This window comes from Pseudarthrobacter sp. 05T312 (assembly GCF_056396685.1).
Genome location: NZ_JBFTLY010000001.1, coordinates 730,261 through 837,030, shown reverse-complemented (window position 1 = coordinate 837,030; position 106,770 = coordinate 730,261). Strand labels below are relative to the sequence as shown.

Below are 106,770 nucleotides of genomic sequence, written 5' to 3'. Positions count from 1 at the left end.
TACGCCCGTCCTTACAGATCAGAGGCCGAGCGTGTTGCCGCTTTCGCTGGCTGGCTCCATCACTACAATCATCATCGAGGTCACACCTCACTCAAAGGTCAGCCACCGGCCAGCCGCGTCACCAACCTCTCAGGTCAATACACCTAGGCGGTGCCCGCGACAGACCGGGAAGACTTTTCGTTCCAGGGGATCGGTACTGACTGGCACATCACCACTCCCCTCCCCTTGCCCGCAGCCGTGCGGACACGGGTCCTGGGCAGGGTGGAAAGGTTCGACGGCGAGTGGTCCCGTTTCCGCGCCGACTCCCGCGTTGCAGCCATGGCCCGGCGGCCCGGACGCTACTCCTTCCCGGCGGAGGCCGCGCCACTGGGTGGGCTGTACCGGCAGCTTTACGACCTGACGAACGGCGCCATGACACCCCTCATAGGCGGGAGCCTGGAGCGACTGGGGTATGACGCGGCGTACTCCCTCCGGGCAGCAGGGCCGCCGCTCCCGGCTCCGCCCTGGGAATCGGTGCTCAGCTGGGCCGGAACGGTGCTGGACGCCAGCGCCCCCGTGGTGCTCGACATCGGTGCGGCCGGCAAGGGCCTGCTGGTGGACCTGCTGGCCCGGGAACTGGAGGCTGCAGGGATTGGCGCGTTCGTAGTCGATGCCGGCGGCGACCTGCTGGCAAGGGGCGTCGGACCCGTCAGTGTAGGGCTTGAACACCCCTACAACCCGGCACAGGCCATCGGCGTGGTGGACCTGCAGGACCGGGCGCTGTGCGCGTCGGCCGCCAACCGGCGTGCCTGGGGCGACGGACTGCACCACGTGCTGGACGGAACCACCGGGCAGCCGGTGCGGACCGCCGTCGCCACCTGGGCGCTGGCGGAGACAGCCATGGTTGCCGATGCCCTCGCCACTGCCCTCTTCTTCGTTCCGGGCGCCGTGCTCGGAGAGGCGTTCGATTTTTCCTGGCTGACAGTCTTTTCCGACGGCAGCGCAACCTACTCGGCCGAATTTGAAGGGAAGCTGTTCTCATGAGCCCCGTGGACACACCCCAAACCGGCCCGGCTCCCTCCCTGACGGGACGGATAGGCACCGCCGTGGGCAGGTTCACCATGTACCGGCTGATCCTCCTGGTCCTGGCAGCGCTTGCCACGTACAGCCTGCTGCTCAACATGCTGGGCTGGCTGACGTTCGGCGTCCCGGAGATGCTGGCACACCTGGCACTGTGCCTGGGGTTGACCTGGGCCACCAACCGGGCGCTGGCGGCGCTCTTCAGCGTGAATCCCCACACGGAGTCCTCCCTGATCACCGGACTGCTGCTGTATTTCCTGTTCTGGCCCTCCCTGCAGCCGATGGACCTGGCGGGGGTGGCGCTGGCGTGCGTCCTGGCCTCGGCGTCGAAGTACGCATTGGCGTGGCGCGGACGGCACATCTTCAATCCCGCCGCGGCCGGCGCCTTCGCCACCGGCTTGACCGGGCTGAACATTGCGACGTGGTGGGCAGCGACACCGGCCATGCTCTGGCTGCTGGTGCCGGGCGTGCTGCTGGTCCTGCACCGGACCCGCAAGCTGTTGATGGCAGCCGTATTCACTGTCGTTGCGACCGCGATCATCAACGTTGAGCTGCTTCGCTCCGGCATGACGGCCGGGATGGGCCTCTGGCAGGCCCTCGCGCAGCGCCCAGTGCTCTTCTTCGTGGGCTTCATGCTGACCGAACCCCTCACATTGCCGCCGCGGCGGCGCCAACAGCTGGTCCTTGCCGTTGTGGTGGGAGTGCTCTTCGCGGTCCCGTGGAACCTGGGTACAGTGGCGAACTCCCCCGAGGCGGCGCTGCTGGCGGGCAACCTGCTGGCCTTCCTGGCCGGCCAGCGCGGGGCCGTGAAGCTCCGGTTCGCCGGAAGCCGCCCGCTGACGCCCACCACGGCCGAGTTCTCGTTCGAGCCCGCCAGGCCGGTGCATTTCCTCCCCGGACAGTACATGGAGCTGGACCTCCCGCACGCCAGGCCGGATGGGAAAGGCCGGCGCCGCGTGTTCAGCCTGACCGGTTCCCCTGGCGCGCGCCTGGTGTCTTTTGGCGTCCGCACAGCCGGTCCGGTGTCTGCGGCCAAGGAGGCGCTCCTGGGGCTGCGGCCTGGTGACCAGGTGACGGCCACGGCGGTGGGCGGCGACTTCGTCCTGCCGCGGGATCCCCGCCGGCCGGTGCTGCTCATCGCCGCAGGCATCGGCATCACGCCATTCGTGTCCCACCTGTCCTCCGGCGCCTTGCGGGAGCGGGATGCCGTCCTGCTGCTCCTGGCCAGGAGTGCGGACGAAGTGCCGTATGCGGACGAACTCCGGTCCTCCGGCCTTCGGGTAATGGTGTTACTTGCGGACGGCTCCCAACCGCCGTCGGGCCTGGCCTCCGCTTCAACGGGGGTGCACGGCGCGCCCGGCCGGGTGGATGGAAAGGCGCTTGCGGCACTGGTCCCGGACATTGGCCGCCGGGAGGTTTACGTCTCGGGCTCCCCCGCAAGCGTCGCATCCCTCCGCCGGGCGGCCCGGCGCGCCGGCGCGCGCAGGGTAAGAAGCGACTCCTTCGCCGGCTACTGAGGCCATTCCAGCAGCCTTCGCGGACATGCCCCTGCGCCTGTTTTCCCTTGCGGGCCACCTTCCTGCTAAGCTCTAGGACGTCCCGCCGGGAACGGCAGGATATCCCGAAAATTGCCCTCGTAGCTCAGGGGATAGAGCGTCTGCCTCCGGAGCAGAAGGTCGTAGGTTCGAATCCTATCGAGGGCACAAGGAAACCCCCGCCGCTTCTTGAAGCGGCGGGGGTTTTTCGTTTCCCGGGGCCCCCGCCCTGCGCCGGTTCTCCCCGGGAAACCGGGTCAGAATTTCAGTGCCGGCTCATCAAGGGTCGCCAGGGTCAGCACGGCTTCTTCAACCGTTGCGTGGTCCTCCAGCTCCCTCTCGATCCTGCGCAGGGCCACCGCCACCTCATGCTCCGGATGGTCCCCCTCCAGGTCCACTGCCGCCACGAGGTACAACTTGCGCGGGCCAACGAACTCCAGGTGCAGGTACGTCAGCCGTGCGATGTCCCGGTGCTCCAGCACCCGCCGCGCCATGGAACGCTCAATATCGGGGGTGACGCCCTGGCCCACCAGGAAGCGCCGGTTCCGGTCAATCAGGACCACGGCGACGACGGCGAGCAACACGCCGACGACGATCGAACCTATCGCGTCGGGCAGCGGCGAGCCGGTGACCTGGTGCAGGAACACGCCAACGAACGCCACCACGAGGCCGATCAGTGCGGCGGCATCCTCGGCGAAGACGGCGCGCAGGGTGGGATCGGAGCTGATGAGGACTTGTTCGAGGGTGTGCCGTTCCAGTTCGTGGGCCGCTTTCCGGGTTTGGCGAAACGCCTGGATGAAGGACACTCCCTCGAAGACGAAGGCCACCGCCAGGACGATGTAGGCCACCATGAAATCGGCTGCCGGCTCCGGGGCAATGATTTCCTGGATGCCGTGCATGATGGACACCACCGCCCCTGCGGTAAAGAGACCGAACGCGGCGAACATGGACCAGACGTAGGCTTCGCGGCCGTATCCCATGGGGTGGCTCTTGTCCCGGGGCCGGGCGGACCTCCGTTCCGCAAAAAACAGGAACACCTGGTTGCCCGTGTCCGCCCAGGAGTGGGCCGCCTCCGCCGCCATCGAAGCCGAGCCGGAGAGGACGGCTGCCACCGACTTTGCCGCGGCCACCAGCACATTTGCCACGAAGGCGATGATGACCGTCAGCAGGGTGGAACTGGACTTGGTTCGCTTTTCGGTTTCAGCCATGCGCCTACCGTACCCAGCGCAGCCCGCTGCAGCCCGTTGCAGGCTGCTGAATTCCAGGCGGTGGCGTCACTAAGAATGTCGGTGCCCGCTCTTAGGCTGGTTTCACCTAGATGAGGGGGGTACGCCATGCACGTTCCGTTCTGTTCAATCGTTCCGCCGTACATGTTGCGCCGGCTGGCGCGGCAGGATGCGCCGGAGTTCACTTCAGCGGCCAGCGCCGCCAGGAAAGCACTGATCCAGGTCGAATCGTTCCAGGCGGCCCGTTCACACGCTGTTCCGGCCCTTCCGCCCGGGCTGCTCCAGGAGAAGCCGGGGCCGGTCAAGCGGGCCATCTACGATGCCGGCGGCGGGGAAACCCTCCCGGGCAACCTTGTCCGCAAGGAAGGCGGACCCGCCACGGGGGATGCCGCAACCGACGAAGCCTATGACGGGCTCGGATCCACGCACCGGCTCTATGCCGACGCCTTCGGCCGTGATTCAGTGGACGGCCGCGGACTGAAGCTCGACGCGACGGTCCACTTCGGCAGGCTGTACGACAATGCCTTCTGGAATGGCAGCCAGATGGTCTTTGGTGACGGCGACGGAGATGTCTTCGAACGGTTCACCAAGTCCCTGAGCGTCATAGGGCACGAACTGGCCCACGGCGTCACCCAGTACTCAGCCGGGCTTGCCTACCGGAACCAGGCCGGCGCGCTCAACGAATCCATGTCCGACGTCTTTGGCGCGCTCGTTGAGCAGTACGTGAAGAACCAGCCGGCAGCGCAGGCCAGCTGGCTGATCGGGGAAGGCCTCTTCACGCCGAAGGTCCAGGGACAGGCGCTGCGGTCCATGAAAGCGCCGGGTACCGCATACGACGACGACGTTCTGGGCAAAGACCCGCAGCCTGACTCCATGGACTCCTACGTTCGGACCAGCGCAGACAACGGCGGGGTCCACATTAACTCGGGCATCCCCAACCGCGCCTTCTACCTGGTGGCGGACGCGCTGGGGGGTTACGCGTGGGAGGCACCGGGCCGCATCTGGTACGAGACCCTGACCAGCGGTTCCCTGCCACAGGGGGCGACCTTCGGCGTTTTCGCCCGTGCCACGGTGCGCGCCGCCACGGACCTCTTCGGTTCCGGGTCCCCGGAGCATGACGCCGTCGGCGCAGCGTGGGAAACTGTAAAGGTCAAGGTTTAAACCGTTGCCCCGGCGCCCCTTCCATTGGCTCCGGGCCCGGAAGGAAGCCCAGGGGCCAGGCCATGAAGATCAAGGTGGAGCGCACGGGCGGGATCGCGGCGATCACGCGCGTATGGACAGTGGACGCCCGGACGGACAATGACCTCAGCCAGTGGCAGCCCATCGTCGAGGCTTGCCCGTGGGACGCGGTTCCCAGCACCCCACGGGCAGCCGCGGCGGCCTTCGAGGCACCCCAGCCGGACCGCTTCATCTACTCCATCACTGCGGGGCAGCGCAGGGCTGCCCTGCCCGAACAAGCCCTCACCGGCCCCTGGCGCATCCTGGTTGACACCGCGCGGGCCGCCGCGGAGGAAGCCGGCGGACCGCTTCCCGGCGCGGACCCTGGTGGCGCTGCCTAAGGGCGGCCGGCGTCCCGGAACCGAATGGGGCGGTTCCTCACGGCAGTAGACTGTCTGCAGCCATGACTTTTCATATCTCCTATCCCGCCGAGCTGCCGGTTTCCGAGCGCCGCGAGGACCTGATGGCCGCCATTGCCGCCAACCAGGTGACCATAATCGCCGGCGAGACCGGCTCCGGAAAGACCACCCAGATCCCCAAGATGTGCCTGGAACTGGGGCTGGGCGAGAAGGGCCTCATCGGGCACACCCAGCCGCGCCGGCTCGCAGCGCGGACGGTAGCCGAGCGCATCGCGGAGGAGCTCGGCGTCGAGATCGGCCAGGAAGTAGGCTTCCAGGTCCGTTTCACGGGCGAGGTCAGCAAGGCGACCAAGGTCAAACTGATGACCGACGGCATCCTGCTCGCCGAGATCCAGCGGGACAAGCTGCTGCGGAAATACAGCACCATCATCATCGACGAGGCCCATGAACGCAGCCTCAACATCGACTTCATCCTCGGCTACCTCAAGCGGATCCTCCCCCAGCGGCCCGACCTGAAGGTCATCATCACCTCGGCCACCATTGATCCCGAACGGTTCGCCAAGCACTTCGGCACCCCGGAGGACCCGGCCCCCATTGTTGAGGTGTCCGGCCGGACCTACCCGGTGGAAATCCGCTACCGCCCCCTCTCGCAGCCGAGAGAGGACGAAGAAGACGCCTCGGACGATGAACTTGAGGAAGACCGGGATCCGCTGGACGCCGTCTGCGATGCCGTTGACGAGCTTGCCGCCGAAGCGCCGGGCGACATTCTGGTGTTCTTCTCCGGCGAGCGCGAAATCCGGGACGCCGCGGAAGCATTGCAGGCCCGCATCCAGTCCAACCGCAGGCTGGCAAACACCGAGATCCTTCCCCTCTTTGCGCGCCTGAGCCTGCAGGAGCAGCACAAGGTGTTCCATCCCGGCAGCAAGCGCCGGATCGTGCTGGCCACCAACGTGGCGGAAACGTCGCTGACGGTTCCGGGCATCAAGTACGTCATCGATACCGGAACCGCCCGCATTTCCCGGTACTCACACCGCACCAAGGTCCAGCGCCTGCCCATCGAGCGGGTCTCGCAGGCATCGGCCAACCAGCGTTCGGGCCGCTGCGGCCGTGTTTCCGACGGCATCGCCATCCGCCTCTACTCCGAGGAAGACTTCGAGTCCCGGCCCCGGTTCACCGACCCGGAGATCCTGCGGACCAACCTCGCCGCCGTCATCCTCCAGATGACCGCCATGGGCGTGGCCAGGGGGCCCAAGGACGTTGAGGACTTCCCCTTCGTCGAGCCGCCGGAAACCCGCGCCATCAACGACGGCGTCACCCTCCTCCGCGAGCTTGGCGCCCTGGCTCCCCCACGCGCCCACGGCACCGGCGCCAAGGCTGATGCAGCCGGCGGCCGGGGCGCGCCGACGGGCGGCGGACTGACCGCCGTCGGACAGAAACTTGCCCAGCTCCCCGTGGATCCCCGCCTGGGCCGCATGATCGTGGAAGCGGGAAAACGCGGCTGCGTCCGCGAAGTCATGGTGCTGGCCGCCGCGCTCACCATCCAGGACCCGCGGGAACGGCCCACCGACAAGCAGCAACTGGCTGCGGAAAAGCACAACCGCTTCCGGGACGAAAACTCGGACTTCACGGGTTACCTCAATCTCTGGAACTACCTGCAGGAGAAACAGCAGGAGCTGTCGTCCTCGGCTTTCCGCCGGCTGTGCCGCGCCGAGTTCATCAACTACCTGCGGGTGCGGGAATGGCAGGACCTGTTCACGCAGCTCCGCCAGCTCGCACGCCCGCTGGGGATCACGCTGGACAACAAGCGCCTGGCGGATCCCGTGGGCAACAACGACGGCATCCACATCAGCCTGCTCTCCGGGCTCCTGAGCCACATCGGCATCCTGGACGAGCGCAAGCGCGAATACGCCGGCGCCCGCGGCAGCCGGTTCGCGATCTTCCCCGGATCGGCGCTGTTCAAGAAGTCCCCCACGTTTGTCATGGCAGCCGAGCTGGTGGAGACCAGCCGGCTGTGGGCCAGGGTGGCGGCCAAATTCGATCCGGTCTGGGCTGAACAGGTGGCCCCGGACCTGGTCAAGCGCACTTACAGCGAACCGCACTGGTCCACCAAGCAGGGTGCAGTCATGGCCTACGAAAAGGTCACCCTCTACGGCGTTCCGATCATCGCCCAGCGGCGGATCAATTACGGCCGGGTGGATCCGGTGGTTGCCCGTGAGCTGTTCATCAGGCATGCCCTGGTGGAAGGCGACTGGCGCACCCACCACAAGTTCTTCCACCGCAACCGGGCGCTCCTGCACGAGGTGGAGGAACTCGAGGCCCGCATGCGCCGGCGGGACCTGCTGGTGGATGACGAAACCCTGTTCGAGTTCTACGACGCCAGGATCGGCCCCGATGTTGTCTCCGAACGGCACTTCGACAAGTGGTGGAAGGACGCCCGCCGGGAGAACCCGGACCTCCTGGATTACGACAAGTCGCTGCTCCTGAGCGACGACGCGGACGACCTCGATGATTCGGCCTATCCGAAGACCTGGCTGCACAAAGGCTTCGAGCTTCCGCTGACCTATGAGTTCCATCCCGTGGCGCCGGGGTCCGCACCGGATCCGTCCGACGGCGTCACTGCCGAAGTGCCGGTCCTGTTCCTCAACCAGCTCGATGACGCCCCGTTCCGGTGGCTGATCCCCGGCCAGCGGGTGGAGCTGGTCACCGCCCTGATCAAGTCGCTGCCCAAGCAGGTCCGGAAGAACTTCGTTCCGGCGCCCGATGTTGCCCGGCAGGCCGTTGCCGTGCTCGAGTCCGATTTCGATCCCGCCACGGACGAACTCGAACCTTCGCTGGAACTGGCGTTGCGGCGGATCCGCGGGGCGGTCATTCCACCCGGCTCCTGGAACTGGGAGGCCGTTCCCCCGCACCTGCGTGTCAGTTTCAAGGTGGTGGACAGCACGGGCAAGGTCCTGGGCGAAGGCAAGGACCTCGTCGGCCTCCAGGAGCAGCTCGCCCCCGCCACCCGGCGTGCCATCGCCGAATCGCTTGGCGCCACCCCGGCCTCCGCTGCGCCCGGCGCCGCCCCTAACGGGCAGCGCCGCAACAGCAAGGCGTCCGACGCCGGATCACCGGCCGGCCAGCGGGGCAGCGAAGTGCCGGGCAGCGCAGGATTCGTGGAGCGTGACGGCTTGACCGAATGGACCGTGGGTACTGTTGAGCGCCAAGTGAGCAGCATGGTCAAGGGCCATACCGTCACCGGATATCCGGCGCTGGTGGACCAGGGCACGTCGGTGTCCCTGCGCGTATTCCAGACAGCAGGGGAACAGCTCGACGCCATGCGCGGCGGTGTAATCAGGCTGTTGGCACTGCGTGTTCCGGCGCCGGACCGTTACGTCCTGGAGCACCTGAGCAATACCGAGAAGCTCACGTTCAGCCAGAACCCGCATGGCTCGGTGACAGCCCTGATCGCCGACTGTGCCCTGGCGGCCATCGACAAGCTCACGCCCGCGGAACTCCCCTGGGACCGCAAGTCCTTCGATGCGCTGTATGAGGTGGTGCGCGCGGAACTGATCGATACGGTCTTCTCTGTCACCGCCGTCGTCGAGCGCATCCTGGCCAGTACCCGGCGGATCGAAAAGCAGCTCAAGGGCAGCACAAGCCTCGCCCTGATAAGTGCGCTCAACGACGTCAAGAGCCAGTTGGAGCAGCTCGTCTATCCAGGTTTTGTGGCACGCACGGGCTACGCCCAGCTCAGCCAGCTGCCGCGGTATCTTGCAGCCATTGAGAAGCGGCTGGAGCGCCTGCCCGGAAACGTCCAGCGCGATGCCCTGAATATGGCGGTGGTGCAGCGGCTCGAGGACGATTACGACGATGCGGTGTCCGCCCTGCTGCCCGGCCGGCGTGCCGGACGGGAGTTAACCCAGGTGCGCTGGATGCTCGAGGAGCTCCGTGTCAGCCTCTTCGCCGTCGAGCTCGGAACGGCCTACTCCGTATCCGAGAAGCGCATCCGGACCGTGCTCAACAAGGCATTGGCCCCGGCCTGAGCGGCGCCCTCGCGTGCGCCGCCCTGCGTGCCCGGCCGGCTGGAGCCGGGCACGCCGCAGCAACCCGCCGTCAGGCTGCCGGAACGGATTCGCCGTAGCCGGCGGCACGGAGCCCTTCGCGCAGCTTTTCGGCGTTGGCGTCCAGCACGGCGGGGTCCGGGTTCTGGTCCGCCGAGCCGAAGTCGAAATCGGCCATGCTTTGCGATGGCCACACGTGTACATGCAGGTGGTTGACTTCGTAGCCCGCTACGATCAGGCCGGCACGCCTGGCGCCGAACGTCTCCACTTGGACCGCGCCGATCCGCCGCGCCACTTCCATGACCCTGGCAAGGGTTTCCGGCGACGCGTCGGTCCAGCGGTCCACTTCTTCGGTGGGGACCACCAGGGTGTGGCCGTCGGCGAGCGGGCCGGTGGTCAGGAAGGCCGCGACGTCGTCCTCGCGCCAGACGAACCGGCCGGGGATTTCGCCCTTAAGGATTTTGGTGAACAGCGTGCTCATGCGTCTGCCTCCCCGGCTGCTGCCTGCAGCGTGCTGGTGTCCAGCACGAAACGGTACTTGACGTCCCCGGCGACCATCCGGTCGTAGGCCGCATTCAGCTGGCCGGCGGCCACCATCTCGATGTCGGCAACCACGCCGTGCTCAGCGCAGAAGTCGAGCATTTCCTGGGTTTCGGCTATGCCGCCAATCAGTGATCCCGCGTAGGCGATGCGGCGCCGGATCAATGCACCCGGGTTGACCGGCGGCATGGCGTCGGAGGGCAGCCCCAGCTGGAAGAGGGCTCCGTCCACGCGGAGGGTGCGGAAGAAGGGGTTCAGGTCGTGGGGGGCCGCCACGGTGTCGATAATGAGGTCGATGGTGCGGTTCGCGGCGGCCATGGCTGCCTCGTCCCGGGACAGGACAACATCGTCGGCCCCAAGTTCCAGGGCGGCCGCAACCTTCGAATCGGAGGTGGTGAACACCACCACCTTGGCACCCATGGCCTTGGCCAGCTTGACGGCCATGTGGCCCAGCCCGCCCAGCCCCACGACGCCGACCACGTCGCCTTCTTCGACGTCGAAATGCCGCAGCGGCGAGAAGGTGGTGACGCCGGCGCACAGCAGGGGCGCGACGGCGGCAGGGTCCAGCGAGTCCGGGACACGGAGGACGTAGCGGCGGTCCACGACGATGGACGACGAATAGCCGCCCTGGGTGGTGGCGTCGCCGTTCCGCCGGTCCTTTGCACCGTAAGTGCCCGTCATGCCGTTTTCGCAGTACTGCTCAAGGCCGTCCAGGCAACTCTCACATTCCCGGCAGGAGTCCACCATGCAGCCAACGCCGACGCGGTCGCCCACGGCGAAGTCGGTGACGTTCGAACCGGTCCTGCTGACCGTTCCCACGATTTCGTGGCCGGGGACCAACGGGTAAGCCTGGCCGCCCCACTCTCCACGGGTGGCGTGCACGTCCGAGTGGCAAAGCCCGCAGAACTCGATGGCGATCTCCACGTCGTCCGGCTTGGGGGCACGCCGTGCGACTGTCAGCGGCACCAGCCCGCTGTCGCCGGACACCGCGCCGTAGGCGGCAGCGCGCGTTCCGGCTTCGCCTTCTGCGGGCGCGGGTGGGATGGGATTGGCAAGGGGCGGTGGTACGGGACGTCCTGGTGTCATAGTGCGACGCTACCCCCGGCGCCACCGGAGTTTCCACCCGGGTCCGGGCCGTCCCCCGGTTCCGGACCCGTGGCTACCGGAAGTTCCGGGCGGTTGGACCACTCCGAGAAGGAGCCCGGGTAGAGGGCAGCGGAGAACCCGGCCAGTTCCAGCGCGGCCACCTCGTGCGCGGCCGTGACGCCGGAGCCGCAGTAGACAGCTGCCGGCCGGCTGTCCTGGACCCCCAGGGATTCGAATCTCTTCCGCAGCTCCGCCGGCGGAAGGAACCGCCCGGAAGCATCAACGTTCGCGGCGGTCGGAGCGCTGAGGGCCCCGGGGATGTGGCCGGCACGGGGGTCGACGGGTTCTACCTCGCCCCGGTACCGCTCCCCCGCCCTCGCGTCGAGCAACAGGCCGCCCTGCGGCCAGGTGGCGGCAGCACCGCCGTCGATTATGGGCATCTGCCCGCTGCCCAATTCCACGTCGCCGGGAACAGGATGGACCGGTCCCTCCTCGAACGGCAAGCCTGCGGCACGCCACGCGCCCAGGCCGCCGTCGAGCAGGTAGACCTCCGCCAGTCCGGCGTCGCGCAGCATCCACCAGGCCCTGGCCGCCGCCATGTTGCCGCTGTCATCGTAGGCGACCACGACGTCACCATTCCGCAGGCCCCACCGGCGGGCCGACTCCTGGAAACGGTCGCGGGACGGAAGCGGGTGCCGCCCCCGGTCCGGCACGGCCGGATCCGAAAGCTCTGTGGCCAGGTCAACGAACACGGCGCCCGGCAGGTGCTCCGCGAGATAGTGGTCGTGCCCATGCGGGTCGCCCAGCGCCCAGCGCACATCCAGCAGCACCGTCCGGTGCCCGGCGGCGAGCCTGGCTTCGAGGCCGGGGACGTCAATCAGCGGATTCATGGAGCTCCTTCTGCGGGATCCGGGGCCACCTGCCGGCGCAGGCACCGGTCCAACTCTAGACGGGCAGTCCGGCTGCGCGGGTAGGCTGGTGCGGTGAAGATCGAGGGCAGCACCGGCACGGGCAGCGGCGGAACGGACCGGGACTGGGCGGACCGGGCCATCCGCACCATCACGGCGGAGAACAACCGTTCCGCGGACACCCATCTCTACTCGGTGGCGCTGCCGGAGCATTGGGGCATCCAGCTGTACCTCAAGGACGAGTCCACGCACCGGTCCGGCAGCCTCAAGCACCGGCTGGCCAGGTCGCTGTTCCTGTTCGGCCTGGTCAACGGCTGGATCAGGGCGGACACCACCATCGTGGAAGCCTCCAGCGGAAGTACCGCCGTTTCGGAGGCGTACTTCGCCCAGCTGCTGGGGCTCCCGTTCATCGCCGTCATGGCGCGCACCACCAGCCCGGAGAAGATCGCACTGATCGAACAGTTCGGCGGCTCGTGTTTGCTCGTGGAAAACGCCTCCGACGTATACGCGGCGGCCGAAGACGTGGCAGCCACCTGCAACGGGCATTACATGGATCAGTTCACCTACGCCGAACGGGCGACGGACTGGCGCGGCAACAACAACATCGCTGAATCGATCTTCGGCCAGCTGGGCCTGGAGCCGCACCCGGTGCCCGAGTGGATCGTGGTGGGGGCCGGCACAGGCGGAACGAGCGCCACGATCGGCAGGTACCTGCGCTACCACAGCCATCCCACCAGGCTGCTGGTGGTGGACCCGGAAAACTCCGCGTTCTACCCCGGTTGGCTGGGGGAATCAGCCGGAAAGCCCACCGGCCTGCCGTCCCGGATCGAAGGCATCGGCCGGGCACGGATGGAGCCCAGTTTCATTCCCACCGTCATCGACAGGATGGTCCAGGTACCGGATGCGGCGTCGGTAGCCGCGATGCGGCACCTGCGTTCCTATGCCGGACTGCACGCCGGGCCGTCCACCGGCACCAACCTGTGGGGTGTGTGGCAGACAATATCCGGCATGCTGTCGGAAGGCCGGCGGGGAAGCATCGTGTCGTTGATGTGCGACGGCGGCGAACGCTATGCGGGCAACTACTGGAACCAGGACTGGCTGGCTTCCCAGGGGCTGGATCCGGCGCCACATGAAGCAGTAATCGACCGCTTCCTGGAGACCGGGGAGTGGACCGGCTAGACCTCCACGGACTCGCGTGGTGCCAGGTGCCGGTACTCTGTGCCGTACTTGGCCCCGATCCGCTTGACGTGTCCTTCAACGATTCCCAGGCCGTTGTCGTTGAGCAGCCCGTCGTGGATCTGGAAAGCCCGGGGCGCCCGTACCCCGATCACGAAGTCCACGACTTCGGCGGACTTGCTCCACGGCGCATGCAGCGGCACCAGGAGTGTCTGGACCGTGATGCCGTCCGGGATGACGAAGGAATCACCCGGGTGGTAGACATTCTGGTCCACCAGGAAACCGATGTTGGCCACCATGGGAATTTGCGGGTGGATCAGGGCATGCTGGCCGCCAAAGCTGCGGATGTCGAAGCCGGCCGCTTGGAACGAGGATCCCGGATCAACCGCGTGGATGCGGTCCGCGGCGCCGGGAGCATCCTGGCGCAATTGCTGTGCCACGCCCGCGGGAGCGTGGAGCTCAAGGTCCGGGTTGCCGTGAAGGGCTTCCACCACGGCTTTGGTGTCCAGATGGTCGGCGTGTTCGTGGGTTACCAGGACAGCCTGCGCTCCGGACAGCGCCTCTGCGGTCTCGGAAAAGGTGCCTGGATCGAGGACCAGGACCCCGCCCTCCTTCTCGAGCCGGACACAGGCGTGGGTGTATTTGGTCAGCTTCATAGACGCCAGCCTAGGGTCCGTCCCGGAACGCTGTCCACGAAGTCCAGGCTGGTAATCTTGATGTTTGCCCCCAAGGAAGCGAGTTCGTCCATGCCGAACGGCGTCAAGGCTGATTCCGCCGCCCCGTCCCCGGCGGGAGGCGGCAAGGAACAGCGAGTCACCAAGCAGCGCAAAGCCGTCAGTGCTGCCCTGGACCGCCTGGATGACTTTGTCAGCACGCAGGAGCTCTACCGGATCCTGCAGAACCAGGGCGTGTCCGTTTCACTCGCCACTGCGTACCGGATCCTGCAGTCCCTCGCGGATGAGGGCCTTGTCGACGTGCTGCGCAACGGAGACGGCGAGGCTGTCTACCGTCGCTGTGCGGTGACCGCACACCACCACCACCTGCTGTGCAGGAACTGCGGAAAAGCGGTTGAAGTCGAAGCCCCTGCCGTAGAGACGTGGGCTGTGCGCACCGCTGCCGAGCACGGATTTACTGAAGTGGACCACACCGTGGAAATTTTTGGGCTGTGCCCGGACTGCACCGTCCTTAAGGCTGCCGGGAAGCTGTAAGCACACGCCCGTTGAGGCCGCGGGCCTCGCGCAGGGATCCGATGGTGCGGCACACCACATAGATCAGGAACGACAACGTGGTGACATAGGGGCTGATGGGAATCCGGCCGCCAAGGGCCAGCAGGATTCCACCCACCGTCGCGGACACGGCGAAGACCACGCTGAGGACCACCGCCACCGCCGGGGAGGAAGTGACCCGGAGCGCAGCGGCCGCAGGAGTGATGAGCAGGGCGAGCACCAGCAGGGCGCCCACCACCTGGATGGACAGGGCCACGCTGACGCCCAGGATGATCATGAACACGATCGCCAGGCTGCGGACGGGTACTCCCCGGGCCTCGGCGAGTTCGGGATCCACGCTGGCGAAGTTCAGCGGACGCCAGATGGCCACCAGCACAAGCATGACGACGACGGCCGTCCCGGCGAGTGCCTGCAGCTGGACTGTGTCCACGGAGACGATTTGCCCGGTCAGCAGGCCGAACTTGTTCGCGGCGCGGCCCTGGTACAGGGACAGGAACAGGATTCCCAGGCCCAGCCCGAACGGCATGATGACCCCGATGATTGAGTTCTTGTCCCGTGCCCGGACCCCCATCAGCCCCAGCAGCAGCGCGGCCGCCACGGACCCCACCAGCGAGCCGAAGACCACGTCCGCCCCGACCAGCAGGGCGAACGCAGCTCCCGCGAAGGAGAGCTCGGAGATGCCGTGGACGGCGAAGGCAAGGTCACGCTTCATCACGAAAGTGCCCACCAGCCCGCCAAGGAGCCCCAGGATGGCCCCCGCCCAGATGGAGTTCTGGACCAGGACCAGCAGTTCGCCGTAGTTGTCGAAGTTGAAGATGGCCCCCAGGATGCTGTCGGCGTCCATTACGCCACCTCCCCTGCCATCGTGTCCGCCTCCGCGTGGTGGTGGTGGGTGGTGGCATCGGGCAGGCCGACCACGACGAGCCGGCCGTTGGCGCGGATCACCTCCACGTGGCTGCCATAGAGGTCGGAGAGGACTTCGGTGGTCATGACCTCGTCGGGCGCCCCGACGCGGAACCGTCCCCCCGCCAGGTAGAGGACCCGGTCCACGTATTCGATGATCGGATTGATTTCGTGGGTAACGAAAACGACGGCGCTGTTGTGTTCCCGGCTTTGCTTGCTGATCAGGGCGCTCACTGCCTGCTGGTGGTGCAGGTCCAGGGACAGCAGCGGCTCGTCGCAGAGCAAAACCTGGGGATCGGTGGCCAGGGCCTGCGCCACGCGAAGCCGCTGCTGCTCGCCGCCGGAAAGCTGTCCTACCGGGACGTTGGCGTAGTCGGAGGCTCCCACAAGCTCAAGGAGCTGGTCCACCTGCCGGTTGGTCTTGGCCGACGAGAGCCGGATACCCCAGCGGTGGCCGTCCACTCCGAGTGCCACCAGGTCCCGGGCCCGCATGGGCGTGTCGGGGGCAAAGGCTTTCTGCTGGGGTATGTAGCCGATCAGGCTGCTGCCGCGCTCCACGGGGCGTCCGCCCAGTGCCGCTTCGCCCGCGTGCAGCTTCTGCAGGCCCAGCAGGACCTTCAGGAAGCTGGTCTTGCCACTGCCGTTGGGGCCCAGCACGGCGAAGAACTCGCCGGGCCTGATGTCGAGGTCGAGGTCCTCCCAGAGCGTGCGCTGGCCGAACTTGAGGCACGCCCCTTTGAGGCTGACGACGGATTTCACCTGTTTGTCTCCAGAACCTTGCCGATGTTGTTCACATTGTCCGTCATCCACTGCAGGTAGGTCTTGCCTTCGGGCAGCGTCTCGGTGAAGTCCACGACGGGGACTCCGGCGTTCTCTGCTGCTTTCTTCAGCGCTTCGGTCTGGGGACCCTCCGTCTGGGCGTTGTAGGCCAGCAGGCGGACTGCTTTGGATCCCACCAGGTCCGTGGCTTCCTTCAGGATGGCGGGAGGAACGTCGGCGCCCTCCTCAATGGCCGCCGTGTACTGCGCAGGCGTCGCGTTGTCCAGCCCGGCGTCCGCCAGCAGGTACAGCGGTACCGGCTCGGTGACTGCCACCTTGCCCCCGCCGCGGGAGGCCTTCATGGCATCGAGCTGGCCGTGCAGGGCAGACAGGGAAGACTTGAAGGCGTCCGCGTTGGCGGTGAAGGTTGCGGCAGAGCCGGGGTCCAGGGCGGCAAGCTTGCCGGCGATGCCGTCTGCCAGCCGCTCCATCGCAGGAAGGCTGTACCAGACGTGCTCGTTGAGGTCACCGTGGTCGTGGCCATCGTGCGCGCCGGTGGCGGCCGTAGCGGCCGGCTGCGCTGACGTGGCGGTGTCGTCGGGATGGGCAAGGCCGGAAACGTCGACGGCGGTCAGCACCGAGGCGGTGTCGAGCTTGCTGGCCTCCACCAGGGTGTGGATGAAGTCGTCGTATCCCCCGCCGTTTTCAATGACAAGCCTGGCTTTGGACACCGCCAGCCGGTCCTGGGCGGTTGCCTCGTAGGAGTGCGGATCCTGGCCTGCATTGTTGATGATGGCGGTCACCTTGACCTTGTCCCCGCCGATGGTCCGGGCGATGTCACCGTAGACGTTGGTCGACGCCACCACAGCGATCCCCTGTGCCGGGTCAGCGGTTTGCGGGGGCTGGGGGCTGCAGGCACTGAGCAGGAGGCCTAAACCCGCGAGGGCGGCAACGAAAGAGCTGGCAGCGGCTGGACGGCGCACGGAAAACCTCAGTTCACGCAGGATGGGGAGGACAACACTGCCAGCCTATACCTAAATGCGAATGATTCCTATTTAGGTTCAATGACCGCTTCTGCCCGGCCCGAGTCGGGGCACCCCTTGCCTGACGGCAGGGATGCCCCGAACCTCAGTTGCCGTTCGGCTGTCCCAGCCGGCGGATGCCGGTGGCCTGCGTTGCATCCCGGATTTCGCCGACCAGTTGCTCGATCACGTCCTCGAGGAACAGGACCCCGCGGGTCGTGCCGTCCGGCCCAATCACGCGCGCCAGGTGGGAACCCGTTCGCTGCATGACGGACATGGCGTTTTCGATCTCGTCGCCCAGCGCGAGGTTTGCCAGCGACCGGACGCGGCTCTCCGCGATGGGCAGCTCGTAGGCGGACTCCGGGATGGACAGCACGTCCTTGACATGGAGGTAGCCGTACAGCATGTCCTCATCATCCAGCATGGGGAACCGGGAGAAACCCGTACGGCTCACGGCCTTCTCGAACTCCACGGGCGTGGTGGAGGCGCCCAGCATGACCAGGTTTCCGATCGGGACCATGATGTCCTCCGCGGTGTGCTCCGAGAACTCGAGCGCTCCGGTAATGAGGCCCGCGTCGTCGTCCACCAGCCCGTGGCGGGTGGATTCCTGGACGATCGACTGGACCTCCTCGAGGGTGAAGGAGGAGGTGACTTCGTCCTTGGGTTCGATCCGCATCAGTTTGAGGATGTGGTTGGCTGACCAGTTCAGGACCGAGATCACGGGATGCACCAGCCGTGAGATGAACAGCAGCGGTGGCGCGAGGAAGAGTGCTGCCTTGTCCGCCACGGACACCGAGATGTTCTTGGGGACCATTTCGCCGAAGGTGACGTGCAGGAAGGTCACCAGCATCAGGGCCACGGCGAAGGCTGCAACATCAGCCGCTTCCGCGGGCAGGCCCACCGTTTCGATGGGGACGGCCAGCAGGTGGTGGATGGCAGGCTCGGCCACCAGCAGGATCAGCAGCGAACAGACCGTGATGCCCAGCTGTGCACAGGCCAGCATCAGGGACACGTTTTCCATGGCGCGCAGGGTGGTCTGGGCGCGCTTCGAGCCGGTATCGGCCAGGGGTTCGATCTGGCTGCGCCGCGCGGACATGATGGCGAACTCGGCCGCCACGAAGAAGGCGTTGCCCAGCAGAAGGACGCCCAGCCACAGTATTCCCGCCCAGTCGCTCATGGCTTGCTCCCGGCGTCGGTGTCCTGCGCAGCGGGTTCGCCGGCGGGATGGAAACAGATGCGGTCGATCCTGCGGCCGTCCATCCTGGTAACGCTGAGCGTGCCGCCGTTCACCGGGACAGTGTCGCCCACGGCCCCGATCCTGCCGAGCTTGCTCATGACGTAGCCGCCCACGGTTTCATAGGCGGCTTCGTCGGGAACGCTGAGGCCGGGAATCTGTTCGGACAATTCATCGGGACGCAGGAGCCCCGGGAAGTACCAGTCTCCGGAGGCGCTTTGCAGGAGCCCCGGGCGGACTTTGTCGTGTTCGTCCGCCACTTCGCCGACAATTTCCTCCACCAGGTCCTCCAGGGTGGCGATGCCGGCGGTTCCCCCGTATTCGTCCAGCACGACGGCAAGCTGCAGGTTTCCCTCCCGCAGCTCAGCCAGCAGTGCGTCCAGATGGATGGTTTCGGGCACGCGGAGCACCTCTGTCATGATGGCGCCCGCTTCAAGGTTCTGCCGGCGGTCCCAGGGAACGGCCACCGCCTTCTTGACGTGGACCAGGCCGCGGATGTCATCAGCCGACTCGCCGATGACGGGGAAGCGCGAGTAGCCGGTCCTGCGGGCAGCATCCACGATGTCGGAGACGGGCTGGTCGGCGTCGATCGTCTCCAGCCTGATCCGGGGCGTCATGACGTCCGCAGCCGTCCGGGTGGAGAAATTCAGGGTGCGGGCAATGAAGTTCGCCGTCCCCGCGTCGAGCGTTCCCATGGCGGCGGACCTGCGGACCAGCGAGGCCAGCTCCGCCGGCGTCCGTGCCCCGGAAATCTCCTCTTTGGCTTCCAGCCCGAAGACGTGCAGCACCTTGTTGGAGAATCCGTTGAGCACCAGGATGGCCGGCTTGAAGATGGTGGTGAAAACAAGCTGGGGGCCGGCCAGCGCCCGGCCTACGGGAAACGCGAGGGCGATGGCCATGTTTTTCGGCACCAGCTCGCCCAGGAGCATGGACAGCAGCGTTGCCACCACCATGGCCAGGATCAGGGACACGGATTCCACGGCGACGTCGGGAAGCCCGACGGCGCCCAGCGGCGCCCGAAGGAGCCGGCCCACCGAGGGTTCCATGACATAGCCGGTGAGCAGAGTGGTCAGCGTGATGCCAAGCTGGCAGCTGGACAGCTGGGTTGACAGGGACTTGAGGCAGGTGAGCAAAGGCACCGCGCCCGTGTCGCCGTCGTCAATGGCGCGCTGGACAGTGGCCTGGTCCAGGGCGATGAGGGAGAACTCGACGGCCACGAAGAATCCGGTGCCGGCGATCAGCAGCAGGCCTGCTGCAAGAAGGAGCCACTCCATTCAGCATCCCGCCTGGGGCGGGGAGGTCGCCGGAAACGTGGCCGGCCTTGGGGTGGAAAGACTGTTTCGTCCCGGCGGAGGATGATCGGCGGATACCGACGCCTGGTCCGTGCGGGTTGCGGCAAGCTGGGCCGTGGGCTGGTGATGGGCGCGTTGTCGGGGTTTGCCGGCTCTGGGGGCGGACTGCGCGGCGCTGCTCTTCGAGCTCCGCTGACAGCGCCCAGGCCGGCACCTAGATTTACTGTCCATAAGAGTTTCAGTCTACAGGAGCGACCCCCGGCCGGGCGCCGCGAAAAGGGCCGGAAGCGCCCATTCCGCCTGCCCCGAAGACCCCTCCGACGCCTGTCCTGCACGCCCCGCCGGCCGCCACATTTGGGCCTTGGTTCGTCACTTCATGATTTGAGTCACCCTTATTGGCAGTTAACACGGAATGCTCACTAGACTTGCAGAGGTCCGGGTTCAGCGGACAGAGACTGGTTCGAACGTAGTGCTGAAGCACCGGGGGGCCAAAGAGAAATCAAACTCATGGAAGAGGCGTATTTCAAGTGCCAGAGCAGCCAAGCCACCGTCTACCAGAGGAATTTGGCGGAAACGAGTGGCTCGTGGACGAACTGTACGAGCAGTACCAGCAGGACAAGAACGCCGTGGATGCCAAGTGGTGGCCGCTGTTTGAATCCTTCGACTCGGGCAACGGTTCTTCTTCCAATGGAAATTCCGCGCATGTCGCCAACCCTCCCACCCGGGAACTCCCCGTCGTAAAGCAGGCTCCCGCCGCGCCGGCATCGTCGCCGGCCCCGGCCCCCGCTGCGCCGGCCGCCGCCGCTGCCCCGGCGCCTGCCGCACCGGCAGCAGCCCCCGCCCCTGTCAAGAAGGCCCCCGCCACGGAAGCGCGCGACGGCGGCAAGAAGACTGAGGCCGGCACCGGTTCGCAGCCCATTCCGGCCCAGCTGCCCAAGAACGTCAAGGCGCCCACCGCGCCCGAGGAAGACGTCGTCTCCGTCCTTCGTGGACCGGCAAAGGCCATCGCCACCAACATGGTCACCAGCCTGCAGGTGCCCACCGCCACCAGCGTCCGGGCTATCCCCGCCAAGCTCCTCATCGACAACCGGGTGGTCATCAACTCCAACCTCGCCCGTGCCCGCGGCGGCAAGGTTTCCTTCACGCACCTCATCGGCTACGCCGTGATCCGGGCCCTGTCCCAGTTCCCGTCCATGAACGTGTACTACGACGAGGTGGACGGCAAGCCCGTCGCGGTCCAGCCCGCCCACGTCAACTTCGGCATCGCCATCGACATGCCCAAGCCCGACGGCACCCGGCTGCTCATGGTCCCGAACATCAAGAAGGCCGAGACCCTCAACTTCGCCGAGTTCTGGCACACCTACGAGGACCTGATCAAGCGGGCGCGCAACGGCAAGCTCACCGCCGAGGACCACCAGGGCACCACAGTGTCCCTGACCAACCCGGGCGGCATCGGCACCGTGCACTCGGTACCGCGCCTTTCCAAGGGCCAGGCTGCGATCATCGGCGTCGGCGCCCTTGACTACCCCGCAGAATTCCAGGGCGCCAGCGAAAAGATCATCGCCCAGAACGCCATCAGCAAGGTCCTGACCCTCACCTCGACCTACGACCACCGCGTCATCCAGGGTGCGGGCAGCGGCGAGTTCCTCAAGCTGGTCCACCAGCTGCTGCTGGGCGCGCAGAACTTCTACGACGAGATCTTCGAAGCTCTCCGGATCCCCTACGAGCCTGTCCGCTGGAGCCCCGACCTGCAGGTGGATCCGGCCGACGAGATCAACAAGGTGGCCCGGATCCAGCAGCTGATCCACTCGTTCCGCGTGCGCGGCCACCTCATGGCGGACACCGACCCGCTGGAGTACGTCCAGCGCAAGCACCCCGACCTCGACGTCCTCACCTACGGCCTGACCCTCTGGGACCTGGACCGTGAATGGCCCACCGGCGGGTTCGGCGGCAAGCCGATGCTGAAGTTCCGCGACATCCTTGGCGTCCTGCGTGATGCCTACTGCCGCACCACGGGCATCGAGTACATGCACATCCAGGAGCCTGCCGAGCGCAAGTGGTTCCAGGACCAGCTGGAGCACGCCTACTCCAAGCCCAGCCGCGAGGAACAGCTACGGATCGTCTCCAAGCTGAACGCGGCGGAGGCCTTCGAGACCTTCCTGCAGACCAAGTTCGTGGGCCAGAAGCGCTTCTCCCTCGAGGGCGGGGAATCGCTGATCCCGCTGCTGGACGCCATCATGTCCGACGCCGCCGACGACGGCCTGGACGAGGTCGCAATCGGCATGGCCCACCGCGGCCGCCTCAACGTCCTGACGAACATCGCCGGCAAGACCTACGCCCAGGTGTTCCGCGAATTCGAGGGCACCCAGGATCCGCGCTCCGTCCAGGGCTCGGGCGACGTCAAGTACCACCTGGGCACCGAAGGCACCTTCACGTCGGACAACGGCAAGGAGACCAAGGTCTACCTCGCCGCCAACCCGTCGCACCTTGAAGCAGTGGACTCCGTCCTCGAAGGCATCGTCCGCGCCAAGCAGGACCGGCTGGACCAGGGCGAATCGTTCCCCGTCCTGCCCATCATGGTCCACGGCGACGCCGCCTTCGCCGGCCAGGGCGTTGTGGCTGAAACCCTCAACCTGTCCCAGCTACGCGGCTACCGCACGGGTGGAACCATCCACATCGTGGTCAACAACCAGGTGGGCTTCACCACCGCCCCGTCATCGTCGCGGTCCTCCACGTACTCCACGGACGTGGCCAAGATGATCCAGGCGCCGGTGTTCCATGTGAACGGCGACGACCCCGAGGCTGTTGTCCGCATCGGGCAGCTGGCCTACGAGTTCCGGCAGCGCTTCCACAAGGACGTTGTCATCGACATGGTGTGCTACCGCCGCCGCGGCCACAACGAGGGCGACGACCCCTCGATGACCCAGCCGCTGATGTACAACCTGATCGAAGCCAAGCGCTCCGTCCGCAAGCTGTACACCGAGTCCCTCATTGGCCGTGGCGACATCACCGAGGAAGAAGCCGAGCAGCTGCTCCGCGACTACCAGGAACGGCTGGAGCGGGTCTTTGCCGAGACGCACGCTGCGCAGACGTCACCCATCCCGATCGTCACCGCGGACTCCGCCGCCGTGTCCGATATCGAACGGCCCAAGGCCCAGCAGTCCGATTCCAGCGTCAGCGCTCCGGCCTCAACGGCCATCAGCGCCGAGACCCTGGCCCGCATCGGCAAGGCGCACGTCGAGATCCCCGAGGGCTTCACGGTCCACCCCAAGCTCAAGCAGCTGCTGGACAAGCGCGAACAGATGTCCCGCGAAGGCGGCATCGACTGGGGCTTCGGCGAGATCGCGGCCTTTGGTTCGCTGATCATGGAAGGCGTCCCCGTGCGCATCGCCGGCCAGGACTCGCGGCGCGGCACCTTCGTGCAGCGCCACGCCGTCTTCCACGACCGCGCCAACGGCAAGGAATGGCTGCCCCTGGGCAACCTTTCGGACGACCAGGCCAAGCTGTGGATCTACGACTCGCTGCTGTCCGAATACGCCGCCATGGGCTTCGAATACGGCTACTCCGTGGAACGCCCGGACGCCCTGGTCCTCTGGGAAGCCCAGTTCGGTGACTTCGTCAACGGTGCGCAGACCATCATCGACGAATTCATCTCCTCGGCCGAGCAGAAGTGGGGACAGCGCTCCTCGCTGGTCCTGATGCTCCCCCACGGCTACGAAGGGCAGGGCCCGGACCACTCCTCTGCGAGGATCGAGCGGTTCCTGCAGCTGTGTGCAGAGGACAACATGATCGTGGCCAACCCGACCACGGCGGCCTCGCACTTCCACCTGCTGCGCCGCCAGGCGTACAGCCGTCCGCGCAAGCCGCTGATCATCTTCACGCCCAAGCAGCTCCTGCGCCTGAAGGCGGCCGCTTCCTCCGTCGAGGACTTCACCAACGGCACGTTCCGCCCTGTCATCGGTGACCACGAGCAGTTGCCGGCCACCGCCGTCGAACGCGTACTTCTGGTCTCCGGCCGCCTGTACTACGATCTCCTGTCCACGCGGCAGAAGACCGGCGACAAGACCACTGCGATCGTCCGCGTGGAGCAGCTTTACCCGCTGCCGCACGCCGAGATCGAAGCGGAGCTTGCCAAGTACCCCAACGCCGAAGTGGTCTGGGCCCAGGATGAGCCCGCCAACCAGGGACCCTGGCCGTTCATGGGCCTGCACCTGCCCGAAGCGCTCGACCGCCGCGTTCGCCTGGTATCGCGGCCGGCCTCGGCCTCCACGGCAGCCGGTTCCATGAAGCGCCACGCCGCCGAGCAGGATGTCCTCCTGAAGCAGGCATTTGCCCGGAAGTAAGCAGTAAGGCTGCCCGGCCGGAGTCGAAATACCAGACTCCGGCCGGGCAGTTCTGTTTAATGGACTGACAGCGCCTCCCCGAGCCACCGCACAGCGGCGGCGACGATGGCCGCGGCCACATCGAAGTAACCCGTACCGAAGTAAAGAGGAACGCGTGGAAGACAGGAAGCTGCGGATCGCAGCTGTAGGAGACGAACTGCTGGCCGGACTGGGCGATCCCCGGGCCCTTGGCTGGCTGGGCCGCGTCCTGGCCCGCACTCCCCAGGACGGCATGCTGCTGGAAAGCTACGCCCTCCCCTGCCCGCAGGAAGGTACTGAAGGTTTGGCTGCACGGTGGCTGGACGAGGCCGGGAGGCGCTTCAGCCCGCAGGCGGAGAACCGGCTGGTGATCGGCCTATCGGGGCGTGACATCGAGTTCGGCCTGTCCACTGCGAGGAGCCGCCTGAACCTGGCCAACATCCTGGACTCGGCTTCCCAGAACCGTATCGAGGTGTTCGTTGTGGGTCCTCCCCCAACGCTCGACCCCGCGCAGAACCGCCGGCTGGACGAACTGAACACGGCCTTCGCGGATGTGACCACGCGCCGCAAGCACCTCTACGTCGACACCTTCTCCCCCCTGCTCAACCACGAGCAGTGGCGCCAGGACCTGGCGGCAAACGGAGGCACGCCCGGGCAGGCAGGGTACGGCCTCATGGCCTGGCTGGTACTGCACCGCGGCTGGTTCCAGTGGCTGGGCATGGACGCCCCCCAGTAGCCCTTTCTGGACCTGTTTTTGACCCTTCCGCCCGGCGGCGCTACGTTGGAGGATCAACGCGATATGTCGCTTTTTGGAGGGGACCATGCCCGGAGGCAACTGGACCGTCACAGGCCCGCAGAGCATTGACGTCGACGCCGTGACATCGCTGAAGCTGGGCCTGGTCAGGGGCAGCTTCACCATCACCGAACACGACGACCCCTCGGTCCGGCTCCAGTTCTCCGAGGTCCATGGTGACCCCGTGGCGGTGTCCCTGAACGGTGGCCGGCTGGAAGTGCGGCACCAACTTCACGGCGCCCAGGGCTGGTTCAAGAACCTCATGGAGACGGTCAACCACAACAGCGACAATTCCGTGGCGGTCACGGTGGCAATTCCCCGTGGAGTGGAAGTGGAAGCCGGGACGGTGAGCGGCGGGGGCCTGGCGTCCGGCATTTCTGCCCTCGTCCGGCTCAACACCGTCTCCGGTGCGGTCACGGCGGAGAACACCTCGGGAGAGCTGCAGGTCAATACCGTCAGTGGCCAGGTGTCAGTCAGGAACCACCAGGGCGTCCTGACTGCCAAAAGCATCTCCGGCGAGGTCACCGCCTCCGGCCATTTCACGCACGTGCGCACCAATACCGTCAGCGGGCACCTGGAATTCAACCTGCTCGGTTACACCCAGGATTTCGGCTCCAATTCCGTGTCCGGAGACCTGGCCATAACCCTGCCTGCGGACGTTGGCGTTGACATCGTGGCGAAGTCCGCGGGCGGTGCGGTCATCCTGGACGGCAGCCAGTGCCTCCCCACCAACGGCAAGGTGGAAACCATTGCAGGCCCTGACATGCAGTTGATGCTCGTCCGGACCAATTCGCTGTCCGGCAAGACCACCATCATGCACGCTCCGGGCCCCGTTGGCACCGAGGGGGACGCGGAACGCTGAGGCCCCGCGGGCCGCACATCCTACCCGTGCCCCGGCAGGGTCGATGAAAGCGCTCGGGCGGCCCTGCCGCAGGTCATCCGATGTTTCCCGGTTCGCGGGGCGCCGGATCATGTGGGAGACTTGAGGGCAGCTCTTTTGAGTACAACATTAAGGAGGCCAGCTATGAGCAAGCGTGCACGCAAGCGTCGTGACCGTAAGCGTGGCGGCGCGAACCACGGGAAGCGCCCCAACACCTAGGCACATGCCAGGAACTACGGTTCAAGCGAAGGACCCCGCAAGCCAATCGGCTTCCGGGGTCCTTTGCTGTTTGCGGCCCTGGCGGGCAGGGGCGTCGGTACTACGCCTCGACGGGACGGATGGCGTGGATCCGGTCCAGGATTGCGTTCTTCAGGTTGTCCGGGGCGGACTCCTTGCAGGAACGCTTGACCATGTTGCGGATGACGCATTCGAGGTCGTACTGCTCCGTGCATTCAGGGCAGTCATCGAGATGGTTCTTGATTTCGGTAATATCCTCGCGGGTCAGTGCCCCGTCGAGGTACTCATAGATGCGTTGCATCCGGGTATCGTCGCAGTCGCCCAATCCCTGGCAGTCGCTCATTTCCTGTTCTCCTGTGTTTTGCTTCCTGCCGCATCCGACGCATCAGCGGCCGTTTTGAATCCTCGCTCGGCGGCGTACTCCGCGAGCATGTCCCGCAACATTCGCCGGCCGCGGTGGAGCCGGGACATCACAGTGCCGATGGGCGTATTCATGATGTCTGAGATTTCCTTGTAGGCGAAGCCCTCCACATCAGCGAAGTAGACCGCCAGCCGGAACTCTTCCGGGATGTCCTGGAGCGCCCGCTTGACGTCCGAATCCGGAAGGTGGTCCAGTGCTTCTGCCTCGGCCGAACGCAGTCCGCTCGACGTGTGCGACTCGGCCCGGGCCAATTGCCAGTCCTCGATGGTGTCCGAATTCGACTGCAGCGGCTCGCGCTGCCGCTTGCGGTACAGGTTGATGTACGTATTCGTCAGGATCCGGTAGAGCCACGCTTTGAGGTTCGTGCCCGGCTTGTATTGGTGGAAGGCCGAAAAAGCCTTGGTGTAGGCCTCCTGGACGAGGTCCTCCGCGTCGGACGGGTTACGCGCCATCCGCATCGCAGCGGAGTAGAGCTGGTCTACGTACTGCATGGCGTCACGCTCAAAGCGCAGGCGACGCTGTTCCACCGTCTCTGCGGAAACGTCCAGGGTGCTGTCCTCAGCATCCCCCGCCGGGGCCGGTGATTCGGCCGCTGCCTGGCCGGCGGGAAGCGGCGCTGCGCCTGCCCTGCCGTTCACTTCGCCGGGGGACGCCTCATACATGGCCGCGACGGCCGGATCCAGGGTACTCATTGCCTTCAAGTCTACTGTCAGGCGGGCCGCCGGGGGCATGCCGTACTCCGGCGGCTCGGCGGCAAGCTTGTCCACTTCCACCGGTCCCGCCTGCCTGGTTCCGTCCAACACCTTCCGCAAGGCCCAACTCCGCTCTGTATCGGGTGAATGATCGCCAGGGCCCGCCTCGCGGACCCAGTCGACATAACCGCCTCCCGCGGGCAAATATTCCCCAAAAGTGCAAGACTAGGACCGACTCCGCCGCTCGCCGCGGCTCGTCCATCCAGGAGGAAATCCATGTCCTTTGTCCGCACGCTCGCCAGGCCTATGCTCGCCTCCAGTTTTGTTCTTGCCGGACTGGACAAGCTCAAGAACTCCGATGACACCGCCCAGCAGCTCTCGCCGCTTCTGCGCAAGGCTGCAGCCTCGCTTCCCTTCCAGACGAGCGAGAAGACCCTGGCCCGCGTCATCGGCGGTACCCAGGTGGGCGCCGGTGTCCTGTTCGGCCTTGGCAAGTTTTCCCGGCTCTCCGCCGGCCTGCTCACCGTCGTCTCCCTCCTGAACACCTTTGTGGAATGGCGCAGCGCGGACATCAGCAGCAAGGAGGGGCGCGAAAACCGCAGGAACCAGCTGCTCAAGAACCTTTCCCTGAGCGGGGGTGCCCTGCTCGCCTCCGTGGATACGGCCGGCAAGCCCGGGCTGGCCTGGCGCGCCGAGCACCTTGCCGCCGACGCGCGACGGAACGCCTCGCACCTGGCCGCCGACGCCCGCAGGACCACCACCAAGAAGCTGAACAAGGCGGACAAGGCTGTACGCCGCGCCGTCGAAAACGCCGCGGGAGCCTAGGCACGAATGACCGCAGCAGCTGCCACCCGGGAATCCGGAACACCTGTCCAGTACTGGGCCGCGCCTTTTGCGTCCCGGCCCGTCAATGCAACCGTGACGGTCCCCGGATCGAAGTCCCTGACCAACAGGTACCTGGTCCTGGCCGCCCTCGCGGACGGACCATCGCGTCTTCGGGCGCCCCTGCACTCCAGGGACTCCGCGCTGATGATCGATGCGCTGAGGCAGCTCGGCGCCACCATCACCGAAGTGCCCGGCGACGGCGACTTTGGGCCTGACCTGGAGGTTGTTCCGATCCCGGCGTCAGCGGTTCCATCCACCCCCAGGATCGACTGCGGGCTGGCCGGCACCGTCATGCGGTTCGTCCCACCGCTTGCGGCGCTCCGCAGCGGCGCCAGCGTCTTCGACGGCGACCCGCACGCCCGGAAGCGTCCGATGGGGACCATCATCGAGGCCCTCAAAGCCTTGGGCGTCGCGGTTTCCGCCGAGGACGGGGCCACGCCGTCGTCCCTTCCATTCGTGGTGGAAGGGACCGGCGCAGTCCGGGGCGGTCACCTGGTGATTGATGCCAGCGCCTCCTCGCAGTTTGTCTCCGCCCTCCTGCTGGTGGGAGCAAGGTTCGACGACGGCCTGCACCTTGAGCACGTCGGGAAGCCGGTGCCAAGCCTGGACCACATCAACATGACGGTGGCCGTCCTCCGCGGCGCCGGCGTGTCCGTGGACGATTCGGTCCCCAACCACTGGGTGGTGGCGCCCGGACCCATCCGGGCCTTCGACCAAAGAATCGAACAGGACCTCTCCAACGCCGGGCCCTTCCTGGCAGCGGCCCTGGCCTCGCAGGGCACGGTCCGCATCCCCAACTGGCCCACGGAAACGCAGCAGGTGGGCGACCTCTGGCGCGGGATCCTCGCCCGGATGGGAGCCACGGTCACCCTTGAGGACGGAATCCTGACCGTCACCGGCGGCCCCGAAATCAAGGGCGGCGACTTTGCCGACACCAGCGAGTTGGCTCCTACGGTCGCGGCACTCTGCGCCCTTGCCACGGGGCCTTCCCGGCTCAGCGGGATCGCCCACCTTCGCGGGCATGAGACTGACCGGCTCGCGGCCCTGGTCGCGGAAATCAACCGGCTCGGCGGCGACGCCGAGGAAACCAGCGACGGCCTGGTCATCCGGCCCGCGCCGCTGCACGCCGGCGTCGTCCACAGCTACGCCGACCACCGCATGGCCACCGCCGGGGCAATCCTGGGTCTCTCGGTAAGCGGCGTCCAGGTGGAGGACATCGCCACTACCGCCAAGACCATGCCCGACTTCCCGCAGCTGTGGGCCGGCATGCTGGCCCAGTCCGCTCCCGGGGCACCGCGGCCGGAAGGGCGTGGCAGTGGCGCGGAGCACTGACTCCTGGGACGAATCCGACGTCCGGATCCGCCCCAGCAAGAAAGGTTCCCGCCCGCGCACCAAGGACCGGCCCAGCCACGACGACGCCGAGACCGGGCGGATCATTACGGTTGACCGTGGCCGGTACACGGCAGTGGTGGGCGAGGACTCGGACAACGAGCGCATCGTCATCGCAGCGCGTGCCCGCGAACTCCGCCGGTCACCGGTTGTCGCCGGTGACTTCGTCTCGCTTGTGGGCGACGTGTCCGGCGCGCCGGACACGCTTGCCCGCCTGGTGAAAATCCAGGACCGCCACACCCTCCTGCGCCGTAGCGCCGACGACACCGACCCCATCGAGCGGGCCGTGGTGGCCAACGCAGACCAGCTGGTAATCGTGGTGGCGGCCGCCAACCCGGAGCCCCGCACCGGGTTCATCGACCGCGCCCTCGTGGCAGCCTACGACGCCGGGATCGAACCGATCCTGCTGGTCACCAAGGCCGACGTCAAGGACCCGGCCGGGTTGCTGTCCAATTACACGCACTTGGAATTTCCGGTAATCATCAGCCGGACAGCGGACGCGCAGGCGTCCGGAATCGATGCACGGTCCGACGACGGCCTCTCCGCCCGGCTGGACAGCGCCGCGGTGGCAGCCCTTCGCGCCCACCTCGACGGCAAGGTCACCGTGATGCTCGGGCACTCCGGTGTGGGAAAGTCCACCATGGTGAACGCCCTGACCGGCGCCGAGCGGGCGACGGGCGGAGTGAATGCGGTCACGGGGCGTGGCCGCCACACGTCGTCGTCAGCCCTGGCCCTGCGCCTGGCTGACGCGCCGGCCGGCAGCTGGATCATCGACACCCCCGGTATCCGATCCTTCGGACTGGCGCACGTGGACCCGGACCGGATCCTGCGCTCATTCCCGGACCTCTCCCCCGGGATCGAAAACTGTGAACGCGGCTGCAAGCACACTGCAACGGCGGTGGACTGCGGGCTCGATGACTGGGTGGCGGGCGGCCACGCAGGTCCCACGGGCCCGGCACGCCTCGCATCGCTCCGGCGCCTGCTTGGGGCTGATCCGCGCATGGAAGCGCAGGAAACCAAGGAGCTTGGCAGCGTCAACTGACGCGTTCTCCCGGCAGATGCGTCCGCAGACGGTAGTTTGTAACCATGATCCAACCCGCTTCGAGCTACAACGATGACCTGCGCCTGGCCCATGTCCTGGCCGACTCCGTGGATGACCAGACCATGAGCCGCTTCAAGGCCCTTGACCTCCACGTTGAGACCAAGCCGGACCTGACGCCCGTCACCGACGCCGACAAGGCAGCCGAGGAAGCCATCCGGGGCCAGCTCTCCCGTTCCCGGCCCCGCGATGCCGTCCTCGGCGAGGAATTCGGCAGCACCGGGCACGGTTCGCGGCGCTGGATCATCGATCCCATCGACGGGACCAAGAATTTTGTCCGCGGGGTGCCGGTCTGGGCCACGCTGATCGCCCTGGTGGACGAAGGCGAACCCGTGGTGGGCGTGGTCAGCGCACCGGCCCTCGGCAAGCGCTGGTGGGCGGCAAAGGGCATGGGCGCGTACATGGGCAGGTCCCTGGCCGCTGCCACCCGCCTCCGCGTGTCCAACGTCTCGACCCTCTCCGACGCTTCCCTCTCCTACTCAAGCCTCAGCGGCTGGAAGGAACGCGGAAACCTCAACGAGTTCCTCGGGCTGACCGAGGACGTCTGGCGTACCCGGGCCTATGGCGACTTCTGGTCCTACTGCATGGTGGCAGAGGGCTCCGTGGACATCGCCTGCGAACCGGAGCTCAACCTCTACGACATGGCTGCGCTGGTGCCGATCGTGGTTGAGGCGGGCGGCCGGTTCACCTCCCTGGAAGGCGAAGACGGACCGTTCGGAGGGAACGCACTGGCCACCAACTCGATCCTGCACTCCGAGGTGCTGCACCGCCTCAACCCGTATCTGGACGATCTGCTGTAACTGCCACGGTTCTGCCCCTTAGGCGAATATTGCGACGCCGGACACCTCCAGACGGGGGTGTCCGGCGTCGTTTATTCGATATTGCGTAACAAAGCCCTTAACAATTGCCGCGGCTTCAATCCTGGCCGCCCCATGTCCTACGCTTTTATGCAGGTCACGAGTGCCAGCGCAAAACCCCGGTTTGCTGGCCGGCAACCCTCCATTCGCGGCGGGGTGCCCCGGGTGACGACCAGGCCGGTCCGGAGTGGATGCGGCAAGCGCGGATTCCCTATGCCGGAGTCCTGTATCCAAGTGAGGTCTCTGTGACAACTGCCACCGTCTCCCCCCAGCCCGCCATTGCCGGATCCGGCACTCCCGGCGATCGCCACGCCGCTGCCCGCCGTCCCCTCGCTGCCGTCACAGGCGCCGAAATCCAGGCACCGCTGATTTCCGGGGGCCACATCCGGTACGCGAACCTTGACTACGGCGCATCGGCTCCGGCGCTCTCCGTGGTCTCCGCCTACCTGAACGAGATCCTGCCCTACTACGCCAGTGTCCACCGCGGTGCCGGCTACGCGTCCCAAATCAGCACGTCCGTTTACGAGAACGCCCGCAGCATTGTCCGGGACTTCGTGGGCGGCCGGCAGGATGATTCGGTCATTTTCACCCGCAACACCACCGACTCACTGAACCTCCTGGCCGGCTGCCTGCCTGCCACCGGCGGCCGGCATGACGGCGAAGTCCTCTACCTGGACATCGAACACCATGCCAACCTCCTGCCATGGCAGGGCGTTCCGCACCGCAGCATCGTTGCCGCCGACACCATCACCGGCACCCTTGACGCCGTCCGGACCGAACTGGAGCAGGGCGGCGTCAGCCTGCTGGCCGTTACCGGCGCCTCCAACGTCACCGGCGAGATTCTTCCCATCCGCGCCCTGGCCGCGCTGGCCCACCAGCACGGCGCGCGGATCGTGGTGGACGCGGCCCAGCTCGCGCCGCACCGCCGGGTGGACATCAGCGCGGACGACGTCGACTACCTCGCCTTTTCCGGCCACAAGCTGTACGCGCCGTTCGGCGCGGGTGTCCTGGTGGGCCGTCCCGACTGGCTGGACAGCGGCGTCCCCCACCTCGCCGGCGGCGGCGCCGTCAAGGAAGCACGGCTCGACGGCGTCAGCTGGGCCACTGGCCCGGCCCGCCACGAGGGGGGCTCGCCGAACGTCCTCGGCGCCGCCACCCTGGCCCGCGCCACCCAGGTCATCGCCGAACTCGACCAGGACCGGTGGCACGCCCACGAATCCGCCATCCGTTCCTTCCTGGTGGAGGGCCTGCAGGACATCGACGGCGTCACCGTCCACCAGATCTTCAAGGACACCAACCCGGAAACGGACACCATCGGCGTGGTCAACTTCTCGGTGGAGGGCTACGACGCAGGACTGGTGGCCGCTTACCTTTCCGCAGAGCACGGGGTGGGCCTGCGCGACGGACGCTTCTGCGCCCATCCCCTGCTGAAGCGCCTGGGCCTGCCTTCCGGCTCCCTCCGGGCGAGTTTCGGCGTGGGCTCGCGGCTGGAGGATGCCGAACGCCTCCTTGCCGGTATCCGGGCTTTGCGCAGCAAGGGACTGGGATGGGACTACGTGGTGGATGCTGGCCGCTGGGTGCCCGCCAACGACTTCCGCACCTACCCGCACTGGGCACCCAATACCCCCGGGACGGCCGGCGCAGCCCCCTGCCTCGACGACTAGGCCGCGGGGCAGCGACTGCCTGCTGATGCCGGTCATGCGGTAAATTCGAAGGACATCCGCAGGCAGCACCAGAAGGAGGCCACGCGTGGTTCGGGGTGGCCCCAGGCTTGATCACGGCCGGCGCACGGAGCTCGGGCAGAGCTTCCAGGACGGCGGCCGCCACTACCAGCGCGTCCGGCCCGGCTATCCGGCCGAATCCGCGCGGTGGCTGGTACCGGCCGGAGCCCATGACGCCCTGGACGTCGGCGCAGGTACCGGAAAGTTCACCGCGCTGCTGCTGGCCATGGGACTGGACGTCACCGCCGTCGACCCTTCCGCGGACATGCTCGCCCAGCTGACGGCCCACTGCCCCGCCGCCACGGCTGCACCGGGGACGGCCGAGGCGACAGGCCTTCCCGACGCTGCCTTCGACGTCGTCACCGTTGCCCAGGCGTGGCACTGGTGCGATCCCCTAGCAGCGAGCACCGAGCTGGCGCGCGTCCTGCGCCCGCACGGAAGCCTGGGCCTGGTCTGGAACCAGCTGGACACCTCCGTCCCCTGGGTGCACCGGCTCTCCCGGATCATGCACGCCGGCGATGTCTACCGGCCCGGCCACAAGCCCGTCGTCGGGCCCGAATTCCACGGGCTCGAAGGTCACGTCACCCACTGGCAGGACAGGGTGACCACCGGTGACTTGATGGAGCTCACCAAATCGCGCAGCTACTACCTGCGGGCCGGTGAAGCGACGCGGGTGAAGGTTCTTGCCAACCTGGACTGGTACCTGCACGAACACCTGGCCCACGCTCCGGGGCAGGAACTCGACCTCCCCTACCTGACACTGGCCTGGCGCGCCACCAAGGCCTGACCCGGTCAACGCACCCTGCCCGACCAGCCAAACCGGTAGGCTTGGACCTGTGAAGACCAGCGCACCCTCCTCCTCGATCGAGGACTACGTCAAGGTCATCTATTCATTCACCGAATGGCAGGACAAGCCCATCACTTCCTCCCAGCTCGCACAGCGGCTGGGCGTGGCGAACTCCTCCGTGTCGGAGATGGTCCGCAAACTGAAGGACCAGGGGCTGGTGGACCACAAGCCCTACAGTGCCGTCACCCTGACCGAGTCCGGCCTGCGCCTGGCCCTGTCCATGGTCCGGCGCCACCGGCTCATCGAGACCTACCTCGTCCAGCGTCTTGGCTACAGCTGGGACGAGGTCCACGATGAAGCCGAACAGCTGGAGCACGCGGTCTCGGACACGTTCATCGAACGCGTCGCCGCCAAGCTCGGAAACCCGGAACGGGACCCGCACGGCGATCCCATTCCCACCGCGGACGGCCAGGTGCTGATGCCCAGCGCCCACCTGCTTGCCGGGCTGGATCAGGGGCACAGCGGCAAAATCACCCGCATCAGCGATGACAATCCGGAGCTCCTGCGGTATCTCGCTGCGCAGGACATCGATCTCGACGCCGAGGTCGAGGTTTTGGGACGGCGCCCGTTCGGTGGTGCATTGATGGTGCGCATCGCCGGTCCCGGCGGCACCCGCGACTTCGACCTTGCAGATGAGATCGCCTCCGCGTTGTGGCTCTCCACCGAAACACCGCACCCGGGCTGCATCCTGGGAAGCTAGGCCACCCCTCACCGTCGATTTGGCCGCCTCCCGTATCGTGGAAGGTGATGATCAGCAGACGCGACGCAGCAATAACCCTGGATGTTCCCCTTGAGATGGCGCAGCGCCATGGCCTGCCGAAGTGGATGTCCGAGGCCGAGCTCCGTAACCTCCTGGACAATCCCCCGCCCTGGCTGGTGCAGTCACGGGCCAACCGCACCGGCAAACGGCCTGTTTGGGTGCACCTGGAGTGCGCCGTGTGCGGGTACGAGGAGGCGGCCCGGCCCAAGAAGTGGTGGCCGGACTTCACCTACGTGGTGTGCGGGCACCACGCGCCGTCCGAGGTTCCCGCCGTGCGTCCGGGCTGCGTTCGCAGCGAGTACGACGGCGTGGGAACGCGTTTCGTAGGCATCGCTGACGTAAAAGCACCTCAGGTCAGCCCCTAGCCATCCGGACGTGCCCGCCCCTGGTGCCGGGGCCGGCGTCGAGCCTTAGCCAGCGCCGTTGGCCGTCATTTCCTCCGGGACAGCCGTCAGGTGGCGTTCCGTGCCATCACGCAGCACGGCCAGGTCGAGCGGCTGTCCGATGGCATCGGCGAACAGCAGGCGCTGCAGGCTTTCGGCGTTGCTGACCGGGCGGCCGCCGGCTGTGACGATGACGTCCCCTGCCGACAGGCCTGCCTTGTCTGCCGGCGAACCGGGCAGAACCTCAACGACGCGGAGACCTTCGCGCAGTCCGGTGCGGATCACGGCGCTGGATCCGAGCTGCATCGGGGTGCTCACCAGGCCCAGGTACGCGCGGCGCACCCTTCCGTCTGACAAAAGCGCCGAGATGATCCTGCGCGTGGTCGCGTTGATCGGTATTGCCAATCCCAGGCCGGCTCCGGCCACGGCCGTGTTGATGCCTACGATCCTGGCGTGGGTGTCCGCCAGGGCACCGCCGGAGTTTCCGGGGTTTAGTGCCGCGTCGGTCTGGATGACATCCTCGATGACCCGCCGGTTACCGCCCGACCAGACCGGAATGGCCCTGCCCAGCCCGCTGACCACGCCCGCGGTCACCGAGCCGGCCAGGCCCAGCGGGTTGCCCACGGCCACCACCAGCTGCCCGACGCGGAGGGACTCCGCCGCGCCGAACTCCGCGGGCCGGATCCGCGGCCGCGAACCGTGCACCACCGCAAGGTCGGACAAGGGGTCCGCGCCAACGAGTTCCAGCTCCATCCTGCTGCCGTCACCGAAGACCGCAAAGCCGTGCCGAGTGCCCGCCACCACGTGTGAATTGGTGAGCAGGTAACCGTCCTCCGTAAAGAGGACGGCGGAACCCGCGCCCACCCGGGCCCGGCCATTGCGGCGCTGCGCCGTCATCTCGATTGCTGCCACGTGGGGCGTCACGGCGGCTGCCACCCGCATCACTGTCTGTGAGTACGAGTCCAGCACATCGTCGTTGTCCGCTGGCATTGGTACCTGCGCCTGGTCCATGGCGCACCTCCGGCTTTGAGTGCCGCTTCCGGCTGTTCCGTGCCCTCTGGGGCCCTTACGGGAATCAACGGTGGGCGGCCTGTTTCCAGTCCCGTCCCGGCTACGCCTTGGGTGAACGCCCCATCCGTGCACACCCGCACTCCAGGCCCTAGGATCGGTAGCATGACTGATTCCGCTGGTGGGTCTCGAACAGAACTGCTGAATCCCGATGAATGCTGGCGGTACCTTCGGTCCTCATACATCGGCCGGCTGGCAGTCATCAATGGCGACGTTCCCGAGATCTTTCCGGTCAACTTTTCCGTTGCCGGAGAGTCGCTGGTGTTCCGTACCGCGCCCGGCACCAAGCTGCGGGCACTGCTCAGCGGAGCAGTCGCGGCACTCGAGGTGGACGGACTGAACCCTTACGCCACGGAAGTCTGGAGCGTGGTGGCCAAGGGCAGGCCGGAAGCATTCGATGAGACCCGGATGACGCTCCCGGACGCCGATGCCGACCGCGAGCCGTGGGAGCCCGGGATCAAGGACCACCTGGTGGCACTGACCCCCACGGACCTCACCGGACGCCGTTTCGCTGTCAGGTCCCGGACACGGTGGTGGCCGCCGGTGGACTTCTCCGCGGACTGGCTCTAGGCCAGGCGGAGTCCCCTCCCGTTTCCTGCCGGGCCTTTGTGCCCTTTTCCGATGCCGAAGAGTTGCCTACGCTGTGCCCTATGACTGACAAATCTAACGTACCCGTGCCGGAAATCCTCGATCCTGAAGAGTGCTGGGACCTCTTGGGCCAAACCGGGGTGGGACGGCTCGCCGTCATCGCCGACGGCCATCCCGATGTGTTTCCCGTCAACTTCAAGGTTGATGGTGACACGCTGGTTTTCCGCACCGGGGCCGGTACCAAGCAGCAGGCCATCCAGTCGGATGCCACGGTGGCCCTGGAAGCAGACGCCGTCAGCTCCCAGTTCGGGCTTGCCTGGAGCGTCGTCGTTAAGGGCAAGGCTGCCGAGACAACGCCCACCGGACCCGACCTGGATGACATCCGGCGCGCCTTGTTTCCCTGGCAGGGCGTGGGCCAGGAGCACTTCATCCGCATCACACCGGAGTCGGTGTCCGGCAGGCGCTTCACGATGAACGCCCCGCTGCTGTGGCAGGCACCGCTGGACGAGGCAACCCGGGCGGGGCTCGAGTAGGCCCTGAGCGGCCGGTGCAGGAGCCCAGGTTCCAGGCGGAGGATTCAGTGCGGTCATGGTGGGTAGGCGAGCCGGGCCCCATGTCCAGCCGCCCCTTGGTCCAGGGGATCCGTGCAGCTCCCAGGCCGGCGGCCCACGAGATACTGGTGGACGTGACCGTCTGCGGTGTGTGCCGCACCGACCTCCATCTCGCCGAAGGTGACCTCTCCCCGCGGCGCCCCCACGTGGTCCCGGGGCACGAAGCTGTCGGAACCGTCGTCGAAACCGGACCGGACTGTTCCCGTTTCACGGCAGGCGACAGGGTTGGCGTTGCCTGGCTGGGCGGAGTTTGTGGCAGCTGTGGCTACTGCCGCCGCGGCGACGAGAATCTGTGCACGTCACCGGTGTTCACGGGCTGGGACAGGGATGGAGGCTATGCCGAACAACTGGTTGTCGCGGAGGATTTCGCCTACCCGGTGCCGGCTGTCTTCACCGACGAACAGGCCGCGCCGCTGCTGTGCTCGGGAATCATCGGATACCGGGCCCTGAAGCGCGCGGCCCTGCCCGTTGGCGGCCGCCTGGGCATCTATGGTTTTGGCAGCTCCGCGCACATCACCGCCCAGCTTGCCGTCAAACAGGGTGCCTCCGTGTTCGTGATGACGCGGTCCGATGGCGCACGGGCGCTCGCACTGGAGCTGGGAGCTGTGTACGCAGGGGACGCCGACGATACGCCGCCGGTACCACTCGACTCCGCCATCCTCTTTGCCCCGGTGGGCAGCCTGGTCCCGGTCGCGCTGCGTGCGCTGGACCGTGGCGGGACTTTGGCCATTGCGGGGATCCACCTGAGCGAAATCCCGGCCCTGGATTACGGCAGGGAACTCTTCTACGAACGCCAGGTGCGCAGCGTGACCGCCAACACCAGGGCCGACGGGCGTGAATTCCTCAAGCTGGCAGCAAGGCTTTCCCTGGCCCTCACCACCACCGCCTACCCGTTCGAGGCCGCGGACAAGGCACTGGAAGACCTGGCCGCCGACCGGATCACTGGTTCGGCCGTCCTGCGGATCCGGCCGGAGGACGACAGTTAACCGAACAAGACCGCGGCCTCCTGGTACCGTGACTCCGGCACTACTTTCAGCGTCCCCAGCGCTTCATCCAGGCCAACGTTGACAATCTCGGTGCCGCGGAGCGACACCATGGTGCCCCACCTTCCTGCCGCTGCGGACTCGACGGCGGCAAGGCCCAGCCTGGTGGCGAGGACCCGGTCGAAGGCTGTGGGTTCACCACCGCGCTGGATGTGGCCCAGGACCGTGGCCCGGGTTTCGATGCCGGTCCTCAGCTGCAGTTCCCCCTCGAGCAGCAGACCGATGCCGCCCAGGCGTGGCCGCCCGAAGGTGTCGAGGCCGCGGGGAGCGTAGGGGGCAGGATGTCCCTCGGGCGCGAAGGCCTCCGCCACCACCACAAGGGGGGCCCTCCCACGGTCGCGGGCGGAGACTACCCACGAACAGACCTGGTCCAGTGAAACAGGATGCTCGGGGACCAGGATGGCGTGCGCGCCGGAGGCCATCCCCGCATGGAGCGCAATCCAGCCGGCATTGCGGCCCATGACTTCGGCGACCATGCACCGGTGGTGCGACTCCCCGGTGGTCCGCAGGCGGTCTATGGCCTCGGTGGCGGTCTGGACCGCCGAATCAAAACCGAATGTGTAATCCGTGGCGCCGAGATCGTTGTCGATGGTCTTTGGCACACCCACCACGTTGATGCCCTGCCCGCACAATTCCCGGGCTGCCGCGAGGGTCCCCTCTCCCCCGATGGCGATCAGGCCGTCAAGGCCGTTCCGGCGGAAGGAGGCACGGACGCCGTCGATCCCCTTCCCGACCAACGGGTTGGTCCTGGAGGTGCCCAGGATGGTGCCGCCGAGGCGGGAGATACCGCGGACGCTGGTTCGGGGCAAAGGTACGGCGTCCTGCTCCAGGACACCACGCCACCCGTCGCGGAACCCCAGGAATTCGTACCCGTGCGCCACGTCTCCGCCTAGCACGGCTCCCCGGATGACCGCATTGACGCCGGGGCAGTCTCCTCCGCTGGTGAGGATTCCCAGCCGCTTCATGATGCCGCCACCCCCGGACTCCGTTGGGGCAGGGGAAAGTACCGGGTCTGGCCGGGCGGAAGGACCACGTCCGTGCCGGAAACGCGCACCGTGATGGGACCGGCGTCACCGGACGCGGAGGCGATGCTCATGTGCCCGTCCTTGAGGTTGACCCGAAGACGGTGCCCACGGTACAGGACCTCGAAGGCAACGGCGCGAAGTCCCGTCGGCAGGTTGGGAGCGAACAGGATAGTGTCCCCGCTGAACCGCAACCCGGCGAAGCTGCGCTGCACCACGTCGATCGTGCCGCCCATGGCGCCCAAATGGATACCCGTGCGCGTGGTGCCGTGCTGCGTATCGTCGAGGTCGGCGTCGAGCGCTTCCCGGAAGCTGTCCCATGCCCGGTCCGCGTCCAGGCCCGCCAGGACAGATGCGTGCGCGACCCGGCTCAACGTGGAGCCGTGGGCCGTCCGGGCCAGGTAATACTCGATGGTCTGGTTGAGCTGCTCCTGGGAGAAGCCGTACTTCAGCCGCCGGAGTGCGGCGATCAGCCCCTCGTGTCCCAGGAGGTACGGGAGCATCAGGACATCCGCCTGCTTCGCCAGCTTATAGCGGTTGGTGGCGTCATCTTCGGCCTCAAGGATCAGGTCCAACCGTTCAATGTCGCCGTAGGTGTCCCGGTAATGTTCCCAGTCGAGTTCCTGCAACTCCCCGTAGCCGGCAAACTGGCTGATGACGCCGTCGCTGTGGAAAGGGACGTACATCGCGGTCCCCATGTGCGCCCACCCGGCTGCTTCGTCGTCGGAGACACCAAGGCGTTCCATCATTCCTGCACGCCCGCTGCCGTGCAGGAATGAGAGGATGCCTGCTGCCTGCGAGCAAACCCAGGCGGCCATGACGTTCGTGTAGGCGTTGTCGTCCAGGCCCGGTTTGTCGCGGTCCGGGTAGCCCGTGTGGTATTCATCCGGTCCCACCACGCCCCGCACGTGGTACCTGCCGCCCTTCTCGTCGTACTCAGCCAGGGAGCGGAAGAACCGCGCCACTTCGATCACCAGCTCAGCACCCTTCTGCAGGAGCCAGATCTTATCCCCGGTGGCCTGGAAGTACTGCCATGCGTTGAAGGCGACGGCCAGGCCGGAGTGGACCTGGAGGTGCGAATGGTCCTTCACCCACCTGCCGGACCGGTCGTTGAACAGCCATTTGGGGGTTTCCTCGGTCCCGTCGCTGCCGCTTTGCCAAGGGAACTCTGCCCCTGCCAGCCCCTTAGCTGATGCGGCCTGCCGGGCCGCGGGCAGCCTGCGCCACCGGTAGTCGAGTGCCGAGCGGGCAACATCCGGAGTCCGTGAGGTGAGCACCGGGAGGACAAACAGCTCATCCCAAAAGACGTGGCCGCGGTAGCCCTCGCCATGGAGTCCGCGTGCAGTCACGCCGGCATCCAATTCGGCCGTGTGGTGGGTCAACGTCTGCAGCAGATGGAAGATATGCAGGTTGAGGACCATGCGCACAGGCACCGGGGCGTCAATTTCCACCAGGAACGGACGGAGCTCGCGCCGCCAGGCTTCCTCGTGGGCGGCGAGCAGCGCATCGAAATCCCCGGCCGCGCGCTCGAGCACCGCACGGGCCCCAGTCTCGGGCGAGGAGATGGCGCGGTCGCGGGACGTCACCACCGCCACTGATTTAGTGATCCGCGCCGTTGTGCCGGCTTCGAGGGGGACCGCCAGCTTTTGGAAATGGAAGGCGCCGCTCACGCCTTCGGTAATTCCGTGGGCTGCCGGGGACACCTGCGTCCGGTAGGCCGCCGCGATGCGGATGAGGCTTTGGGTGGTTTCAACCTCGACGACGGAGGTTCCGTCAGGGGGCACGGCACGGTCCCGATCCTGCGGGGCCGTCTTGTCGGCCAAGTGGACGTCGGAGCCTTGGGCACGTTCAGGGAGGTTCGCGTTGCGGACTCCGGCGTCGATTCCGCTGCGGACCTCCACCAGGCCGCTCCAGCCCAATGCGGTGATCGCCGTCTGCAGGACCAGCAGGTGGGGCTCCGCCATGGATGCGAACCGGATCTGCACCACCTCCAGGCGCCGCCCGTCAGCGCCCTCCAGCAACAGCCTTCGCTCCAGCACCGCCCTTTTGAGGTCAAGGACCCTGCGCTCGCGCACGACGGACAGCCCGCCCGCAGACCACCATTCCTGCCCGGCCAGGCGCAGGTCGAGCGGAAGGCAGTTGGGCGCGTTGACCATATGTTCTTCCAACAGCATCTCGTCGGCGGACTTCGCCCTGACCCGGTTGTAGATACCGGCAAGGTACATGCCTGCGTAGCTGTACGGGCCGCCCTCGGGGGCCGCTCCACGGACGCCCAGGTACCCGTTGCCAAGCGTGGTCAAGGCTTCCCGGTGTCCCTCGTGCCAGGCGTCAAAACCCTCGAACACCAGGTGCCACGCATTGCCGATCACCTGGCCCAGGTCAAGCTCCCCCACGTCGTTGAGGACAGTGTCCGCACCCGCGGCCTCAAGCTGCCTGCGGTTCCCGGCCCGGTCTATTCCCACCACCAGCCCAAAACCGCCACGCCGGCCGGCCTCGACACCGGCGGCGGAATCCTCAATCACCACCGCGTGTGGCGGAGTGACGCCAAGCCTGGCTGCGGCAGCCAGGAAGACATCCGGGGCCGGCTTCCCCTGCAACCCCAGCCCGGCCGCCGTCGTCCCGTCCATGACGACGGTGAAGAGATCCTGGATGCCCGCTGTTTCCAGGACCAATGCCGCGTTCCGGCTTGAGGTAACCACGGCCATGGGCACCGCAGCCTCGGTGAGCCGGTGCAGCAGTTGCAGGGTTCCGGGGTAGCTTTGGACGCCGTCACGCCGGAGGTGTTCCAGGAACAGCTCATTTTTCCACCGGTCCAGGCCGAATCCGGTCCAGGCTCCAGCGTCATCTGTTTCCTCCCCCTTCTCCAGGGGCACTCCCCTGGCAGCCAGGAACCGCACCACTCCTTCCTCACGCGGCATGCCGTCGATATAGGTGAGGTAGTCGGCCCTGCTGAGCGGCGCTCGGTCCCCGCCCGGCGGAATCCTCGGGTCCTTCAGGATCCGGGCGAACGCGTCCTTCCACGCCGCCTGGTGGACCAGCGCCGTGTTGGTGACCACCCCGTCCAGATCGAAAATGACGGCGTCAAAGGGTGGCTTGGCAGCAGCAGCGGCGGTGGGCGACGCAATCATAGGTCAAGTGCTACCAGCAACCAGGCGTTCAGCAAAGGGCCGATGGGCCCCGGTGCTTACGCTGTGTCCTTGGCTGCAGTGTCTCCGACATGGTTCCACCATGTCAGCGGCGGCGTGATGGCGAAGCGCCGGCCGCTGACGGACGTGGGGACAATGCGGACGAAATGGTCCTTTTCGCCGGCCTGCCAGGGAAACAGCGTCAGGGCGGCTCCCCTTAGGAGCTCCTGGGTGGGCTCCAGGATGACTGCCTTGCCTTTGACCAGCACGCTCCAGGCTTTGGAGTCGTCGTGGCCGTCTGCTTCGAGCGCGACGGCGAGTGGTCCCCCGGCGGCCCGAAGCTTGGTTCCTTCCCCGGTGCGGAAGACAACTGACTCCTGGTCCACTTTGTAGTTGATGGGGAAAACTTCCGGGTATCCGTCCACCAGCACCGCCAGGTGGCCGACGGACACACCGTGGAGGAGGTCCCAGCACGTTGCGGCGTCCAGGACTTCAGTGGGCAATTGCGCCGGGTCGTTGTGCATGCCATGACGATAAAGCCGGAACCGCCCGCCCCGCTAGAGTACTTAGGCCCGGCCGGCATTCGCGACGGAGCCTCGGTTCAGGGCAGGATGTGGCACCCCGCCCGCAGATCAACCGCGGTCGTAGACGGTGATAAAGTACAGTCGTGTAATTTTCGGGTAATGTCAGCGGTTTTCCCGCGCGGCGCCTCATTCCGAATGAGAAAAGCACACCCCCAGGAAGCTGGGCATGCCATCACGTCGGCGGCGTTCGTTAATTGAAGATTCCTGAGGAGTACGAGTGGCTGGACAGGTCTTGCTATCCCGGGCGGACCTGCGGCGGACAGCTGCGGTCAACGCCACCCGTAAGGACATTCAGGCGCTGCGTGCGCTGGCCGTAGGACTCGTCGTCCTCAATCACCTATGGCCACTAAGACTTCCCGGCGGTTACATCGGCGTAGATGTTTTCTTCGTGATCTCGGGGTACCTCATCACCAAGCATCTGCTCGGGGAACTTGAGCGCTCGAACCGGATCCATCTCGGAAAGTTTTACGCCCGGCGGATCAAGAGGTTGCTGCCGGCCGCAACCCTAGTGGCCGTCGCATCGCTGTTGGCTGCATGGGCCCTGCTGCCTTTCTCGCGCTGGGTCTCCATAGCCCAGGAAACCGCCGCATCTGTTTCCTATTTTGAAAACTGGGTTCTGGCCGCGAAGTCTGTGGACTATTCCGCACATAACGAGCTCGCTTCAACAGTGCAGCACTACTGGTCCCTGTCCGTGGAAGAGCAGTTCTACCTGCTCTGGCCGCTGCTGTTGGTCGGGCTGTTCCTGGCCGCAGCACGCTTACGGCTTCGTCGCCAGGCATTCCTTGCACTCGGTGTCGCCGTCATCAGCGCCCTGGCTTTGTCTTTCTGTGTCTGGTTTACCTATACCAACAAGAGCCCGGCATATTTCGTAACGCCTGCACGAGTATGGGAATTCGGGGCAGGGGCTTTGGTGGCAATCGGTGGTGCCCACGCGTTGGGCATTCTGCGTCTTAAGCTGCCGAGCCTGCACTTGGCTTTGTCAGGGGGCGCACAGTGGCTCGGTTACGGCTTGATAGCCTTCGCCGCCCTCTCCTTCAGCGAGCAGACTCTCTTTCCGGGCTTTGCGGCGATCGTTCCAGTCACCGGGACTCTGCTCGTGATCGCGGCGGGACCCAACGGTCCGGTCTGGTCCCCAAACCAGATACTTTCGGTCAAGCCCGTGCAGTTGCTGGGCGACGTTTCTTATTCTCTTTATCTGTGGCACTGGCCTTTGATCGTGTTGGCTCCGGCGGTCCTGGGGCACTCGCTGTGGACGGGCAACAAGATCGTCGTCCTGGTACTGGCAGTTGGGCTGGCCTACGCATCAAAGAAGTTGGTTGAGGACCCGGGCCGCACCAAGCTCCTCCCCTCGGCCAAACCGCTCCGCGTGATTGGCTCCACGGCTGTGGCGATGGCAGTCGTCTGGGCATTGTGCGGTGGTCTCTTGCTGGGCTTCGGCAAGGCACAAGAAGCCGAAGCAGCGAAGCTCCAGGAACTTTCCGGCGGCCCTTGCTACGGGGCAAGGAGCCTTGACGCACGCAATAATTGCCCAGACCCCTTCGGTGCTGCCAAAGTCGCGAATGTGGGACCAAACGAAGCACCGCGGTTTGACGCCCCAGAATGTCACCCCGCGGCTGACCCCATAACCTTCGAAGACCAAAAGATCCTGACGGAATGCGACTTCACCGGCGGAGCACAGCCTGAAGCTATTGTCTGGCTTATCGGCGACTCCCATGCAGAACAATGGAAAGGCGCCATATACGAACTCGCGCGGCTCCATAAGTGGAAGCTAAAGGAATCCCTCGTCGGAGGTTGTCCGTACGTAGACGTGAAGCGCGTTGCCTTCATGGGGACCCCTGCAAACGACCCCCACTCGCAACAGCGATGCCTGTCCTGGAGCAAACAGGTCACAGAACGGATTGTCAGCGAGAAACCCGATATGGTCTTTGCCTCATCGTTTGGTGCGGGTGAAACAATTGATGACGGAACGGGCCGTCCTCAATTGGACCAGTACAACGACGCGGTAGTCCAGCGGTTCCGGGCATGGACAGCGTCCGGGACGCGGGTCCTCGTCTTTCGGGACCCCCCTTTGACGCTGCACCACAGCAGCCCCGACTGCGTCGCACTCAACCAGCTAAGCCCGACCAACTGTGCTAATTCGCGAACTGACGCTCTGCAGCCCGACCCGATCGCCGACGCCGCCCGCGGCATGGGTAAACCCAATGTGAAGGTCCTCGACATGTCGGACCAATTCTGCGACAACCAGTCCTGCTACGCAGTAATCGGCGGTCTGCAGGTTTACGCCGACTACGACCATGCCGCACGAAGCTACATCCGCTCACTCATTCCCGTGGTCGCGCAAAGATTCAACGAGGCCATACAGTAGTCCTCCTCCTCGTCCCGGCCGCACGACAGGAAATAAAAAACACCCCGGTCCGAGGACCGGGGTGTTTTTCGATGACTCGACCCATCCGTGAAGGATGTCTCGAGCCACCACAGGGGTGGAGATGGGGGGAATTGAACCCCCGTCCGATGTCGTGTTGTCAGGGCTTCTCCGGGCGCAGTTTGCGTCGGAATTTCTCGGCCCCAGCCATGCTGCAAACAGCTGGCTGATCCGGGCCCAGTCACCTAAAAGTCCCGTTTGCTCCGATGACGGGAGCAAACAGCAGTGGCTATCTAAATGACGCCAGGATCCGGGGCGATAGCAACCTCGGGCTGACGGACTGTCTTACTGCTTAGGCAGCAAGAGCGAAGTCAGTGCGCTTAGAATTGGCACTTATTGGTTTGCAGACAGCGTTTACGAGATAAATCTGCATCCTCGGCCCGCTTCACCTGTCGCGACTAACATCGTCGAAACCGATCATCCCCGTATTTTGTTACCAAACCGGCTGGCAAGCCTGCCGGACTACCCATACTAACGCATACCCGCCCGGAATAATTCCTACCGGCGCCGGTTGCGCTCCCGCATCTCGCGCTGCGCCTCACGGTTGTCCTGCTGCTCGCGCAGGGTCTGCCGCTTGTCGTACTCCCGCTTGCCCCGGGCGACGGCGATTTCCACCTTGGCCCGGCCGTCGACGAAGTAGAGCTGCAGCGGAACCACCGTGTACCCGGCCTCCTGGACTTTGCGCGAGATCTTGATGAGTTCCTCGCGGTGCAGCAGCAGCTTGCGACGCCGCCTGGCGGCATGGTTGGTCCAGCTCCCCTGGTTGTATTCGGGGATGTGGATCGCTTCCATCCACAGTTCGTCGTTATAAAAAGTGCAGAATCCGTCCACCATGGAGGCGTGCCCCTCGCGCAGGGACTTCACTTCGGTGCCCATCAGCGCGATGCCGGCCTCGTAGGTGTCCAGCACGTGATAGTCATGCCGGGCCTTGCGGTTGGTGGCCACCACCTTACGGCCACTTTCTTTCGGCACGGGAAAACTCCTCAGGTTCAGGTTGGACGGTCCGGCCAGTGGCGCCGGAGCTATACCAGTCTACGGCAGGCGGTTGCTGCCTACAGCAGCCCCATGGGGTCGACGGCCTGGCCGTTGAGCCAGGTCTCGAAGTGGGCGTGGCAGCCCGTGGAGTTACCGGTACTGCCCGAGTAGGCGATGAGCTGCCCCTGCGAGACCCTTTGGCCGTTCGAGACCACGATGCTGGAGTTGTGGTAGTAGATGGTGGTGAGGGTGTTGCCCTGCACCATGCCGTGGTCGATCTTGACACGCCACCCACCGCCGTCGGCGGAGTTCCACCCTGAGCTGAAGACTTCCCCGGCGGCCGCCGCGTACACGGGAGTGCCGCAGGCCGCGCCGAAGTCGATGCCGGTGTGCATGTACCCGCCCGTGCCGTAGAAGTCGATTGTTCCCGGCGGAGTGGTCCGGTATCCAAAGCCGGAGGTGATGGGGATGCTGCCGTCGAAGGGATGGCGAAGTCCAAAGGCCGACGGCGAACCGGCTGCCGGCGGGACGTAAGGCTGGACGGGCGGGGCCGGGCGGTTCGCTGCCGCGGCTGCGGCGGCAGCGGCGGCGGCAGCAGCGGCAGCCTGCCGGCGCTGTTCCGCTTCCCATGCCTCGCGGGCCTTGCGGTCGCGTTCGGCAATTTCATTGGCCACTTGGTTCTGGTTGGCCTGGACGCCCGCCAGTTGCGCCTGGATTCCGGGTTTGGCGGCCTGGAGTTCAGCGTCGAGACGGGTGGTGTCGGCAATCAGCTGGTCCACCTGGGCCTTTTTGGCCGCTGCCTCGTCGCGTGCAGCCTTCTCCCGTTCAAGCGCGGCGTCAGCTTTGGCCTTGAGGTCCTTGATTTCCGCTTCCACAGCCTGAAGCCGGGCTTCCGAGTTCACGTTGGTCGCGTTCTGCTGGCTCAGCTTGTCCATGGCGGCGTTCTGGCTGCGCATGGCCTGGTCCGCCAAGTCCATGGTGTCGGTGAGGCTGCCCCCGCCGTTGGACCCGAAAAAGAGCGACAGGTTGGAGGGGACGCCGCCGGATTTGTAGGCCTGGGTCGCGATCTGGCCGATCAGCTTCTTGGTATCCGCAATCTTCTGCTTGTCGGTTTCCAGCTGCTGGGTGATCTTGGCTTTGTTTTGCTGCGCCATGTCGACGCGTGCAGCGAGTGCTTCCGATTCTTTGACTGCGCTGGCCACGCGGCCCTGCGCGTCAAGCAGCGCTTGCTGTGCCCCCGGGAGCTGGCCCTGGTAGATCACCAGGTCGCCGGCGGCCTTTGCGATTCGGGAATCGACAAACTCAAGGGACGCCTGGACGCGGGCTGCTTCGGCCTCGAGCGCGGCTTTCCGGTCTTCGAGGTCGTCTGCGAACGCCACGGGGGTGGCCACGGCCATGCCTGCGGAAAGGATGACGGTGAGCACGCCGCTGACGAGCCCCAAACGGCGGGCAGCTGACCGTCCCCGGCTTCGCCGGGCCCGGGTCGCGGTTTGATCAGTATCGTTCATGGGCATTCCTTGGTCGGTGTGCACAGCCTAAACGCGCAAATATCTACGAAGGGTCAAGAGGGACGAAATTCCTGCCAAGGATGCGCCAAGGACCAGCAGCGCCGGTGCGAGGATGAGGGTCTGGCCGGACGAAATGAAGGCCGTATCCGGGTATTGGCGGGACATGTAGTCGCCCAGGAAGAACTGCGCTACGGCCCACAGGGTGCCCGACGCCAAGGCCGCGCCGATTACTGCAGCAATGACGCCTTCGAGGATGAACGGCAGCTGGATGACAGTTTTGGATGCACCCACGAGCCGCATGATGCCGGTCTCCCGGCGCCTGCTGAAGGCGGAGAGCCTGATCGTGGTGGCAATAAGCAGGATCGCGCAGACGATCATGACTCCCGCGATGCCCACTGCCACCAGGGATGCCCCGTTCATCACCGAGAAGAGGCGTTCCAGCAGCTGTCGCTGGTCGATGACCGTCTCCACGCCGGGCTGTGAGGAGAACGTCTCGCTGATGATTTGGTACTTCTCCGGGTCCTTCATGTTGATCCGGAACGAAGCCGGCAGCTGGTCCGGGGTCACGGAATCCACGATGGGCGAATTGGAGAACTGGTCCTTGAAGTGCTTGTAGGCCTCATCCTTGGACTCGAACTGGAAGTCGTTGATGTACTGCGCCACAGCCGGGGATTCCAGGAGTGCGTTCAGGCCCTGCTGCTGTTCGGGGGTCACAGGCCCGGAAGCGCAGCCGGGCGCAGTGGACCCGTCGCTGCAGAGGAAGATGGCCACCTGGACCTTGTCGTACCAGTAGCCCTTCATCTGGTTGATCTGCATTTGCAGCATGCCCGCCGCACCTACGAACGTGAGGGACACGAAGGTCACCAGGATGACCGATACCACCATGGAAAGGTTCCGGCGCAGGCCGCTGCCAATCTCGGAAAGAATGAATGCGAGCCTCACCGCTGGGCCTCGCCTTCAGCGCCGTTGCCCGGCAGGCCGCCGTCGGGAGCTTCCCTGCCGCTGGCGTCCTTCAGGCGCCGGGACTGGCCGACGACGGGAATCATCGAGGTGTAAAGGGCCTTGGCTTCGTCGCGGATCACCACGCCGTTCTTGAGTTCCACCACGCGCTTGCGCATTTCGTTGACGATGTCGTCGTCGTGGGTGGCCATCACCACGGTGGTTCCATTCTGGTTGATCTTGTCCAGAACGCCCATGATTCCCATGGAGGTGGTGGGATCGAGGTTTCCCGTCGGCTCGTCTGCGAGGAGGATCCCGGGCCGGTTGACTACGGCGCGCGCAATGGCAACGCGCTGCTGCTCGCCGCCGGACAGCTCGTGCGGCATGCGGTGTTCCTTGCCTTCGAGCCCGACTGTCTTAAGGACCTCGGGGACTGTATCGCGGATCACGCTGCGGCTCTTGCCGATGACCTGCATGGCGAACGCGACGTTGGCGAACACGTTCTTCTGCGGCAGGAGGCGGAAGTCCTGGAAGACGACGCCGATGCCGCGGCGGAGGCGCGGAACCCGCCAGCTGGAAATTTTGGCGACGTTTTGGCCAGCGACGTACACCGCACCGGAGGTGGCGCGGTCTTCCTTCAACACCAGCCGGAGGAAAGTGGATTTGCCGGACCCTGAGGCGCCAACGAGGAAGGCGAATTCGCCGCGGTCGATCTCAAGGTCAATGGAATCCAGTGCCGGTCGGGCTTTCTGGTCGTAAACCTTGGTGACATTTTCGAATCGGATCATGGCCCTAAGTACCCTGCAGGGCATGGCTCATCCGTCTGATGCAGCCCAGTTCTGCAGCCGGTGCACGGGTTTTTCGTTTGGGGGAAAGTAGGGCCCCGGCCCCTTGACTATACGCAGAATCGGCGGCGGTTGGGCGGGCTTTCGGGGGCGTGTCGCCGCATCACCCGACGGCCCTCCAGGAAGGCATCCTACTTTTCGGCGTTACGGTTATCCGTGCGCCAGCGGATGCCCGCGTCAATGAAATCGTCAATCTCGCCGTCGAACACCGCCGACGTGTTGCCCACCTCGTGTTCGGTGCGCAGGTCCTTCACCATTTGGTACGGGTTCAGGACATAAGAGCGCATCTGGTCGCCCCAGGAGGCCTTGACGTCGCCGGCCAGCGCCTTCTTTTCCGCGTCCTCCTGTTCCTTCTTCAGCAGCAGGAGGCGGGACTGCAGCACGCGCATGGCAGCTGCGCGGTTCTGCAGCTGCGATTTCTCATTCTGCATGGAGACCACGGTGCCGGTGGGGATGTGGGTGAGGCGGACCGCCGAGTCAGTGGTGTTGACCGACTGGCCGCCAGGACCGGATGAACGGAAGACATCCACGCGGATTTCGTTGTCCGGGATCTCGATGGAATCCGTCTGCTCAATCAGCGGGATGACTTCAACGGCCGCGAATGACGTCTGCCGGCGACCCTGGTTGTCGAACGGGCTGATCCTGACAAGGCGGTGGGTGCCGGCTTCCACGCTGAGCGTGCCGTAGGCAAACGGAGCCTTAACCTCGAAAGTGGCCGACTTCAGTCCGGCTTCCTCGGCGTAGGAGGTGTCCATGACAGTGGTGGGGTACCCGTGCCGCTCAGCCCAACGCAGGTACATCCGCATGAGCATTTCGGCAAAGTCTGCGGCATCCACACCGCCCGCGCCGGCCCGAATGGAAACTACGGCTTCGCGTTCGTCGTACTCGCCGGACAGCAGGGTGACTACTTCCAGGTCCTTGAGTGCCTTTTTGATGGACTCAAGTTCGGCGGCGGCCTCCCCCATCGAGTCGGCGTCGTCTTCGTCCTGGCCAAGCTCCACCAGAACCTCAAGGTCGTCGATCCGGGACTCGAGGTTGGTGAGGCGTTCCAGTTCGGACTGCCGGTGCGAGAGCCTGGAGGTGACTTTTTGCGCGGCCGCGGGATCGTCCCAGAGGTTCGGTTCCCCCGCCCGCTCGCTGAGTTCGGCGATGTCTTCCTTGAGCGCCTCCACGTCGGTGACGCGTTCGATGGACTCGTAGGTGGCGCGCAGCGCACGGATTTCAGCGGAAAAGTCAATATTGGCCATGGTGGTTTAAGCCTACGCTATTGCCGAATCCTGCCTTTCCCGGCGTCCTACCGGGTCAACCTCGAGCGCGCCGTTGACGTTGCCTCAATGGGAATCCCGTCAGGAATGAGGAAGTTCACCACTGGCGGGTGGACGGCGGCCGTGAGGACAACGACGGCGGTGGACCCGTCCGGCGTTCCCGTCGCCCCGGTGACCGCAAGGCTGGAGAAACGCTGCGAAGCGGGGCTCCTTGCAACAAAGTCTGCTGCCACGTTCCGGACGCGTGCCGGGTTGAGGACAGCAGAGGGGCTGCCGCCCTGCGTTGAGACTTCGCCGAGGGTGTAGCTGTCGGCAGCGGCAAGCGAGGCCCCGTCCGCCAGGGACAGCAGGCGTTTGTGCTCCAGATAAACGGAGGAAATGCCGATGACCACCGTCGCCACCAGAAGCGCGAGGAGCACGTAGCCGAGGATCATGACCATCAACTGGCCATCCTGGTCTGGCTCCGGGCGGTTCATCGGTAACGCCCCACGAGCTGGGAAGAAGAAGCCTGCACCTCGGTGGCGGACAACCTGTCGGCAAAAGGCATGAAAGGCAGGGGCACGCTGAGGTTGACGGTCACCGTTACAGTGCTGCCCGCGGCCTGGCAGTCGGCCGGGCTGCAGAGGGTGCTCATAGTTGCCCGGCCCGCCTGGTGGCCGAAATCGGAGAGTGCCAGTGCCACCGCCTGCTCCGCAGCAGCCTGGGCACTGCCGGCATCGGGTTGGGCTACGTAGACCTTGGCTGCCTGGTCCGCGGCGCCCACGACGGCGAAGGATCCTCCCTGGATCTGCCCGACGGTTATGACGAAATACACCAGCGGGACCATCAGCAGGAGTGCAAGGAACGTAAACTCGACCACCGCGCTTCCCTGCTCACGGTCCGGGCCATGCTGAGGTCGTTCCGCACTGCGCGCAGGATACGGGCACTGGATGATGTCCTCCGGCTTTTCCCGGCAAAGTACTTCAGCAAGGCGGCTCCGTAAGCGGGGCCGCGGCGCGGAGTGCGGTACCGGGTTTGAACGGGGCGTTCTGTTGAAACCGGGTGGTTCAGGGCTGGACAGCAGCATGCCCCTTCACCTCCAGCACGTCCCTGGGTCCGATAAGACCAATGACAGGCATTGGGGCCCGGACCGTGACCTCCAGGGTGCGCATCCCTTGGAAATTCACTTCCTTGGCACTGACCTGCTCCGCGAAGCCCTGGTTGAGGGCCGTGCTGATGAGCCCGCGTGTCCGTTCTTCAGCATCCTTGCCGTTGCGGTCCGCGAGGGTCCCGTATCTCGCCCCGGATGCGGCGGCGTCGATGAGTGTATTTCTGACGTGCAGGACCAGGGTCAGTTGGAGTATCGCCAGGAAGAACATCGTCAGCAGCCCACCCACCAGGACAAAGTCCACAACGGCTGAACCCTGCTCGGCTGCCCGGGCAAGACCGTGCTGCTCCTGCGGCCGGGGAGCGGACCTCCCCATGGTTCAGTTTCCTACCTTGTCCATCGCCTGGTTGAACATGGCTTCCAGGGCGGGACCCGCGAGCGCCAAAAGGGCTGCCACCAACACCGCGGACATAAGGGTGATCATTACCCAGCCTGGTACGTCCCCGCGTTCAGTGCTGTCGCCAAGGCTTGCCGGGGGTTCCTGGCGGCCAAGCCGTCCGCCGTCGAACTTTCCGGCCTGTAGCCGATACGGACTAACCGTCCGGATCATCTGAAGTTGCAACATAGCCGCGAGGCCAAGAAGCAGCATCCCGAAGCGGATTCCCATGGTTTTCATCGTTGCGTCCTATTCCTGTTTCGTTGAGGGCGTGTGCAGCTGTTGCTGGGTGCGGTCGAGGGGCTTTTCCGCTTCATCAGAATCCGAGGTTGATCGCTGCGAGACCGGGGAAAACGGCAAATACCACGGTCAAGGGAAGTACTCCGAATACAAGCGGGACCATCATGGCAATCTCCTTCTTACCTGCAGCTTCCATGAGGTCGCGCTTCGCTGAATCTCGTACGTCCTGCGCTTGGGCGCGGAGCACGTCCGCGAGGGGTGTCCCTCGTTCCACCGCCACGACGATTCCGTCGACGAACCTGACCAGCGGCGCCAAGTCGGTTCGCGCTGAGAACTCCTGCAACGCCAGGACGAGGGGTTTGCCGGCCCTTGTCTCAGCAAGGATTTTCGAGAATTCCCTGGACAGTTCACCCTTGGCGCTCCTGCAGACCCTGTCCAAAGCGCCGGTCGCGCTCTCCCCTGCTCCCACCGCGAGGGCCATCAGTTCCGCCAAGCTGGGAAATTCTGCCATCATTCGTGTTTCCCGCCTGCGGACCTGGACGCCGAGCCAGTAGTCCCGCAGCACAAACCCCGCTCCGGCGCTGCCGATGATCACGACAGCCGCGAGGAGGGGGCTGAACCTGCCCGCTGCGGCACCAACGATGATGATGGTCAGGGACAAAACGAAGCCGGCGGCCGCCCATAGCAACTGCTCCGCGCGGAAGTCGATGGGTGCTTTATTGATTCCCGCCTGCGCCAGGCGCCGGGCTGTGGCGCCTGGCGAAGGGTTGAGCTTTCCGAGCGCGGATAACCAATCCCGGAATACGGGACGGAGGATGCGTTCAAGCGGTCCAAACGGTGTCAGGTTCTGCTCGCCGGCGCGGAGAAGTCGCGACTCCAGGTTCTGTGACTTCAGCTGGGGTTCAATCCGGTCAGACAGCGTCATGGGGCGCATCGGAGGTGACCGAAAGATCACCAGCCATAATCCGAGGCCGAGCCCCATTCCGCACATCACAGCCGCGGGGGAAAGGAAGATCACCGGAGCACTCTTTCATCCTGCGGCAAGGCACCGATCCTCAGCATGGCCGTGTAGCAAACCAGCGAGACCACAAGGCCCCCGACCAGCACTGCTGCCCCTGTCGGCGTGTTGTAGGCCTGGATGGCTTCCGGTCTGGTGGCGAGCAGGATCATCACGATCCACGGTGCGGCGACCGCGAGCCGGGCAGCGTTAATCGTCCAGGATTGCCGCGCCTCGAGCTCACTGCGGGTCCGGGCGCTTTCCCGCAGGAACTCGGCCAGTGTTCCCAAGAGCTTTCCCAGGTCGGAGCCGCCCACTTCCCGTGTGAGCCGCAGCGCTTCGATAATACGGTCAGCCACGGGGTCGGCCAGCCGCTTTTTCAGCTTGCTCAGGGACCCATCAAACTGGCCGCCGGCGCGGTAGTCGGCACCAAATTCGCGGAAAATGGGCCGCAACTCCTCTGGCCCCTTCTCTCCCAGCTGGATCAGGGCCTCGGGCAAGGGCAGCCCTGCGCGGATCGCGGAACGGAGGTGATCGACGACGTCGGGCCACAGTTGACGGAGCATCGCTGTCCTCTTCCTTGCGCGCCATCGCAGGATGGTGATGGGCAGCCACATGCCGAAGAGTCCAAAGCATCCCGCGATCGGCCAGGAACGGCTGACCGCGTAAAAGACAAGGGCGACGAAAATTCCAAGCCCAAGACAAGTCCCGGCCAGACTGCGCACGGACACTTTATCTACCCCAGCGGCAGCCAGGAGGTCAGCCAGGCGTCCCGGGTTCCGCTGCCTGTTTCCGCGGTCCGGCATTTCCCAGCAGGACCACCAGATCAGGAAGAGCCCAACCCCGGCCACGGTTCCCACCAACGCCGAGATCATCGCGGGTCCAGCAGTGCGGCGACGTCGAAGCCCGCCCTTGAGAATTTCTCCGCCGAAGGCATGGCGTTGGCTCGTGGCTGCAGAACGCCATTTTCCAAACAAAACACCAAGGACGACTCGATGATGCCGTTCTCCACCCGGCGGCCCAACGACAGGATCTGGGTGACTTGCCGGCGTCCGTCAGCGCTCCTGCTGCAGTGAACTACCAGATCGATGCACGAAGCGACTGTTGGCACAACGAACGCACTTGAGATGTTCTCTCCCGCCAGCAGCGGTAGCGTGCAGATCTTGGTAACTGCGTCATGAGCCGAATTCGCGTGCACCGTACACATTCCCGGAAGCCCGGAGTTCAGGGCGATAAGCATGTCCAGGCTCTCCGCTTCGCGCACCTCCCCCACAACCAGCCGGTCCGGACGCATCCGAAGTGCTTCCTTTACCAGGCGGCGGAGCGGAATTTCTCCCTCACCCTCGAGGTTCGGTTGACGGCACTGGAGCCCCACCACGTCCCGGAGGGGAAACTGCAGTTCGAAGATTTCCTCGACGGTGATGACACGTTCGCGGCTTCCGATGCTGGCGGCCAAACAATTCAGCATGGTGGTTTTGCCGGCCTGGGTTGCTCCCGATACCAGGATGTTGAGGCCGCTGGACACCGCCGCGCCGAGAAAGCGTGCTGCCTGCGGCGTCAGCGTCCCCAACTCCACGAGATGTTCCAGGCGGCTGGCTTTCACCACGAACTTGCGGATGTTCACTGCCCAGTGACGGCGGGTGACGTCGGGGATAACCACGTGCAGCCTCGAACCGTCCGGCAGCGCGGCATCGACGAACGGAGAGGACATGTCGAGCCTCCTGCCGGAGCTCTTGAGCATACGTTCCACGAGGCCGCGCACCTGCTGCTCCGTGAGGCTCAGCGATGTCAGCTCAGACTCGCCATTGCGCGCAACATAAATTTCGTTGGGCGCGTTGAGCCAGATTTCCTCGATCGAAATGTCATCCAGCAGTGGTTGAAGCACACCGAAACCTGCAACAGCATCGAAGAGAAACCGGCGGGCTGCATCGAGAGGGCCAATGGGCGGCAAAGGTCCCATCAGGGCCCGTTCGTCATAGTCCGTTACTGCTGCTTCAACCAACCGCCGGACCTCGTTGGCCTGCCTTAGCGGGTCCAGCCCGCGGCGGCGGATAAGTTCGCGGACTTCGTCCTCGACAATTCCCAGCGCGTCCATATGTTCCCCCATACAACTGCCGCCCCCAGCGGAGGCAGTGCGACTGGGTTACAGCCTAAGGAGACGGTGCCGCCGCAACAAGTCTTGGAGCCCACTTGTGGACAACATAATGGTGCTTCTTAAGGGGCAGTGTATTGGTCTTTATCCCAACGAGCTGTTCGCGGTCCTTTGGCCGCTACTCAGGCCCGTTGCCTTTCCTCGCGGATACTCTGGCTCAAACCACGCTCTGGCGGCTCCTTGGACCAGTCCCGCCCGGCGACGATGTCAGCAAGCGGTAGAGTGAGTATCCGGCCGCAGCCAGAACGGCGACGTAAGCGACCGCCAGTGCTTGCCAGGAAAACGGCGGCTGCCAGTGGGGCGCGAACATTTCTGTCCAGTTCACATGACCTTCCATATTCCCAACGGTGTATCGCCTCAAGCCTTCAAGCAGAAGATATGTGTGGGCAAGCGCCCCCACCACGAGACTCCACCTGACTATGGACAAAGTACGCGAGGACCTTCGGAATGGAGCGAAACGTCCCGCGACTCCACACGCCAGGAGCAGGGCCACCAGCACCGCCAGGATGTAGCGCCCCTGCCAGATCCATCCCACTTTCTCGCTTGACGACGCTTGCAACGCCACCGGCGCCACCAGTACAACCACAGTCAGCAAAGCTACAGACCATCTTGCCCGCAGGGGTCTGGCGGTCATGCCGACTATCAGAACAACGCCCATGGCCAGAACCCACGCATACACCACGGCAGGTGGCGGAGGTGTATCCAACCAGCCAAGGACCCCCACGTATTCGGGAACGTAGATAAAGGTGCGGTCTGCCATTGTGACTGCCGCCACGTCGCTGGGGACGGGAGTGCCGGCCAAAAGGCTGTCAAAGCTGTTGGAGCTGACAACCCAGCCAAGCGCAAACACGCAAGCCAGCCCCAAGACGGCCACGGGAACCCAGCCTGGACGATATCGGAAGACCCGCCCGAACGCTTGCAGGTCGTAGGCGAGGACGGCGGCAGCTACCACAACAGCCAGCCACAGCAATGAGACCGGGCGTGTGTTGGCAAGAAGTGCCCCCGCAGCAGCCACGCACCAGATCTTCGCATGCGAGTCTTGCAGCGCGCGGCTGCGCTCCAGCAAAGAGCAAAGGCACATAAAGACGCTGGCAGCCGTGCTGATTTCCAAGGCAGTGGGATTGATGCTCGCCGACAGGAAGAGGACCGCGGGCGTTATGGCGACGGCTGCCGCGAGCGAAGGCCAGACGAAGCGCCGAAGACTGGAGGCTGCCCAAAATATTGTGGCAAGGAAGAAGGCGCACACCCAAGTGCTTACCAGCCGCATGGCATAGAGAGCCGTTGCGCCGCTCAATCCACGGCTTGCCAACCCTACAATCCCGTAGTACACGGGATTGTAGTTACCTGCTGAGGTAAACGCGGTTGTTGTCCCCCTGTCGGCGGCATTAATGGGCAAGGCACAGTTTGCCGTCACTTCCGGATGGTGCGCGAAGCAGAGATTGCTTTCCAATTTTGCGATGTAGCCCGGGACTTGAACCGCCAGACGCTCACCTTGAACACCGGTGGAGCTGCCAGTGAACTGCCCCCGTGCCACTGCCGCAGCCTTCACCGTGTGGGCCGGCTCGTCAGGGGCCGACATCAGGGGGGAAGCGAAGCACCATACAGTGCCCAGCAGTCCGATCAATAGCCAGGCGACAATCAGCACTTTGGCGGAAGAAGGGCGTTCCGGGCGACCGGCAGGGGCTGGCCCCGGGAGGGCGAGTCGTTTTGATTGAGTTCTCGGCATGATAATTTGATGTTACTAGGAGGTCAGCTCAGAACGTCTGGAGTCTCCGTTATGCCGGGGAGGGCACCAGGGCGCGTGCGATTTTCAAGAACCACAACACCAACCAGCAGAACACGCGGAAAAAGTAGTGTCCTGCGCACTCGGGCCCAAAAGTTGTACCAGAACTCCGTGCTCAGATTCCTCTTCGTGGGCGGGCTCTCGTTTGCTTTAGATTTGGGGCTTCTTGTACTCCTTCACGAGGTAGTGGGCGTAGATCTCGTCATAGCGACTCCAATCGCTTTCCTAGTAAGTCTGGTCTTCAACTACTTTCTGCAGCGCATCTTCACCTTCCAGGCCACCAATCATCACGGTATTAGTGCCGCAAAGTACATCTCCCTAGTGGTTTTCAATGTCGTTGTCAGCGACTTCATCGTCACCGGATTTGACGCCCTGGGGTGGTATTACATAATCGGCAAGGGAACCTCTACCGTGCTCACCACAGTTTGGAACTATTTCCTTTACAGGGAATGGATTTTCAAGAACAAGGTAGCGCCACTGGAGAAATCCCGCGCCTGAACTGCAGCTGGGCAGGTATGGACCACCATTTCTGCGCTTTCTTTTTGGAACGCATTTCCCGGTATGGCATGTTCCGAGCCCAGTTTTCCTGCCGTGAGCGCAGCTCTTGGGCTACATGAGTCACATGGGCAACATCAGAACCACTGGTTACATGGCACTCCGCGATGCTATGGTGAGCGCGTTAATTGTCGCCACCACCTGTCCCACGTGCCTTCCCTGGGGGGAAGCACCTGAGCAGCAATCAAGAATGAGCGCTCAGTGGAGCGCTTGTTTGTCTCCGGAGCACATATGAAGCGGAACCTGTCTCAGTCCCGTCACCAAGCCCTGAAATTTATCGCGACCGTCGTACTCGCCACCTCCCTGCTGACGGGTCCAGGTCTTACGGGGTTTGCCGCCGCAGTAGAGTCCACGCCCTCTCCCTCGCCGTCATCAAATCAAAGTGCCGTGCCGGGTAATGCGGCCGCCGCGACCCCCAGCCCCAGTCCTTCCGTTACCGCTGGCACGTCCACGCCGGTGCCCGCGCCCACCCCGTCAGCTCCGTCCGCCCGGACTCCGTCCGCGTCGGCATCGCAAACGATGGCAGAAGCAGTCGGCCGCGGCGCTGAAATGGGCCAACGCTCCGCCAGGGTGACAGCCTCCTCAAATACTCCCGCCACAAAAAGCCCGAGCATGGAGTCGCTCTCTACCGAAGGAACCTGGATGCCGACATTCGGGGTCCAAGGACTCGATGTCAGTGGCTACCAGCCTAACGTCGACTGGCAGCAGCAGTGGAACATGGGTGCGAGATTTGCATATGTAAAGGCCAGCGAGGGCAATTACATGACAAACGACCAATTCAGCGCGCAGTACCAAGGCTCGCGGGATGTCGGAATGATTCGCGGCGCGTACCACTTCGCGATCCCGAACTGGTCGTCGGGAGCCGACCAGGCACGGTACTTCGTAGCGAACGGAGGTGGCTGGTCAGCCGACGGTTACACCATGCCTCCCGTCCTAGACTTCGAGTTCAATCCGTACGCGGGCCGCACCATCAACGGTTTCTACTTCGGAAATACTTGCTACAACATGACGCCCGAGCAGCTGACCTCCTGGGTCCAGGACTTTGGTAACACCATGAAGTCGTTGACCGGCCGGCTTCCGGCAATCTACACAAACACAAACTGGTGGAACCAGTGCCTGGGCAGCCCGTCAGGCTTCGGTGACTATCCGCTGTGGGTGGCCGCTTACCCGGGTGCGCCTACCAACGATGCCGGGCCGATTCCGACAGGCAGTTGGAGCACCTACAGCATTTGGCAGTACAGCAGCACTGGACCGTTCGCGGGCGACTCGAACGTCTGGAACGGTGACTACCCGTCACTGCAGCGGCTGGCAGGGTCCGCGCTTCCCACGGGAAGCTTTGATTCCCTGTCGATAACAGGCAGCGGAACCCAGTTTTCGCTACGTGCGCGTGGCTGGTCGGTTGATCTTGCAAACACCGCCGCCGCGAACCAGACACACGTGTACGTCACGTCGCCGGGTGGCACCACCACCGGGTATGCATGGACGGCCAATGCCTACAGACCCGATGTCGACCAAGCCCTGGGCTACGGACCCAACCACGGTTTCGACGGATCTGTCCCTATTACCCAATCAGGCACATACACCGCATGCGCCTATTCGATTGGCACTTTCGGCAATACGCCCCTTGGCTGCAAGAGCGTCACCGCTACAGGGATCGGGGTGCCTGTAGGCAGCTTTGACAGCCTCACAAAGGTCGTTGCGGCTGACAAAGTCACATTGCAACTCAAAGGGTGGGCAGTCGACCAGGCCAATCCATCCGCATCGTCGTACGCAGACGCCTACGTAACGGCACCGAATGGGACAACTACCGGTTACCGCATGACGGCCAACACCTCCCGGCCAGACGTGCAATCAGCGACGGGCCTGGGTTCGAACCACGGTTTCGACTATCAGGTACCCGTAACAGCTCCAGGGTCTTACAAGGTCTGCGCATATGCGATAGGCCAGAATGCAAACACTCCTTTGGAGTGCAGGACTGTAAGTATCGACGCGAATCCATCGCCCATCGGAAGTTACGACACCCTATCCATAATCCAGACGGCCAACTCTGCGGCCCTTCAGGTCACCGGTTGGGCTTTGGATCCCACCCAGCCCGCCACGAGCATTCCTGTCAACGTGTACGTTTCCGCCAAAGATGGAACAACCCTGACGACTCCTGCGCCTGTAAACGTCACGGCAAACCTGAAAAGGCCGGACGTGAACTCCGCGCTGGGGACAGTGGGTGATCATGGTTTCCAAGCCGGGCTTCCCATCACCGCAACCGGCACCTACTCGGTCTGTGTCCAGGCCGCGGGCGTGGCGCCCGTCTCCAACGGGCCCACCTTGCTTGGTTGCAGGAACTTGACCGTCAGTTCTACGCCGCCCACCATGGGGTTCCTCGACAGCGCCGGCATTCAGGTGTCCAACGGACAGGCTGCCGTTGTAGCGCAAGGCTGGACCCTCGATCCTGCGTTGCCCGGCATATCCAATCCTGTGCATGCCTACGTCACCTATCCGGACGGCAGCACAAAAGGCTACGCGTTCACCGCGAATTTGAAGCGGCCGGATGTCAACAGCGCCCTGCAGACAGTGGGTGACCACGGCTATTCGACATTGGTCCCCATCACCGCCCGGGGCCAATACCGCGTCTGCACTTACGGCATTGCGGTCTCAATATTTGCTGCGTACAACTCGCAGTTGGGATGCCGTACCTTGTCTTACTAGGAAACGAATAGGGGGTGAAGCAGCAGCGGCTGCACGCCCCTTATTCGTGTCCAAGCCCCAGGACTACTTCTCAGCGAGGAGCTCCAGAAGGTACGCCCCATAGCCGCTCTTGACCAAGGGCTCGGCGCGTTCCCGGAGCTCGTCGTCGGTCAGGAAACCGAGGCGCCAGGAGATCTCTTCCGGGGCACCGATCTTCAGGCCCTGCCGGTTCTCGACGGTCCGAATGAAATTTGATGCGTCGTTCAGGTCATTGAAAGTGCCGGTATCAAGCCATGCGGTTCCGCGCGGCAGTATCTCCACCTGGAGCTTTTCGGCCTCAAGGTAAACCCGGTTGACGTCGGTGATTTCCAGCTCCCCGCGGGCAGAAGGCTTCAGATTCTTGGCAATATCAACTACATCATTGTCATAGAAATAGAGTCCGGGAACGGCGTAATGACTCTTAGGAGCCGCCGGCTTCTCCTCCAGTGAGAGCGCTTTGCCGTTGTCGTCGAACTCAACCACACCGTAGGCGGAAGGATCCTTGACCCAGTACCCAAAGACAGCGCCGCCGTCGATGGTCTTGAACCGGCGCAACTGGGTTCCCATGCCCTGCCCGTAGAAGATATTGTCGCCCAGCACCAATGCAACGCTGTCGTCGCCAATGTGGTCGGCACCGAGTACGAACGCCTGGGCCAACCCATCCGGCGAAGGCTGCTGCTTATAGGTGATGGAGACGCCAAAGCGGGAACCGTCTCCCAGCAGGCGTTCAAACTGCTCCGCGTCGTGAGGCGTGGTGATGATGAGGATGTCCCGGATACCCGCAAGGATCAACGTCGAAAGCGGGTAGTAGATCATTGGCTTGTCGTAAACCGGTACCAACTGCTTGCTGACACCCAGTGTGATGGGATGAAGCCTGGAGCCGGTTCCGCCGGCAAGTATTATTCCGCGCATGCCCCCATCTTTCCCTTCGCTAAGGGCAGCAGCAAATCCGGTAGTCTAGGGAATTATGCAGCGACTTCTCGTGACCGGCGGAGCCGGCTTTATCGGCTCAAACTTTGTCCACTACGTTATCGAAAACACTGAAGATCATGTCACTGTTCTGGACAAGCTGACCTACGCGGGGAACCTCGAGTCGCTGCGCGGCCTTCCGGAGGACCGCTTCAGCTTCGTTAAGGGCGACATTGCCGATGCCGGCATCGTGGACGGGCTGGTCGCCGACGCCGACGTCGTTGTCCACTACGCTGCCGAGTCGCACAACGACAACTCGCTGCATGACCCCCGCCCCTTCCTGGACACCAACATCATCGGCACTTACACGCTGATCGAGGCTGCACGCAAGCACAACAAGCGCTTCCACCACATCTCCACCGACGAGGTTTACGGCGACCTGGAACTGGACGATCCCGAGCGGTTCACCGAGCAGACCCCCTACAACCCCTCCAGCCCGTACTCCTCCACGAAAGCCGGCTCCGACCTGCTGGTCCGTGCCTGGGTGCGCTCATTCGGGCTGCAGGCCACCATCAGCAACTGCTCGAACAACTACGGGCCGTACCAGCACGTGGAAAAGTTCATTCCCCGGCAGATCACCAACGTGATCGACGGAATCCGACCCAAGCTGTACGGCAAGGGCGAGAACGTCCGCGACTGGATCCACGCCAACGACCACTCCTCCGCAGTCCTGGCCATCATCGCCAAGGGAACCATCGGTGAGACCTACCTGATCGGTGCCGACGGCGAGAAGAACAACAAAGACGTCGTCGAATTGATCCTCAAGCATATGGGCCAGTCCCCCGACGCGTACGACCATGTGGTGGACCGTCCAGGCCACGACCTCCGGTACGCCATCGACTCCACCAAGCTCCGCAACGAACTCGGCTGGGAGCCACAGTTCTCCAACTTCGACGCCGGCATCGAAGACACCATCGCCTGGTACCGAAACAACGAACAATGGTGGCGCCCACAAAAAGCTGCCACTGAAGCCAAGTACAAGGAACAGGGCCAGTAGTCCATGTCTCTGGAGTTCTCAAAAAAGCTTGCCGGCCACGAAACTCCCATTCCCGGCGTCGTCCTCTATGACCTTCCGGTCCACGGCGACAACCGGGGCTGGTTCAAGGAGAACTGGCAGCGGGAAAAAATGGTGGCCCTCGGGCTGCCGGATTTCCGGCCCGTCCAGAACAACATTTCCTACAACGAGAAGGCGGGAACCACCCGCGGTATCCACGCCGAGCCGTGGGACAAATTCATCTCGGTGGCCACGGGCCGCATCTTTGGAGCCTGGGTCGATCTTCGTGAAGGGCCCTCGTTTGGCGCCGTGTTCACGGCTGAACTCGACGCCAGCCAGGCCATTTTCATCCCGCGCGGCGTCGGCAACGCCTTCCAAACCCTGGAAGACAACACGGCGTACACCTACCTCGTGAACGACCACTGGTCCGCCGACGCCCAGGGACAATACACCTTCCTGAACCTTGCCGACGAGACAGCTGCCATCAAGTGGCCGATCCCGCTCGACCGGGCCGAACTTTCCGACAAGGACAGGGCCCACCCCCGGCTGGCCGACGTCGCGCCGATGCCGTCGAAGAAGATTCTGGTGGTCGGCGCGGATGGGCAGTTGGGCAAGGCACTGCGCACACAGTACGACGGCGACACTACTGTTGAGTTCGCCGGGCGCGGTGAGTTTGACCTCACCAACGCGGACACCTTCGCGAACCGGAACTGGAAGAACTACTCCACCATCGTCAACGCCGCTGCATACACCGCCGTGGACGCTGCCGAATCCGAGGAAGGCCGGGCTGCGGCGTGGGCCATCAACGTCACCGCGGTAGCCAACCTGGCCCGCACCGCCGTCGAGCATGACCTCACCTTGGTGCACGTCTCCTCGGACTATGTCTTCGACGGAAGCCGCGAAGACCACGACGAGGACGAACCACTCACTCCCCTGGGCGTCTATGGTCAAACCAAGGCAGCCGGGGACGCGGTGGTCAGTGTTGTTCCGCGCCATTACATCGTCCGGACCAGCTGGGTTATCGGTGAAGGCAACAACTTTGTCCGCACCATGGCCAAACTGGCCCGCAACGGCGTCAAGCCCTCGGTCGTCAACGACCAAATGGGCAGACTGAGTTTCACCGAAGACATTGCAGCCTTCATCAGGCACCTGCTTGAGGGGCGCGCCGACTACGGAACGTACAACTTCAGCAATGACGGGCCCGCGAAGAGTTGGGCGGATATTGCCGCAGACGTCTACGAGCATTCGGGAGCAGCCCGCGGTGATGTCACAGGCATCACGACCGCCGAGTACTTCAAGGGCAAAGCAGCCGCTCCCCGGCCACTTCTGAGCACCCTTAATCTGGCTAAGGCACGCTCAACGGGCTTCGACGTAGCGGACGCCGGCGAGCGGCTGGCAACATACCTCAAGTTGGAAAACGATAAGGCATGACACCGGCAGAGCAGGCGCAGCGCACGCTGGTCATCATGCCGGCGTGGAACGAGTCCGAGGCCATCGGCAATACCATCAGGGAGGTCTTTGAGTTCGGTCCCGCCTGTGATGTCCTGGTTGTGGACGATGGTTCCCGCGACAACACGGCACAGGTGGCCCGCGACGCAGGCGCGCTGGTTGTACAGCTCCCTTTTAATATGGGAGTTGGTGGTGCCATGCGGACCGGGTTCAAGTACGCGAAGATGCACGGGTATGACCAAGTCATCCAGGTCGACTCGGATGGACAACACGATCCAAGGGATATCAAGGCCGTCCTTGATGGCCTTCAAGATGCTGACATCGTTATTGGTGCACGCTTCGCGGACAAAGGGAACTACACGGTCCACGGCCCTCGTAAATGGGCCATGAATGTCCTTGCGTGGACCATCTCGAAGATCGCCGGGACACAGCTCACGGATGTCACCTCAGGATTCCGCGCTGCCAACGCGAAAACAATCAGGCAATATGTGGACCATTACCCGGCCGAGTACCTTGGCGATACCATCGATTCGCTTGTAGTTGCGATCCGGTCCGGCTGCACGGTGCGCCAGGTTGGAGTCTCCATGAGGGAAAGGCAGGGTGGAACGCCAAGCCATGACCCGATTAAGGCTGCAATCTATTTGGGCAGGTCAGCTTTTGCCCTTCTCTTCGCCCTGACGCGCAAGAAGAACGTACCGTCATCCAACTAGGAGTTCACATGGCCACCCTCGTTGGCTTTATCTTTGTGCTGGTCATTCTGCTCATCATCTTTGAGATGCTTCGCCGGCGCCACCTGCGGGAAAAGTATGCCGTGCTGTGGATCATCATTGGCATCGGAGTGCTGGTCCTCGTTGCCTTCCCGCAGTTGCTGTTCTGGGCCAGTGGAGTGCTTGGCGTACGGGTACCTTCCAACCTGCTCTTTGCGATGGCGCTTCTGCTGCTCGTCCTGGTCTGCCTCCATCTGTCCTTCGAGCAGTCCCAGGCAGAAGACGAAATTCGAGTCCTCGCTGAGGAAGTGGGGATTCTCCGCCTCAAGGTGCAGGAACTGGAGACGCGCGGGACGCGGGACGAACCAGGACACGGCAGCGATGTTCGCGGCGCGGGGAAACCGCCCGAAACGAATCTTTAAAACACCAAGGGGGCTTCCGGCTTAGGCCGGAAGCCCCCTTGGTGTAGTTGGAGCCTGCTAGGAAACGACGTGCTTCAGCAGCCGCGGCAGCGAGTCCGTTTTCCCGATAGCCAGTGAGCGGGCCACCAGGGTGGCAGCATTGAGGCGGGACGTTGTATGGAAAGCTGCCGCGCGAGCCGTTCGTTGCCAGCCAAGCTCGCGGAAGCGGCGCGCCTGAACCTCAAAGAAAGCCCGCTCTTCGTCAAAGCGCCGTCCGTCGAGGGCCTTCACCGATGAGTCTGACGCGGAATGGCGCCGGTAAAGGAATGCGAGGGTGGGGTCCACTACCATCGATCCATTTTCGGCGGCAATGTCCAGCAGGAGGGCAAGATCCTGTACGACGTGGAGCCCTTCCGTGAAGCCGATGCGCCGAATGACGTCCGTCCGCCAAGCGAGGGACGGGAAGTAAGCCCAGTCCGCCCGCACCAGGCTGGTTGCCATCTGTTCGCCCTGCAGGAGAACGGCTTCTTTGGTGTTTGGCGCGTAGACCTTTTTCACGATGTCGACCAGGGGCGAGCATGCCCGTCCCCTCTCGTCAATAACCTGCACCCCGGGCTGGACCACGCTGGCCTGCGGAAAAGTCTCGAACGCCTTGGACACGACGGCAAGATAGTTCGGCAGCATAATGTCGTCAGCGCCCATGACCACGACAATGGGGGCTTCAGCCAACTCAAGCGCCTTACGGTAATTGCCGTTGGCACCCAGGTTCTTCTCGTTCTTCTGGTACGTCACCCGGGGGTCAGTGATGGATTCGAACCACCGCTGGGGTTCCGGGCTCGGAAACCCGTCATCCACCACGATCAGGCGCCAGTCCTCGAACTGCTGGCTCATGACACTCTGAGCCGCAAGTTTCATCAGGTCGACATCCCCGTAGTAGGGCAGCAATACGTCAATGGCCATGTGCCAGGTAGGTCCTTTTCTTGAATCAACACAGGTGGGATCTGTCTGCCCGGTAATGAGCACCCCGATAATGCTACCCCGTCACCGCTGGCCACCCTCGTCGGGCGTCTGGACAGACCACGGTCACCGGGGGCGAATGGAAGGGCTCTACGAGCCAACGATAGACTTGGGCGTGCTGCCTGACAGTCCCCTCGCCTGCGGGTCGGTCAATCCGGATAAGCGAAAAGGAACAGTGAGACGTGACGCGCCAGAATGACGCCCGAGTGGTGGCCATTATTTCCGCATTCCATCCGCCCGAGGACCTGCCGGAGCGAGTCCTGCAGCTCAACAAGCAGGTAGCGCAGACCGTAGTGGTGGACGATGGTTCCGACGTGGATCGGTCCAGCACTGCATTGCAGGAGCTCGAGGCCATGGGCTGCACCGTAATCCGCATGCCCGAGAATTCTGGCATTGCCGCGGCACTCAACGCCGGCATCAACCTGGCGCTCGAGAAATGGTCCCCTGAATTCGTGGTGACTTTGGACCAGGATTCCGCCCTCGACCCGGGCTACATAGCTGCGGCGCTGGAAACCCTCGCTGACGCCAGGGCCAGGGGAATCCAGCCCGGGCTCATCAGCGCCCAATCGCACAACGGACTCAATGTTCCCCTGCTCAGCCGCAAGGCAGAGTTTCCCGAGGCCTTCGATCCGCTGCAGTCGGGTGCGCTGATTCCGGTCTCCACGCTCAAGGCCGTTGGCATGATGGACGAAAGGCTTTTTATCGACTGCGTGGACTCAGAGTTCAATCTCCGCGTTCGCTCACACGGACTTGCAACCCTGATTGGAAAGGGCTGCAACATGACCCATTCCCTGGGGCACGCGCAGCCAATGATGCTTTTCGGCTGGCATGTCACAGTCCTGGGCATCAAGCGGCATGTCCACTCGCACGCTCCGTTCCGCGTGTATTACATAACCCGAAACAGCATCTACTTGTGGCGCCAATACGGTGCACGCTTTCCGGGCTGGCTCGTTCGCCGGCTCCGCTTCCAATTGGAAAGCGACATCTTCAGGCTCCTGTATGGCGCCAACCGCAAAGGGCAGGTCTACGCATTGGCACGGGGTTGCTGGGATGGGTGGACCGGGCGCCTTGGGAAAATCGATCCTGCCCTGCAGAAGCGGATCAGCGCATGAGCACCACTGAAAACGTCAGGGTATCTGTATGCATGGCGACCTACAATGGCGAGGACTACGTAGCGGAGCAGATCGCGTCCATTCTCGACCAACTCGCCGTGAACGATGAGCTGATCATCGTCGATGATGCCTCGAAGGACGCAACGACCGACGTGGTCCGCAGCATCGATGACCCACGTATCAATCTCCTTCCCAGCCGAGAAAACCGTGGCTACGTGGCCAGCTTTGAGAAAGCCATCGCTGCCAGCAGGGGCGCGTACATCATGCTCTCGGATCAAGACGACGTCTGGCTCCCGGGACGGTTGGACAATCTCCTCAAGTCCTTGCAAACCAAGGCGTTCGCGGCAAGCAACTTCACCGTATTTGGTGGGCCGGCCAACAAACTGCAGAAAGTGCAACTTCGGGAAGCCGACAGCGGAAGGTGGATTGCGAACCTCGTTACCACCTGGATTGGCATAAGGCCTTACTACGGCTGCACCATGGCCTTCCGCTCCGACGCGAAAAAGCTCATTTTGCCTTTCCCATCGTTTTTGACGGAAACCCACGACCAGTGGATAGCCATTGTGGCGAACCTCAACCGGGAAATGGCCCACGTGGAACCGGCCACGGTGGCGCGCCGGTTGCACGAACAAAACACCACCCCCAAATCACGGCGCCCAATCTCCGTTATTGTCCGGGCAAGGATCATGCTGCTCCGCGCCTTCGGCGTTGCCCTTAGCAGAAAGCTGCGCGCCCAATGACTGGTAAGCCTCCCCTGCCCTCCGTACCGGCCGGTCGTTCCTACGCCGGCTCCTACGGAGCCGTGGCACTGGCTGCCTACGAGCCGGACGAAACCATGTTTGCGCGCCAACTTCTGTCCATCCAGGCCCAGACCCACAAAGAGTTCGTTTGCCTCATCTCTGCTGACGGCAACTACGGGCGCGTTCAGGACATTGTGAAGCGCACCTGCGGCGACGATGACCGCTTCCGAGTTCTCGGCTACGACACCAGGGTTGGATTCCATCATAATTTTGAGCGCGCGCTGGAAGCGGTGCCCTCAGAGGCCCGCTGGGTTGCCCTGAGCGACCAGGATGACTATTGGTATCCGCAAAAGCTCACCAAGTTGCTCCCGTACCTGGATGATGCTGCGCTTGTAACCTGCCAGGCACGGGTGGTGTCACCGGAAACTTCGATGGCAGACCCTGATCCGAGCCAAGGCAGGCTGACCGACCGGAAAAATGTGGGCGCAGCTGACCTCTTCGCCAACAACCAGGTGACAGGTTCGCTGTGCGCCTTCCGACGTGAAGTCCTTGAACTGGCGCTGCCCTTTCCGTCGCTGGCCGCACCCTCCCAGTACCACGATCATTGGCTCGCTCTTTGCGCCGTGGCTGGGGACGGCGTCAGGATCGAAGACCTTGTGCTGCAGGACTACATCCAACACGGTGGCAACGTAGTCGGCGAATCAAGCCAGAGCCTCCTCGGCTCGGTGCGCAACACCTACCGGTTTGTCCGCCGCTACGAAGGCAACGCCTCGGCCCGGAGTATCTGCAGGATCATCTACAAGACGGGGCTGGGCTGGCGGACACTGATGGCCCGCACACTTCTTCAACGTCTTGGGTCCGCGGTCCAGCCGGCCCCTACGGACCTCCAGTGTGCCCTGGAAGCCTATGCCAATCCCAAGACCATGCGACTGGTCCGGCTCTTGGCAGGCGGCTGGCGGCGACGGAACGTACCCGTGATGCGGGTCCTGGAAATCCTGCTCGGGATTGCCGCCAAACCATTCAGCGGCCGGGACATCCTGAGCTGATTCCCTGGGCGGGGCAGGGCCTATGGGCGCTGCCCCGCTCTGGCGGGGCAGCGCCGTTCAGCAGTTGATGAGCTTCCTGGCCTCGGTGCTCAGGGTGGCCAGCAGTTCTCCGGGCATCTGCCGGGTTGGCTTGGTAAAGAACCCCTGGCCGTACCCCTTGGCGACGGCAATGAGCCAGTCCTTCTTACTGCGGGCGGCGATGCCCTGTTGCAGGGAGTGTTGGATCACCAGCAGAACGTCGAACACATTGGTGCCCACCGGAAAGCCCCGTTCCCTGATGTACCAAAGACTGTTTCTGACGTGGAAGAACAACCGCGAGCCCATGTCTTCGCCAATACCTTTGGCTACGGGGTGGTTGACCTGGCTTTCCTTGACTGTCATAGCGAAGCCCATTTTGGAGAGCCTGTGGGTGTATTCGGAGTCGTCAATCCAAATGAAGAAGTCCTTGAACGGCAAGTGCGTCGTAGCGGCCACCTGGAGGTTGATCAGCACGCCCACAAAGGTGGCAGCGTCGATGGCTATGCCTCCGAGCTCGCTGGCCCGGACTTGCTTGTGCGCGTCCCGGCTCACGACCGGCGGGTTCCTCGGGTTAAATGCACCCCGGCCTGCGGTGACAAGGGAAGCCAGGAAGGCGGGGCGCGGTGTCATGGCCTCGAATCTCGCCATGAGCGGCTCCAGCGCGTCCAGTTCAGGTTCGGCATCGTCATCCATGAGCCACGCGGCATCATGTCCGTGCGCAAGGGCGATCTCTACCCCCCAGGCAAACCCTCCCGCTCCCCCAAGGTTGGCACCCGTCTCGAACATCGTGACACCAGGGTGCGAGTCACGGATGTACTGTGCACTGCCGTCCGTCGATCCATTCTCAATGACGATGATTTCATCGAGCGGCCTCGTCTGCTGCTCTAGAGCTGCCAGGCATTTCTTGAGGTAGTCAAGGCGGTTATAGGAGACAACGACAGCAGCTACGGACATTAAATTTCCTGACTTTTTGGATCAACTTCCCGGTACATCGTAGTCGACCCCGCGGACAATCCCCTTGTCCGGGGCAGCCCGGCACCTACTCTAAGCTGGTTACTTTGGCCCCTAACGTTTCACAGGCACGTTGAAGGAACAGAACCGATGAAAGCAATTGCCGCAGCGCTGGCCAGGTTGTCGAAGTTCGCCCTGACAGTCGGCCTCGGCACAGTCGTCGGACTTGTAGCAATTCCAATCATCACGAACGTCGTAGGCTCGGGGCTGTGGGCTATCCTTGCGCTGGTTCAGTCAATGGCAACCCTGTTTGGCGTCGTGGTCGCCTTCGGTTGGGGGACGGTCGGACCATCAATGGTCGCGACTTTGCCAGCGGAAAAGCGTCCCCAGCTATTCGCCGACTCACTCGTAACGCGCTCCTACCTGTACCTGCTGACCGCACCGATTATGGGTTTGATCATGATGGCGCTGCAGCCGGCACACGCCGCCTTCGTTTTCCTCGCCTCATTGACCTACTTGCTCCCTTTCCTGGGTGCCCCCTGGTACTTTATTGGCGAGGCAAAGCCCACCCGGCTGTTCCTGGCGGATGCGCTCCCGCAACTCGCCGGCACCATCACAGGTCTTTTCGTTCTCACGTTTACGCGGGACCTGACGTACATGGTGCTGACGCAAATGCTTTTCGGCCTGTTTGCCGTAGCCCTCAGCGCAGTTGTAGTCCTTCGTTCGGCGTCGCCAGCGTTGTCATGGGACTTCTCGATACGGGGATCCTGGTCGCGGATGCAGCTGCAAAGGCACGGCGTTATCACCGCTGCAACTGGAAGTCTCTATGTAAACCTGCCGATACTGGCCGTCAACGTCCTGATTCCAGCGCAATTGGATGTGTACGCCTTTGCTGACCGGCTTTTCCGATACGGCGCCGTTGCCTTCTCGCCGGTACTGCAGTTCATCCAGGGCTGGATTCCGGAAGGTGGCCTCACGGACCAGAAGCACCGGATCCGTCGCGCAGCCCAGGCAGCTCCCGTTCTCGGCGTCGCCGGCGGGCTTGCTCTCGCTCTTCTGGGACCCTTTGCGGCCCAGGTGCTTGTCAAGGACCCCATCCCATTTGGCAGCAGCCTCAGCATACCTATCGGGGTTGCCTTTGCCGCCGTGGCCCTGTCCCAAGTGTTGGGTCTGGCGTGCCTCGTCGCCATAGGCCAGGCGCGGGAGCTAGCCCGGTCAACCCTTATTGGGGCTGTAGCAGGCGCTCCCATGGTCGTTGTCGGGGCGGTCAGTGTCGGTGTAGTGGGCGTCGCCTGGGCGGTTGCCATATCCGAAGCACTTGTTGCCGGCTACCAACTTCTGGTTTTGCGGCGCCATATGAGTACTCGGACCTGAGCCAGCGGGCCCTGTCCACGCGCCTGACAAGCGAAGGGCCACTCGCCCGAAGCAAATCCGGCAATTAGGGGGCCGGGCACAGATCGAGCCTGTAGAGCTTCGCTTCCCCCTGAGAATCTTCAAGCGTTGCCATACCTGCGGCTATGAGCGCATCCAGTCCTTTGTAACCGCTGTCCCGGCCGTGCACCTCGCGGTGCCCGAAGTCGAGGATGTACTCGATTTTGAGGTTCTCTACGGCCGGGCAGACTGTCGGGTCGTCCTTGGCGGGAAGAGGACCATTGAGCAACGGGACCGCGCCCTGGGGAACAGCGCTCAGGATATGCAGTTGGACCAGCTTGCGGTCAGCAAAGGCATAGGCGAGGGAGCTGCCGTTCCAGGGATTGCCAACCATTAGGGCGTCCTTGGGCACTTCTCCGGGCAGTCGCTTGATAAGGGCCATCTCGTCACTCGATATCAGCGGAGAATTCTCCGCCAACCGGTAAGACCCTGCCATGGATGACTGCGCCTGGGCTACGTTTCCGCGTTGAGTGGCTGCTGTCATGGCGACGATCATGATGATCCCCGCCGCGGCAACGAGACCCGCAGGCCCAAGCATTGGGCTCCTGGAAGCCCGCTCGGCCGGCCGGGAGGGCTTCACCCTGTTCAGGTGGGCGGCACCCGCCATCAGAGCGGAGGAGACCCATGTCCATACTTCGACGGCGCCCCTGCAGGCAAGCGGAATTGTCACCAAGGGCAGGAGTGCCGCGAGGCGCGGCGGATCGTTATACCAGATACCGGTGAGAGACAGCCGGAAGTCGTCAGCGGGGAAAGAACTGACCACAACGAAGAGTGCCCCTGCGACCAAGTACATTCCCAGTAACCACAGTTGTCGCTTGGAACGGATGATCACATAGGTGCCAAGGAGCGTCAGTGCCATGACCGCCCACGCAACGGGACGTCCGATCCCCGAACTGCCAATCAGTTCGCCGATAGCCTGCCCCGTCGTCTCCACTGGCGGCCAGAAGGCGGCCTCGGCCGGCGGACGTACCAGGTCCCATAAAAGGCGGATCAGTACGACGGCGGCAATGAAGGCCAGTCCGAGGGTGGCCGAAGCTACAACGCGTCTCCGTCCTGTCCTGGACCTGATCGTGTCCGCGCAAACGCGGATATACACGTAAATGGCGGGAGGCAGCATCAGGGCCAGCCAGGCCATGGCAGCGCTGGGGTGGGCAAGGGCCATCCCAGGAAGGACGGCGAGCAACACAAGCAGGCTAATGATTCTGGAACCGTGTGAGACGGCGGACAGGCCAAGTGCGTCCAGACCCACTGCCAAAACCAGTGGCAGGAGTGCCAGGGCCAGGAAGTTCGGGTAGAGAACTCCGAAATCGAGCAGTGAAATGGGGAAAGCACCAAAGGCAGCTGACAAGATGCCTGCAGTGATGCTTACCGCCGGACGGCGTCCCCATAGTGTTTGAGCAAGGTAGATGCACCCGATTGGCCACACCAAGGCGGCAACTGCGATATTGACGGCATTGACGGAGGACGTGATTTCCCCACCACCGACACTGACAAGTAGTGACACGAGGTCGTGCCACGCGGCAGGATAGGAGCCCGCACCTGTCATGGCGTTGAGTGTGAGGGACGAGCCGGAACCAGTGTCGAGAATGTACCGGACAGCGTTGAGGTGGAAAACGTTGTCGAAGGTCTGCGAGAACGACTCGGGCGATCCGATGGCGTTCACGAGCCGGCGCCCGACCAGGACGGCCGCCAAGAGTGTTGCCGCCAGGGAGGCCGCCATCCACTGGCGCGGTTCGGCCCCGTGGTCCGTTACTGCCGTCCCCTTCCGCCTGGAGAGCAAAACCGACGCAGCAAGAGCCACCACGGCCATTCCGATGGTTACCGCAACGACCGGCAGCAATGACCAGGCGACACCGGCGAAAGGTGCGGCAATGGCGGCCACGGCGATGACCGAGACACTTATCCCCGGCGCCACCGCAACCGCCCGGGGCAAGCCAAGCCGCGCTGCAAGGCCGACGGCAAGTCCCGGAATGAAGATCAGGGCCACCGCGAGGAGAAGTTGAGGTGTTGCATCAAACCAAGACAAAAGTCCTCCATACGGCTACCGTGAGCGCAGGTGCAGTGCACGAGCCTGCACCTGACTGCTGAAAACATCACAGACGGCCCAGCCGGGTGTCCGTGAAAGAAAGTTACTTGGGCTACTTGCGCAACAGGCCGACGGCCTCGTGGATCGGTCCGTCGAAGATCAGCTCTCCATGCTTAAGGAGAACACCGCGCCTGCAGATCCTGGAGACAAGGTCTAGGTCGTGGCTCACCACCACGAGGGTTTTGCCGTCCCGCGCCAAATCCTGGATCTTGTCGATACATTTTCGCTGGAAAGGCTCATCGCCTACCGCAAGGATTTCATCGATCAGGAAGACTTCGGGGTCCGTATGCACGGCCACCGAAAACGCCAGCCGGAGGTACATCCCGGACGAGTAGAACTTCACTTCCGTATCGATGAACTGGCCTATCTCGGAGAATTCGACAATATCGTCGAATCTGTCCTTGATCTGCTGCTCAGTCATTCCCAGGATGGCACCGTTGAGGAACACGTTGTCGCGGCCCGACAGGTCTGGGTGGAAGCCTGCGCCTACTTCGATGAGCCCGGCGACCCGGCCCCTTGTTTTCACCGATCCGGTGTCGGGGAGCATGACTCCGGAAATGTGCTTGAGCAGGGTGGACTTGCCGGAACCGTTCAGGCCCAGGAGGGCAACAGTTTCCCCTGCCTCGATGTCAACGGAAACGTTTTTCAGGGCGTGGAACTTCTCGGACAGGTCACCCTTGCGCCCCTTCACGAGCCAGACAACGGCCTCCTTGATGGACCGCGTGTGGCGAAGGACAAACTGCTTGCTGATGTCAGTGACTTCGATTGCCTTGACCACTTAGAGCTCCTGCGCGAAACGGCCCTCGAGCCGCCGGAAAGTGAATTGACCGAGTACGAGAATGGCCAAGGACACGCCCAGCCCAACAAACAGCCAAAGACTGAAGAGATTCGGGGGCATGGCGACGGATCCGTCTGTTGTGGGAAACCAGAACGCATAGTGGAAGAGTTCCACCCCGATGGTGATCGGGTTTGCCTGGTAGATGGCGAACCACCCTGCGCCAAGCTTCTCCTGGACCATTGACCAGGCGTACATAACCGGGGATGCCCACGTTGCGATCATGAGGAGCATGTCCACCAGGTTCTCGGAGTCGCGGAAGTAGACGTTGGCCGCCCCGAACAGGAGGCCTAGACCGGTAGCGAGCAGGGCAACGATGACAAATCCCGCAACTGCAGCCAGCAGTTGGACAAGGTTGGGATGCCACCCGGCGAGCACGCACCCGATGACCAGGACCACCAGCTGGGGAAAGAAGTGCACGGCCGATACCCAGACGGACGCAACGGGAAAGAGCTCGCGCGGAAGATAGATCTTCTTGATGAGGTTTCCGTTGTTCACGATCGACCGTGCCGCGTTGCCCAGCGCCTCCGTGAAAAAGTTGATCAGGACGATGCCGGAAAACAGGTAGACCGCGTAGTTCGCTAACCCTTCCGGGTTCCGCGCGCTGCGTTCCAGGCCGAGGAAGACCCCCAGGGCCACATAGAAGACTATGAACTGCACGCCAGGCTTCACGTAAGACCAGAGGAGGCCCAGCACGGAGCCCCGGTAGCGAACCTTCAGCTCTTTCCTGACCAACAGCTTGAGCAGGAAGCCGGACTGCCTGATGTCCCGCAGCCCGCCTCCCAGCCCGGGAGTAGTTAGTTCCCCGGATGCAACAGCGCTCACTTGATCTCGTTCTGGGTGTGCTGCTCGAACGTCTTCCTCCACGACTCCATGGAAGTCAGGTCTGAAACGGCGGCTTTGTATTGCTTGCTGAGGGCAGGCCACTCCTTTAGCAGGGCCGAGTGGAGCTTGGCGCTGTCGGCCAGCATCTTCCTCAGCTGCTTGGGATCACGGCGGTACCAGGAGGCCCCAGTGCCTTCGGCGTTGGACACCACGGCACTGTCGTACTGGGCCATCCGCCACCACCGGTTGTCCTGGTGCGCGATCGTCGTCTGTGGCCGTTCTGCGCTGGTGCCCTTGACAGGGCTTGCCAACTGCCGGACAACGGTCTTCGCGGCCCATGGAAGGAGTGAGAGCTTTCCGGGCTGCGACGGGCCGTGTCCACGGCGCGGCGGTTTGTCCATCTTCGGCGCGGGGAAGTCCTCGGGGTCCGGCCGGAAGACCGCGTCGGAGTGCGCGGCCATCATCTCGCGGATCTGGGGCAGTTTGGCGGACAGAAGCCCGGGCAGGGCATCCGGCCCCTTCAGCACATCCTCCAAAGCCCACTGCCGGCCCTGGGCCGTGGCGTACTGCATCGAGACCAGGTGCTTAACGTCGGCGTACTGCGACTCTTTGATGACCCGGCCGCCGAACTCGTAGGGGCTGTGCAGGAGCGCAGCCACGACCCTGTTCCGGGCGTGGAAGTAGGCCTGCCAGCCCACAAGGTCGTCCTTGTCGATCCACGAAACGTGCCAGACAGCTGAGCCGGGCAAGGACACGGTCGGGTAACCTGCGGCTTTGGCCCGCAACCCGTATTCCGAGTCGTCCCACTTGATGAACAGGGGAAGTGACAACCCGATCTCACGGATCACTTGAGTGGGGATAAGGCACATCCACCAGCCGTTGTAATCGACATCGCAACGCCGGTGCAGCCAGGGCGTCTGGCGCAGGTTGGAGGACAGGAAGTCGTGCCCCAGGATCATGTCTTCGCTGGGCAGGGACGGCTGGAACCTGTAGGGGTTCACGACTTCACCGAAGGTGTGCAGGACAGTACGGTTGTAAAGGTCGAACATGTGGCCGCCCACGAGCGTGGGAGTCTTGCACCGGTCCGCGAAAGTCAGCAGGCGGATAATGCTCTCCGGTTCGACAACCACGTCATCGTCCATGAGCAAGGCGTAATCGCTGCCGTTCTCAACAGCTTCGAACATACCGCGGGCAAAGCCGCCGGACCCGCCGAGGTTGGACTGGTTGATGATGCGCAGCTTGCCGCTGAGGGACCGCTTGACTTCTTCGAAGCCGTCGGCGTCGGCAAGTTTCTGCGTGCCCTGGTCCACTATCAGGATCTCCTGAACGTGTGCGAGGGCTTCCTCGCTTTCTGCGAGCAGCCGCAGGTTGTTCAGGCAAAAGTCCGTTTTGTTCAGGGTGGTGATCTGCAGCGTGACCGAACCCGGCTTCGCCTCAACTGCGGCACCCTGCCATTCGGCGTCGAGCATGATCAGCGGCTCTGTGCCCGCGAGCAAATCAAACCAATACCACCCGCCGTCGCCGAAGGGGGCGAGGGAAAGTTCGAAGGTGCTCTCGGCGGTGCCGTCGACCCGGCGGGTGTCTACCCGCTGGAGGGACCCTCGTGCGTTCGACTTGTACACGATGACCGAGCCGGCGCCCTGGGTGCGAACCTGCAGCCGGACTCTGTCTACGGTGGTCCACCGCCGCCAGTAGCTTGCCGGGAAAGCATTGAAGTAGGTGCCGAAGGACACCCTTTCACCCGAACGGACAGACGTGGAATGACGTGAAAGGAAATCTTCCACGTGGGCTTCCTTGGTGGGGCTGCTGATGGTCCGGGCTTTGGTCGCTTTCCCGTCCCGGTCGCCTGCAGTGGGCAGCTGGATGCCAGTGGCAGTTCCCATGTCCATGTAGAGGGGCACGGTATCCATCTGGGTGGCGCTCGGCAGGATCACGCGCTGAAGCGTTTGCCATGCTTGTCGGCCCTGCGCAGAATCAGTCTTCACGGAATTCTTGGTCTTGTTGTCGGTAGGGACGCTCATGCGTCGACTCCCCCGCTTTCAAGCTGTACGCCGCTTTCGAAGTGCGGCCTGATCTTGTTGTCGAACATGCTCAGCGCGGCTCCGATGGCCATGTGCATGTCCAGGTACTTGTAGGTGCCCAGCCGGCCGCCGAAGAGGACGTCCTTCTCGGCTGCCGCAAGATCGCGGTACTTGAGCAGGCGCTCCCTGTCAGCGGAGGTGTTCACGGGGTAATAGGGCTCGTCGCCCTTTTCCGCGAACCGCGAGAACTCGCGCATGATGACCGTCTTGTCCGTCTGGTAATCGCGCTCGGGGTGGAAATGGCGCGGTTCGATAATGCGCGTGTAGGAGACGTCGTCGTCGTTGTAGTTCACCACCGAAGTACCCTGGAAGTCCCCCACCTCAAGGACTTCTTCCTCGAAGTCGATGGTTCGCCAGGACAGGTCACCCTCGGCGTAGTCGAAGTACCGGTCAACCGGACCCGTGTAGACAACGGGAATGTTGCCGACGACCTTGTTCTTGCTGTACTCATGCGACTCATCGAAGAAGTCGGTATTGAGCCGCACCTCGATGTTGGGGTGCTCAGCCATCTTTTCGATCCAGGCGGTGTAACCGTTGGTGGGCAGGCCCTCGTACTTGTCGTTGAAGTACCTGTTGTCGTAGTTGTATCGCACGGGAAGCCGGGAGATGATGCCAGCCGGCAGGTCCTTGGGATCCGTCTGCCACTGCTTGCCGGTGTAGTGCTTGATGAACGCCTCGTACAGCGGGCGGCCGATCAACTGGATGCCCTTGTCGTTCAGGTTCTGGGGGTCGGTTCCAGCCAGTTCGCCGGCCTGCTCCTGGATGAGGTCCCTGGCCTGCCCGGGCGTGAGGTTGGCCCGGAAGAACTGGTTGATGGTGGCGAGGTTGATCGGCAGGGAATAGACCTCGCCCTTGTGCACGCCGTAGACCTTGTGCACGTAGTCAGTGAAGGTAGTGAACCTGTTGACGTACTCCCACACACGTTCGTTGGAGGTGTGGAACAGGTGGGCGCCGTACCGGTGGATCTCAATCCCGGTCTGCTCTTCCTTCTCGCTGTACGCGTTGCCGCCGATGTGGTGGCGGCGGTCGATGACGACGACCTTCAGGCCGAGCTCAGTGGCGGCCTGTTCTGCGATTGTCAGGCCAAAAAAGCCGGACCCTACGATGACGAGGTCAGCAGTCACAAAATCTCCTGGTTCGAATGCGGGCAGCGCAAGGGTGCGCATTGTCTGCTGCTCTAGCCTACCCGAGGGACTGGAGGGCCCGTCGAATCAGTGCGCGCGCTGTGACCCGGCACACAAGCCGCTTCACGCGGCCCGCAGCACTCCCCCGTTCTCGAAGAATGCGTCCCCCGTTGCCGGGCAAACCCACCGGTCATCCTCGCGTTGGAGCGGTTGGCCTGCCTTTCCCACCCATCCAATCCGGCGTGCGGGAACACCCGCTACGAGGGCAAAGTCCGGCACGTCTTTGGTGACGACGGCGCCTGCCGCCACCATCGCCCACGCGCCAATGGTCAGGGGTGCTACACAGACGGCCCGGGCGCCGATCGCGGCTCCCCGCCTGATGGTCACGCCCACTTTGTCCCAGTCATTCTCCGTCTTCAGGGCCCCCTCCGGGGTCACCGCGCGGGGAAAGACATCATTGGTCAGCACTACTGCCGGGCCAATGAAAACCCCGGCTTCCAAGACTGCAGGCTCGTACACCAACGCATAATTTTGTACCTTACAGTTCTCCCCCAGGATCACTCCCGGGCCTATGTAGGCGCCGCGGCCTATAACGCAGTTCTCCCCCAGCCGCGCCGCTTCCCTGATCTGGGCAAGATGCCACACCTTGCTGCCGCGGCCTATGTGGGCACCGTCATCGATGTCCGCGCTGTCAGCAATCGTGTTCAAAGGGACTCCTTCGCTGCTGCCGGACCGCAAGCAAGGCCCAGGGTGTAGTGATCCTAACCGGCCGGTCCCGGTCAGCGGACCACCGAAACCGCACGTTTATCCACATAGGCCTTAAAGCTTCTGCCGGTGACTGCATCCCGTGTCTAGCGTGTGGGTACATGTACGAAGGATCCCAGCCCATGATGCTCAACTGCACACTGGTGGACGGCCCCGGATCATCGCGGGGCCAGGCACCTGCGGAACTCTCAATCAGCGCTCCGGCCGGCACGGCAGGCTCCGTAATTCACGAACAATTGGTCCGGAAATTCCATGCGGGCATCGTAACCGTGCAGGGACAGGACCTGCGTTCCCTGGTCCTCGGAGTGGCACCCCTTGTAGAGGCAGCGGTCCTTGTCGACGGCGGCACTTCCGTTCCGGATGGGCGGACCCGCCGGCCGGCTCCCGGGACGGCGCCTCCCCTGGTGCTTGCCGTCGACAGCGGACCAGCAGCGGGCACGGTCGTTCCATTACGGCGCGGCAGCTACAGTATCGGCAGAAGCGGAACGCGGATAGCCATCCCGGACCCGGAACTGTCGCGTGAGCACGCACGGGTCGTGGTCACAGATACCGACATCCTGTTGATGGACCTGGACAGTGCCAACGGCACCTATGTCGATGGTGAAAGGATCCGGACCAGGGTCATATCCACGGAGTCAAGCATCAGGTGCGGGCAGTCAAACCTTTCGCTCGTATTTGCAGAACCGCCTGGCCGGGCTCTGGCTGACGCCGGATCGTCTGTGACAGAGCCCATCGTCGTACATGGCCGTGCATACGCCGGCAATCGGACAGCCCTGGTCCTGGCTGCGGTCCTCCCCCTGGCCATCGGGGTGCTGCTGGCCGTGTTTACTGGAATGTGGATGTTCCTCGCCTTTTCCGCGGCGTCCGTAGTGTCTGTCCTGGTTCCTGCTGTCACCGGCAGGCGGGAGAAAAGGGAGCTTTCCGCTGCCACGAAGGCGGCCGTTGCGGAAGACCGGGAACGCCGGCTGCGGAGCGCCCCTCCCCTTTCCCTCGTCGCCTTGGCCGCACAGCCGGCTGATGGGACGTCCGGCCCCGGGGCCGGCGGCGTGTGGTTGCGGCTGGGACAGGCCGACCAGGCAGCCAATGTCAGGGTTGAAGGGCAAGGTGCCGGCTGGGTCGCGCCGAAGGCGGGCATGGTTCCGGTCGTCCTCGACCCGGACTGCCAGTTCACCGCCGTGAGCGGTCCGCGGTCCGCCACCGACGGCGCAATGCGGTCCGTCCTGATGCAACTGGCGGGGTATCCGCGTGCAGCGGGGACGCACGTTCTCGTCCACGGGAAGCCGGAAAGCCTTCCCCTCTCCGCCCGCTACCTGCCCCGGGTGACCCTGGCCGCAACGCCACACGCAGCCCTCGGTGTCGTAAACAAAGGGCATCCCCACGGCTGCGAGCGCGGTGTCCTGCTTATCCAGGGGGAATGCCCGGCCGGAGCCGCTGACCTGTCAGTACGGGACGCGGCGGTCCGGCGGGGATGGCAAGTGCTGCAGCTCCAGGCCCTGGACGGGACGTCCTCAACTTCGGACGTCGTCCTCTCCGAACGCAACTCTGTCCTGACCCAGGATCTCCGCGAGACCACCTTTGTTCCCGATCTGGTCCCGGAGTCTGTCTTCACTGATTTTTGCCGGCGCTTGGCGGTCGCACGGAGGCAGGACAACGACCGGCCGGGTTCCGTTCCCGCTGCCTGCGGCCTTGGCGAAGTCCTGCCCTTGACGCCCACTGCCACCGCTGACCGCTGGCAGTCAAGCCTGCACAAGGATGGACTGGCCATACCGCTGGGCATCTGCGCATCCGGAACCAGGACCGTTGATTTGCAGTACGACGGGCCCCACCTGTTGGTGGCGGGCACCACTGGCTCCGGGAAGTCGGAGCTGCTCCGGAGCCTCGCCTTGGCACTCGCCCTGAGCTATCCGCCCGAGCGGGTCAACTTCTTCTTCATCGATTTCAAGGGCGGTTCAGGACTCGGCCCGCTCAGTGGCCTCATCCACTGCGTGGGCCTCCAGACCGACTTGGCCGGCTCCGACATGGAACGAACGCTGACCTCGTTGCGCGCCGAGCTGCGCCTCCGGGAGAAGTGCATTGCGGACGCCAACGTCCCGGACATAACCACGTACCGATCCACCAGCGCCGCGGAGGATTTTGCCCTCCCGCACCTGGTCATCGTCATCGACGAGTTCAGGATGCTGGTTGATGACCTGCCGGAGGTACTCCGTGAGTTGTTGAGGATAGCGTCCATTGGGCGCTCCCTGGGCATCCATTTGATCATGGCAACCCAGCGGCCGCAGGGCGCGCTTACAGCGGACATCCGCGCGAACGTGACCACAAGCATCGCTCTTCGCGTGCAATCCGAGATGGAGTCGGTGGATATCGTCAATTGCAGGAGTGCGGCCGGGATCAGTGTTGACGCTCCCGGCCGGGCTTTCCTTGTCCGTGGAACGGAGGCCGCCGAGGAGTTCCAGGGGGCGTCCCTGGCCCGAGCGGCACCGGGCCAAGGTCCGGGTGTCATTTCCGTGCGCAGGACAACGGACTTCCTGGCCTGCCAAGTGGCCGGGACAGCCAACACACCGGCTACTGCGCCCACTCCAGCGCAGGCAGTGGAACCCCTGGTGGCAATGGTGCGGAACCTCTGCACCCAGGAGGGCAAGGCGGCCCCGAGGAGGCCTGTTGCCCCAGCCCTGCCGGAGGATCTGGAAGAACCTGCCTCCCACCCGTCAGCAAGCCCTGGTCTCCCCGGCCTGGGGGCCGCGGACTGCGCCGCCGGGGTTTGCCTCGGCCTGACGGACAGGCCGGAGAAGCAACGGGTAGAACCCCTGGTGTGGGATCCCGCCCACCACGGCCACGCAGCCTTTGTCGGCAGCCCCGTGTCCGGCTCGCAGGCAGCACAGGAACTCGCCGTCCACAAGCTGATCACCAGAGCCGAGGAAGCCCACTTCTACGTCCTGGACGCTGCAGGAAGTTTCCTCGAGCTGGCGGGCGCAGGACGGATGGGCGCCCGGGCCGGACTGGATGACCTGCGGCGAGGGGTGCGGATTCTTGAGCGGTTGGCCGGGGAGCTGGGCCGGCGGAGGAGCCATCCAGCTCCCGGGCAGGTGCGTATTGTCCTGGTCGTTTCGAGCTGGGGATCCTGGGTGTCGGCTTTCCGTTCTGGGCCGCTGGCCTGGGCTGAAGACTTGGTGCACGATCTTGTCCGCGACGGCGCCAAGGCAGGACTCACGGTTCTGCTCTCCGGGGAGCGGGAACTTGTCACGTCCAGATTCTTCGGCGCCGTACCTAACCGCTTCTACTTCCCAGCCGGTTCCACCGAGGAGGGCCGCGCCATGTGGCCCCGGATGTCCTCGTTGCCCTCAGCCGAGGGACGGGCTGTTGCCTTCGGGCCGGTCTCAGGCGGCGGTCCGGCAATCTGCCAGTTCTATCGGAGTGCTGCCCCGGGGCGGCGGGACGACGGTGGCCCGGAGTATCCGGCTTCCCGGGTACCTCCCCTCCGGGTTGAGCCTCTCCCTGCGCTCATCACGGTCCGGCAGGTCGGAGCGATGGCACTACCGGCGGTGGCGCAGCCGCCATCAGATCAGATCCCGGCAGGTCGGTCACCCTCCGCCAGCGACCGCGGGAGGGGTAACACTCAAATACATGCGGTGCAGCGCGATAAGTTGCTGGGGGTGGCCGGCGACGAGGTCGCCGCCGCGTTCTTCCGGGTCCCGGGCAACGCGGTAGTGGCGGTCCTTGGCAGCCCGGGAAGCGGTAAGAGCAACACACTGCGCGCACTGCAGGCGCTTAACCCATCCCAACCGTGGTGCGCGCATCAAGGGCCACCGCACTCCGCAGAAGAGTTTTGGGCCGGGATCCTCCGGCAGGCCGAAGATGGGTCCTTGCTGCGGGAAACAACACTGCTGGTTGACGATGCCGACCAACTTCCGCCTCCGGCGCTAAGGGATCTGGATCACCTGCATTCCTTGGGCCATTCCCTGGTGGTGTCTGCCGCCTACAGTCCCATGCTTTTCCAGCGCGTCCCGCTGATGATGACCGCCCGGGCTTCCGGCGTCGGCCTGTTGCTTGGCCCGCGTTCCATGGCCGATGGCGACCTCTTCGGCGTCCGGTTCGATGTCGAATCCAATGCCCCGCCGGGGCGGGCCGTCTTGATCTCAGGCGGCCGCGCAGTCTCGTTCCAGGTGGCCTGGGCCGGAACCGACGAGTGATCCCGTTCGTGCGTTGGCCTCGACGAGGCCCGTTGCTGCAGCGACGACGGCGTGCCCAGGATCAGAGCGTTGGTGGCGCGCTGCCTGTGCGGGACGCGTGGCTGACAACCTTATTGGTGAACAGGAGGACGATGGCAATGGCGGCGGGAACCAGCATCGCCAGCCCGGCCAGGACCAGACCGCTGGTCAACGTGGGCACGCCAATAGTGAGGACGAACAACTGGGCAACCAGCGCGGCCGCCCTGGTCCACCGGTACCCGCGGTAGAGGAACACTGCAACCGCGTAAAGCCAGGCCGAGAAAGCGAGCAGGAGGCCCAGGGTAAAGACAGCTCCCCAAAAGGACAGCACCGGGCTTCCACTGAAAAGTTCATAGGCATACCAGGCCGCCGCCGCAAGAAGAGCCGTCGCCTCGGCACCAGCAATGGCTGCCACCACCGTCGCAGCGCCCGGGACTGGACCGCGCCGACAACCAGCCCCGCCGGGGCTGCCCGGATCGCTGGAGGGGGACGGAGTACCTGCTGGGTTTACCGGGGGTCTTGACACACTGGCACCCTACCGGACATAGTCGGACACTGGTGAGGGCCGGAGCCGCCACTGTGATGCATCGCTCAGGTTTCAGGGGATATCAGGCGTTATTACCCCTTGTTTACACAGCGTTAACATGACAGGCTTGATGCAGATGACCAAGGGGGCCCAGAGGGCCCTTTTCCTTTGTAGCCACTAGTGAATAATTTCACAAAGGCACTTCCCAGAAATGGAGCTACTGATCAGCATGGATTGGCGTAACCGCGCAGCGTGCCTCGACAAGGACCCGGAATTGTTCTTTCCCGTAGGGAACACAGGCCCGGCCTTGCTGCAGATCGAGGAAGCCAAAAGCGTCTGCCGCCGGTGCCCCGTAGTCGACACCTGCCTCCAGTGGGCCCTCGAGTCCGGCCAGGACGCCGGCGTTTGGGGCGGCATGAGCGAAGATGAGCGCCGCGCCCTCAAGCGCCGCGCTGCCCGCGCACGCCGCGCCTCCTAGAAGCCCAACACCGGCATAGCGTCGTCCGGCGGGACAACGTAACCGACGCACAGAGGCCCCGGGACAATCCAGAGATGGATCGTCCCGGGGCCTCCGTCAATTTCACTCCCCCGCCGCGGCCAAGCCGGCCGGACTTTGGGCTCCTACTTGCCGGCCAGGCTCAGCCGGATCTTGACCTCGGTGCCGCCGCCCTCACGGCGCTCCCACGCAATCGTGCCGCCCAGCTCACTGGTGACGAGGGTCCGGACGATCTGCAGGCCCAGGCCCTCTACGTGCGGGGTCTGCGGGAGCCCCACACCGTCGTCGGCAATGGTCACAGTCAGCTCCTCACCGTCTTCCCCTTCGGATCGGTCGGCTACAAGCCATACTGTGCCGGCCCTCCCTTCCAGGCCGTGCTCCACAGCATTGGTCACCAGTTCGTTTATGACCAGGGCAAGCGGAGTAGCAAGATCGCTGGGGAGTTCCCCGAAGCTGCCGGAGCGTTCCGTCCTGACCTGCTGCGAGGGGGAAGCCACCTCAGCGGACAGCCGGAACTGGCGTCCGATCAGTTCGTCGAAATCGACGCTCTGCGTCAGCCCCTGGGACAGGGTCTCATGGACCAGCGCGATGGTGGCCACCCGGCGCATGGCCTGCTCCAGGCCTTGTTTCGCTTCGTCGCTCACCATGCGCCGGGACTGCATCCGCAGCAGCGCGGCCACGGTCTGCAGGTTGTTCTTGACCCGGTGGTGGATTTCGCGGATGGTGGCGTCCTTGGTCACCAGTTCCATTTCACGGCGGCGCAGCTCGGAGACATCGCGGCAGAGGACCAGAGCGCCGAACCGCTGCTGCTCGTCGCGGAGCGGAATGGCCCGCAGGGACAGGCTTACTCCCCTCGACTCAATCTCGCTGCGCCAGGGCATGCGGCCGGTAACGACCAGCGGCAGGGTCTCATCGACCAGGCGGCGGTCCTTGAGCAGGCCAGCGGTGACTTCTGCGAGCGAACGACCTTCCAGGGACTCCCCGTCACCCAACCGCCGGAAGGCTGAAACGCCATTCGGACTCGCATATTGCACCACGCCGTCGGCATCCAGCCTGATCAGCCCGTCCCCCACGCGGGGGGCGCCGCGGCGGGATCCCGTGGGCGAGGCAAAGTCGGGCCACAGACCCAGCGTGCCCATCCGCAGGAGATCGTAGGCGCACTGCCGGTAGGTCAGTTCCAGCCGCGACGGCATCCGTGAACTGGAGAGGTCCATGTGGGTGGTCACCACGGCAAGCGTCCTGCCGTTGCGCACCATGGGCACGGCCTCGACCCGCAGGGCCATCTCACTGTTCCAGTTTGTCTCGCTGGAACGCTCGATGGCCCTGCTGTTCCAGGCCTTGTCCACGAGCGGCTGCAGGTCGGAGCGGATGCCCTCACCGACGAAGTCGCTGTGGAATGCCGTGTGCGTGGTGGAAGGACGCACATGTGCCAGGGCAATGTAGCCAAGCTCCGGGTGGGGGAACCAGAGCGCCAGGTCGGCGAACGCAAGGTCCGCGACCATCTGCCAGTCCCCCACCAGGAGGTGCAGCCACTCGGCATCGCCAGGCCCGAAATCAGCGTGTTCCCTGATGGGGTCCGTAAAGATTGCCACTGCACCTCCAGTTGCGGCGCCGAATTCCTAGCGCCGGACGATTGACCTCAAGAGCCTCAATGCTACCGACAGCGAGGCCATGTCGTCGGCCTCGAGCGCGTTCACCTCGTCGAACATGCTCTTTGCCCGGCCCAACTGCTCTGCGTTTTGCGCCTCCCAGTCCTTGAGCCGCGCGTCCGGCAACTCGGCCGTGGACGTGGCGTCCAGCACCGCCGTCGTCATATCCGACACCGTCGAGTAAAGGTCATCGCGCAAGGCTGCCCGCGCCAGCGCCTGCCACCGGTCCTGCCGGGGGAGGCTGCTGATCCGTTCAAGGAGTGAGTCCGCATGGAACCGGTTGAATACGGTGTAGTACACCGCCGCAATGTCCTCAACCCGGTCCTTCCGGGAGCGGGCGATCTTGGCGATGTCCAACAGCACAAAGCTCTCGAACAGCTCGGCCCAGCGCAGCGCAAGGCCTTCCGGGAGTTCCCACTCGCGGCCCTTGGCCAGCCATGCCGCAACCCGATCGCGGTCGTCCCCTCGGAGGTAGTCCAGGAGCCGGGCGCGCATGGGATCCATCAGCGGCTTGAACTCCGCCACAACCTCGGCAATGGGCCGCGAGACACTTTCCTGGCTCAGGAGCCAGCGGACTGCCCGGTCAAGGAGCCGGCGGATGTCCAGGTGCACAGTGCTCCAGTGCTCCGTTGGGAAGGACGCCGGCAGGCTGTTAAGTTCCGCCACCATGGCATCGAGCTCGTACACCTCACGAAGCGCCACGAATGCCTTGGCAACGGCTACTTCGCTGGCGGACGTTTCCTCCATGACCCGGAATGCGAAGGTGATGCCGCCGAGGTTTATCATGTCGTTGGCCACCACCGTGGCGATGATTTCGCGCCGCAGCGGATGGGTATCCAGCTCGGCGTCGAAACGCTCACGGAGCTGGTGCGGGAAGTAGGTACGCAGGGTGTCCCGGAACCAGGGGTCATCGGCAAGGTCGCTCTCCCTCAGGGCCGATGCCAGCTCGATCTTGGCGTAGGCGGCCAGCACCGACAGCTCCGGAGAGGTCAGCCCCTGGCCCTGCTGCAGCCGTTCCCGCAGGGTCTCCGTGCTGGGCAGCGCCTCCAAATCGCGCTTTAGGTCGGCGCTTTTCTCCAGCCAGTCCATGAGCCGCTCGTAGCTCGGGCTCCATTCCGCCACGCGGGTCCGGTCGTTCAGGAGCAGGATGTTCTGGTCGATGTTGTCTTCGAGGACCAGGCGTCCCACTTCGTCGGTCATGGCAGCGAGGAACTCTGCGCGTTCCCCGGCCGGCAGCTTGCCGGCGGCGACCATCCGGTCAACGAAGATCTTGATGTTGACCTCATGGTCGGAGCAGTCCACGCCGGCGGAGTTGTCGATGGCGTCGGTATTAAGGATGACGCCCTGGAGGGCTGCCTCAATCCGGCCGCGCTGGGTCATACCCAGGTTCCCGCCTTCGCCCACTACCTTGACCCGCAGGTCGCGGCCGTTGACCCGGATGGCATCGTTGGCTTTGTCGCCCACGGAGGCGTTGGACTCGGCCGACGCCTTGACATAGGTCCCGATCCCGCCGTTGTAGAGCAGATCGGCCGGCGCCAGCAGGATGGCACGCAGCAGCTCGGGCGGGCTGAGCTCAGCGGTTTCCGCTGGCAGCCCCAGTGCGGCCCGGACCTGCGGCGACACGGGAATGGACTTGGCCTGGCGGGCGAAGACACCGCCGCCTTCACTGATCAGCGACTTGTCGTAGTCGTCCCAGGAGGACCTGGGCAGGTCGAACAGCCTCTGCCGCTCCGCAAACGAGGATTCCTCGTCGGGGTTGGGGTCCAGGAAGATGTGGCGGTGGTCAAAGGCCGCCAGCAGGCGGATGTGCCGGGACAGCAGCATCCCGTTGCCGAACACGTCGCCGGACATGTCCCCCACACCAACCACGGTGAAGGGTTCGGTCTGGGTGTCCAGGTCCAGCTCGCTGAAGTGGCGCTTGACCGATTCCCAAGCACCGCGGGCGGTGATGCCCATGGCCTTGTGGTCGTATCCCACGGAACCGCCAGAGGCGAACGCATCCCCCAGCCAGAAGCCGTATTCTGCGGACAGCCCGTTGGCGATGTCAGAGAACGTAGCCGTTCCCTTGTCTGCCGCCACCACCAGGTAGGAGTCGTCGTCGTCATGGCGGACAACGTTCGACGGCGGCACAAGCCGCTCGCCGTCGCCTTCAGTGAGGAGGTTGTCGGTGAGGTCGAGCAGCCCGCGGATGAATGTCTTGTAACTTTCAACGCCTTCCGCCATCCACGCCGCCCTGTCCGTGGAAGGATCCGGGAGCTGCTTGGCGAAGAAGCCGCCCTTGGCCCCTGTCGGTACGATGACGGCGTTCTTGACAGTCTGTGCCTTGACCAGGCCCAGGACCTCGGTGCGGAAGTCCTCCCGCCGGTCGGACCAACGGAGCCCGCCGCGGGCCACCTTGCCGAAGCGAAGGTGCACACCCTCGACCCGAGGTGCGTAAACCCAGATTTCGAACATGGGCCGGGGGAACGGCAGGCCTTCGATCCGGGCCGGATCCAGCTTGAAGCTCAGGTGCGGCTTGTCCTGGTAGAAGTTGGTCCTCAGGGTTGCCTCGATGAGGTTCACGAAGGTGCGCAGCACGCGGTCGGCATCAAGGGTGGCCACCTTTTCGATGGACGCTGCCAGTTCCTGCCGTACGGATGCCTGCGCCTCAGCGCGTTCGCTCTCACCGATGGAGGGGTCGAAGCGGGCGGCGAAGAGCGCGGTCAGGCCCCTTGTGACATCGGGATTGGCAAGGAGCGTGTCCGCCATGAAACCGAAAGAGCTGCTGTTGCCCATTTGGCGCATGTAGCGCGCGTAGGCCCGCAGGACCGTGATCTGCCGCCAATGCAGCCCTTCCCGCAGCACCAGGCGGTCGAAGTTGTCCGATTCCGCAGCACCGGTGACAGCCGCGCCGAAGGAGTCGGCAAGAAAGCCGCCAGTAGTCAGCGGATCGACTCCCGCCGGGTACTTCAGGCCCAGGTCGTAGAGGAAGAAGTCCCGATGGTCTGCTGTTTCGATTTCAAAGGGGCGCTCGTCCAGGACCTCGAGGCCGAGGTTGTGGAAGAACGGCAGGATCTGGCTCAGGCTCTTGGGCTCCAACATGTAGAGCTTGACCCTCGCGTCCTCCTCCAGTGTTGCCCCTGCACCTTCGGGAAGGTACACGTGCACGCCGGGACGGTCCTGCCGCACGCCGGCGCTGCGCTCTGCAGCGGCCCCGTACTTTTCGAACCGCGCGATGTCTTCGAGGGCATCCTCAACTTCATAGTCCACCCGGTAGCTGGCCGGGAACGCCTCCGCCCAGGTCGCCGCGAGTTCCTTGGCCTCTGCCGCGTCGCGGCCCTCGCGCAGGACCTCCGCGATGCCTTCACTCCACGACCTCGCTGCCCGGACCAGCCGCTTCTCCAGCTCGTCGCTGTTGACGTGGCCTACGTCGGCATCCTTGGGCAGCCGGATCCGGAAGAACAGCCGCGCGAGTGCCGATTCGGTCATGCGGGCTTCATAGTCGATCGAGACTGCCTGGAAGGTCTCCCGCAGTTCCTGTTCGATGCGGAGCCTGACGTTGGTGGTGTACCTGTCCCGGGGCAGGTAGACCACGGCAGACATGAAACGGCCGTAGATATCGGGCCTCAGGAACAGCCGGGTGCGCCGGCGTTCCTGCAGTTTCTGGATTCCAAAGGCGGTCGCGGCGAGATCGGGGATTTCGATCTGGAAGAGTTCGTCGCGCGGGTACGTTTCCAGGATTCCCAGGAGGTCCTTGCCGGAATGCGAGTCCGGCGGGAACCCTGCGTTCTGCAGCACCGCGTCCACCTTTTCCCTGACGATGGGAATGTCGCGGACGGAACCCGCGTAGGCACTGGTGGCGAAGAGCCCGATGAAGCGGCGTTCACCGTTCACGTTGCCCGCGGCGTCGAAGCTCTTGATGCCAATGTAATCAAGGTAGGCGGACCGGTGAACGGTGGACCGCGAGTTGGCCTTGGTGATGACGAGGGCGCGCTTCTCCCGGGCCTTTTTGCGGCCGGTGTCGGTGAGGTGCTGGATGTGGGGCGAATCCGCGGATGCCCGGAGCAGGCCGAGGCCGCTGTCCTCGCGCAGTTCGAGGACATCTTCGCCGTCAACGTTGAGCAGGTCGTATTCGCGGTAGCCAAGGAACGTGAAGTTCCCGTCGTCGAGCCATCGGAGCAGGTCCTTGGCCTGCCGGAGTTCGGCAATCTGGGCGGAGTTGGCAACCCGGTCCAGGCTTTCGGCGATTTCCAGCGCTTTCTGGCGCATCCTGGGCCAGTCCTCGACGGCCGCCCTGACGTCGTTCAGGACGCGGGTCAAGCCTGCGAGCAGTGCGGCCTTGGCTTCGTCGGAGACGCGGTGGATTTCGACGGCGATCCATGACTCCATGTGGGAGGCATTTTCGCCCTGCGCGATGAGATGGGAGAGGTTAGGCATGGCCGCTGTGTCACCACTTGAAATCCCCAAGTGCGCGGGAACCCTGTTGACCTTGACCAGTTCGCCGCTTTCCCGGTTCCTCGTGGCCACGAAGAGCGGGTGGACTACCAGCCTGATGGCGGCATGCTGGCGGACAAGCTCGGCGTTGACGGAGTCGACAAGGAACGGCATGTCATCGGTGACGACAAAGATAACGCTGCTGTCTTCCTCGTCGATGATCGATACATTTGCCTGCCCGGGCTGCCGGACGGATGCCGCCCGTCGGTGTTCGGCGGCACGCGCCTCCAGGACATTCTGGGGGTAGCTTCGGGCATCTTCCTCAGCCAGGTGCTGGTAGTAGTCCCCCATGAAGCCTTCAAAGCCTTCAATGGACAGGGGCTGGTCCTCCACACTGGATCCAGACGACATCGACAACGCCTCCATTAGAGATATTCGCTGCACCCTTGCAGCTCTTATGGCGAGCCTAGTCCTTTGCCCTGCGCCGTGGTGTGGAAGAAAATACAGAGGATCTCGACTTTCGCTGGTCGGGTGCACAAACGAGATCGCGGATTGCACGCCGCAACGCCGAATCCGGAGAGGCCTCCAGCAGCAGGGACCCCGCAAGGAGCGCGGCGTCGGCGGCGGCGGGATCATAGGGCAGGAAAGCCTTGAGCTCCGAAGCCGGGCCGTAGCGTTCCCAGGCTTCCCGCAACTGTCGCTCCGGCGCCCTCCCCACGGAGGAGGACCGCACCTTGTTCATCACGACAGTCGGCGACGCCTGCGGCACGGCGCCCTCCAGTTCCGCGAGGGCACGCACCATCCGTGGTACGCCTACGGGATCAGCAGCGCCGATCGCGTATACGCAGTCAGCCAGTTCCAGCGGGCGCAGGGTGGCCGCATTCCGCCGCGGCGCCATGGTGTCGAAGCTAAGTTCTTCATCGGCCTCAAGGCAAAAGCCGGTGTCGACCACCACAACTTCCGCGATCTGCCGGGCCCGTTCAAGGACAAGCGCCAGGGCAGTGGCCCTCAGTTCCGTCCAACGATCGGCCCGGGTGATGCCCGTCAGCACCCGGAACGTCCCGGACGCCGTGGAAATGGCGGCGGCCACCTTCCGCAGGGCGTCTGAGTCCAGCAGGCCTTGGTCTGCAAGCCGGCACGCCTGGGCAAGTCCGGCTGACTCATCCAGGAGGCCCAGTACCGCCGCGATGCTGGCCCCGTAGGTATCGGCGTCGACCAGCAGCACGTCCCGGCCATCGGCGGCCATCTCCCCGGCAATATTCACGGCGATCGTAGTGCGGCCGGGTGACCCGGCAGGACCCCATACAACGATCAGCTCGCCGGAGGGGTGGGCCTCCGACTCGGCATCGGGCTGCACCGGGTCCGTGGCCAGGGCCGCCCCGGTGTCAGCGGCCCCGCTCAAATTGGCGGGCCGGGCCATACCGGTCAGCTGGGCGACGGCGTCGGCGATCCGGTCCGAAAGCTCTGCGGCCTCCACGCCTTTCAGCGTCGATGCCACGCCAATCTTCCGGAGCCGGGCTGCCTCGTCGGCGTCGTCCGTCAGCGCAATGACCGCCACTCCGACAGCACCAAGGCGGTCGACGAGGGAGGCTGTCAGGCCTTCGGACCCCTCGGCAACCACGGCAGCCCGTGCCAGTCCGCTTTGGCAGGCGGCAAGGAGCTCGGGAAGTTCCGTACACCTCCGAACCACCGTGACGGGTCCATGGAGCCTTTCGAGGCCGCCCACCAGATCTTCCTGGCGTTGGCCAACGGTGACCACCGGGATGCTCATCGGACGCCGCCCGGATTCCACACAACGGATATCTTCGCGTCATTGGCCTGGGCACCCAGGAGTGCCGGCATTTGCTTATCCTCCACCAGGACCATCAGCACCGTCGTCTTGGATGAGCCGAGGGCAGTTGAGCCAGTGGTGACCTCAGCAATTTCGGCTCCGGGAAGGATGAGCTTCGGCTCGCTGAATCCGTTCTTGGCATCAGGTTGCGCCACCCAGACGTCAACCCTGGCACCGGCAGTTGCCTGCGACGGCAAAGTCTGCGTGATGTTGAGGGCAACGGGCTTTCGGTCCAGCCTGTCCGCACTGCCGACGCTTGCCTTGGGGACCAACTGGTCCTTGCCGATCCGCTGCACGGCGACAACATCCTGTGGCAGGCCGTCGGCTGCGGTGATGTAGTGCTGTTCGGTATCGCCCAGGCGCACCTTGGCGCGGATCACGTTCTCCAGCGTCAGTCGCTCGCCCACAGCAATGCCGTCCCTTGCAGCGAAGACCTCAGTGGTGCGGTCGGCACTCCCCACCAGGAAGGTAACGCCTGCGATGGACACCAGGACCAGAAGAACGCCCACCAGCAGCCGGGGATCCTTCCAGGATGGGCGCTTCAACCGTGGTGCAGTGGCGCTTGAATCTGGAACCATACCGCTCTCCCCCTAGGTATATGGACCTGCCCGCTCTGGCCGGACTCCTCATTGTTACCGCCAGGGCCGGGGAACAAAAGTCATTTACCTAAATAATGACCATCTGTGGAAAATAGGCACAAATGATGCCAGATGATGGCAAAATGGATCCATGCCCAGGTTCCTCACGCTCGCGGATGTCGCTGAGCAGCTCCAGATCAACTCCCCCGCCGCTTACGCGTTGGTCCGCAGCGGTGAGTTGAAGGCCATCCAGGTGGGCGGCCGCGGGCAGTGGCGCGTTGAAGAAAAGATGCTGGAGCAGTACATCGAGGAACGGTATGCCGAGGCCAGCCGGATGATCCAGGAGTCACGCTCGAAGTCGGTGTGACTCCGCTACACGGAGCCAGCTTTAGGTGACCTGATCATCGCCAGGGCCGTGAAAGGTATGGCTGACACCTGCACCACGCTGTGGGTCCTCCGGGCCTCCCCCGGGCTGACCACGGCCAGGTCGATGTAGTCCCCGCCAACCCGGTCGATAACTCCAGTCAGCCGTCCGGCCCCACCGTCAAGTGTCACAGTTACCTCTGCCCGGTCGCGTGCCAGCGCCCGCAGGGAATGCGCCAGTCCAATCGCCCGGCGGACGGCTGAGTTCTCCGGGCGGATATGCCTGCCGAGACCCACGTAACGCGCTGCAGCGGCGTAGGGAACCAGCACCTGATGCCGGTCTTCATCCAGGACCAGGGCATCCGCCCCGACATGGGTCAGTTCGCCCACCGCAGACTCGCCGGAGAGCAGATGGACCCCGACCCTGCAGCCAATAACCGCCCGCAGCCTGTCTTCGAGCCGCAGGCCAACCATCTCGGCCCGTGTCCGCTCGCTGACCTCACCGTCCAGCGCCAGCCGGTCAGCCTCCGCGAGTTGGCTTTCCATGTCATTGAAGAGGGCATCCCAGCGCATCCCGTCAGCGTAGGATGCCCCGCCGCCGCCAGTCAACGCGCATTCTTTTCATTCCAACGTCTGGACAAACACTTCCCGGAAGGGTCAAACTGAGTCAAACAGCATCAAAGTACGTCAAATGACTTTAAAGGCGGAGAAATGGGTCGAACTAACTCGAGGTGGCCGCAGGACGCCGCCATGGTGGTGGCCCTGCTGATGCTCGGCTTCCTGCTCAGCATCCTGGGAGCAGGGCTGCTGGCACAATGGCGGGTTTCGACAGGCAGCGCGCAGGAGGCATCCGTTGAATTCTTCCTGGCTGCGGCCGCGGCCGTAACCGGCATCGGGCTCTTGCTGTGGTGGGCATTCTCGATGGCGTGTGCCGGAACCTCCCTCCTGCTGGAACGGTCGGGACGGCATAGGGCCGCAGCCGCCGCCCGGAAGTTCTCTCCCGCCTTCATGCGGAGGGCACTGGTAGCAGCCCTCTCGATACAACTGATGGCGGGGGCCGCAGCACAGGCGGCCACCACTGGCCCGGGGCCGGAGTGGACACCAACATACGGGCAATCCTCCGCGGCTCCCTCCACCCCTGCACCCGACCAAGGTGTTCCGGTGCCGGGCCAGAACGGCCGGCCCGGGACGTCTTCCCCGTCCCAACAGGCCAGCACGGAGAGCCCAAGGACCGTTACGGAAAGCGCCTCGCCACAATGGCAGCCAACCGTAGGGATGCCAACCGCCACGCTTACCCCGGGGTGGCAGCCCGCTTCCCCCGTCGTGGAACCTGGCCTGCTCGCCACACCCCCAAGCAGGACCGTGGTGGGGCCGGAGCCGGAAGGCTATGGAACGAACACCCCGCCGGACGGAGTTACGGTGCTCGCCGGGGACACCCTGTGGTCCATCGTGGCAGCCCAGATTGGTCCCGGGGCATCGGATGTGGACATAGCACTTGAGTGGCCGCGGTGGTATGCAGCAAACCGGGCCCTGATTGGCGGCAGCCCGGATGTCCTGCTTCCGGGCCAGATCCTTCAGGCGCCCGCAGCCCCCTAGCCTCCACCGGCCCCGTTCGCGCCCGCCCCGCCTCCGGCAGGACCCGGGAAGTCCCAGCACTCTGCCCTCAAGTCGTACCTGCCTGGCCGGCCGAGCCGGCCAACGCCAGTACTGCCGCTCAAACCATCAGCTAATTGAAGCAAGGGGAAATCAAATGACCGCAGTAACACCGGTACGGGCCGTCCAGGAGATGGCCGCCAACACCGTCAACGGAGGATCGGGCCTGGTTAAACCCGCGTCGGGGTCAGGCGCGGCAGCGCCCGCAGGGCCGCCCCACGGTGCGAACGCTCCCTCATTGCGGCCGGTCAGCGAGGCGGCGGAAGTCAGGGCCATCACCAGGGGGACGATCCAGGCGTCCATGGAAGTCCTGGCCGGGGTCCGCCCTATCCACCAGTTGGCGCGGCGCCTCGATCCACGGTGCCTCGCATCGCTGCAGCACCGGGCCGCACTGATCAGGAGGGAACTTACGAGGACGGGAAATCCCGCGCTGGCCCGTCTCCACCGGAATTCCACTGTCCGGTCAGTACGGGTGTGCGAGGTGGCCGAGGGGATTTACGAGGCAAGTGCCGTCGTGGTGGATGACGTCCGGGCGCGCGCCGTTGCCGTCCGCCTTGAGCGCAGCAAGCAGGTTTGGCGGGTCGTTGAACTCGTTATCGGATGACACTTCGGAAAAGGCAACGCGAAAAATAGACGCTGTCCGACAAGCAAACAGGGCAGGGGCCCTGCGGCCCCTGCCCTGTTTACCAACGCCGTCGGCGATTTTGCGACGGTGCCGCTACTTCTTCTTTTTCTTCGCGGGGCGCTTGGCTGCGTCCTGTGCAGCCGCTTTGGCAGGGTTGCCGGAGCGTCCGCTTCCCGCGCGGGTTTCCACCCGGGTCTGCGTGCCGCCGCTCTCACTCGGAGCCGTGTACTGAAGCTGCGCCGGCTTTTCGGGAGCCTCGAGGCCGGCCGCGTGAACCTGCGGGTCCACGTGCTCTGTGTGGCCACCGGCGGCGTCCGGAACCACAACATCCTGTGCCGGCGTCACTTCCACCTCAAGGTTGTACAGGAAGCCCACGCTTTCCTCCCGAATGGCTTCCATCATGCTTTGGAACATGGCGAAACCCTCGCGCTGGTACTCCACCAGGGGATCACGCTGCGCCATGGCGCGCAGGCCGATGCCCTCCTTGAGGTAATCCATCTCGTAGAGGTGTTCCTGCCATTTGCGGCCAATGACGGACAGGACCACACGGCGTTCGAGCTCGCGCATGCTTTCCGGGCCGATGACCTCCTCGCGGGACTGGTACACCAGCCGCGCGTCGGAGAGGATCTCCTCCTTCAGCAGTTCCACCGTGACCCTGGACTTGCCGCCGGCTTCTTCGATGATGTCTTCAGCGGTAACGCTGACAGGGTAGAGCGTTTTGAGGTTGGTCCACAGCTGGTGGAAGTCCCAGTCGTCCCCGTTCCCTTCTGCGGTGGCGGCGTCGATCAGGGCCGTGATGGTGTCCTCGATAAAGAACTGAACCTTCTCGTGCAGGTCATCGCCCTCAAGGATGCGGCGGCGGTCGCTGTAGATGGCTTCGCGCTGGCGGTTGAGGACGTCGTCGTATTTCAGGACGTTCTTGCGCTGCTCGGCGTTCCGCCCCTCCACTTGTCCCTGGGCGGAGGCGATGGCCCGCGATACGAGCTTCGATTCGAGCGCAACGTCGTCCGGCACGGAGCTGTTCATCAGCCGTTCCGCGGCGCCGGAGTTGAAGAGCCGCATGAGGTCATCGGTCAGCGACAGGTAGAAGCGGGACTCGCCGGGGTCGCCCTGGCGTCCGGAGCGGCCGCGGAGCTGGTTGTCGATGCGGCGTGATTCGTGGCGCTCGGTGCCCAGGACGTAGAGTCCCCCGAGGTCCAGGACTTCCTCGTGTTCGTCTTTGACGGACTGCTTGGCTGCTTCGAGCGCGGCGGGCCACGCGGCCTCGTACTCTTCTGAGTTCTCCTCCGGATCAAGCCCGCGCTTGGCAAGTTCGGCGACGGCTGTGAATTCGGCGTTGCCGCCCAGCATGATGTCGGTACCGCGGCCTGCCATGTTGGTGGCCACGGTAACAGCGCCCTTGCGTCCCGCCTGGGCGACGATGGCAGCTTCACGGGCATGGTTCTTGGCGTTCAGGACCTCGTGGCGGATGCCTTCCTTGGCGAGCAGCTTGGACAGGTACTCGCTCTTCTCCACGCTGGTGGTGCCCACGAGGACGGGCTGGCCCTGTTCGTGGCGTTCGGCGATATCGCGCACCACGGCGTCGAACTTCACAACTTCGTTCTTGAAGACGAGGTCCGGCTGGTCGATCCGCTGCATGTCCCTGTTGGTGGGAATGGCTACGACGCCGAGCTTGTAGGTGCTCATGAACTCGGCCGCCTCAGTCTCGGCGGTACCGGTCATGCCGGAAAGCTTGCCGTACATGCGGAAGTAGTTCTGCAGCGTCACGGTGGCGAGGGTCTGGTTCTCCGCCTTGATCTCGACGCCTTCCTTGGCCTCGATCGCCTGGTGCATGCCTTCGTTGTAGCGCCGGCCTGCCAGGATGCGGCCGGTGTGCTCGTCAACGATCAGCACTTCGCCGTCCAGGATGACGTAGTCCTTATCGCGCTTGAACAGTTCCTTGGCCTTGATGGCGTTGTTCAGGAACCCAATCAGGGGCGTGTTTGCCGACTCGTACAGGTTGGAGATGCCGAGGTAGTCTTCGACCTTCTCGATGCCGGTTTCCAGCACGCCCACCGTGCGCTTCTTTTCGTCGACCTCGTAGTCCTTGTCCGCCTGCAGCCGGAGCACGACCTTGGCGAATTCGCTGTACCAGCGGTTGGTGTCCCCCTGCGCCGGGCCGGAGATGATCAACGGCGTACGTGCCTCGTCGATGAGGATGGAGTCGACTTCGTCCACGATGGCAAAGTTGTGGCCGCGCTGGACAAGCTCGGTCCGGTCCCAGGCCATATTGTCGCGCAGGTAATCGAACCCGAACTCATTGTTGGTTCCGTAAGTGATGTCGGCTGCGTACTGCTGGCGGCGGACAGCCGGGTCCTGGTTGGCGAGAATAACGCCGCTGGTCAGGCCAAGGAAGCGGTAGACGCGGCCCATGAGCTCGGACTGGTATTCGGCGAGGTAGTCGTTAACCGTGACCACGTGGACGCCCTTGCCGGTGAGGGCATTCAGGTAGGCGGGAGCGGTCGCCACCAGGGTCTTGCCTTCACCGGTCTTCATTTCGGCGATATTGCCGAGGTGCAGGGCGGCGCCACCCATCAGCTGGACGTCGAAGTGGCGCATGCCCAGGGTGCGGGATGACGCTTCACGGACAGCGGCGAACGCTTCCGGAAGCAGGTCGTCGAGCTTTTCGCCGTCCTGGTGGCGTGCACGGAGGCGGTCCGTTTCTTCCCGCAGTTCCGCGTCGGTAAAGGTCTTGAACGAGTCTTCGAGGGCGTTGATGGAATCGGCATAGTTCCTCAGCTGCCGGAGTGTTTTCTTGTCACCCGTGCGGAGAATTTTTTCGATAAGTGATGCCACGTGAAGATGCTCCCAGTCTGATGCCGCCGAATTCTGGCGTGTTCAGTCTACGGGAGAGACACGCGGCCGGTGCCCCTTTTCCCTGAGAGCGGATCCTCCCTACAGCCGTGCCACCTCATGGGCCAGGGCGGCGGACAGGTCCCCAACCGGCTGCACTTCGGCGTGGGGCAGGCCAAGCCATTGGGCCATGAGGGCCAGCTCAGCCGCGAGTTCGACCGCGGTGTCCGGGGGTGCGTCCGGCTCGGCGAAGGCGGACCTCACCAGAAGCCGCCCTGTGGCCCGGTCCGCTTTGAGATCCACCCGTGCCACCATCCGGTCGCGCAGCAGGAAAGGGAGCACGTAGTAGCCGTAGCGCCGTTTGGGCTTCGGGGTGTAGATCTCGATCCGGTAATGGAATCCAAAAAGTTCGAACAGGCGCCGCCGCTCAAAGACCAGGGAATCGAACGGGCTCAGCAGCGCACGCCCGGTGGCCTGCCGCGGCAGCACCGAATCCACGTGCCGGAACACCGTCCGTCGCCAGCCGGCCACAGTAACGGGTTCGAGCCTGCCGCGCTCCACCAGATGCTCAACGGCCAGGGCCGTTGCCTTGACCGGGGTCCGGAAGTAATCTGCGAAGCAGCGAATGCTGCCGATCCCTTGGGCCTGGGCTGCCGCCTCGGTCAGGCGGCGGAGTGCGGCCACGGGATCACCTTCCGATGCCGAGGACGCCTGGTGTGGAAGCACCTTGGAGGTCAGCGTGTACCGGCGTTCGAACTGGGCGGTCCTGGAAGCGGCGGATACCAGTCCTTCTTCGAAGAGGTGCTCGAGGACACGCTTCACTGCGTTCCAGTTCCATCCCCAGTTCTCTGCCTGCCTATCCTCGACATGCCCGATCCGTGCCGTCAGTTCCGACGCCGTCATGGGCCGGGACCGGGCGAGAACCGCCAGGATCCTGGCCGCCACGTCGTCGCGGATCATGGGGTCCATGCGGGAGGCGCCTACCCAGGCGCGTTTCTGCCATAGAAGGAGGTCCCCGTAGTGCTCGGGCCGGATGAAGCTTGCTTCGTGGGCCCAATACTCAAGCATCCGGCGCGGTTGGCTGCCGGACATGCGTTGCAGGATGTCCCGGTCGTAGTTGCCAAGGCGTGAATAGAAGGGCAGGAAGTGGCTGCGGACCAGGACGTTGACGGAATCGATCTGGACGAGCTGGAGACGGGCAAAGGTGCGGCCCACCGTCCGTGCTGTCACGGGGCCGGTGGGCCGTCCTCTGTGGAGTCCCTGCGCTGCCAGTGCGATCCGCCGTGCCTGGTCCAGGCTCAGCGATGCCGGCAATTCAGTCCTCTCTGGTGGTTGATGCCACCTTAAGCGTTGGCGGGGGCGTCGTCCGAGCGGTAGGCAAGGACCTTTTCTTCGACCACTGTGTCCCCTGGTTCGCATTCGTGGTCCAGGGTGATGACGCCGTAGGTCCAGCCGCGGCGGCGGTACACGACCGACGGCGTGTTGGTGGCCTTGTCGACGAAGAGATAGAAGTCGTGGCCCACAAGCTCCATGTTGTCCACGGCGTCGTCAAGCGTCATGGATGCAGCGGGAAAGACCTTGCGCCGGATCAGCACCGGCGAATTACCGGCCGGGATGTCGTTCTCGACATCGTAGGGGGACTTTTCCTCGGCTGCCTGCGCGGATTCGCTCCAGCGGTTGGCCTCAAGGTACAGCGGCTCGTGTGCGCTGGCGGGTTCGAGGGAAGCGGTGGCTTCACGGACAGCCTTGGGGGTGTGGCGGCCATGGTGGACCTTTTTGCGGTCCTTTGCGCGGCGGAGCCGTTCAAGCAATTTGTTGTAGGCGAGGTCAAAGGCGGCAAATTTGTCTGCGGCGCTCGCTTCGGCGCGGATTACAGGGCCCCGGCCCAGGACTGTCACCTCGACGGTCAACTGGTCGCCGGTCTGCCGGGCATTGGTCTCCTTGGAGACTTTCGTATCGACCCGCTGGATCTTGTCGCCAAGCGATTCGATCTTCGCGATCTTTTCCCCGGCGTACTCGCGGAACCGGTCTGAAACGGTCAGATTTCGTCCGCTGATCATAAACTCCATGGTGCCCTCCAAATGACTTCGGTGACACGACGGCGGCGCTTCCTTGGGCCGGGCTGTCTGACAGTCGAGCCCCTCTCCGAGCCGCCATCGAAAGGTACATTCTGTTCTTGGTACCCACCACCGACGTTAGTTCATAGCCACCTGTTATTCATCCTTTCCCGGTTTATTTTTTTCTAAGTCATGGCTCCTCCCGTGCGGTGCGGGGGCCGGAGCGGCGGGGCCGGAGGCATCGGTCGGGCGTGTCGCCGCAAGCACGACGGCGCCCCTCACCTGGGCGCCGGCGACATGCAGGGCACGGGCTGCTTCGCCGATGGTGGCGCCGGTTGTCAGGACGTCATCGATGATGATGCAGGGACGCCCCTGGACCCTTTGGCGGCTTCCCGGAGGGACCCGCATGGAACCTCTGACCCGTTGCGCGCGGGCTCCCCTGCCCAGTCCTTTTTGGCCGCCCATACGGCCGGGGAACAGGAGGCCGGGTCCTGGCTTCCTGGCCAGGACATCCGCAATTTCGAGCCCCGGCAACTGCCGTGCCGCTTCTTTCAGGAGCAGGTGGACCGGACTGAAGCCCCGGTTGAGGTAGGCGGCGGTGCCGGTGGGGACCGGAACCAGCAGGATCCCGCTGCGGCCCCGGGCTGCAGCGCTGACCGCCGCCGCAAGTGCCCTGCCCAGACTCATGCGAAGCTGGTGCTGGCCGTGCCGTTTGAAAGACAGCAGGCCCTGGGCCAGTTCGTCCCGGTACACACCCGCGGCAACCACCGGCAGCATGATGGTCCCGTCGACGTCCATCAAAGCGGGTGCCCCGCTTTCAGCCCGGAAGGGGCTCCGGGCCAGCCGGCGGATGCGGCTGCCGCAGGATGCGCAGAGCGTGCGGTCCTCCGCACCGCAGCAAACACAGTGAACCGGCACCGCCAAGGCCAGGAGATCCGCTGCTGCGCCGGACAGCCAGTCCGCAAGGCGCAGGAGGACGGCCGCGTGCTCGTCCCGGTGCAGGGCCGGGAACGGAGGTGGCGGATGAAGGTCCGGGTCCATCCTCCGGGTATCCCGGGGGCCTGGCCCCGTTGTGCCGCCTCCGCCTGATTTGCCGTTCACTCTTCCACCATGCATCAGGTACGCCCGGCGGTCCTGGCCCCTGCGCAGCTATGTGGACAAGTCCGCCAGCGCCGGCACGCCGGAACGGGTACGGCGTGGAAAGCAAGGGCTTGGAAGCCGGCCTCAGCCCGGAAAAGCGGGATCGATTGGGCCCTTGATCTGCGGCGACCAACCGTTGCCCAGCCGCTGGAAGATCCCCTCTCCGGACTGGACATAGATATCGTCCGCACCGTTCCCGGCGCTGATGGCAACCAGCCCGGGCCAGGGAGCAAGCTGCTGCGGCTGCCCTGAGGCGAGCGAGAGAAGTTCCGGCGTGACGTTGGCCCCGGCTGCCCCCTTCATGACGACAACAGTGGTGCCATTCACCCAAACCCCCTGGTCGGGATCGCCGGCGCTGGCCAGGGTGATCGGAGCCGTCAGTTCGCGCGGCGTGCCGTCACCGGCGCGGATCACACCCGTCACCTGCACCTTGGATTTCCCGTTCTGTTCAGAGATGACCAGGGCGCGCACGCCGTCGCGCGAGATGCGGAATTCCTTCACCGTCCGGCCGGCAAGCCACGACGGCGCCAGCGTCACCGACGGGACAGGCGCCCCTTCGGCCACGCCGGTGGGGTGGAACGCCACGACTTCGGTGGCGCCGGAACCCCCGGGGCCCGCCGTCCACACCCAGTCGCTGACGCTGAAGGACGGCCTGCTGAGGGTCGCGCGTGTGGTCAGGGCACGCGCAGGTTGCCCCGGGCTAATGCTGTAAAGCGTGGTGCGGCCGTCGTTGAGGAAGGCTGCCGTCTGCGACACCGGAGATTCTGCCGGATAGCGCGGGTTGAGGGCCGAGACCGGCTGCATGTCGGGCAACGGTGAAACCCGGTTGTTCTCATAACGCACCAGCTCGTTGCCACTGATGGCGATCTGGCGCGACGGCACGGTCCTGTCCAGCACCGGAGGAAGGACCGATCCGTTGTCCTCCACGCGCACCAGGTCCTGGTTGGCGCGCAGTTCAACATTGACCACATCCGGCTGGCTGCGGAAGGTCAAGGTCAGCTGCATCTGCATGCGCAGCCGGTCCTCCGCCGAGGTTTCCGTCAGCTCCTTGGCGGTCAGGTCCACCTGCGCGGCCCCGGAGACCACCGGAACGGATTCACGGGCCAGCTTGATGCCAGAAGGGAACGCGCTGGCGACGGCGCCGCGCAGGTAGGGCGCCGGACCGGACAGCAGCGCGCTGGTCATCGCTTTGACGGTCTTGTTTTTCAAGAACCAGCGGACGTCCGGGATGGCGTAGGTAAAGGTGGGGTCGTAGAAGTAGATGGGATACGCCCCGTAGATGACTTTGAACGTTTCCTCGGCGATGGCGGTCCCGTCAGGAATTGCAGAGATGCGCCACTCGCCGTCCACCTGGGTCACGGTCACGGGAATACGTTCCACGGTGCCCGGCGGCGATTGGGTGGCGATGCCGTCAGCGTCCACGGTGTAGGAGACATCGAGCTCATAGTTGAAGACGTTCTCGGTGTCCGTGGGGACAACGCGCGCCTCGCGGTAGACGAGTGCGCGTTTGTCCGGTTTCCAGGACACGGCCGATGCCTGTGTCAGGTACTGCCGCGCCACCGCGTAGTCGTCCTCGTAGCCGCTGCCGGCCCGGTAGAAGTAGTCGATGATGGTCTCGGGTGACGCGCCGGGCTGCGGAGCTGCGGGCAGGAAGACGGGGGCACTGACGTTGCCGGCGCTGCTTTCGCTGCTCTTTCCCACCGGCCCCGAGGTGGGAATCCGTGCGCAACCCGCCAGGAGGACCATCAGCAGCGCGAGCAGTGCCGCCGGGTACCTGGTATGGCGGATGCCGGCCCTCATGGTGTCTCCTCCGGGGGCTGGACCGGAGCAGGCGCGGCCGCACCTGTCTGCAGCAGCAGCATGTTCTTGTAGTCCTGTTCCGCAGGGATGGTTCCCGGCGCCCCGGGTATGGTGGCGTCCTTCGGTTCCAGCTGGACAGGCGACTCGGTAATCGCACCGTCCTGGCGCAACGGCAGGGTCAGCCGGAAGTTGGCACCGTCGCCCTTCCTCCCCCACGCCTGCAGCCAGCCGTGGTGCAGCTTGGTGTCCTCCATGGCGATGGAGAGCCCCAGCCCGCTGCCTCCCGTGGTGCGGGCGCGGGCAGGATCGGCGCGCCAGAACCTGTCGAAGACGCGGGCGGCCTGGGCCTGGTCCATCCCGATGCCGTGGTCCCTGACGGCAACCCCTACAGCCGTTTCATTCACCGCAACGGTGACGGTCACCGGCCTGCCCTCGCCGTGCTCCACGGCGTTCAAGATGAGGTTGCGCAGGATGCGGTCGATCCGGCGGGCGTCCATTTCCACGATGACGGCGTCTTTGGGTGCCGTAAAGAGGATTTCCGAGCCGTATTCCGCAGCCACCGGGGCGGCCCCTTCGATGACGTGGGCAATGACCTGGAGGAGGTCCTCAGGTTCGGCATCGAGGACTGCTACGCCTGCATCGAACCGGCTGATTTCGAGCAGGTCCGAAAGGAGCGACTGGAACCGCTCCACTTGGTTGTAAAGCAGCTCGGCGGACCGTTTGTTGATCGGATCGAAATCGTCACGGGCGTCATAGAGCACTTCCGCAGCCATCCGGACCGTGGTCAGGGGCGTCCTCAGCTCGTGCGAAACGTCCGATACAAAGCGCTGCTGCATCTGCGAGAGCGTGGCCAGCTGGGTGATTTGCTCCTGCAGGCTGGCCGCCATGTGGTTGAAGGAGGCCCCAAGGCGGGCCACTTCGTCCTCGCCCTTTACCACCATGCGCTCCTGCAGTTGGCCGGCGGCGAGCTTTTCGGAAACCATGGCAGCGTGGCTTACCGGGCTGACCACGTTGCGCGTGACATACCAGGCCACGGCGCCGATCAGGAGGACCAGTACCGCACCGCCGGCCCAGAGGACGCTTTGGATCTCATTCAGTGTTTGCTGCGCGGTGTTGAGGTCGTAGATAAGGTACAGCTCGTAGACGGTGCCGTTGAAGGTGACCTTGTTTCCGACGGCGATGCCCGGCCGGTCTTCGGTCCCCACCGGGATGACGGTGGACGCCCAGTACTGGTCCTTGCCCGATTCCTGGACAGCCTTGCGCAGCTCCGGAGGGATGACGCTGACCGTTAGTTGGTCGGACGCGCGGGACTCGACCCACCGGTTACGGGGTTTTGTCTGGTTGGGCATCGCTTCGAAGACATAGCGCCGCTGGATGACCGAACCGCGCCCTTCCACGGCGCTGAGGGTGTCGGAAACCAGGGTGATGACGCTGGACTGGTCGGTGACCTGGGCGCCGTCGAACGTTTCCTGCACCTGCTTGACGTTGTAGCGTGTCTCGGATTCGGCCTGCGTCAGCCGCTCCTGGAAGAGGTTGTTGGCGATCTGGTTGGACAGGTATGCCCCGACGACGGCAAACGATGTGACGGCCAGCATCAGGGTGGTGAGGACGGTTCGGAACTGCAGGGACCGGCGCCAGCGCTGCTGCAGCGCCCGGCCGAGGTACCTCAGCCCCGGAAGGAACCTGCGGACACCGGTGCCGACCAGCCGTGCCACGCGCAGCGCCACGATGAGCGCGCGGCGCTGCCAGATCCGGGCACGGAACACCACATGCCGAAGACCCGGTGCCGGTGTGCTGCCGGGCCCAGGCGCGTCGTGCGGTTCGCCGGCCGGGGAAGTCCCGTCCTGGGCGGCGGGGTCAGACCCCTGCTTTGTAGCCGACACCACGCACCGTCAATACAACTTCCGGGGCCTCCGGGTCCTGTTCGATCTTGGACCGCAGGCGCTGGACATGGACGTTGACCAGGCGGGTATCGGCGGCGTGGCGGTAGCCCCAGACCTGCTCCAGCAGCAGTTCCCGGGTGAAGACCTGCCACGGCTTGCGGGCGAGCGCCACCAGCAGGTCGAACTCCAGGGGGGTCAGGGAAATGCGCTCGCTGCCCCTGCTGACGGTGTGGCCGGCGACGTCGATGGTGATGTCCGCGATCTTCAGCGTTTCGGGGGCCTTCTGGTCGCCGGGGCGGAGGCGGGCGCGCACGCGTGCCACCAGTTCGGCGGGCTTGAACGGCTTGGGCACGTAGTCATCGGCACCGGATTCCAGTCCGCGAACGACGTCGGAGGTATCGGACTTGGCGGTCAGCATGACGATGGGGACGTCTGACTCGCCGCGAATCTGCCGGCATACCTCGATACCGTCCATGCCGGGAAGCATGAGGTCGAGCAGGACAAGGTCGGGCCGCGATGAGCGGAAAACGTCGAGTGCCTGGGCGCCGTCGGCGCAAAAGACCGGCTCGAAGCCGTCATTACGGAGGACAATTCCAATCATCTCGGCCAGCGCTTCGTCATCATCTACCACCAGAATGCGTGCCTTCATAGCTATATATTCCCTTATCGGGATGGGTTTGTCGTGTTGAGCGGCCTCCCGGCATGGCGGGACACTAGGCCGCCCGACGCCGGAACTATAGTCTTGGGGTCATGCCCAGCACGGCGGGTGCGCGCTTTTCCGGTGCGCGGCCCGTGGGGCAGGCGGACTGATATGGGGGAGGAAATCAGTGTCACCACACGAGCCGGGTCACGGGAACCCGCCGGAAGAGCCGGGCAAGGACCACAGCGATGGCGACGGCGGCCCCTCCGGTGCAGGCGCCGGCAGTCCTGGGCGGCCTGCCTGGGAGCAGCCGTGGGCGCCTCCGGCAGGACAGCCAGGCAATCCCCAGCGGCAAGGCTTGCCGGCACCCGGGTGGGACGGGAATGGAACGTGGCAGCAGCCGACGCAGCCGGCGCAGTGGCCGCAGAGCGCGCAGTACCCGAACGGGGAACCCTCACGTCCGGCAGGGACCTATCCCGGAGCGCCCTATGCCGGGCAGCCCTACAGCGGACCTTCCTACGGTGGCCAGCCCTACACGGGCTCCCCGTATAACCAGCCGCCCGGCCCGGCCGGCCCTTTTGGAGCCGGCCCTTACGGGCAACCGCGGTATGCGGCCCCGCCTAAACCGGGCATCATTCCCTTGCGTCCGTT

89 protein-coding genes, 1 tRNA gene, 1 other RNA gene, 1 pseudogene and 1 riboswitch are annotated in these 106,770 nt (G+C 64.5%); of the genes and pseudogenes, 40 read left to right on the top strand and 52 right to left on the bottom strand.

All coding sequences use genetic code 11. The features are described from left to right. The 4 genes and pseudogenes from AC1DIP_RS04115 to AC1DIP_RS04100 form a co-directional block, all read left to right on the top strand. Positions 1–147 (top strand): annotated as a pseudogene (locus AC1DIP_RS04115) (IS481 family transposase); the annotation flags it as partial. Between the two features lie 3 nt (positions 148–150). Further along, complete coding sequence (locus AC1DIP_RS04110) at positions 151–1,023, top strand: FAD:protein FMN transferase (protein WP_477732933.1); 873 nt, start codon at positions 151–153, stop codon at positions 1,021–1,023. Beyond that, positions 1,020–2,576, top strand: a complete 1,557-nt coding sequence (locus AC1DIP_RS04105) for a ferredoxin--NADP reductase (RefSeq protein ID WP_477732932.1) — start codon at positions 1,020–1,022, stop codon at positions 2,574–2,576. The genes AC1DIP_RS04110 and AC1DIP_RS04105 overlap by 4 nt, the downstream gene beginning before the upstream one ends. A 113-nt stretch (positions 2,577–2,689) precedes the next feature. Beyond that, positions 2,690–2,762: transfer RNA gene (locus AC1DIP_RS04100), tRNA-Arg, on the top strand. Positions 2,763–2,851: 89 nt separating this feature from the next. Here AC1DIP_RS04100 and AC1DIP_RS04095 read toward each other — a convergent pair. Further along, a complete protein-coding gene (locus AC1DIP_RS04095) occupies positions 2,852–3,802 on the bottom strand; it encodes a cation diffusion facilitator family transporter (RefSeq protein ID WP_477732931.1) in 951 nt (316 codons plus the stop codon). A gap of 126 nt (positions 3,803–3,928) precedes the next feature. On the opposite strand from AC1DIP_RS04095, the gene AC1DIP_RS04090 reads away from it, so the two are divergent. From AC1DIP_RS04090 to hrpA, 3 genes are all read left to right on the top strand, one after another. Further along, entirely contained in the window at positions 3,929–4,981 is a 1,053-nt protein-coding gene (locus tag AC1DIP_RS04090) for a M4 family metallopeptidase (RefSeq protein WP_477732930.1), read from the top strand. A 62-nt stretch (positions 4,982–5,043) separates the two neighbouring features. After that, positions 5,044–5,379, top strand: coding sequence for a protealysin inhibitor emfourin (locus AC1DIP_RS04085; protein WP_477732929.1), 336 nt, complete (start codon positions 5,044–5,046; stop codon positions 5,377–5,379). Positions 5,380–5,441: 62 nt separating this feature from the next. After that, a complete protein-coding gene (gene hrpA, locus AC1DIP_RS04080) occupies positions 5,442–9,422 on the top strand; it encodes an ATP-dependent RNA helicase HrpA (protein ID WP_477732928.1) in 3,981 nt (1,326 codons plus the stop codon). 70 nt (positions 9,423–9,492) lie between these two features. Here hrpA and AC1DIP_RS04075 read toward each other — a convergent pair whose 3' ends face one another. The 3 genes from AC1DIP_RS04075 to AC1DIP_RS04065 are packed head-to-tail and all read right to left on the bottom strand — an operon-like array spanning position 9,493 to position 11,956. Then, entirely contained in the window at positions 9,493–9,921 is a 429-nt protein-coding gene (locus tag AC1DIP_RS04075) for an HIT family protein (protein WP_477732927.1), read from the bottom strand. Then, complete coding sequence (locus AC1DIP_RS04070) at positions 9,918–11,066, bottom strand: NAD(P)-dependent alcohol dehydrogenase (RefSeq protein ID WP_477732926.1); 1,149 nt, start codon at positions 11,064–11,066, stop codon at positions 9,918–9,920. The genes AC1DIP_RS04075 and AC1DIP_RS04070 overlap by 4 nt, the downstream gene beginning before the upstream one ends. Continuing rightward, positions 11,063–11,956, bottom strand: a complete 894-nt coding sequence (locus AC1DIP_RS04065) for a sulfurtransferase (RefSeq protein WP_477732925.1) — start codon at positions 11,954–11,956, stop codon at positions 11,063–11,065. Before AC1DIP_RS04065 ends, AC1DIP_RS04070 begins: the two co-directional genes overlap by 4 nt. A 93-nt stretch (positions 11,957–12,049) precedes the next feature. Here AC1DIP_RS04065 and AC1DIP_RS04060 point away from each other — a divergent pair, with 93 nt between their 5' ends. Further along, on the top strand, positions 12,050–13,153 hold the full coding sequence (locus tag AC1DIP_RS04060) for a pyridoxal-phosphate dependent enzyme (protein WP_476211674.1): 1,104 nt from the start codon (positions 12,050–12,052) through the stop codon (positions 13,151–13,153). Here AC1DIP_RS04060 and AC1DIP_RS04055 read toward each other — a convergent pair. Beyond that, positions 13,150–13,806 carry an MBL fold metallo-hydrolase gene (locus tag AC1DIP_RS04055; RefSeq protein WP_477732924.1) on the bottom strand — a complete coding sequence of 219 codons (657 nt, stop codon included), beginning with the start codon at positions 13,804–13,806 and terminating at the stop codon, positions 13,150–13,152. The two genes, AC1DIP_RS04060 and AC1DIP_RS04055, sit on opposite strands and share 4 nt — an antisense overlap. A 90-nt stretch (positions 13,807–13,896) precedes the next feature. Between AC1DIP_RS04055 and AC1DIP_RS04050 the strand changes: the two genes are divergently transcribed. Next, positions 13,897–14,358, top strand: a complete 462-nt coding sequence (locus AC1DIP_RS04050; protein WP_476211676.1) for a transcriptional repressor — start codon at positions 13,897–13,899, stop codon at positions 14,356–14,358. Here AC1DIP_RS04050 and AC1DIP_RS04045 read toward each other — a convergent pair. From AC1DIP_RS04045 to AC1DIP_RS04025, 5 genes are all read right to left on the bottom strand, one after another. Next, positions 14,336–15,220, bottom strand: a complete 885-nt coding sequence (locus AC1DIP_RS04045) for a metal ABC transporter permease (protein ID WP_476211677.1) — start codon at positions 15,218–15,220, stop codon at positions 14,336–14,338. The genes AC1DIP_RS04050 and AC1DIP_RS04045 overlap by 23 nt on opposite strands. Then, positions 15,220–16,038 carry a metal ABC transporter ATP-binding protein gene (locus AC1DIP_RS04040; RefSeq protein ID WP_477732923.1) on the bottom strand — a complete coding sequence of 273 codons (819 nt, stop codon included), beginning with the start codon at positions 16,036–16,038 and terminating at the stop codon, positions 15,220–15,222. Before AC1DIP_RS04040 ends, AC1DIP_RS04045 begins: the two co-directional genes overlap by 1 nt. Next, a complete protein-coding gene (locus AC1DIP_RS04035) occupies positions 16,035–17,021 on the bottom strand; it encodes a metal ABC transporter solute-binding protein, Zn/Mn family (protein WP_476211679.1) in 987 nt (328 codons plus the stop codon). The genes AC1DIP_RS04040 and AC1DIP_RS04035 overlap by 4 nt, the downstream gene beginning before the upstream one ends. Positions 17,022–17,166: 145 nt before the next feature. Then, positions 17,167–18,237, bottom strand: coding sequence for a CNNM domain-containing protein (locus AC1DIP_RS04030; RefSeq protein ID WP_476211680.1), 1,071 nt, complete (start codon positions 18,235–18,237; stop codon positions 17,167–17,169). Then, a complete protein-coding gene (locus tag AC1DIP_RS04025; protein WP_476211681.1) occupies positions 18,234–19,568 on the bottom strand; it encodes a CNNM domain-containing protein in 1,335 nt (444 codons plus the stop codon). The genes AC1DIP_RS04030 and AC1DIP_RS04025 overlap by 4 nt, the downstream gene beginning before the upstream one ends. A gap of 545 nt (positions 19,569–20,113) precedes the next feature. Here AC1DIP_RS04025 and AC1DIP_RS04020 point away from each other — a divergent pair. The 4 genes from AC1DIP_RS04020 to AC1DIP_RS04005 all read left to right on the top strand — a co-directional run bounded on the left by AC1DIP_RS04020 (position 20,114) and on the right by AC1DIP_RS04005 (position 25,839). Further along, positions 20,114–23,929, top strand: a complete 3,816-nt coding sequence (locus tag AC1DIP_RS04020) for a multifunctional oxoglutarate decarboxylase/oxoglutarate dehydrogenase thiamine pyrophosphate-binding subunit/dihydrolipoyllysine-residue succinyltransferase subunit (RefSeq protein WP_477732922.1) — start codon at positions 20,114–20,116, stop codon at positions 23,927–23,929. 154 nt (positions 23,930–24,083) lie between these two features. Beyond that, the gene (locus AC1DIP_RS04015; protein ID WP_141160025.1) at positions 24,084–24,683 is read left to right on the top strand and encodes a GDSL-type esterase/lipase family protein; all 600 of its coding nucleotides are present in this window, start codon (positions 24,084–24,086) and stop codon (positions 24,681–24,683) included. Positions 24,684–24,768: 85 nt separating this feature from the next. After that, the gene (locus AC1DIP_RS04010; RefSeq protein ID WP_477732921.1) at positions 24,769–25,602 is read left to right on the top strand and encodes a DUF4097 family beta strand repeat-containing protein; all 834 of its coding nucleotides are present in this window, start codon (positions 24,769–24,771) and stop codon (positions 25,600–25,602) included. Positions 25,603–25,764: 162 nt separating this feature from the next. Next, a complete protein-coding gene (locus AC1DIP_RS04005; protein ID WP_369299106.1) occupies positions 25,765–25,839 on the top strand; it encodes a 50S ribosomal protein bL37 in 75 nt (24 codons plus the stop codon). A gap of 100 nt (positions 25,840–25,939) precedes the next feature. Here the strand turns inward: AC1DIP_RS04005 and rsrA are convergent, their stop codons facing one another. Both rsrA and AC1DIP_RS03995 read right to left on the bottom strand, forming a co-directional pair. Beyond that, positions 25,940–26,200 (bottom strand): mycothiol system anti-sigma-R factor, encoded by a 261-nt coding sequence (gene rsrA, locus AC1DIP_RS04000; RefSeq protein WP_141160023.1) that lies wholly within the window; start codon positions 26,198–26,200, stop codon positions 25,940–25,942. Then, positions 26,197–27,009: a sigma-70 family RNA polymerase sigma factor gene (locus tag AC1DIP_RS03995; RefSeq protein ID WP_476211907.1), complete on the bottom strand. Its 813-nt coding sequence runs from the start codon at positions 27,007–27,009 to the stop codon at positions 26,197–26,199. Before AC1DIP_RS03995 ends, rsrA begins: the two co-directional genes overlap by 4 nt. 237 nt (positions 27,010–27,246) lie before the next feature. Here AC1DIP_RS03995 and AC1DIP_RS03990 point away from each other — a divergent pair, with 237 nt between their 5' ends. From AC1DIP_RS03990 to AC1DIP_RS03955, 8 genes are all read left to right on the top strand, one after another. Beyond that, entirely contained in the window at positions 27,247–27,795 is a 549-nt protein-coding gene (locus tag AC1DIP_RS03990) for a DoxX family membrane protein (protein ID WP_476211684.1), read from the top strand. Between the two features lie 6 nt (positions 27,796–27,801). After that, positions 27,802–29,187 (top strand): 3-phosphoshikimate 1-carboxyvinyltransferase, encoded by a 1,386-nt coding sequence (gene aroA, locus AC1DIP_RS03985; RefSeq protein WP_477732920.1) that lies wholly within the window; start codon positions 27,802–27,804, stop codon positions 29,185–29,187. Continuing rightward, complete coding sequence (rsgA, locus tag AC1DIP_RS03980; protein WP_477732919.1) at positions 29,171–30,286, top strand: ribosome small subunit-dependent GTPase A; 1,116 nt, start codon at positions 29,171–29,173, stop codon at positions 30,284–30,286. Before aroA ends, rsgA begins: the two co-directional genes overlap by 17 nt. Before the next feature lie 44 nt (positions 30,287–30,330). Further along, positions 30,331–31,143 carry a histidinol-phosphatase gene (hisN, locus tag AC1DIP_RS03975; protein WP_476211687.1) on the top strand — a complete coding sequence of 271 codons (813 nt, stop codon included), beginning with the start codon at positions 30,331–30,333 and terminating at the stop codon, positions 31,141–31,143. 152 nt (positions 31,144–31,295) lie between these two features. Continuing rightward, positions 31,296–31,409, top strand: a riboswitch (SAM riboswitch). A gap of 36 nt (positions 31,410–31,445) precedes the next feature. Further along, on the top strand, positions 31,446–32,864 hold the full coding sequence (locus tag AC1DIP_RS03970) for an aminotransferase class V-fold PLP-dependent enzyme (RefSeq protein ID WP_477732918.1): 1,419 nt from the start codon (positions 31,446–31,448) through the stop codon (positions 32,862–32,864). An 85-nt stretch (positions 32,865–32,949) separates the two neighbouring features. Continuing rightward, positions 32,950–33,708: a class I SAM-dependent methyltransferase gene (locus tag AC1DIP_RS03965; protein ID WP_477732917.1), complete on the top strand. Its 759-nt coding sequence runs from the start codon at positions 32,950–32,952 to the stop codon at positions 33,706–33,708. A 49-nt stretch (positions 33,709–33,757) separates the two neighbouring features. Then, positions 33,758–34,468: a metal-dependent transcriptional regulator gene (locus AC1DIP_RS03960; protein ID WP_477732916.1), complete on the top strand. Its 711-nt coding sequence runs from the start codon at positions 33,758–33,760 to the stop codon at positions 34,466–34,468. A gap of 47 nt (positions 34,469–34,515) precedes the next feature. Continuing rightward, entirely contained in the window at positions 34,516–34,893 is a 378-nt protein-coding gene (locus AC1DIP_RS03955; RefSeq protein WP_477732915.1) for a hypothetical protein, read from the top strand. Positions 34,894–34,938: 45 nt separating this feature from the next. Here the strand turns inward: AC1DIP_RS03955 and AC1DIP_RS03950 are convergent, their stop codons facing one another. Beyond that, positions 34,939–35,922 (bottom strand): trypsin-like peptidase domain-containing protein, encoded by a 984-nt coding sequence (locus tag AC1DIP_RS03950; RefSeq protein ID WP_476211692.1) that lies wholly within the window; start codon positions 35,920–35,922, stop codon positions 34,939–34,941. 162 nt (positions 35,923–36,084) lie between these two features. On the opposite strand from AC1DIP_RS03950, the gene AC1DIP_RS03945 reads away from it, so the two are divergent. The 3 genes from AC1DIP_RS03945 (at position 36,085) to AC1DIP_RS03935 (ending at position 38,164) form a co-directional block, all read left to right on the top strand. Continuing rightward, positions 36,085–36,549, top strand: coding sequence for a pyridoxamine 5'-phosphate oxidase family protein (locus AC1DIP_RS03945; protein ID WP_476211693.1), 465 nt, complete (start codon positions 36,085–36,087; stop codon positions 36,547–36,549). Positions 36,550–36,629: 80 nt separating this feature from the next. Then, positions 36,630–37,100 (top strand): pyridoxamine 5'-phosphate oxidase family protein, encoded by a 471-nt coding sequence (locus tag AC1DIP_RS03940; RefSeq protein WP_477732914.1) that lies wholly within the window; start codon positions 36,630–36,632, stop codon positions 37,098–37,100. 14 nt (positions 37,101–37,114) lie between these two features. Continuing rightward, positions 37,115–38,164, top strand: a complete 1,050-nt coding sequence (locus AC1DIP_RS03935) for a zinc-dependent alcohol dehydrogenase family protein (protein WP_477732913.1) — start codon at positions 37,115–37,117, stop codon at positions 38,162–38,164. Here the strand turns inward: AC1DIP_RS03935 and AC1DIP_RS03930 are convergent. Genes AC1DIP_RS03930 through AC1DIP_RS03920 form a run of 3 tightly spaced genes read right to left on the bottom strand, consistent with a single transcriptional unit; the run spans position 38,161 to position 42,892 of the window. Continuing rightward, on the bottom strand, positions 38,161–39,186 hold the full coding sequence (locus tag AC1DIP_RS03930; protein WP_476211695.1) for an ATP-dependent 6-phosphofructokinase: 1,026 nt from the start codon (positions 39,184–39,186) through the stop codon (positions 38,161–38,163). The genes AC1DIP_RS03935 and AC1DIP_RS03930 overlap by 4 nt on opposite strands. Then, the gene (locus AC1DIP_RS03925; RefSeq protein ID WP_477732912.1) at positions 39,183–42,371 is read right to left on the bottom strand and encodes an HAD-IA family hydrolase; all 3,189 of its coding nucleotides are present in this window, start codon (positions 42,369–42,371) and stop codon (positions 39,183–39,185) included. Before AC1DIP_RS03925 ends, AC1DIP_RS03930 begins: the two co-directional genes overlap by 4 nt. Before the next feature lie 56 nt (positions 42,372–42,427). Next, complete coding sequence (locus AC1DIP_RS03920) at positions 42,428–42,892, bottom strand: pyridoxamine 5'-phosphate oxidase family protein (RefSeq protein WP_477732911.1); 465 nt, start codon at positions 42,890–42,892, stop codon at positions 42,428–42,430. 277 nt (positions 42,893–43,169) lie between these two features. Between AC1DIP_RS03920 and AC1DIP_RS03915 the strand changes: the two genes are divergently transcribed. Continuing rightward, on the top strand, positions 43,170–45,317 hold the full coding sequence (locus AC1DIP_RS03915) for an acyltransferase family protein (RefSeq protein ID WP_477732910.1): 2,148 nt from the start codon (positions 43,170–43,172) through the stop codon (positions 45,315–45,317). 113 nt (positions 45,318–45,430) lie between these two features. On the opposite strand, the gene ssrA is transcribed toward AC1DIP_RS03915, so the two are convergent. The 14 genes from ssrA to AC1DIP_RS03845 form a co-directional block, all read right to left on the bottom strand. Beyond that, positions 45,431–45,799, bottom strand: a transfer-messenger RNA (tmRNA) gene (ssrA, locus tag AC1DIP_RS03910). A gap of 73 nt (positions 45,800–45,872) precedes the next feature. Continuing rightward, entirely contained in the window at positions 45,873–46,346 is a 474-nt protein-coding gene (gene smpB, locus AC1DIP_RS03905) for an SsrA-binding protein SmpB (RefSeq protein WP_141160006.1), read from the bottom strand. Positions 46,347–46,426: 80 nt separating this feature from the next. Beyond that, entirely contained in the window at positions 46,427–47,857 is a 1,431-nt protein-coding gene (locus AC1DIP_RS03900; RefSeq protein WP_477732909.1) for a peptidoglycan DD-metalloendopeptidase family protein, read from the bottom strand. 27 nt (positions 47,858–47,884) lie between these two features. Further along, positions 47,885–48,799 (bottom strand): permease-like cell division protein FtsX, encoded by a 915-nt coding sequence (gene ftsX / locus AC1DIP_RS03895; protein ID WP_476211700.1) that lies wholly within the window; start codon positions 48,797–48,799, stop codon positions 47,885–47,887. After that, the gene (gene ftsE, locus AC1DIP_RS03890; RefSeq protein WP_476211701.1) at positions 48,796–49,584 is read right to left on the bottom strand and encodes a cell division ATP-binding protein FtsE; all 789 of its coding nucleotides are present in this window, start codon (positions 49,582–49,584) and stop codon (positions 48,796–48,798) included. The genes ftsX and ftsE overlap by 4 nt, the downstream gene beginning before the upstream one ends. 188 nt (positions 49,585–49,772) lie before the next feature. Continuing rightward, positions 49,773–50,888 (bottom strand): peptide chain release factor 2, encoded by a 1,116-nt coding sequence (gene prfB, locus AC1DIP_RS03885; RefSeq protein ID WP_477732908.1) that lies wholly within the window; start codon positions 50,886–50,888, stop codon positions 49,773–49,775. A 47-nt stretch (positions 50,889–50,935) separates the two neighbouring features. Beyond that, a complete protein-coding gene (locus tag AC1DIP_RS03880; protein ID WP_477732907.1) occupies positions 50,936–51,382 on the bottom strand; it encodes a pilus assembly protein TadG-related protein in 447 nt (148 codons plus the stop codon). After that, positions 51,379–51,972: a hypothetical protein gene (locus tag AC1DIP_RS03875; protein WP_477732906.1), complete on the bottom strand. Its 594-nt coding sequence runs from the start codon at positions 51,970–51,972 to the stop codon at positions 51,379–51,381. Before AC1DIP_RS03875 ends, AC1DIP_RS03880 begins: the two co-directional genes overlap by 4 nt. After that, positions 51,953–52,369 (bottom strand): TadE family protein, encoded by a 417-nt coding sequence (locus AC1DIP_RS03870; RefSeq protein ID WP_477732905.1) that lies wholly within the window; start codon positions 52,367–52,369, stop codon positions 51,953–51,955. The genes AC1DIP_RS03875 and AC1DIP_RS03870 overlap by 20 nt, the downstream gene beginning before the upstream one ends. Positions 52,370–52,372: 3 nt before the next feature. Continuing rightward, positions 52,373–52,669, bottom strand: coding sequence for a hypothetical protein (locus tag AC1DIP_RS03865; RefSeq protein ID WP_477732904.1), 297 nt, complete (start codon positions 52,667–52,669; stop codon positions 52,373–52,375). A 76-nt stretch (positions 52,670–52,745) separates the two neighbouring features. Beyond that, positions 52,746–53,660 carry a type II secretion system F family protein gene (locus AC1DIP_RS03860; protein ID WP_477732946.1) on the bottom strand — a complete coding sequence of 305 codons (915 nt, stop codon included), beginning with the start codon at positions 53,658–53,660 and terminating at the stop codon, positions 52,746–52,748. Positions 53,661–53,683: 23 nt separating this feature from the next. Continuing rightward, positions 53,684–54,541: a type II secretion system F family protein gene (locus tag AC1DIP_RS03855; RefSeq protein WP_477732903.1), complete on the bottom strand. Its 858-nt coding sequence runs from the start codon at positions 54,539–54,541 to the stop codon at positions 53,684–53,686. After that, a complete protein-coding gene (locus AC1DIP_RS03850; RefSeq protein ID WP_477732902.1) occupies positions 54,538–55,761 on the bottom strand; it encodes a CpaF family protein in 1,224 nt (407 codons plus the stop codon). Before AC1DIP_RS03850 ends, AC1DIP_RS03855 begins: the two co-directional genes overlap by 4 nt. Positions 55,762–55,975: 214 nt before the next feature. Then, positions 55,976–57,463, bottom strand: a complete 1,488-nt coding sequence (locus AC1DIP_RS03845) for a DUF2142 domain-containing protein (RefSeq protein ID WP_477732901.1) — start codon at positions 57,461–57,463, stop codon at positions 55,976–55,978. A gap of 249 nt (positions 57,464–57,712) precedes the next feature. Here AC1DIP_RS03845 and AC1DIP_RS03840 point away from each other — a divergent pair, with 249 nt between their 5' ends. Both AC1DIP_RS03840 and AC1DIP_RS03835 read left to right on the top strand, forming a co-directional pair. Then, positions 57,713–58,099 carry a GtrA family protein gene (locus AC1DIP_RS03840; RefSeq protein ID WP_477732900.1) on the top strand — a complete coding sequence of 129 codons (387 nt, stop codon included), beginning with the start codon at positions 57,713–57,715 and terminating at the stop codon, positions 58,097–58,099. A gap of 699 nt (positions 58,100–58,798) precedes the next feature. Next, positions 58,799–60,859 (top strand): lysozyme, encoded by a 2,061-nt coding sequence (locus AC1DIP_RS03835; RefSeq protein ID WP_477732899.1) that lies wholly within the window; start codon positions 58,799–58,801, stop codon positions 60,857–60,859. 63 nt (positions 60,860–60,922) lie between these two features. Here the strand turns inward: AC1DIP_RS03835 and rfbA are convergent, their stop codons facing one another. Continuing rightward, positions 60,923–61,789 carry a glucose-1-phosphate thymidylyltransferase RfbA gene (rfbA, locus tag AC1DIP_RS03830; RefSeq protein ID WP_142116985.1) on the bottom strand — a complete coding sequence of 289 codons (867 nt, stop codon included), beginning with the start codon at positions 61,787–61,789 and terminating at the stop codon, positions 60,923–60,925. A gap of 55 nt (positions 61,790–61,844) precedes the next feature. Between rfbA and rfbB the strand changes: the two genes are divergently transcribed. From rfbB to AC1DIP_RS03810, 4 genes are read left to right on the top strand one after another with little or no spacing between them, the layout of a single operon-like run. Beyond that, on the top strand, positions 61,845–62,843 hold the full coding sequence (rfbB, locus tag AC1DIP_RS03825; protein ID WP_477732898.1) for a dTDP-glucose 4,6-dehydratase: 999 nt from the start codon (positions 61,845–61,847) through the stop codon (positions 62,841–62,843). Positions 62,844–62,846: 3 nt separating this feature from the next. Then, on the top strand, positions 62,847–64,271 hold the full coding sequence (locus AC1DIP_RS03820; RefSeq protein ID WP_477732897.1) for a sugar nucleotide-binding protein: 1,425 nt from the start codon (positions 62,847–62,849) through the stop codon (positions 64,269–64,271). Continuing rightward, positions 64,268–64,999, top strand: a complete 732-nt coding sequence (locus AC1DIP_RS03815; RefSeq protein ID WP_477732896.1) for a glycosyltransferase family 2 protein — start codon at positions 64,268–64,270, stop codon at positions 64,997–64,999. Before AC1DIP_RS03820 ends, AC1DIP_RS03815 begins: the two co-directional genes overlap by 4 nt. Before the next feature lie 8 nt (positions 65,000–65,007). Next, positions 65,008–65,418 (top strand): DUF2304 domain-containing protein, encoded by a 411-nt coding sequence (locus AC1DIP_RS03810; RefSeq protein ID WP_477732895.1) that lies wholly within the window; start codon positions 65,008–65,010, stop codon positions 65,416–65,418. A 57-nt stretch (positions 65,419–65,475) separates the two neighbouring features. On the opposite strand, the gene AC1DIP_RS03805 is transcribed toward AC1DIP_RS03810, so the two are convergent. Beyond that, on the bottom strand, positions 65,476–66,357 hold the full coding sequence (locus AC1DIP_RS03805; protein ID WP_477732894.1) for a glycosyltransferase family 2 protein: 882 nt from the start codon (positions 66,355–66,357) through the stop codon (positions 65,476–65,478). A gap of 239 nt (positions 66,358–66,596) precedes the next feature. On the opposite strand from AC1DIP_RS03805, the gene AC1DIP_RS03800 reads away from it, so the two are divergent. From AC1DIP_RS03800 to AC1DIP_RS03790, 3 genes are read left to right on the top strand one after another with little or no spacing between them, the layout of a single operon-like run. Beyond that, positions 66,597–67,526 (top strand): glycosyltransferase, encoded by a 930-nt coding sequence (locus tag AC1DIP_RS03800; RefSeq protein ID WP_477732893.1) that lies wholly within the window; start codon positions 66,597–66,599, stop codon positions 67,524–67,526. Continuing rightward, positions 67,523–68,266 (top strand): glycosyltransferase, encoded by a 744-nt coding sequence (locus AC1DIP_RS03795; RefSeq protein ID WP_477732892.1) that lies wholly within the window; start codon positions 67,523–67,525, stop codon positions 68,264–68,266. The genes AC1DIP_RS03800 and AC1DIP_RS03795 overlap by 4 nt, the downstream gene beginning before the upstream one ends. After that, positions 68,263–69,312, top strand: coding sequence for a glycosyltransferase (locus AC1DIP_RS03790; RefSeq protein ID WP_477732891.1), 1,050 nt, complete (start codon positions 68,263–68,265; stop codon positions 69,310–69,312). The genes AC1DIP_RS03795 and AC1DIP_RS03790 overlap by 4 nt, the downstream gene beginning before the upstream one ends. 57 nt (positions 69,313–69,369) lie before the next feature. On the opposite strand, the gene AC1DIP_RS03785 is transcribed toward AC1DIP_RS03790, so the two are convergent. Beyond that, a complete protein-coding gene (locus AC1DIP_RS03785) occupies positions 69,370–70,284 on the bottom strand; it encodes a glycosyltransferase family 2 protein (RefSeq protein ID WP_477732890.1) in 915 nt (304 codons plus the stop codon). A 147-nt stretch (positions 70,285–70,431) separates the two neighbouring features. On the opposite strand from AC1DIP_RS03785, the gene AC1DIP_RS03780 reads away from it, so the two are divergent. Further along, complete coding sequence (locus tag AC1DIP_RS03780; protein ID WP_477732889.1) at positions 70,432–71,655, top strand: MATE family efflux transporter; 1,224 nt, start codon at positions 70,432–70,434, stop codon at positions 71,653–71,655. Between the two features lie 64 nt (positions 71,656–71,719). Here AC1DIP_RS03780 and AC1DIP_RS03775 read toward each other — a convergent pair whose 3' ends face one another. From AC1DIP_RS03775 to AC1DIP_RS03750, 6 genes are all read right to left on the bottom strand, one after another. After that, positions 71,720–73,738 carry a DUF6541 family protein gene (locus tag AC1DIP_RS03775; protein ID WP_477732888.1) on the bottom strand — a complete coding sequence of 673 codons (2,019 nt, stop codon included), beginning with the start codon at positions 73,736–73,738 and terminating at the stop codon, positions 71,720–71,722. A gap of 112 nt (positions 73,739–73,850) precedes the next feature. Continuing rightward, positions 73,851–74,576 (bottom strand): ATP-binding cassette domain-containing protein, encoded by a 726-nt coding sequence (locus AC1DIP_RS03770; protein WP_476211721.1) that lies wholly within the window; start codon positions 74,574–74,576, stop codon positions 73,851–73,853. Then, a complete protein-coding gene (locus AC1DIP_RS03765) occupies positions 74,577–75,458 on the bottom strand; it encodes an ABC transporter permease (RefSeq protein WP_477732887.1) in 882 nt (293 codons plus the stop codon). After that, positions 75,455–77,479, bottom strand: a complete 2,025-nt coding sequence (locus AC1DIP_RS03760; protein WP_477732886.1) for a glycosyltransferase — start codon at positions 77,477–77,479, stop codon at positions 75,455–75,457. The genes AC1DIP_RS03765 and AC1DIP_RS03760 overlap by 4 nt, the downstream gene beginning before the upstream one ends. Next, a complete protein-coding gene (glf, locus tag AC1DIP_RS03755; RefSeq protein ID WP_477732885.1) occupies positions 77,476–78,663 on the bottom strand; it encodes a UDP-galactopyranose mutase in 1,188 nt (395 codons plus the stop codon). The genes AC1DIP_RS03760 and glf overlap by 4 nt, the downstream gene beginning before the upstream one ends. Before the next feature lie 123 nt (positions 78,664–78,786). Beyond that, positions 78,787–79,371 (bottom strand): acyltransferase, encoded by a 585-nt coding sequence (locus tag AC1DIP_RS03750; RefSeq protein WP_477732884.1) that lies wholly within the window; start codon positions 79,369–79,371, stop codon positions 78,787–78,789. A gap of 158 nt (positions 79,372–79,529) precedes the next feature. Between AC1DIP_RS03750 and AC1DIP_RS03745 the strand changes: the two genes are divergently transcribed. Further along, positions 79,530–83,615: an FtsK/SpoIIIE domain-containing protein gene (locus tag AC1DIP_RS03745; RefSeq protein WP_477732883.1), complete on the top strand. Its 4,086-nt coding sequence runs from the start codon at positions 79,530–79,532 to the stop codon at positions 83,613–83,615. Between the two features lie 61 nt (positions 83,616–83,676). On the opposite strand, the gene AC1DIP_RS03740 is transcribed toward AC1DIP_RS03745, so the two are convergent. Continuing rightward, a complete protein-coding gene (locus tag AC1DIP_RS03740; protein ID WP_477732882.1) occupies positions 83,677–84,159 on the bottom strand; it encodes a hypothetical protein in 483 nt (160 codons plus the stop codon). Positions 84,160–84,388: 229 nt separating this feature from the next. Here AC1DIP_RS03740 and AC1DIP_RS03735 point away from each other — a divergent pair, with 229 nt between their 5' ends. Next, complete coding sequence (locus AC1DIP_RS03735) at positions 84,389–84,637, top strand: WhiB family transcriptional regulator (protein WP_003804966.1); 249 nt, start codon at positions 84,389–84,391, stop codon at positions 84,635–84,637. A gap of 143 nt (positions 84,638–84,780) precedes the next feature. Here AC1DIP_RS03735 and AC1DIP_RS03730 read toward each other — a convergent pair whose 3' ends face one another. Genes AC1DIP_RS03730 through AC1DIP_RS03715 form a run of 4 tightly spaced genes read right to left on the bottom strand, consistent with a single transcriptional unit; the run spans position 84,781 to position 93,126 of the window. Then, on the bottom strand, positions 84,781–86,247 hold the full coding sequence (locus AC1DIP_RS03730) for a sensor histidine kinase (RefSeq protein ID WP_477732881.1): 1,467 nt from the start codon (positions 86,245–86,247) through the stop codon (positions 84,781–84,783). Positions 86,248–86,274: 27 nt separating this feature from the next. After that, a complete protein-coding gene (locus AC1DIP_RS03725; RefSeq protein WP_477732880.1) occupies positions 86,275–91,128 on the bottom strand; it encodes an NAD-glutamate dehydrogenase in 4,854 nt (1,617 codons plus the stop codon). A gap of 55 nt (positions 91,129–91,183) precedes the next feature. Beyond that, positions 91,184–92,488: a CpaE/TadZ family protein gene (locus AC1DIP_RS03720; protein ID WP_477732879.1), complete on the bottom strand. Its 1,305-nt coding sequence runs from the start codon at positions 92,486–92,488 to the stop codon at positions 91,184–91,186. After that, positions 92,485–93,126 (bottom strand): hypothetical protein, encoded by a 642-nt coding sequence (locus tag AC1DIP_RS03715; protein ID WP_477732878.1) that lies wholly within the window; start codon positions 93,124–93,126, stop codon positions 92,485–92,487. The genes AC1DIP_RS03720 and AC1DIP_RS03715 overlap by 4 nt, the downstream gene beginning before the upstream one ends. A gap of 151 nt (positions 93,127–93,277) precedes the next feature. Between AC1DIP_RS03715 and AC1DIP_RS03710 the strand changes: the two genes are divergently transcribed. Next, the gene (locus AC1DIP_RS03710) at positions 93,278–93,493 is read left to right on the top strand and encodes a helix-turn-helix domain-containing protein (RefSeq protein ID WP_018768505.1); all 216 of its coding nucleotides are present in this window, start codon (positions 93,278–93,280) and stop codon (positions 93,491–93,493) included. Positions 93,494–93,498: 5 nt separating this feature from the next. Here the strand turns inward: AC1DIP_RS03710 and AC1DIP_RS03705 are convergent, their stop codons facing one another. Further along, entirely contained in the window at positions 93,499–94,062 is a 564-nt protein-coding gene (locus tag AC1DIP_RS03705; protein ID WP_476211732.1) for a hypothetical protein, read from the bottom strand. A gap of 138 nt (positions 94,063–94,200) precedes the next feature. On the opposite strand from AC1DIP_RS03705, the gene AC1DIP_RS03700 reads away from it, so the two are divergent. Together AC1DIP_RS03700 and AC1DIP_RS03695 are read left to right on the top strand one after the other, a co-directional pair. Further along, the gene (locus tag AC1DIP_RS03700; RefSeq protein ID WP_477732877.1) at positions 94,201–95,085 is read left to right on the top strand and encodes a LysM peptidoglycan-binding domain-containing protein; all 885 of its coding nucleotides are present in this window, start codon (positions 94,201–94,203) and stop codon (positions 95,083–95,085) included. 154 nt (positions 95,086–95,239) lie between these two features. Next, positions 95,240–95,746 (top strand): Rv3235 family protein, encoded by a 507-nt coding sequence (locus AC1DIP_RS03695; RefSeq protein ID WP_477732876.1) that lies wholly within the window; start codon positions 95,240–95,242, stop codon positions 95,744–95,746. 114 nt (positions 95,747–95,860) lie between these two features. On the opposite strand, the gene secA is transcribed toward AC1DIP_RS03695, so the two are convergent. The 7 genes from secA to mtrA form a co-directional block, all read right to left on the bottom strand. Continuing rightward, complete coding sequence (secA, locus tag AC1DIP_RS03690) at positions 95,861–98,602, bottom strand: preprotein translocase subunit SecA (RefSeq protein WP_476211735.1); 2,742 nt, start codon at positions 98,600–98,602, stop codon at positions 95,861–95,863. A 99-nt stretch (positions 98,603–98,701) separates the two neighbouring features. Continuing rightward, positions 98,702–99,913: a winged helix-turn-helix domain-containing protein gene (locus AC1DIP_RS03685; protein WP_477732875.1), complete on the bottom strand. Its 1,212-nt coding sequence runs from the start codon at positions 99,911–99,913 to the stop codon at positions 98,702–98,704. A 29-nt stretch (positions 99,914–99,942) separates the two neighbouring features. After that, positions 99,943–100,668 (bottom strand): ribosome hibernation-promoting factor, HPF/YfiA family, encoded by a 726-nt coding sequence (gene hpf / locus AC1DIP_RS03680; protein WP_387556967.1) that lies wholly within the window; start codon positions 100,666–100,668, stop codon positions 99,943–99,945. Between the two features lie 144 nt (positions 100,669–100,812). After that, positions 100,813–101,697, bottom strand: a complete 885-nt coding sequence (locus AC1DIP_RS03675; RefSeq protein WP_477732874.1) for a ComF family protein — start codon at positions 101,695–101,697, stop codon at positions 100,813–100,815. A 183-nt stretch (positions 101,698–101,880) separates the two neighbouring features. Beyond that, positions 101,881–103,596 (bottom strand): LpqB family beta-propeller domain-containing protein, encoded by a 1,716-nt coding sequence (locus AC1DIP_RS03670; RefSeq protein ID WP_477732873.1) that lies wholly within the window; start codon positions 103,594–103,596, stop codon positions 101,881–101,883. Continuing rightward, positions 103,593–105,482 carry an MtrAB system histidine kinase MtrB gene (gene mtrB, locus AC1DIP_RS03665; protein ID WP_476211739.1) on the bottom strand — a complete coding sequence of 630 codons (1,890 nt, stop codon included), beginning with the start codon at positions 105,480–105,482 and terminating at the stop codon, positions 103,593–103,595. The genes AC1DIP_RS03670 and mtrB overlap by 4 nt, the downstream gene beginning before the upstream one ends. After that, positions 105,454–106,128 (bottom strand): MtrAB system response regulator MtrA, encoded by a 675-nt coding sequence (mtrA, locus tag AC1DIP_RS03660; protein WP_477732872.1) that lies wholly within the window; start codon positions 106,126–106,128, stop codon positions 105,454–105,456. The genes mtrB and mtrA overlap by 29 nt, the downstream gene beginning before the upstream one ends. Positions 106,129–106,770: the final 642 nt, after the last annotated feature.

What these genes read in the sequence shown, in the direction of transcription:
- AC1DIP_RS04105 (WP_477732932.1), top strand. Translation starts at nt 1,020, where the DNA reads ATGAGCCCCGTGGACACACCCCAAACCGGCCCGGCTCCCTCCCTGACG.
- AC1DIP_RS04095 (WP_477732931.1), bottom strand. Translation starts at nt 3,802, where the DNA reads ATGGCTGAAACCGAAAAGCGAACCAAGTCCAGTTCCACCCTGCTGACG.
- AC1DIP_RS04090 (WP_477732930.1), top strand. Translation starts at nt 3,929, where the DNA reads ATGCACGTTCCGTTCTGTTCAATCGTTCCGCCGTACATGTTGCGCCGG.
- AC1DIP_RS04085 (WP_477732929.1), top strand. Translation starts at nt 5,044, where the DNA reads ATGAAGATCAAGGTGGAGCGCACGGGCGGGATCGCGGCGATCACGCGC.
- hrpA (WP_477732928.1), top strand. Translation starts at nt 5,442, where the DNA reads ATGACTTTTCATATCTCCTATCCCGCCGAGCTGCCGGTTTCCGAGCGC.
- AC1DIP_RS04075 (WP_477732927.1), bottom strand. Translation starts at nt 9,921, where the DNA reads ATGAGCACGCTGTTCACCAAAATCCTTAAGGGCGAAATCCCCGGCCGG.
- AC1DIP_RS04070 (WP_477732926.1), bottom strand. Translation starts at nt 11,066, where the DNA reads ATGACACCAGGACGTCCCGTACCACCGCCCCTTGCCAATCCCATCCCA.
- AC1DIP_RS04065 (WP_477732925.1), bottom strand. Translation starts at nt 11,956, where the DNA reads ATGAATCCGCTGATTGACGTCCCCGGCCTCGAAGCCAGGCTCGCCGCC.
- AC1DIP_RS04055 (WP_477732924.1), bottom strand. Translation starts at nt 13,806, where the DNA reads ATGAAGCTGACCAAATACACCCACGCCTGTGTCCGGCTCGAGAAGGAG.
- AC1DIP_RS04050 (WP_476211676.1), top strand. Translation starts at nt 13,897, where the DNA reads ATGCCGAACGGCGTCAAGGCTGATTCCGCCGCCCCGTCCCCGGCGGGA.
- AC1DIP_RS04045 (WP_476211677.1), bottom strand. Translation starts at nt 15,220, where the DNA reads ATGGACGCCGACAGCATCCTGGGGGCCATCTTCAACTTCGACAACTAC.
- AC1DIP_RS04030 (WP_476211680.1), bottom strand. Translation starts at nt 18,237, where the DNA reads ATGAGCGACTGGGCGGGAATACTGTGGCTGGGCGTCCTTCTGCTGGGC.
- AC1DIP_RS04025 (WP_476211681.1), bottom strand. Translation starts at nt 19,568, where the DNA reads ATGGAGTGGCTCCTTCTTGCAGCAGGCCTGCTGCTGATCGCCGGCACC.
- AC1DIP_RS04010 (WP_477732921.1), top strand. Translation starts at nt 24,769, where the DNA reads ATGCCCGGAGGCAACTGGACCGTCACAGGCCCGCAGAGCATTGACGTC.
- rsrA (WP_141160023.1), bottom strand. Translation starts at nt 26,200, where the DNA reads ATGAGCGACTGCCAGGGATTGGGCGACTGCGACGATACCCGGATGCAA.
- AC1DIP_RS03995 (WP_476211907.1), bottom strand. Translation starts at nt 27,009, where the DNA reads ATGCCCCCGGCGGCCCGCCTGACAGTAGACTTGAAGGCAATGAGTACC.
- AC1DIP_RS03990 (WP_476211684.1), top strand. Translation starts at nt 27,247, where the DNA reads ATGTCCTTTGTCCGCACGCTCGCCAGGCCTATGCTCGCCTCCAGTTTT.
- aroA (WP_477732920.1), top strand. Translation starts at nt 27,802, where the DNA reads ATGACCGCAGCAGCTGCCACCCGGGAATCCGGAACACCTGTCCAGTAC.
- hisN (WP_476211687.1), top strand. Translation starts at nt 30,331, where the DNA reads ATGATCCAACCCGCTTCGAGCTACAACGATGACCTGCGCCTGGCCCAT.
- AC1DIP_RS03955 (WP_477732915.1), top strand. Translation starts at nt 34,516, where the DNA reads ATGATCAGCAGACGCGACGCAGCAATAACCCTGGATGTTCCCCTTGAG.
- AC1DIP_RS03950 (WP_476211692.1), bottom strand. Translation starts at nt 35,922, where the DNA reads ATGGACCAGGCGCAGGTACCAATGCCAGCGGACAACGACGATGTGCTG.
- AC1DIP_RS03945 (WP_476211693.1), top strand. Translation starts at nt 36,085, where the DNA reads ATGACTGATTCCGCTGGTGGGTCTCGAACAGAACTGCTGAATCCCGAT.
- AC1DIP_RS03940 (WP_477732914.1), top strand. Translation starts at nt 36,630, where the DNA reads ATGACTGACAAATCTAACGTACCCGTGCCGGAAATCCTCGATCCTGAA.
- AC1DIP_RS03930 (WP_476211695.1), bottom strand. Translation starts at nt 39,186, where the DNA reads ATGAAGCGGCTGGGAATCCTCACCAGCGGAGGAGACTGCCCCGGCGTC.
- AC1DIP_RS03925 (WP_477732912.1), bottom strand. Translation starts at nt 42,371, where the DNA reads ATGATTGCGTCGCCCACCGCCGCTGCTGCTGCCAAGCCACCCTTTGAC.
- AC1DIP_RS03920 (WP_477732911.1), bottom strand. Translation starts at nt 42,892, where the DNA reads ATGCACAACGACCCGGCGCAATTGCCCACTGAAGTCCTGGACGCCGCA.
- AC1DIP_RS03900 (WP_477732909.1), bottom strand. Translation starts at nt 47,857, where the DNA reads ATGAACGATACTGATCAAACCGCGACCCGGGCCCGGCGAAGCCGGGGA.
- ftsE (WP_476211701.1), bottom strand. Translation starts at nt 49,584, where the DNA reads ATGATCCGATTCGAAAATGTCACCAAGGTTTACGACCAGAAAGCCCGA.
- prfB (WP_477732908.1), bottom strand. Translation starts at nt 50,888, where the DNA reads ATGGCCAATATTGACTTTTCCGCTGAAATCCGTGCGCTGCGCGCCACC.
- AC1DIP_RS03880 (WP_477732907.1), bottom strand. Translation starts at nt 51,382, where the DNA reads ATGAACCGCCCGGAGCCAGACCAGGATGGCCAGTTGATGGTCATGATC.
- AC1DIP_RS03875 (WP_477732906.1), bottom strand. Translation starts at nt 51,972, where the DNA reads ATGCTGCTGTCCAGCCCTGAACCACCCGGTTTCAACAGAACGCCCCGT.
- AC1DIP_RS03870 (WP_477732905.1), bottom strand. Translation starts at nt 52,369, where the DNA reads ATGGGGAGGTCCGCTCCCCGGCCGCAGGAGCAGCACGGTCTTGCCCGG.
- AC1DIP_RS03865 (WP_477732904.1), bottom strand. Translation starts at nt 52,669, where the DNA reads ATGAAAACCATGGGAATCCGCTTCGGGATGCTGCTTCTTGGCCTCGCG.
- AC1DIP_RS03860 (WP_477732946.1), bottom strand. Translation starts at nt 53,660, where the DNA reads ATGTGCGGAATGGGGCTCGGCCTCGGATTATGGCTGGTGATCTTTCGG.
- AC1DIP_RS03855 (WP_477732903.1), bottom strand. Translation starts at nt 54,541, where the DNA reads ATGATCTCGGCGTTGGTGGGAACCGTGGCCGGGGTTGGGCTCTTCCTG.
- AC1DIP_RS03850 (WP_477732902.1), bottom strand. Translation starts at nt 55,761, where the DNA reads ATGGACGCGCTGGGAATTGTCGAGGACGAAGTCCGCGAACTTATCCGC.
- AC1DIP_RS03835 (WP_477732899.1), top strand. Translation starts at nt 58,799, where the DNA reads ATGCCGACATTCGGGGTCCAAGGACTCGATGTCAGTGGCTACCAGCCT.
- rfbA (WP_142116985.1), bottom strand. Translation starts at nt 61,789, where the DNA reads ATGCGCGGAATAATACTTGCCGGCGGAACCGGCTCCAGGCTTCATCCC.
- rfbB (WP_477732898.1), top strand. Translation starts at nt 61,845, where the DNA reads ATGCAGCGACTTCTCGTGACCGGCGGAGCCGGCTTTATCGGCTCAAAC.
- AC1DIP_RS03820 (WP_477732897.1), top strand. Translation starts at nt 62,847, where the DNA reads ATGTCTCTGGAGTTCTCAAAAAAGCTTGCCGGCCACGAAACTCCCATT.
- AC1DIP_RS03815 (WP_477732896.1), top strand. Translation starts at nt 64,268, where the DNA reads ATGACACCGGCAGAGCAGGCGCAGCGCACGCTGGTCATCATGCCGGCG.
- AC1DIP_RS03810 (WP_477732895.1), top strand. Translation starts at nt 65,008, where the DNA reads ATGGCCACCCTCGTTGGCTTTATCTTTGTGCTGGTCATTCTGCTCATC.
- AC1DIP_RS03805 (WP_477732894.1), bottom strand. Translation starts at nt 66,357, where the DNA reads ATGGCCATTGACGTATTGCTGCCCTACTACGGGGATGTCGACCTGATG.
- AC1DIP_RS03795 (WP_477732892.1), top strand. Translation starts at nt 67,523, where the DNA reads ATGAGCACCACTGAAAACGTCAGGGTATCTGTATGCATGGCGACCTAC.
- AC1DIP_RS03790 (WP_477732891.1), top strand. Translation starts at nt 68,263, where the DNA reads ATGACTGGTAAGCCTCCCCTGCCCTCCGTACCGGCCGGTCGTTCCTAC.
- AC1DIP_RS03785 (WP_477732890.1), bottom strand. Translation starts at nt 70,284, where the DNA reads ATGTCCGTAGCTGCTGTCGTTGTCTCCTATAACCGCCTTGACTACCTC.
- AC1DIP_RS03780 (WP_477732889.1), top strand. Translation starts at nt 70,432, where the DNA reads ATGAAAGCAATTGCCGCAGCGCTGGCCAGGTTGTCGAAGTTCGCCCTG.
- AC1DIP_RS03760 (WP_477732886.1), bottom strand. Translation starts at nt 77,479, where the DNA reads ATGAGCGTCCCTACCGACAACAAGACCAAGAATTCCGTGAAGACTGAT.
- AC1DIP_RS03745 (WP_477732883.1), top strand. Translation starts at nt 79,530, where the DNA reads ATGTACGAAGGATCCCAGCCCATGATGCTCAACTGCACACTGGTGGAC.
- AC1DIP_RS03735 (WP_003804966.1), top strand. Translation starts at nt 84,389, where the DNA reads ATGGATTGGCGTAACCGCGCAGCGTGCCTCGACAAGGACCCGGAATTG.
- AC1DIP_RS03725 (WP_477732880.1), bottom strand. Translation starts at nt 91,128, where the DNA reads ATGTCGTCTGGATCCAGTGTGGAGGACCAGCCCCTGTCCATTGAAGGC.
- AC1DIP_RS03720 (WP_477732879.1), bottom strand. Translation starts at nt 92,488, where the DNA reads ATGAGCATCCCGGTGGTCACCGTTGGCCAACGCCAGGAAGATCTGGTG.
- AC1DIP_RS03715 (WP_477732878.1), bottom strand. Translation starts at nt 93,126, where the DNA reads ATGGTTCCAGATTCAAGCGCCACTGCACCACGGTTGAAGCGCCCATCC.
- AC1DIP_RS03710 (WP_018768505.1), top strand. Translation starts at nt 93,278, where the DNA reads ATGCCCAGGTTCCTCACGCTCGCGGATGTCGCTGAGCAGCTCCAGATC.
- AC1DIP_RS03705 (WP_476211732.1), bottom strand. Translation starts at nt 94,062, where the DNA reads ATGCGCTGGGATGCCCTCTTCAATGACATGGAAAGCCAACTCGCGGAG.
- AC1DIP_RS03700 (WP_477732877.1), top strand. Translation starts at nt 94,201, where the DNA reads ATGGGTCGAACTAACTCGAGGTGGCCGCAGGACGCCGCCATGGTGGTG.
- AC1DIP_RS03695 (WP_477732876.1), top strand. Translation starts at nt 95,240, where the DNA reads ATGACCGCAGTAACACCGGTACGGGCCGTCCAGGAGATGGCCGCCAAC.
- hpf (WP_387556967.1), bottom strand. Translation starts at nt 100,668, where the DNA reads ATGGAGTTTATGATCAGCGGACGAAATCTGACCGTTTCAGACCGGTTC.
- AC1DIP_RS03675 (WP_477732874.1), bottom strand. Translation starts at nt 101,697, where the DNA reads ATGGACCCGGACCTTCATCCGCCACCTCCGTTCCCGGCCCTGCACCGG.
- AC1DIP_RS03670 (WP_477732873.1), bottom strand. Translation starts at nt 103,596, where the DNA reads ATGAGGGCCGGCATCCGCCATACCAGGTACCCGGCGGCACTGCTCGCG.
- mtrA (WP_477732872.1), bottom strand. Translation starts at nt 106,128, where the DNA reads ATGAAGGCACGCATTCTGGTGGTAGATGATGACGAAGCGCTGGCCGAG.